The organism is Acetobacter tropicalis, assembly GCF_030644465.1.
Lineage (GTDB): Bacteria > Pseudomonadota > Alphaproteobacteria > Acetobacterales > Acetobacteraceae > Acetobacter > Acetobacter tropicalis.
Window position 1 is genome coordinate 459,497 of the sequence record NZ_JAUYUW010000001.1, and the last position, 115,343, is coordinate 574,839.

Here is a 115,343-nt window from a genome sequence, read left to right on the forward strand (position 1 = left end):
GCAGCACCATGAAATGATGAGAGGTGGAGGATTTAGGCCGTCCCGCCTGTAGCGGCGCACAAGGCTGGGGTTGAGCCTGCGCCAGCCTCCGCACCACGGAAAGACGATACGGATCTGCCAGCGCGTGCAGGATTGCCGTCAGTTCAAACGCATCAGCCGGAGGGTGCTCATACTGCTTCATATCCTCTCCTTACTGTCAGCCCCTTGCGGACTTCAATAGTTCGATTATAGTCGAACTATACACTTACCAGACTGACTCCAACAAAAGGTGCTTTTCATGGCTGGTCTTTTCGACTCCTATACCCTCAAGGACATCACCCTGCGCAACCGCATCATGGTAGCCCCCATGTGCCAGTATATGGCGCAGAACGGGGTACCGAATGATTGGCATAGCGTGCATTATGCCTCTCTGGCGCGTGGTGGTTCCGGCCTTGTGGTGGTGGAAGCCACTGCGGTTTCTCCGGAAGGGCGCATCACGCCGGGCTGCCTTGGCTTGTGGAATGATGAACAGGCTGCCGCCTTTGCTCCCATCGTGGAAAGCATCCGCAAGGCAGGCGCCGTGCCCGGAATCCAGATTGCGCACGCAGGCCGCAAGGCCAGCGCCAATGTGCCGTGGGAAGGTGATGACCATCTTCCGGAAAATGATCCCCGCAGTTGGCAGCCTATTGCCCCCTCACCCGTTGCTTTCGGGGCAAACCTGCCGCGCGAGCCCCACGAGATGACACTGGATGATATTGCCCGCGTCAAAGCTGATTTTGTCAAAGCTGCAGAACGCGCACGGGATGCCGGTTTCCAGTGGCTCATGCTGCATTTTGCCCATGGCTATCTGGCGCAAAGTTTCTTCTCCGCTCACTCCAACCAGCGGACAGACCAGTATGGTGGCTCTGCTGACAATCGAGCACGGTTCCTTATTGAAACACTAGAAGCTGTCAGAAAAGTCTGGCCGGACAATCTGCCGCTTTCCGCCCGCTTTGGCGTGATTGAATTTGATGGCCGGGATGAAGAAACATTCCGGGATTCCATCAGCCTTCTTCAGAAACTGCGTGCAGCAGGGCTGGATTTTCTGGATGTCAGTATCGGCTTTTCCACACCGGAAGCCAAAATTCCGTGGGGTCCGGCGTTCATGGGGCCATGGGCCCGGCGCGTGGGTGAGGAAACCGGCATTCCTGTTTCCACCTCCTGGTACATCAGTGAGGGCAGACAGGCCGATGCGCTAATCCGCACCGGCGGACTTGAGATGGTTTCCATCGGGCGGCCCCTGCTGGCCAACCCGCACTGGCCTTATGCCGCAGCGCGCGCCGTGCACAACAAGGAAGCCCCAGCTCTCTTACCAAAATCTTACGGCTGGTGGCTTGCCCGTTACCAGTAAGGCGGGTTGTCCTTCCGCCTGACTGAAAGAACGGTAACAGCACGTTAAAAACTGGCGGGGACTATAAATTTCTCACCAGTTTTTATGGTTTCCTCCTACTCCTTGGGCATACCAACACACTGTTCCGGCCCCGGAAATGCTCGGCTGCGCACCGCTTTTGCATAGGCCGCAGCAGCCTTGTCCACTTCTGCACCCAGATTGCCAAATCGCTTCACAAAGCGGGGGGTGAAATCAGAAAACAGGCCGAGCATATCCTCGCCAACCAGCACCTGCCCGCCACACGCAGGGGATGCCCCAATGCCAATGGTCAGGGCGGGCACGCTCTCCGTGATGGCCCGCGCCAAGGGTTCCATGGTGCTTTCAATCACCATGGCAAACGCTCCCGCGTCTGCCACAGCCTGCGCATCCTTCATGATCTGCTCGGCTTCATTCCCCCGCCCTACGGTACGAAAGCCGCCATGAGTATGCACGGCCTGCGGCTTGAGTCCGATATGACCGATAACCGGAATGCCGCGTTGGGTCAGAAAATGGATGGTTTCGGCCATCTCCACGCCGCCTTCCAGCTTGACGCATCCGGCTCCTGTGCGCGCCATAATCTCGGCGGAGGTCTGGAATGCCTGCTGCGGGCTCTGCTGATAGCTGCCAAAAGGCAGATCTATGGCCACGCAGGCGTGCTGGCTGCCCCTTACCACGGCCTGGCCGTGGGCAATCATCATGTCTGTCGTCACGCCCAAGGTTGACTCCATGCCGTACACCACCATTCCAAGCGAATCTCCCACCAGCAAGAGATCACAATGCGGGTCCAGCAGTTTGGCCATGGGGGTAGTGTAGGCGGTCAGAGCCACCACAGGGATGTCCAACGCGGCCAAAGAGCGCGGAGTATGCCGCTTGGTCGCACTATGTTTGCTCAAAAAAGTCTCTCCCGCTCAAAAAATCAGCATCGCCGCACCATCACCGACAAGCCGATACCGTGTCCAGCCGCTCAAGAGAAAGTTTTTTGGAGAAAGAGGAAAGAGAATGAAAACAGGCCATTGACAACGCCCCCCCCTGCCTTTAGTTCACTCCTCAACAAGCCGGAAGGGTGCCCGAGTGGCTAAAGGGGGCGGACTGTAAATCCGCTGGCGTACGCCTACGTTGGTTCGAATCCAACTCCTTCCACCATTTTCCTAAAATTCAATAAAATCACTCAGTTAGAAATAACTGTCGGGTCTTCACGTCTTCCGTGTCGAACTTAATCTGTCTGCTGTTCTTGCAGAGCAGAGAAGAGACGCTGGACGGGCGTTCCCCTGTAAAAGGCGTACGGGGGTGGAACTGCGGCGAATACGGACCTACACTCCACCTCCAGATAAGCGCCATTTGAAGCAGGACCGTGTTGTGATTTCTAACCAGATAAATTCGATCCAGAAAGCAAAAGGATGAGGTGGTTCAGATCACGTGCCCTTTGCCGCCTTCTGGGGCACAAATGGTCCCCATGGCAGCGCCAGCGGTCTTGGAATGGAAGCCATGAGTTTCTTTTTCGGCACTGTACGCGGGAGGGCTGTCTGGCCACTGAGAAAAAAGCCGCTGAGTGACGCACTGGCGTGAAGGGAATAGAACAGATACCCAACCAGACGCCCTTTTCCTTTCTGCCCTGCGATGTGCCCGTGATCAGACGCCTCCGCCTTTTGCCCAGAAGTGCTGCCTCTGCCGCTCTCCTCCTTCTGCTTGCCGGATGCGCGTCTCCCGTTTCCGTCCGTGAAGTCTCCCTTCAACATGCCTATACGGACCGCGCCCGCAGCGCCCTCAGCGGCAGGCAATTGAGCAATACCACTCACACCATCCTACAACGCCAGAACCTGCTGAAACTGTGGGAATCTCACCCCACGCGGACAATCGACACCCTGCGCGTCATGACGCAGCGGCATTTTTATGCCCACAAGCTGGAAGATCAATTGTTCGCGTTGGCCGAACTCAGTTACCAGCGCGCCCGTAAAACCCAGGACCGTGCACAGTTCATGGCTGCGGCTCTTTATGCCTATGCGTACCTGAACCCCACAGCACCAGAGGCAGACCGCCCCAGCGGGTATGACCCGCATCTGCGGCAAGCGTGCGATATCTACATGTTTGGCCTGACGGAAGCTCTGGGCACCCCCATTACCCTCTCGGCCCAGCAATGGAGCCTTCCGTCTGGCACGCTCGATGTGGAGGCCTCCACCACACCGTTCCAGTGGCACGGACACGAGCTGACGGATTTGCGCCCGCTGGCGCGGCTTTCCATCAGTGGGGTGCAAAACATCTATCGCCATATGGGGTTGGGGGAACCCGTTGCTGGCCTTCCCCTTCTGACGAAACAGGAAAGCCAGTCTTTCCAGATTACGGATAAGCTGCGCGTTCCCCTCAATCTACAGCTTGTAATGAACAACCCGCGCCAGCAGGTGCTGGCCGATCACCAAAAAGCGGTGTTGCACCTCACCGCTATTGATGATCCGCACTCCTCATCTTCCCTGCCAGACAATGCACCTTTACAGTATGACCAGACCGCCGCACGTGCCGTCAGCCTGAACGAGGCCATGGACTGGTCTACCGAATACAAGGGGTTTCTGGACGGAAGGCTGTTTGACCAAGGGAGCATTCCGCAGCTCATCGCCATTGAACCCCACCAGCATGGGCACCGTCCGGTTATTCTGGTGCATGGCACAGCCTCCAGCGCCGCCCGCTGGGCCGATATGATCAATGATCTGCTGGAAGACCCGGAAATTCGTCAGAATTACGAATTCTGGCTGTTTTCCTACGCCACAGGCAACCCCATTCCCTATTCCGCCCTGCAACTCCGCAAGGCGCTTGAACAGGCCGTTCACCAGTTGGGTGGCGTGCAGGCTGATCCTGCCTTGGGAGAAATGACTCTGATTGGCCACAGCCAGGGCGGCCTGCTGATCAAGCTGCTGGCCATTGATGCGGGAGACAAATTATGGAACGGCATGATCTCGCGCCCTCTGAACAGCCTTAACCTGAACACCCCCAGCAAAACCCTGTTGCAGGAAGCACTCTTTCCGGCCCCTCCTCCTGAAGTCAAAAGCGTGGTGTTTATCTCCACCCCTCAACATGGCAGTTATATTGCAGGGTTTTCACTGGCACATTTGGTAGGGCGCATGGTCACCTTCCCGCTTACAGTGACGGAAGTAACCAAAGCTGTCATGTCGAGCGATCCAAACATCCGCCGCCTGAACATGCGCCCATGGCGGGTAGGAAGTGTGTATGGCATGTCCCCCCGCAGTTCCTTCATCCGTTCGCTGGCCACCATTCCGGTCGCCAACCAGATCTCGGCGCACTCCATTATTCCGGTGCTGGGGGATGGTCCGCTTGAAAAACAGAATGATGGCGTGGTGTCTTACAAAAGTGCGCATATGGAAAATGTTGATTCAGAACTGGTGGTCCGCCGGTCTGGCCATTCCACGCAATCCAACCCCATCACCATTGCGGAAGTGCGCCGTATTCTGCTTGAGCAATTGCACACCGGCCCCCACCCGCCCCCACCCGCAGAATTCCTGACCAGAAAGGATATCATGACGCTCGGTGGTCAGTATGTGCCTACAACCCGCACCGCACCACCCGTAAATGACAACCAGCCTGCTGCACCCGTTTTTCCTGCCCCCGCTGGTATGGCTACGGGACCAAACCCGTGACGCTATCCCGCCAGACATGGAGAGGTAGGCTTGTCACTGCCTGTATGCTGGTTGGTGCCGCGTTTGGGGCTGCTGCTTTTTACTATTCCACCCTGGAGCCCGACAGCCTGCGCGTAACACTGGCGCTCCTGTTTCCTGCTCTGGTGGCTGGCACCTTTCCTGTTCCTTCACGCAGGCTCAAAACGGCAGCCCGTCTCCTCCTGTTTGGGGCGTTTTCTGTCTGGTATGTAACAGACCCACCCCGAAACAACCGGGACTGGGCCGGAGAATACGCCATTCCCGCCGATGTCTCCATGCAGGGGCGCATTGCCCACGTCCATCATGTGCGTAACTTTATTTACCGCACTCCCGAAGACTATACGCCACGCTATTATGATGCCGATTATGATCTGGACAAGCTGACCTCGCTTGACCTCATTACCTCTTACTGGGCGGGAGACAGCATTGCCCATGTGTTTCTCAGCTTCGGGTTCAATGATGGCAAGCATCTGGCCATTTCCATTGAAACCCGAAGGCAGAAGAAGTTTCCCTATTCCACCATCGCAGGTTTCTTCCATCACTACGAGCTGTTCTACGTAACAGCCGATGAACGGGATCTGATTGGAGTGCGAACAGATATCCGCAAAGAACGTGTCTATCTCTACAGAGTCTCTCTTTCTCCTCAGGCCAGAGAGCGGTTGTTTGTCAGTTATTTGACGGAGATAGACCAACTGGCGCACCAGCCTGCATGGTACAACACCCTGACGGACAACTGCACCACCGGCATTCTGGCACGCGCTCAGGCCAAGCTGCGTTACCGGCTGGACTGGCGCGTGCTGATGAGCGGCTATACAGCATCGCTCGCCTATGATCTGGGCCTCTTGCTGACAGATGGAATGGATTTTCCTACCCTACGGCAGCATAGCCGTATCTCTCGCCCGGCCAACGCCACGCCAGAAGAAACTTATTCTGAAGATATCAGGAAAAACCTGACGACAGACACACGCTGATACCTTTTCTTTTCCTCTTCATAACAAACAGTTGAGGTTTTTTTTCTGTATTTGTCTTATTTTAATGAGAATTATACGCCTATCTGTGCTTATGCTGTTTCTTTCGCCCTGTGAGGCGGGCTCAATAACAAAAAACATCAAGATATGAGTCATGACAGAAAGCAGCACGACCCTGGGTAGCTTTGCCGACACGAAAGCCTCTCCTCATGCCGAAGCCAGTGCTATGGCCGTAAAACCTATGACCACACGGGAACGCATAAAAGCCGCGGCACAGGTTGCCAGCGGCAACATGCTGGAGATGTACGACTTCATGGTGTTTGGCTATTACGCCGCCGCCATTGGCCGTACGTTTTTCCCCTCCACAGATCCCTATGCGGAACTCATGATGTCCTTCGCCACCTTTGGGGCGGGGTTTCTCATGCGGCCGCTGGGCGCTTTGCTGCTTGGCGCCTATGTGGACCGGATCGGGCGGCGCAAGGGTCTTATTCTTACGCTTACCCTCATGTCCATCGGCACGCTTACCCTCACCCTTACGCCGGGCTACGCGGCCATTGGTGTTCTGGCCCCTCTTCTAGTGCTATGCGGGCGGTTGTTACAGGGTTTTTCCGCCGGGGTGGAACTGGGGTCTACGTCCGTTTATCTGGCGGAAATTGCCCAGCCCCATAACCGCGGCTTTATTGTTGCGTTTCAGTCCGCCTCCCAGCAGGTCGCGGTTATGGCCGCCGCCGCCATTGGCGTGGCCCTGGCCACCCTTATCGCCCCGCCGGATATGGCCGCATGGGGCTGGCGTGTGCCGCTTCTGATCGGGTGCCTGATTGTACCTGTTCTGTTTTTCCTGCGCCGTAACCTGCAGGAAACGGAAGCCTTCGCCACCACGCACAAACCGCCCCATTTTTCAGAAATTGTGCAGACCATTGCACGTGAATGGCGCGTTGTGTCCACCGGGCTGTTGATGGTGCTCATGACCACCACGTCCTTTTACGTCATTACTGCCTACACGCCCTCTTTTGGCAGTGCTGTTCTGCATCTTTCCACAACAGACAGTCTTGTTGTCACGCTTTGCGTTGGCATGACCAACTTTCTGCTTCTGCCCGTGTTTGGCGCTTTATCAGACCGCATTGGCCGCAAAAAACTGCTGATTACCTCCACCATTCTGGCTATTCTGACAGCCTATCCGGCCATGAGCTGGCTGGTAGCGGCGCCTTCCTTCCTGCGCCTGCTGACCGTGGAGCTATGGCTGGCCATCATCTACAGCATCTATAATGGGGCCGCCGTTGTGTATCTGACGGAAATTGTGCCGCCGCGCATCCGTACAACCGGCTTTTCCATGGCGTATAGTCTGGCAACCTGCGTGGGTGGCTTTACGCCTACGGTGTGCACATGGCTCATTCATGCCACAGGCAACCGGGCTATTCCGGGCGCATGGTTGGCGCTGGCCGCCCTGTGCGGACTTGCCGCCAGCCTGATGGCTCGTCCCTATGAGAACAAGCCTCTTACATGACCTCCACCCGTTACGCCTTCACTCTTCTCCTGACAGATACCGCCATGCGCACTCGTATTACTACTCTCGGCCTAGGCATGCTCGGCCTCGTTACGCATCCTTCCTACGCTTCCGCCGCGTCAACTGACCCGGAGGTGCAGGAGCTAACGCGCCTCGTCAAAATGCAGTCACAGCAGATCCATGAACTCCAGTCCCGCTTGGCCAAGGTGGAGAAAAATGCCGTTCATGTCACAGCCGCCACTCATGGCATGGCGGCAACACACACCACCGCACAGACCGCACAAAAGCCCTTTATCCGCAGCCCGGCCCTCTATCCACCACCATCCGTTGCGCGCGCCACACCTGTGCTGAAATCCGGCCCGGAAGAAGCCGTTACCTTCGCGGGAGATGAACCTTCCCAGGGAAGCCCTCTCTATCTCTCCCGCCATGCCACCTATCCGCTTTCCCCGGCGGCTCCGGGGTCATTTGGCGCAATTTCCAACATGCCGTCCGGCTCCGCGCCAGTCATGGGTGTGGCGTCTCAGATTCCAACCTCCAACCGTAGCACCACCATTGGGGGCCTCGTTCTGAAATGGGGTAAGGGCCTGCCGGAAATCACTACGCCAGACAACGCATATTCCTTCCGCATGCGTGGCCGTATTCTGGCGGATTATGGTGGGGCTTTTGGCTCCCGCTTCCCGGCGCAGAATGTCTCCCGCACCACATTGCGCGCTGCGCGCCTTGGGGTGGAAGGCAATGCCCATCAACTCTCCTGGGTTCTGGAAGGCGATTACTCCAACAACGAACTTTCCGTTATGAGCGCCTTCATGACATGGAGCGACAAAATGGCGAAGCACCTTGTTGAATACACGCTGGGCAACAAGTTTAACGAACGCTCCTTTGATGGCTCAACCGGATCGGATCAGACTGTCTTTCTGGACCGCGATATTGTTGCCAATGCGCTCCTTCCCGTTAAGGGCTGGTACGGTCTTGGCGGCGCATTCAAGATTTTTGGGGATAACTGGCATGTGGCCACCCAGATCAGCGGAAATGACGTCAACACCGCCAACGTAACCAACAACGTGCGGGATGACCTCACTTACATGCTGCGCACCCACTATATTCCGTGGCGCAGCAAAAAGGCTCTTATCCATCTGGGCGCGTGGGGCTTTTATGAAGATGTCAAACCCGCTGCGTCCTTTTCACAACGTGTGCGGCTGCTGGCCCGCACGGATGATGCTTTTGGCCTCCAGTTCGGGCCAATGGTTCCCCTCGCCAACTCCATGGCCGGGGGCGTGGAGCTATTCGGCATCTGGGGGCCTGCATGGGGGGTGGTGGAATATGGCGCACGCCACATGAAACTGCGTGATACCGCACCGGGACTATCTCTCAGCCCGCGTAATCTGGGGGCCCAAGGCACGGAACAGGCCTTCAGTTTCCAGACAGGCGCGTTCTTGACAGGCGAGACACCCAACTACTTCGCCCATACCGGGCAGTGGGCAACGCCCCGCGTGCTTCATCCTGTTACAGAAGGTGGGGTTGGCGGCTGGGAAGTTGCCGCCCGATGGGACTGGATTGATGCAACCTCCATCCCCACTGGTGGGCGCGCCTGGACTGCAACCATCGGCGTAAACTGGTATCTGCTCAGCTTTGCACGCCTGATGCTGAACTATACCCACGCCGATGTCACGAACAAAACCGGCAATTATATTGGCCCCAACAGCGGCAATATTGTCGGCGTACGCTCTGCTGTAACGTTTTAGAACTGTCTTTAATCATTTTTCCGACCGACCTAGATTACTGATTAGCGTAATACCCGACCGTTTTGCCGTAGGCCCTGTTCAGATGAGCAGGGCCTGCTTTGTAAATAGGCTTATTTTCACAATAACTCTTCCCTACACGGTAAGGGTCTTATGCGCACTCAATAATCTTCTTGATCTTTCTCTTCATGAGAAAAGAGTATTGTTAAAATTTTTCCTTCCAGTGTTTCCAATACTTCATCTGCCTATGGATCATTGTTTGCTGATGATCGAAGTATTCCCTGCGGCATACTCTTTAAAGCACAAAGCTGATTTTTCATGTAAGAATATGGACTTTGAAGGCTAATCTTCAGGCAGAAAGTCCGATCATCGTAAAACATCGTATTTTCAAAAGAGAGATTGTGAGCATGAACGCAGAGATAAAAGATAAAGCAAAAAAGCCCGCACGCATACGGGCAGATTCCATAAAGGCCTTCCGGTGCCAGAATCTGATTGCGGTCCTTGAAGACCCCAGCAACATAAAAAATATTGGCACCGTCATCCGCAATGTTAATGCGCTTGGGGTGGAGAAAGTCTATATTGTTGATCCGCAGAAAGCGCTCTCCGATGACTGGCAGGAATTGCGGGAACAGAAAGCACTTTCAAAAACATCCGTCTCAGCCATCAAATGGACGTTTGTAAAACGATTTGACAGCACGGCAGACTGTTTTGATCATCTCGAAAAAATGGGATTCACGTCCCTTGTCACGTCCCCTCATGTAAAAGGGAAAAAGAGCATTTTTCTTGATGAAGGGGATTACACCATCTACCCCAAGCTTGCTGTCTGGTTTGGAAATGAAACGCGCGGGATCAGTGATCTGGCTGTGGCTCGCAGCGAAATGTGCGTGAGCATTCCCATGTTCGGCATGATTGAAAGCCTGAACCTTGGAACAAGTTCAGGAATTATGCTGTATGAAGTCACCAAGCAGAGGCGGGCTTATCAGAGCGAATATAAATGGCGTAACAAAAGAGGCACACGGGAAGAACCGCTGCCAACTGTCATCACACCTGATCATGTAGCCCCCTAAAGCGCTCTATTTTACCCCGTTATCCACCATCCGCCAGTTTGAAAAGAGAGCCGGGAACCGGCTTTCCCGACCAAAAAATCAGACCGGGGGTTTCTGTTGCGCTGCCAGATATTTCTTCTGGCCTTTGCGGCCTTTTTTCAAAAGCACAGGCAGGATTAGCCGCCATACGCGCGGCATCATCAGCATGAGTTGCGCCAGTATGCCGTCTGAACTGGGGCAGAACACTTCTGCCCGCGGGCGGCATAAAAGCTTCTGCACAATAGCGGCTATTTCATCCGGTGTTGCAGGAGCCGTTACAAAATTCAGGGGAGAGCCGCCATTATCAATTTCCCGCCGCAGCATGGGGGTATCCACCGCGCCGGGAAAGACGGACGAAACATGAATACCGCATTTTTGCACGTCCTGCGCCAGAGATAACGCAAAACCACGCAAACCGAATTTACTGGCTGTATAGATGCTGCTGCCTTCCAAAGGCACCAGGGCCGCCATGGAATTAACAAACACAATATGGCCGCCTGCTGGCAACAGCGGCAGCACGCCCATGGTCAACAGAATTGGGGCTTCCAGATTAACCATCAACTGGGCGGAAACACAGGCTGTATCCGTGGTGCCCATACGCTGTGGCGTGATAACCCCGGCGCAATGCACAATAGCCTGCAACGGCACGTTCTGGCGGGCCAGATCAGCCACGGCTGCTTCAATCTGCGCTGGCTGAGTAAGATCACAGGCAACAGGCGTTACAAAAGGCTGGCCCGTGGGTTCGCCTTTACGGCTGAATGCCAGCACATGATAGCCCTCCGCCACCAAGCGGCTGACAAGCCTGCCCCCAATACCCCCTGCCGCCCCGGTAACCAGGGCTACAGGTCGGGAGGAAAACTGAGAAGAACGAACTGAAGACATAAGAGATGCTAGGCCAATCTTTAATTTGGCCCAACATTCACTGCTTTGCGCCAACGCGCAAGGGAGACTGACGAATCAGTTACCCAGAACACGCCCTGCTACCACTTTCAGCTTGCTGATCAGTTCTGGATCGCGTGCTTCAGGTGCGGTAATAAGAGCATGTTCAAGCGCGCGGTCACACCCGGCGGAGCACAGACCGCGCGGTTTGCCGAGAGCCGGGATAACCGCCTTCACCAATGCCTTGGCCTTTGCGGAATTGCCCTGCATGATTTTCACCACGCTTTCCACCGTCACGTTATCATGCTCGGTGTGCCAGCAGTCATAGTCCGTCACCATCGCGACGGTTGCATAGCAGATCTCTGCTTCACGGGCCAAAGTGGCTTCGGGCATGTTGGTCATGCCGATAACGGAGCACCCCCATGTGCGGTACAGTTCGCTCTCGGCGCGCGTGGAAAATTGCGGGCCTTCCATCACCAGATAGGTGCCGCCGCGTGTGGCCTCAATGCCAAGCGCTTTGGTCTGGGCTTCCAGCACATCGCCAATACGCGGGCACAGCGGATCAGCCATGGAGATGTGGGCCACGCAGCCAGTGTCAAAGAAGCTCTTTTCCCGCCAGATGGTGCGATCAATAAACTGATCAACAATTACAAAATGGCCGGGCGGCAGTTCTTCCTTCAAGGACCCCACGGCGGAGAGCGAGACAATATCCGTCACGCCAGACATCTTCATGGCCGCAATATTGGCGCGGTAGTTCAGCCGAGAGGGCGGAATGGGGTGGCCACGGCCATGACGGGGCAGAAACACACACTGCACACCATCCAGTCGGCCAAACAGAAGCTGGTCAGACGGTTTGCCCCACGGGGTTTCAACCGTACGCCATTCCTTGTCATCCAGCCCATCAATATCATACAGGCCAGACCCGCCGATAAGGCCGATCACGGGTTCCACAACATTACTTTCGGACATGAGACCAGATTCTCCGTTTCAGGATCACAAGTAGAGTGGCGAGAAAACACAGATACAGCGCCACGCCAACACCCAGCCTGCGCTTGCTGTCCGCATGCGGGTTGGAAACCCACGCCAGAAAGGTGGTGACATCGCGCGCTTCCTGCTCTGCAGTGGCCTGTGTGCCATCGGCATACACCACCGCGCCATCTCGCAAAGGCGGGGGCATGGCAGTGCGGTGCCCAATGGCATAGGGGTTGGTAAAGCCGCCCTCCCCGCCCGCCACGCCTGCAGGGTGAGTCCCTCCACCCCAACTTTCGCCAGCAGCGCTCCCCTTCTCATTTTGATGGGACGGCGGGGCGCCATATCCCGTCAGCAACGCAAACACGCGGTCCGGCCCACCGGGATAAACCTGCGTGATACGAGACAGATCAGGCGGCACCGCGCCACGATTGGCAGAACGGGCCGCCTGGGCGTTGGGATAAGGCTCCGGCAACGCATCATCAGGCTGCGCCTTGCGGTGCTTCAGTCGCCCTTCCGCATCCAGACCGTAAGGCACCTGCCATGCCTCGGCCAGGGCCGCTATCTGTTCCGATGTCAGGCCCATTCCTGCCAGATCAGAAAAATGCACCTGTGTCAGCCCGTGGCAGGACGCGCAGACGCCCGCAAAAACGGCATAGCCACGCTGAACGGCGGCAAGATCAAAATGACCAAGCGGCCCTTTGAAAGACCAGTTCTGAACAGGAGCCTGTGCCGGTGCCAAAGACTGTGCCCACCCCGCCGGACCATGACCCAGCCCTACGCCCAGCAAAAGCGCCACGCCCCCCCATTTACGGGCCTGCGCAATGGAGGAGGACAATACCTGCATTCTGGTCACGCACGTTCTCCCCAGTTAGCGAGCTTTGCATAAAACGGCAGGAAACCAACAAAGTAAGCGTAATATCCCACCGTTGCCAGGCGGCCAACCAGTAGCCAAACGCCCTGTACGTGATGGCTCCCCGCAAGCCCGGCCAATACAAAAGACGCCACCAGAACACTCATTGCCAGCCACGCAAGCCACCGCATACCTGACTTCGGCCCAGTCCATCCCGGCCCGCGATCCAGCCACGGAACACAAAACAGAACCACCACGGCCCCGGCAGACACCAGCAGCCCGCCAAACTTGGAAGGCACAGCCTGCAACATTCCGTAAAAGGGCAGAAAGTACCATTCGGGTTCAATATCTGCTGGCGTATGCAACGGGTTGGCTGGTCGATAATTCGCGGGCTCCGTAATCAGGCCCGGCCAGAAGCACATCACCGTCGTAAACAACAGTGCCATCACCACAACGCCCGGCGTGTCCTTGATGGTAAAATAGGGATAGAAAGGCAGCATCCGTGCCGGGGTCTCCCCCTGTGGGCCAGACGGGCTGCTACTGCCTCTGGCATGCAGCACGGCCACATGCAGCACCACAGCCCCCACAATGCTGAACGCCAAGGTAAAATGCAGCACGAACATGCGGTGCAAGGTCGGTGTTCCGGGCGCATCCCCCCCCAGAAACACCCGCTCCAGCAGGGAGCCAATGACCGGCACGGCCCCCACGGCTTTTCCGGCAACATCTGCGCCCCAGTAGGACATCTGCCCCCACGGCAGCACGTACCCTGCAAAGGCCGTAACCATGACCATGACCAACAGGGCCGATCCGATCAGCCACAGCCCACGGCGTGGCGCGCGATAGGAACCATAATACAGGCCACGAAACACATGCAGGTATAAAGCAGCCATGAAAAAGCTGGCACCTGTCATATGCAGGCTTCGCAGCAACCAGCCGGATGGCATACGCCGTTCCAACGCCTCGACCGAGCCAAAAGCCAAGGATGCATCCGGCGTATAGGACAACGCCAGCGTAAGGCCGCTAAGGAGCATCAGCCCCAGCACGGCGACCAGCATGGCACCAATAGTCCACAGCAGGTTCAGATCCGCAGGGAGCAGAAACCCCATATAGTCTTTTACAAAGGCCACCACGCCAGCAGCCTCATGCCTCCGGCCTGTCTGGTCCTTGCAAGATGGGCTGCCCTCCATCCGCTCTCTCCTGCTGCATGGGCAGAAAGAGCACGCCCCAAGAGAACACGCCCCTCCGCAACCGCCTGATTTTTGGATAGCGCCATTGCGCTACCCTCACTCCGTAAAGGAGGGCGCAACCCTGTGGAAGCAGGGATTTGCGGCATCAGCCTTTACAGCGCCCCCGTGTTTAGCGATGAACAGGGTGATCTTGCAATGATCGCCAAGAAAGCGCACCCCTAGGGAAACCACCAGAAAACCCTGCGTGTGAGAGGATACAAGACCCGGCATGATTCCGACCAAAGCTGATTCCGTTCCAGCCCATAATGCCCTGAAGGGTGAAGCCCGCACCTGGTTTGAAACCCTGCGGGACAGGATCTGCGCTGCGTTTGAGCAGATTGAGGACGAGGCCGTGCAGAAAGGCAGCCCCGTTCTGGCCGGACATGAAAAGGCAGGCCGCTTTGAACGTAAAAGCTGGGATCGGCTGAATCAGGATGGCACACCCGGCGGTGGCGGCGTGATGGGCCTGATGTATGGGCGTGTGTTTGAAAAGGTGGGTGTGAACGTTTCCACTGTAGAAGGCACATTCAGCCCGGAGTTTGCCGCCACCATTCCCGGTGCTTCAGAAGATCCGCGCTTTTTTGCCACAGGCATCAGCCTTGTGGCCCATATGTGCAGCCCGCTAGTGCCTGCGGCCCATTTCAACACCCGCATGATCATCACGACACAGGGCTGGTTTGGCGGCGGCGGAGATATCACCCCCATGTTTCCGGCGTCCGAGGACGCCATTGATGACGCTGCCCGGTTTCATGCCGGTTTTGAGCAGGCCTGCGCCAAACATGATCCAGAATATTATCCGCGCTTCAAGGCCTGGTGTGACAAGTATTTCTACCTACCCCACCGCAATGAACCCCGTGGTCTGGGGGGCATTTTCTATGACCGGCTGGATAGTGGCAACATTACCGAGGACTTCGCGTTCACCAAAGATGTGGGCCTTGCCTTTCTGGAAACTTATCCGGAAATCATCCGTGGCCGCATGATGGAACCCTGGACGCCTGAACAGCGTGATGCCCAGCTTGTCCGCCGTGGCCGATATGTGGAATTCAACCTGCTGCATGACCGCGGCACCTTGTTTGGCCTGAAGACTGGCGGCCATACGGAAGCCATTCTGATGAGCATGCCGCCCGAGGTAAAATGGCCCTGAGGGCCAGCCCTGATTTTGCCGTGTTGCGTTTTTAAAAGCATCAGGCGTGCAGCGGGCCTTTTCCCTGACCGCACCGCGCCTGCAAACAATGGTCCAGTGTCTTAAGGCTAAGGGGGATTTTACAACGTGCCAGGTCGAAAGCAGAAAGAGCAGCCCGAACAAAACACCACCCTCTCCCGCAGGATGATGATGGCGGGGCTGCTCTCGGGCTTTTACTCTTTTGCTCGTCTGCCAACTGCCCGCGCCGCCGAACCCCCAACTCCGCTGATCGTTGCCGGAGTGGCGGATAGCCAATGTGGGCAATGGGCTTCCCTGCTTGCGCCTATTCTGGCAGATGAACTCCAGTATGCCTCTCCCTTTCCCTTAACCACCACCACGGGATGGGACGGCGTGACCGGGGCGAACCTGTTTGAAACCCAGCAGGAGCAGGCCTTACCCCCCGCAGGCGTGATTGCACCGGGCACGGCCATTCTGGCGGCGTTGGCGGGAGATAGCCGTGTTCATTATGATTATCAGCGCTGGGTTCCCACCTTTTTAAGCCACCAGCCTACTGTTGTGGTGGGCAAGGCCGCGCTGCATCGGTCTGTTGCCAGCATTCTCAAGGGGCAACCGCTACGGGTTGGGGTTTCCCGCTATACCGGGCCAGAACTTCCCACACTGCTGGCTCTTGATCTTCTGGGCCTGCGGCCTCTTCCTCTCCCCGGTTTTGGCACGGCGGAAGCCGCCTTACAGGCTTTGAGAGCAGGCACGGTCGATGTGATCCAGCTTCCCTTTGATGTCGATTTTTCAGGCCGTATGGCTGCCCTTCAGGAAGAAGGGTTTCTGCCCCTGTTTTCCAATGCGCTCCCTAATAGCCTCTTTCTGAGGCAAGGTCTGCCGCTGGATTTCACTACGGTTTTTGCACAGGAACGCCACCGCGCGCCAAACGCGCTGCTGTATCAGGCATGGGCCGCCACCGCTACCGCCACGGCTATAAAGGCCGGATTGATGCTGCCTATCCTCTCTCTACCGGCCACGGTAGCGCAATGGCGACATGCCTGCCAGAAAGCCGCCGCCACGCATGATCTGCGGGTACATGCACGGGAAGAAAATCAGATCATGCTCACGGGCACGGTCTGCGCCAGCACCTACGCAACCATGATGCCCGATCTGAGCGTTATCCTTGCCCTGCGGCGCTGGCTGGCTTTCAATATGCCGCGCTGGCGAGATACCGCCGCCCGGCCCCTAAGCCCTGCGGCGGCGCAGCAACACGCGGACTGAGCCCTTGTTCCCCGCATGGGGGTAGGACAGGCCAAGCACCCGGCCGCGAATTTCCGGGCGAGCCAGCCAGTGGGGCAGTTCACGCCGCAAAATGCCGCCCTCCTGCCCGGAGCCAAGGCCGGTGATAATTTCCACGCACCGCAGGCCCCGCACCTGCGCAACATCCATGAACTCCATCAGCCGCCGGAACGCTTCCTGCGCAACCAGCCCATGCAGGTCCAGCCGCCGCTCCACCCGCATGTCTCCCTGTGAAAACGTACGCCAACTGTAATTATCCACGCCGGGATAGCGCTTCCCAATCTCTTCCGTAGGGTGAGGCGCATGTTGCACCCGCACGGCGGGTTGGGCGGGTGGCACAAACAGGGGCACATCAACGGTGCGCCTCCGGCGCTTGCGCGCCAGAGGCCGAACAGACGCAAGCGGAGGCACTTCACTCGCCGCTTCAGCCGTAGCGGGTGTTTCCCCTTCGGCTTCCGCACTGGCACCGGCTTCATGCAGCGGCACAACATCCCGCATGACGTGATACCACAGCGTCTTTTCCTCTTCCTGTAACCGACGCCGCTTCACCACACCCTTGTCTCCCGTTATCCGCGTGCAACCCCATAAAAAAAGCCCGCCTGCAAGTCTATCACCTGCGGGCGGGCCTGTTTCAAGCAAAGAACCGGATATTACTTGGCCATATCAGCCAGAGAACGACCTTCATATTTACCGGTCAGTGTTTTCAGGAACGCCACGATATCCGAAACATCCTGATCTGTAATGTCATGATCAGGCGTCTGATAACGGGCCATCTTGCGCACAGCCTCATCAAGCGTCTTGGCGCTACCATCATGGAAGTATGGCGCGGTCTGATCAATGTTGCGCAGGGTGGGCACTACAAAACGGAAGCGGTCATCATTATTGTGGGTTACCGCGTAACGCCCCTCATCGGCGTCCGTCACCTTACCGCCACGGTCTTTGAAGTAATCCCCTTCAAGCCCCATTGCCTCATACGCACCACCACCAAGAGCAATGCCGCTATGGCAGCCGGAGCAGCCAATGCGTTTGAAAGTTTCATACCCACGTTTGGCCTGATCGTTAATGGCTGTGGCATTGCCTTTCAGATACTCGTCAAACGGGCTATCCGGCGTGACCAGCGTTTTTTCAAACTCGGCAATGGCGGTAGTGATCGTGTTCTGGTCAATGCTGGCATTTGGCCCAAAAGCAGACTGGAACAGTCCCGCATAGTCCGGATTCGCCTGCAATTTGGCAGCCACACCCGGCCAGTCGTGTGAGCCCATTTCAACCGGGTTCATAACAGGTCCAGCCGCCTGTGCGGCCAGATCCGGTGCTCGGCCATTCCAGAACTGCGCCATTTTGAAGTAGGCATCATAGACCGTCGGCACATTGATGGGACCTTTCTGGCCGCCAATGCCCGTGGCCGTTGTCAGATGATCCACACCGCCATGGTTCAGATCATGGCAGCTTGCGCAGTTCAGCGTGCCATCACCAGAGAGGGTTTTGTCAAAAAACAACTGGCGGCCCAAGGCCACCTTGGCGGCATCCACCGGCACGCTTTCTGGAACCGGTCGCACAGGTTCGCCTGCAAATTTCTCGGCAGCCCCAGTGTCCGCATAATATTTGCGGCGGGTTTCTTCCACCCAGTGCAAAATGGACTGGCGTTCAGCATCAGACAGATGCGCATGCCAGTGCATCAGCAAGTACATGCTGGGAGGCATGCGGTTCTGGGTAATAACTTCCTCAATACGGGAAAGCTGTTCTTCCGTTGGTGGTTTGCCCTGATCAAAGGCTGCCAGCACCGGCTCTATCCGGAAATGGCGCAGACCTTCATGCAGGTCTTTTTCCATCAACTGGTTGGCAACGGGCAGTTTGAAGTAAAAAGGCAGATCCCGGCCCGTAGCGTGGCAGTAGTCACACCGCGCCTCACGCAAGGCATTGAACGCGGCCAGAGCAACAGGGTCCTGCTTTGTTGGAGACGTGGCGGGCAGTTCAGGCGCTGTCACATGGTCGAAATGCGTCAAAAACGCAATTGTCCCGCCATAAGCAAGAACACCCGCCCCGACCAGAGAAGCTATCAATCTACGCAACACCAAAACTCCTGATGATTTTTCAAATAATGCTGGAAAAGCTTTTATTCGTTCTCATCAGGGTTGTGTTTGATACATATCAAACAGTCAAATGGATTATTTTTATCAGAATGATGAAAGTTTTCGATCATCCTTCTTCAGTGCAGAGTTGATCCTCTTCCAGCCGCCTGCGGGCGATGGCCACATAATCCGCATCAATCTCAATTCCCACGCCCCGGCATGCCATCCGTTGGGCTGCCAGAAGTGTGGTGCCGGTGCCCATGAACGGATCAAGCACACGGGCCTCTTTCCGGCCATGCAACAGAATGCACTGTTCTGGCAGTGCTACGGGAAACGTGCCGGGATGATCAAATTTTTCAGCCCGGTCCCGCACAGTTTCATACGGGATGAACCATGCATCCCCCCGGCATCGGCGGTCCTGTTTGTGGCCACGCCGCGCAATGTTGGATTTATCCTTGTACGGCACACCCGCCGTCAGGCGGTCCAGCATCACATCCCCGTTCAGGGTAAAGTGAAACAGGTGCTCATGCCCGCGGTGCAGATACCGTTTGCTGTTCATGGGCTTGAAATGGCCGAAGCTGTCTTCCCCCACAGAAATGGATTTGACCCACGCAATATGGTTTTGCAGCACAAACAGCGAGCGCAGCCGTACCGCCAGTTCAAACGGCAGCCACGGCTGAGCGGATGATCCTGAAATATTGAGGAAAAACGAGCCATCAGGACGCAGCACGCGCTGCAACCCCGCGGCTACCTCCATCATCCAGTCCAGATAATGGGCTTCTTCCTTGCGGTCCGGATAACTGCGGTAAGACAGGCCAATGTTATAGGGGGGAGAGGTTACCACCACATCCACTGAATCCGCCTGCATGCGCCGCAGAACGCGCAGACAATCCCCACGCACAATTTCCTGCTGCCCAACCTTGTAACGCCGTGACCGAATCGGCGCGTCAGGCTCAGGCCGTCCTGATGCCTTCACGCACTACGCGCCGACGCCAGACGCCAGCTGCTACCAGCCGTTCCCAGCAGACGCTCGAAGGTCCACAGGTCTGAAAATTCTGTCACGGCATCCATGCCGCTGATCGGCTGACCATCTGCCCCCAGAACAAGGCTAATCTGGTCAGACACAATGCGCACATCCACAGAAGCACCCACCCCAACAGCCAGTGGGGTCAGGCGAACATCTTCAATGCCCAAAGACCGAATCGTCTTGATCTCGGTCCGCTGCTTTTCCCCAGCAGCCTCACGGGAGGCAATGGCGGCTTCAAAAGAGGCATAGACAGCAGGGGTCAGTCGGTTTTTCAGCGTTGTGCGGTCTCCTTCCGCAAATGCTGTCACCACCTGCCGGAAGGCTGTCTGCACACCGGCCAGAAACTGCTGCGGCGTGAAGGACGCATCCTGCGCCCGAATATCGGCCAGCAACTGCCCTACGCGGGTTCCGGCAGCCGGAATATCATACTCCACCGCCTGTTCCTGCGGCACGGCTTTGCCATCAATCACCACACCAGCCGGATCAGGCCGGGGGGCTACAGGCATGGGTGCAGGCTGAATGCCAACCCGCCGCCCCAGAACACTGCGCAGCCGCAGAGCCAGAAAGGCCGCCACAAGGGCAAAAAGAATCAGATCGACCGGGAAGTGGCCGAAGGAAAAATCCATCTTTCACATGTCCATTTTCTACGTGGCCGCCCCTTTGGCGCGGTGCACTCAGGAACTGGGCTTTCTTTACACATAGACAAGCCCCCTGCCTGTTACAATGAGCAGCCCGTATCACGCAGCCTTAATAAACGCTGCGCCCTTGCGAAAACCCCTGTTTTCTCACTATCTGCTAGAACATGATCATTCTGCGGCATTGCGAAAGCGAATTCAACCGGCTCTACACCCTGACAGGGCGAGACCCCGGTGTGGCGGACCCCTGCCTGTCTGCTCAGGGGCGCGAGCACGCGCGCCGGCTGGTGCACGAACTTGCGGGAGAACACATTACCCGCATTCTGGTCTCCCCTTTCACTCGCGCGCTGGAAACGGCGGCTCCCATTGCCAAAGCGCTGGGCATTACGCCGGAGATCACACCGCTGGTACGCGAACGCGGCATGTATTCCTGCGATGAAGGCTCTCCCGCCTCTGCCCTCTGTTCTGCATGGCCCCGGCTTGATTTTGCGGGTCTGGACGAAATCTGGTGGTCTGACCTGCCGGAAAGTGACCGCCATCTGCAAAGCCGGGTGCAGCGTTTCCGCTCCTTCATGGCGGCACAACCGGCCAGCGGAGAAACACTTGTTGTCTCGCACTGGTGGTTTCTGTTGGGCCTGTGCGGGGACAGTCTGGAAAATGGGGACTGGCGGCACGAGCACCTTTGATCAGGCCAGCAAGGCCGCTTTAGAGCGTGCCGTCAGTTAACCCGTGACGATACTGACAAGAGAGCAGTTGAAAAGTCTGCGCCATAACCCGGCAGGGGATTTTCACGTTAAAAAATAGTTTTTAATGCCCCCTGCAGAGCGAAGACATTAAGCCCCGGAAGTCACCCGTTCCGGCATAAAAAGGCCTGTGAGATTGATCAGGCAGACTTTGAAACAGCCACTTAGTCGCCGCTCCGCGCTCTTTTCCCCTTGCGAAGAACGGCAGGAAGTGCCCTCTTTGTCTGGCCCATGGCCATTCGGACGGTTGGCGAAGGAACCCCATCATGCTACCGCCGAACATCTGAGTATGACCTGACAAGAAAGCTGTTTTTTTCCATGTCTGAATCTGACCAGTCCACCCCGCCTGCTCTCCCGCTGGCCATTAACCTGCAATACACGCGGGATCTGTCCTTTGAGGTGCCGGTAGGGGCAGAAATTTTTGCCACCCTGCGCTCTCAGCCCAACATTGCCGTGAACATTGATGTGCAGGCCAACCGCCTGCAGGATGATCAGGCCGTGTATGAAGTGACACTCGCCATCAAGGCAGAAGCCAAGGAAGCGCCGGAACAGGAAGGTGGCACGCCTGGCCGCACTGTTTTTATTGCTGAACTGGCCTACGCTGCCGTTGTGACCCTGACCAACCCGCCGCAGGAACTCATTGAGCCCATGCTGCTGGTTGAAGTGCCGCGCCTTATCTTCCCGTATGCCCGTAACATCATCAGCGATGTCACGCGGGATGGCGGCTTCCCGCCCATCGTGCTGCAGCCGATTGATTTTGTGGCTCTGTGGCAGGCCAAGCGCGCTGAATTCCCGCAGACTGCTGGCAACGCCTGATTACACAGTGGAAACGGGGAGCACACGCTTCCCCTCCACACACAAAAGGCTTTCGGGCATCTGCCTGAAAGCTTTTTTTAATGGGACCAGTGCCCCTAGCCGCGCTTCCCCAACAAATGCAGTAGCGCCGCAGCATTAGGATGATGTGCCACACGCACATCCTGCCATCCTGCGTGACGCAGAATATCTTCCGCTGCTTCAGACATCACAATCCCGGTTGTGGCTGCCGCATATTTCCGTAGGGCCACGGGTAACGCTCTCAGCCACCCGCGCGCGCTCTCGGCAGAAAAGAAGAGAATGTGGCTTATTACCTTCTTCCTCAGCGCTGACTGCACTTCTACGCAAACTTCACGCACGGACTGCGCCTTATAGGCCACGCGGCGAACGACACGGAACCCGGCGTGCCTGAGATCAGCAGCCAAAGCCATTCCCTGCCCCGCGCCTGAAAGGAGCAGCAGCAATCCGGCCTGATGAGGCAGCGCTTTACGAAGCAAGGCGGCCAAGGCTTCAGCATCACCCTGTGCACTGAACACGCATGTAAACCCGGCGGCTTGCGCGCGCTGGGCGGTGCGATCTCCTACCGCATAAACAGGGATGTCTGGCGAAACGGCCTCGCGCGCTGCGGGCACCGCCTGCCCACTGGTAAGCACCACAGCCGCGAACTGTCCGCGCAAAGGCCGTACTGTTCGCGCCTCAATATCCAGAGAGGGAGAAGCATACGCCTTCCAGCCTGCCGCCTCGACCGCATGCAGGGTCTCGGACAAGCCGGGTTCGGGCCGTGTCACAATCACACCATGGGCCACGTGAGGAGAGACATTGCCTACCTCCCCACGGTTTAAAACAGAAACATGTTTTTCGCGCGCTGCCGTCTGAAACCGCATGCCCTCCGGCTTACGATTACGAGAACTCCTACTTTTACCAGCCTTTTTCCGTGAAGAAGAGGCTGTCACAGCAGGGCCTCCTCATTCCGCAAAAATATCAGCCGGACTATCCGCCCGCAGGCTTTTACCAAGTTCATACCCCAAACGGGCAGCATCTTCCGGCGCACCGCTAATGGCCCGCTTGAGCAGGAAAGAGCCATCTTCCCGCGCCACAAGCCCGGTTAGATGCAGTTTTGGTTCTTCTCCCGCCACAACGGGAATAAGCTGCGCATACCCGCCAATGGGGGTGCGGCAGGACCCATCTAGTTCGGCCAGCAACGCGCGTTCGGCTGTGGCCACGGCGCGAGCTTCATAATCCTCAATAGCTGCCAGCAGTTCGCGCAGTTCAATATCATCTTCACGCACGGTTACGCCCACAATCCCTTGCCCCGCAGCAGGCACCATTACAGTGGGGTCCAGCACAATATCTGCACGCTCCGCCATGCCCAGACGGCGCAGCCCGGCCAGTGCCAGCAACGTGGCCTCGCACTGATGGGCGGCGAGTTTATCGATTCGCGTCTGCACGTTGCCGCGCAGCAGACCAAATTGCAGGTCTGGCCGCACATGCAGCATCTGCGCCTGCCGCCGCACGGACGCACAGCCCACCAATGCACCCTGCGGCAGAGCGGAATACGGATCATCCGGATCTGTCTGCACAAGATCAGGACCAAGGATCAGCGCATCACGTGCGTCTTCGCGCTTCAATGTGCAGGCCAGCACCAGACCGGGCGGGAGATCGGTTTCAAGGTCTTTCAGGCTATGGACGGCAAAATCAATCCGCCCATCGGAAAGGGCTTCATGAATTTCCTTGGCAAACAGGCCCTTACCGCCAATTTCAGCCAGCCGCCTGTTCTGCACCTGATCGCCCGTGGTGTTGATCTGGTGCTCCTGAAACGCACCCATATCACGCAACACCGGGCAGAAGCGCGTAAGCATGGTCAGGAACGCGCGCGTCTGAACCAGCGCAAGGGGAGACCCGCGGGTTCCAACACGGAGGGGCAGATGACGGCGGGCAGCGTGCCCTGCTGTCTTTTTCTGGCGGGCCGCCGCTTCAGCCGCAACTTTCTGCAGCGCGGACGAGGGGGCGGATACGGAGGGGTAGGCTGAGTCCATGAGTTGTGTCTATTACCGGGAACGATGAAAGGACAAGCAGCCATGATGCCCGGCAGGTCTGAAAACTTTGCGCCCCCGGTGGCTACACCGCCACGCCACGCGACATTCCGGCCACGCAACGCTTTGCCAGCCCTTTATACGGTACATCTGAAAAATACGGGAGAGACCTCGCCACAAAGGCTTCTGGCATCCCGCCGAACAGCGCGACCATACCATAATCCTCACATGTCTCTTCCCCGGCATATCCTGAAAAAACCATGAACCTTTCAAATTCAGCCTCTGAGCACAGCATGCCCGACCCTACTTCCAGCACACACGCCGCACCCATGCCAGGGCCAGTGCTCGCCATAGAATCTTCCTGCGATGAAACCGCCTGCGCGATTCTCTCCGCCAGCGGAGAGTGCCTCGCCCAACGGGTTGTGTCTCAGGACGGTCATGCAGATTTCGGGGGGGTGGTGCCAGAAATTGCCGCACGCGCCCATCTGGCTCTGCTGCCGGGACTCGTGCAGGCCACCTTGCAGGATGCGGGCCTCACACCCCAGCAGGTCGGGCTGATTGCCGCCAGCACGGGGCCGGGGCTGATTGGGGGGCTGATTGTTGGCAGCGGTTTTGCCAAGGGCATGGCGCTGGCGCTGGGCAAGCCCTTTGTGGCGGTCAACCATGTGGAAGCGCATGCCCTGACAGCCCGCCTGCCTGGCCTTGTGCCCGGTGGCGCGGCCTTCCCCTATCTGCTGCTGCTTGTTTCCGGCGGCCATTGTCAGTGCATTGCCGTGGAAGGGGTAGGCCGTTACCGCAAATTGGGCGGCACGATTGACGATGCTGCGGGCGAGGCGTTTGACAAGGTTGCCAAAATGCTCGGCCTTGGCTGGCCTGGTGGCCCGGCACTGGAAAAACTGGCACGGGAGGGAGACCCCACGGCCATTCCGCTCCCGCGTCCCCTCATGGGCCGTGAAGGCTGTGATTTCTCGTTCTCCGGCCTGAAAACAGCCATTGCGCAGAAACTGGCCCCATATGGGCAAGCTCCCCTACCCCGTCAGTTTGCGGCGGATCTGGCTGCCTCCTTCCAGCAGGCCGTTGCTGATGTGGTCGCCAACCGGATGGAACATGCCCTGCGCATGATGCCTGAAGCCAGACTGCTGGTTGCCGCTGGCGGTGTTGCCGCCAATACGGTGCTCCGTGCCCGGCTGGAAGACGTAGCCGCCCGGCATGGTTTGCAGTTTGCCGCCCCGCCCCTGCGCCTGTGCACGGATAACGCCGTGATGGTGGGTTGGGCTGCACTGGAAACCTGCCGTGAAGCCGCCGAACGCGGCCTGCCACAGCCCGACGACGCAGCCCTTCGCCCTCGCCCCCGCTGGCCGCTGGAAGACATGGCCGCCCGCTTTGCCCCGCAGGATATCCCAGCATGAATTATCGCCACGCCTACCACGCCGGAAACTTTGCCGACTGCATGAAGCATGCGCTTCTGGTGTCACTGATTGGCAGTTTTCTGCGCAAACCCACGCCCTTCATGGTGCTGGATACGCATGCGGGTATCGGCCGGTATGATCTGCGCTGCGAGGAAGCCGAAAAAACACAGGAATGGCGGACCGGCATCGGGCTTTTGACGGAAGAAGGGCCTGACAGTCCGCTCGCGCCGTGGCTGGATCTGGTCAGGAAAGCAGGCGGCCCAGAGATATATCCCGGTTCACCTTTGCTGGTCTCCATGATGCTGCGGGAGCAGGATCACCTGCTCTGCTGCGAAAAACATCCCGAAGACAAACGCAGACTCTATGGAATCTTTACCCGCACCCCGAATGTCACCGTGCATGAGCGCGATGGGTATGAGGCCTTGCGGGCTCTCCTCCCGCCGCAGACAGCCAAACGGGGCCTTGTGCTGATTGACCCGCCATTTGAGGAACCCAACGAGTTCGCTCGGCTGGAAAACGCCGTGCAGACCATTCAGGCCCGCTTCTCCAATGGGATGATCGCCATCTGGTATCCCATCAAACATCGGACACCCGTACGGGCGTTTCATATGGCGTTGCAGGATGCTGGGGTGCGAGACATTCTGGCGGCAGAACTGCTGATGCGCCCTCCGGTTGATCCGGACCGCCTGAACGGCTCCAGGCTGCTGGTTATCAAGCCGCCCTTTGGCTTTGCCGAACAGGCGAAAGCGCAGCTTGAACGGTTAAAAACCCGGCTTAACGCGCATGAATGGTCTGTTACGCAGATTGTGCCCGAATAGGACCGAAAGCCTCAGAGGCCGCCTGCTCTCCCCCGTTGAAGGCAGGCGGGAGTTTCCAAAGCAGAAGGGCCTCGGCAGAAGTCAGATACACTGTAACCAACGCAGCCTTCTGCCGTCAGGGTCTCACAGCACTTTTGAGAAGAAGACGGTGGAAATCAGGCCGTCTTCATATGCTGCCAGATTTCCACAGCAAAACCCTGCACACCGGCAGCAAGAATCTGCACACCAATGCACAGCAGGACCAGTGCGGCCAGACGGCTGACAATACGGGTGCCTGTCACGCCCAGCATGGACACCAGCTTTTCAGAGCCGGAATAGGCGGCCCACACAATCAGCACCACGCAGACAGCAGCAATGGTAATGCCCATTTCATAGGCCAGAAACGATTCGCCTGCCGGGCAGCCTGATCCCAGCGCAATAGCGACAGCAATGGTGCCCGGCCCCACGGTGAACGGCATGGCCAGCGGAAAAAATGCTGCATCTGACCAGTTGGGAGACATAACAGTCTTGCCGCCTTGCAACGCCTGTTTTTCCTTCTGGGCTTCCATACTTTCCGGGCTTTGCAACAGGTTCCACGCCCGCACAGCCACAACCAGCCCCCCAGCCACCCGCAAGGCACTGACGGTAATGCCAAAGAACACCAGAACCTTGCCGCCCAGCCAGATGGAAGCCAGCATCAGGATGAAAGAATAGAACGCCACCAGCTTGGCCAATGCCAGAATTTCACGCCGGGAGCGGCCTGCCGTGGCCTGCGCGAAAATAAGCGAGGCCCCAAGCGGATTGACGATGGAAAACAGCGCAGGAAACGCCAGCAGGAAGGATGTTGTTGCGGTGGTAGCAACCGGCATAACGCCTCCTCCTGACAGGAAAGAGGCGGTAAAATGAGCGGACATCCCTTAACCCAGATTATGCGGCACCTGAAGGAGCCGGTCGAAAAACGGTTATGACGCCGGAACAGGAGGCTCGGCATCGCCGCCCTTATAGGAGGCGATAACGCGGGAAGCGAGTGCAATATCATCTGCCGGGCAACAGAAATTCAAGCCGTTGCTGCCTTCCAGCGGCCAGACATTCAGCCCGATATCATCATAGATGCGCACAAAGGTATTACCCACCTGCCAGAAAGCTGGCTTCAGCCCTTCCTGCAAGGCCACATCCCGCAGCCGCCAGATGGCGGAAACACTATCATCTTCAGAACCAGCAGGATCACCCAGCCCCACCAGAAACGCACCACGGCGGCACAAGGGAATCACGGCCTCACCGGCTTCACCCGTCACATAGCCTTCCGGATGCATGTCCTGCACAGTGGAGAGCGCATGATCAAGCGTGTGGTAACGCTCATAGGCTTCAGCATCCCATTCCTGAATGGCAATGCGCCCCGGCAGCATAAGCCGCCCGATGACCACCAGAGCCAGCAGCACAGCAAGGGCCACCGTCCACCGTGCGGCACCGGATGCGGGGAAGACAAACACCATCTGCCACCAGCTTCCCGCCCCATGCCGTGTGGCAAGTGCAATCACACACCCGAACAGCAACAGCAAAGACAGCAGCGTGGACGCTGAAAGAGGTTCGCTCAACAGGCGCGCGTGGCGATAGTAACAGGACCGGAAGGGCGCGATGAGAAACGCGGACAACCCAAGCATGACCGGCACAAAAACCGTATTGCCCCGCAGGAAGGTCATGACGGCAGCCATCACCAGCAGAAGCAGCGTGCCGCGCCATGCCAGCGTCACCCGTTGGGAGAGACCAATACCCAGCCCGATCAGCCCTACCCCCATCAGCGAGAGCAGATAGGTGCTGATTGCCCCCACCCAGCCGAACAAAGGCCCTTCCACCACCGCGTATTTGGCAACGGGGTCCAGCAGCACAAGACAGACCAGCATGATCCCGCACAGAGAGACCGTGCCTGTTGCCACGGCAACGGAGAACCCGGCTTCACTTTCCCGCACCAGTTGGCTGGGGCGCACCCGGCGCGGTTGGTCGGGATGTGCCTGCTTCTTACGCTTCTTGGCCGCCAGCGCATCATCTCCGCGCAGGAACAGTTCATGCGCGGCAAACATGATACCCGCCAGAAAAAGCGGAACAATGTAGTAGAACAGGCGGAAAATAAGCACGACGCCCAAAATCTGCGGCGCGGGCATATAAGGCCCCAACGCCAGCAGCATCGCACCATCAAACACGCCAAGACCACCCGGCACGCTCGCCACCAGTCCCGCCGTGTAGGAGGCAATGTAGATGGCCAGAAAAGACCCGTAATCTATTCCGGCTTCAGGTGGCAGCAGCACAAAGGCAATGGCAGCCGTTGCCGCCACATCCGCTGCGGCAACCACCGTCTGCAATACCGCCATGGTAGGAGACGGAAGGGAGATGGTCCATTTGCGGAAGGTGAACTCCCTCACCCGGAAGGCCAGCCCGATATAAGCCAGCACCACCAGCCACAGCAGCACACCCACAAGCGTGAGCACCGCCCCAGGCACATGGTTGCCCGCCATGGGAATGACTGAGGGCTCCCAGATCAGCACACCGCCAATCAGCACCGCCGCCCCAAGCAGATAGGTGGCGGAACAGAAGGCGATAATCTGCGCAATAGCGAAGGAGCCTACCCCCCAGTTACGGTACAGCCTGTAGCGTACCGCCGCCCCGGAAACCGCAGAAAACCCAAGATTGTGGGAGAGCACGTAAGAGCAGAAAGCCGCAAACGCCGTGCGGCGGTAGGACAACTGTCCATACCCCACCTGCACCACGGCCAACCGATCATAAAACGAGAGTACAAAATAGGACAGAAAGGTGCACGCCACGCCCAGCCACATGCGCGACGTGGGAATAGCCTCCATGGCGCGCCGGATATCGGCAATGCGCAAATGCCGCAGTTCATGCTGCACCACGGCAATGGCGGCCACCATAAGCAGCAGCCCCACAAGATGCGGCAGGTGCTTCAGCCACCGCCGCCATCCCTGAGGTTTAGGCTTGTGTTCCGGCTCCTGTCCTTGCGGTGATGAGGATACAGTCTTCACCATGGAGACAAAAATCCGCGCTTAGGCCTGCTGCTCTCGCAGCAATGCGGCCTCAATCAGCGCCACGGTTTCATGCACGCCATAAAGGGCGACAAACCCCCCAAAGCGTGGCCCTTCCTTCTGGCCCAGCAGAACCTCATACAGGCAGCCGAACCAGCTCCGCAGCGGCTCGAATGTGTGCCGCTTGCCAATCTCGAACACCAGATTCTGCAAGGTGGCGGCATCCGCCGCTTCACCCTCATACCCACGCAGGCTGTTCGCCAGATCAACCAGTGCAGTACGTTCCTTGTCCGTTGGGGCACGGAAGGTTTTAGCCGGACGCACAAAGTCAGCGTAATAGGCAATGGCGTGCTGCACCAGACACGCCAGCATGGGGTGTGTTTCGGGCGAAACCGTTGCGTCATACCGGCGGATAAAGCCCCACAGCACTTCCGGGGTTTCCGCATTGGCCACACTGGCCAGATTCAGCAACATGCCGAAGGAGACCGGAGAGCCTGCGTTTTCGGCAATTTCACCCTTGTTAATGAACCACGCCGGATTGGCACGCAGGTCATTCCCCTTGGGGTCTGCGGCCTGAAGCGCCTTGGCCTTTTCAACATGGGTCAGATAATCGTCCGCCGTTTTGGGGATGACATCAAAATACAGCCGCTTGGCGCGTTGCGGCTGATTGAACATGAACTGCCCAAGGCTTTCCTGCGGCGCATAACGCAGCCATTCTTCCACAGAAAGCCCATTCCCCTTGGACTTGGAGATCTTCTGGCCGTTCTCGTCCAGAAAAAGCTCATAGGTCAGACCTGCAGGGGGCTCGCCCCCCAGAATACGGCAGATGCGGCCAGACAGGCGTACGCTATCAATCAGATCCTTGCCGGACATTTCATAATCCACGCCAAGCGCGTACCAGCGCATGGCCCAGTCCGCCTTCCACTGCATCTTGGCATGGCCACCGGTTACGGGCGTTTCAAACTGTTCGCCCGTGGCGGGGTCTGTCCAGCGCACCGTGCCGGCTTCCGGGTTCACGGCGTCCATTTTCACCTGCATCACCTCACCCGTGCGCGGGTGGAGGGGCAGCACGGGCGAGTACGTGGCGCGGCGGTCTGGCCCGAGAGTGGGAGCAATCACGCCCACCACTTCTTCATGCACTTCAAGAACGCGCTTCAGCGCCGCATCAAACCTGCCGCTGGTATAATACTGGGTGGATGACGCAAATTCGTAATCAAAGCCGAAGCTGTCCAGAAAACTGCACAGGCGCGCGTTGTTGTGGGCCGCAAACGACTCGTGCGTACCAAACGGATCGGGCACGCGGGAGAGCGGCTGGCCGATAAACTTTTCCAGCATCTCGCGGTTGGGCACGTTATCCGGCACCTTCCGCAACGCATCCATGTCATCAGAAAACGCCAGCAGCCGGGACGGGCGGCCGGTTAGCGCCGTATAGGCCTGCCGCACCCAGGATGTGCGCGCAACCTCACCAAACGTGCCGATATGCGGCAGGCCAGAAGGGCCATAGCCGGTTTCAAGCAGGGCGGGCCGTGCATCATCATCCGCCCCGGCTTTAGCCGTACGGGCCTCAACATGCGTGGCAAGTTTCTGCGCCTCTTCAAAGGGCCAGGCGCGCGGAAGGGTGGGTTCGGTTTTTGTACGGCTATCTGACATGGCGCGAAAGCTATGAACTGGGCAGCGGCTGGTCAATCCATAAACACACACAGCCTGCGGTGTGTTTGCGCTTTTCTGAAGCATTGACCCCGCAGAAAGCCCGTTCCATCCTGCCACACATCTTCTGCTCCCAACCATCAGACCTTGCTGAAAGGACCGATTTTCATGGGTCGTATCGCTGCCCTTATTCTGATCGGGAACGAAATCCTGTCTGGCCGCACCCGGGACGACAACATCCAGTTTCTGGCCACAAACCTGGGGGAACTGGGCATTCCCCTACGGGAAATCCGCGTCATTCCAGACGTGCGGGAAACGATTGTAAACACGGTTGTGGAGTTCCGTGCCCGATTTGACGAGGTGTTCACCACCGGCGGCATCGGCCCAACGCACGATGATATTACCTCCCCCTGTGTGGCAGAGGCATTTGGGGTGCCGTGGGAATTCCACCCGGCAACCTATGACATGCTGAAAGAACAGTTTGGTGAGGACTTCAACGCGGCCCGCCAGCGCATGGCCAAACTACCCCGCGGCGCCGTGCCCATCCCCAACCCAGTCTCCCGCGCGCCAGGGTTCAGCATTGGCAACGTGCATGTCATGGCCGGGGTGCCCCGCATCATGCGGGCGATGTTCCATGAACTTGCCCCTACCCTTAAACGTGGCAACCCCGTGTTTTCCCGCACCTGGTACACCACCTCCCTGTTTGAAGGCACGATTGCGGACGGGCTGGAAGCCATCCAGAACCGGTTTCCCGCGCTGGATCTGGGGTCCTACCCCTTCCATCGGGATGATGGACGCCGGGGTGTGGCGCTGGTTGCCAAAGGCCAGAATACGGATGATGTAAATGAGGCTGCTCGGGCCATTTACACGCTGATCAAAGAAAAAGGCGGTGACCCCATTGAAGGAGAACCACCGCCCTGATCCGGTCAGTTAGGGAAAAGCCTGATCAGCTCAGGCTTTCACGCCCCATTGCCAGAAATTTCTCACGCCGCAGTTCTTTCAGGCGTGCAGGAGCCAGAGGCACAAGCTCCTTCAGTTCATCGCCCAGAGCCTGCTTGACTGCATCAAGCGCTTCCTGCGGGGCACGCTGGGCACCACCAATCGGCTCTGGAATAATCCGGTCGATCAAACCCAGACGATAAAGATCCTGCGCCGTCAGTTTCAGGGTTTCAGCCGCCGTGCTGGCCTGTTTTGGATCACGCCACAAAATGGAGGCGCAGGCTTCAGGCGAGATCACGGAATAGATGGCGTGTTCCAGCATCATAACGCGGTCTCCCACGCCGAGAGCCACGGCCCCGCCTGATCCGCCTTCCCCAATCACGGTCGCAATCAGCGGCACAGGCGCTTCAAGACAGACTTCAATAGAACGGGCGATCGCTTCCGCCTGCCCACGTTCTTCCGCGTCAATACCGGGCCATGCGCCAGCGGTATCAATAAAGGTGAGAATCGGCAGGTTGAACCGTCCGGCCAGCTTCATCAGGCGCTGCGCCTTACGGTAGCCCTCCGGCCGCGCCATGCCAAAATTATGGGCAAGGCGTGTTTCAAGATCAGAACCACGTTCCGTCCCGATCACCACCACGGGCATACCATCAAAGCGGCCAATACCGCCGATAATGGCTTTATCATCCGCATACAGCCGATCCCCTGCCAAAGGCGTGAATTCGGTCAGCAGGGCATTGATATAGTCCTGCGTGTGCGGACGCTGCGCATGACGAGCCACCTGCACCTTCTGCCATGGCGTAAGCTTGGCATAGATGGAACGCAGATGCTTTTCCGCCTTTTCCTGAAGGCGGGCCGTCTCTTCTGCAATATTGACCCCGTTCGGGTCGGTCATTTGCCGCAGTTCGTCGATCTTGTTCTCAAGTTCGGCGACGGGCTTTTCGAAATCCAGGAACTGACGCATGGGCAAAGCGGATAGCACAGTCACGCGTAAAACCAAGCCACTTCGTGCATCATGCTTGGCACGAAGATGGTTCAGCCTGCTTTTTCGCGCGTTTTTTCGCTCTGTGTGGCAAGCGGGTGATAGGTTTCCACCACCTTTTTCAGCCGTTCGGTCTGCACATGCGTATAAATCTGGGTGGTGGCGATATCCGCATGCCCCAGCAGCATCTGCAACGCCCGCAGGTCCGCCCCATGCGCCAGCAAATGGGTTGCAAAGGAATGGCGCAGCACATGCGGAGAAAGCCGGGCAGGATCAATCCCCGCCTGACAGCCCACTTCATGCAGGATTTTATCAAAGGCCTGCCGGGTAAGGGGGCGGCGCGCATCCCGGCCCGGAAACAACCAGGGGCTTTCCAACGCCTGATCCCATGCCCGCAATGCCAGAGCAGCCTCCCGCGCGCTGGCCGAGATGGGCACCAGACGTTCCCGCCCGCCTTTCCCGCGAATCACCAGCATGGGTTTTTCGTTTTTCAGGGCATCGGCAGGAAGGGTTAGCAGTTCGGAAATCCGCAGGCCGGAGGCGTAGAGCAATTCCAGCGCCGCCCGCGCCACCAACGCCCGGCGCTGTTTGGCCGGAGAAGCCTCGGCGGGGGCTACACAAGCCTCGATCAGCGCCACGACCTCCGATTCGGAGAGGAAATGCGGCAGTGTCGATTCCGGCTGAGGCGATTCCAGATGGGCGGCAGGATTATCGGCCCGCATCCCTTCGCGCAGCAGAAACAGATAAAACTGCCTGATGCAGGAAAGCCGACGCGCCACAGTGCGCCGTGCCTGCCCTTCCGCCCCCAGGTCAGCCATCCATGCAGCCAGACTACTGGTATCGGCCTCGATGAGAGACATACCCTGCGCCACCAGAAAAGCAGAGCAGGACTCCAGATCAGCCGCGTAGGCAGAAAGCGTGTTCGGTGCGGCGGCCCGTTCTGCCGCCAGCATTTCCAGAAACAGCTCCGTCTCGCGGCTGCCAGACATAATTACAGCAGCACCCTTATTTTTGGGCAGGAGCGGCTGCCGGTGCAGCAGGAGCAGCGCCTGCTGGCACAGGTGCAGACGCGGCCGGAGCGGCCACAGGCTGCTGCACCGGGGCCACAGGCGTTACAACGGGCGCAGGCGGCGGAGCCGGAACAGGGGCCAGCGGGGCCGGGGCTGCCGCAGGCGGTGCGGCCAGAGCCACATCACGATGCACGGCCTGAGGCACAGGAGGATGGGCGGTCAGGCCAAGTGCTGCAAACCCGCCTACCAGGGCAACGCAGACCACGGCTGCAACAATGAGAACCATACGGTTCATGAGGCTTTGCTCCATAACAACAGAGATAGGTGTGTTCTCCCTGCTCTATGGTAAGCTGCGTTTCATGTCATCACGTATCTCGTATCCCCCACACGATACGGCGGACCCACCGCCGATTCCGCTTGATCTGGAAAGGGTTGGCAACCGGCACAGCACCGGGCTTATCCCTTCCGGGCGCAGCATTGTTCTTGTTGGCCTGATGGGCGCTGGCAAAACCACCGTTGGCCGCAGGCTGGCCACACGGCTGGGTCTGCCCTTTGTTGATGCCGATATTGAAATAGAACGCGCCGCCGGGTGCTCCATTGCCGATGTTTTCCGCCTGTATGGAGAAGCCGCCTTCCGTGATGGAGAACGCCGCGTCATCCGCCGCCTTCTGGAAGGGCCGCCCATGGTGCTGGCCACCGGCGGAGGGGCGTATATGGATGCAAGTACCCGCAACCTGGTGCGCGAACGTGCCATTTCCATCTGGCTGCGTTGTCCCCTACCTGTTCTTTTGCGCCGGGTGCAGGGTCGCAACCATCGCCCCCTGCTGAATGAAGCCCCCCCGCGTGATGTGCTGGCACGGCTGATGACCGTCCGGCACCCCATTTATGCGGAAGCGGACATTATTGTTGATTGCGGAGACCACAACGTGGACCACAGCACTTCCCGCGTGATTGAAGCCATGGCGCTTTCCCGCCGGCCCATACGCCTGCCTGTCAGCCTGAGCCATACGGCTTATGATGTGGTGATCGGCACGGATCTGATCAGCCGGGCGGGTGCGCTTCTGGCCCCCGTTCTGCCGCAGAAGCGTGTCATCATTATCACGGATGAAAACGTCGCTGACCTGCATCTGCCCCGACTGGAAGCCTCCATGCAGGATACAGGCATCCGGTTCCGCACTCTTATCGTGCAGCCAGGAGAGCAGTCCAAAAGCTTTGCCACCTATGAACGGCTGGTAGATGAGATTCTACAAGAAGGGGTGGAGCGTAAAACCACCATCGTTGCTCTGGGCGGCGGCGTGGTAGGGGATCTTGCCGGATTTATAGCAGCCACCACGTTGCGCGGCCTTCCCTTTGTGCAGATTCCCACAACTCTACTTTCTCAGGTTGATTCGTCCGTTGGGGGGAAAACCGGCATCAACACACGCTGGGGCAAGAATCTCCTCGGCGCGTTCCATCAACCGTTAAGTGTGCTGGCAGATGCATCGGCACTGACAACTCTGCCCAAAAGGGAACTGAGCGCGGGTTATGCCGAAATTGTGAAGTCCGGCCTGATCGGAGACCCGGCCCTGTTTGAATGGTGTGAAAAGCACGGGGAATCGGTCCTGAATTTTGATCCCGAATCCCAGACGGAAGCCGTACGACAGGCCTGCGCCTTCAAAGCCCGCGTTGTGGCGGCGGATGAGCGGGAACAACAAGGCTCGGATGGGCGCGCCCTGCTGAATCTGGGCCACACGTTCGGCCACGCTCTGGAGGCTGAACTGGGTTATGACGGCCGCCTCCTGCACGGAGAAGGAGTCTCCATCGGGCTGCGTCTGGCCTTTGCGCTCTCCGTTAAGCTGGGGGTGTGCCCTCAGGCAGACCTGGAGCGGGTAACTGCCCATCTGGAGACGCTGGGCATGCCTGCACGCATTAGAAACCTGCCATACTCGTTCAGCGCAACTGACCTGATGGTCCACATGCAGCGGGACAAGAAAATGCAGGACGGTCGTCTCTCTTTCGTTCTGGTGCGCGGAATCGGCAAGGCTTTTACATCACGGGATGTACCGGCTGAACTGGTGCGCGAGGTACTGCTTGAAGATGGCTGCGCGCCCTAGAAAACCGCCACTTAACTTTACCCACCTGTGGCAATTAAGTATCCACGCCTCAATTCCGCCTTATTCAGACGGGAGAGAGGCGCGGCATTCGCTAATACGCAATGTTCATAGCAGGACGTTTAAAGCTGATTACTTCCATGCAACCACGACATCTTGGGAAACCGAAATGAACTGTTGCAAAGAAAACACGGTTATGGCTTCTAATCACCAAGAGTATGAAGCTTCGGGTTTCTATTTTGGAACCGATCGTTTTATACGGCTTTAGGCATCTTGCTGGGTCTGACCGCTGAATGGTTGGCGGCAGAGTCGAACAGATGAAATATTGAGGACGAAAAAATGCGTCTCCGCACGGCGTTACTTGCAACGACATTGATGGCAGCGGCTCCGGCGGCCGCATCTGCCACCACGATTACAGGCCCGTATGTTGACCTGGGCGGTGGTTACAACCTGGTCCAGAATCAGCATGCTCACACTTCCGGTTTCGGTGGTGGTGACAGCTACACGAACGGCAGCTCCGCTCAGTACCGTCACAACACTGGCTTCACCGGTTTCGGTGCATTCGGCTGGGGCTTCGGCAACGGCCTGCGCGCTGAAGTTGAAGGCGTGTACAACTACTCCAACATTGATCACCGCAGCGGCGCTGCAGCGAGCCACACTCGCGGTAGCGACCAGTCCTACGGTGGCCTGATCAACCTGCTGTATGATATCGACCTGAAGCAGTTCGGTATCGATGCTCCGGTTACCCCGTTCGTTGGTATCGGTGCTGGCTACCTGTGGCAGCATTACAACCCGACACAGTCCAACTTCCGTAACGGCAACACCAGCCGTCTGGGCGGCACGAACGGTGGCTTTGCTTACCAGGGCATCGTCGGTGCGGCTTATGATGTTGGCGTTCCGGGCCTGCAGATCACCACGGAATACCGTATGATCGGCCAGCCGGGTTCCTTCACGGACGGTGCATTCACCTCCACGGCAACCTATGCCAACGGTCAGCGCGGTCGTGGCAACACGAACTTCGATCACCGCTTCAACCACCAGTTCATCCTGGGTCTGCGCTACGCGTTCGATACGGCTCCGCCGCCGCCGCCGCCGGCTCCGGTTGTTGCTGCTCCGGCTCCGCTGCCGGCTCGCTCCTACCTGGTGTTCTTCGACTGGGATAAGTCTGTCCTGACGGCTCGCGCCCGCCAGATCGTTGCTGAAGCTGCTCAAGCTTCCACGCACGTTCAGACGACCCGCATCGAAGTTAACGGTTACACCGATAACTCCGCTGCTCACCCTGGTCCGCGCGGTGAAAAGTACAACCTGGGTCTGTCCCTGCGTCGTGCTGACAGCGTGAAGGCTGAACTGATCCGTGACGGCGTGCCGGCCACCGCGATCGACGTCCACGGTTATGGTGAATCCAAGCCGCTGGTGCCGACCGGCCCGAACACCCGCGAACCTCAGAACCGTCGCGTGGAAATCATCCTCCACTAATTCGGTCTGATCTTCGTGATCAAAAGAGGAGGCACCTTCGGGTGCCTCTTTTTTTGTCTTGTTTTCCCCTTCTCCTTTCGCGTAGGCCCATGGCGTGACCCAGACCGCCCCGTCTCCCCTCCCTTTTGGCCTGACCAGAACCAAGCTCATGCGGTTGCTGAAATTCGGCACCGTAGGCGGGTTAGGGTTTCTTTGGGATTCCGGCACGGTTTACGCGCTGCGTCCAGCAATCGGGCTTAGTGCTGCAACGTTGGTCGCCTATTTTGTCGCCGCCACGTTGAACTGGCTGCTCAACCGGCTATGGACCTTCAAAGGCGCTGGCCTGCATGATCACCCGCTCCTGCAATGGCTGCGCTTTCTTACCGCCAACAGTTTTGGGTTCCTGCTTAATCGCGGCACGGTTTACACCCTGTTTTATACCGTGCCACTGTGCGTAACCTACCCGGTGCTGGCTCTGGCAGCCGGTGCGCTGGCAGGCATGTTCGCCAATTTCAATCTCAGCCAGAAAATGGTGTTCAAAGAAAAACCACCTCAGTCCGCCCTGGAACTGGCTGAACTGAGTGTGGACGTGTCAACGTCACACAAAAACCCCACATCTGAGTCTTAATATGACGATAAGGCGGGGCTGAACGCTAACCCCTTCCGGTAACGCGCCGGGTGCGCTACATCTGGCAACGGGTTAAGGAAAGCTTGGGTGCTTTCTACCTGGCCGTGAGGACTTGTCCCTGAAGCAAACTTTTTTCGGAGCATCCGGAAAAGGCTGGCTTTGGGAATTCACGCGCCCAACCAGTTTCAGGACCGTCTGCCTCACGCCATGCTGACCACAAACGAAATTCGCACCACCTTTCTGGAGTATTTCGCCGGGAAAGGGCACCAGATTGTGCCTTCCTCTTCTCTGGTGCCGCGCAATGACCCCACCCTGCTTTTCACCAATGCGGGGATGGTGCAGTTCAAGAACGTGTTTACCGGGCAGGAAACCCGCCCCTACTCACGCGCTACCACAGCGCAGAAAGTTGTGCGGGCAGGCGGCAAGCATAACGATCTGGATAACGTAGGCTATACAGCCCGGCACCACACCTTCTTTGAGATGATGGGCAATTTCTCCTTCGGTGATTATTTCAAGCCCGAAGCGATTGAACTCGCCTGGACATTGGTGACCAAGAATTTCGGCCTGCCGAAAGACAAACTGCTGGTGACCGTCTTCTCTGAAGATGAAGACGCCGCCGGACTGTGGCGCTCCATTGCGGGGCTGGATGACAGCCGCATTATCCGTATTCCCACCTCTGACAATTTCTGGCGGATGGGTGACACCGGCCCCTGCGGCCCCTGCTCCGAAATTTTCTTTGATCACGGCCCAGATGTTCCCGGTGGCCCCCCTGGCTCCCCTGATGAAGACGGGGACCGGTTTGTGGAAATCTGGAATCTGGTCTTCATGCAGTATTTTGAAGATCCGCCGGGCGTGCGCTCTCCGCTGCCCCGCCCTTCCATTGACACCGGCCTTGGTCTGGAACGCTTTGCCGCCATCATGCAGGGCAAGCGCGACAACTACGATACCGACACGTTTGTGGCTCTGACCCAGGCTTCTGCGGATCTGACCCACCAAAGCGTTGATGGCCCGTTCAAAGCCAGTCATCGCGTAGTGGCGGACCATCTGCGCTCAACAGCGTTCCTGATTGCCGATGGTGTTCTGCCCTCCAAGGATGGCCGAGGGTATGTGCTGCGCCGCATCATGCGCCGCGCCATGCGCCATCTGCACATGATGGGCACGCGCGAGCCCGTGTTCTACAAACTACTGCCCGTGCTCATCCAGCAGATGGGTCAGGCTTACCCTGAACTGGTGCAGGGTGAAGCTCTGATCCGTGAAACCATGCGTGGTGAAGAAGAACGCTTCAAAGCCATGCTTGATCGCGGCTTGGGCCTGCTTGCGGAAGAAACCGACAAACTCACGCCGGGCGCTGCCCTGCCGGGTGACGTTGCCTTTCGCCTGTATGATACGTTCGGCTTCCCGCTTGACCTGACACAGGACGCCCTGCGCGGCAGCGGTCACCCGGTGGACGTGGAAGGCTTTGATGCCGCTATGACCGTGCAGCGTGAACGCGCCCGTGCCTCCTGGGTAGGCTCTGGCGATACGGCGCTTGAAACTGTGTGGTTTGAAGCACGCGACAAGTTTGGTGCGTCTGAATTCCTTGGCTACAGCACAGAACAGGCTGATGGCGAAGTTCAGGCCGTGGTTGTGGGCAATGGCTTTGTGAAAGAAGCCCCGGTTGGTGCGGAAGTGGCCGTGCTGCTCAACCAGACCCCATTCTATGGAGAAAGTGGTGGGCAGGCCGGAGACACCGGCACCCTTACAGCGAACGGCCTGCGCATTGCCGTAACCGATACGCAGAAAAAAGCCGGTGATCTGATCGTGCATTATGGTACCGTGACCGAAGGCACACTGCGCCCCGGTCAGGCCGTAACGGCTACCGTGGATCATGACCGCCGCTCCGCCATTCGTGCGCATCACTCCGCCACGCATCTGCTGCATGAGGCTCTGCGCCGCAAGCTGGGCACGCATGTTGCCCAGAAAGGCAGTCTGAACACGCCAGACCGCCTGCGCTTTGACGTCAGCCAGCCGCGCCCCATCACGGCGGAAGAACTTGCGGAAGTGGAAGCTGAGGTGAATCGCCTGATCCGTGAGAACTCCCAGGTGGTCACCCGCTCCATGACGCCAGAAGAAGCCGTGGCTGAAGGGGCTATGGCCCTGTTTGGCGAAAAATACGGTGATGAAGTGCGCGTGGTGTCCATGGGCGGTGCCGATGGCAACAAAAGCGCATGGTCGATCGAACTCTGCGGGGGCACGCACGTAAACCGCACGGGCGATATCGGCCAGTTCCGCATTACGGCGGAAAACGGCGTTTCTGCTGGCGTGCGCCGTATTGAAGCCGTTGCAGGCAAAGCGGCTGAAACGCTTTCCCTCGCCAATGAGCAGCGCCTCAACCAGATGGCCGCCATGATGAAGGTGAGCGTAGCGGATGCACCGGAACGTCTGGCCCTGCTGCTGGAAGAACGCCGCACCATGGAACGGCAGATTTCCCAGCTTCAGCGCCAGTTGGCAGCAGGCAATGCCGCCTCCGCCGGTGTGGAAGACGTTGGCGGCGTAAGACTGGCCAGCCGCAACGTGGGGGACACCGCCCCGCGTGAACTGAAAGGGCTTGCAGAAACCATTCTGAAGCAGGGCAATGCGGATGTTGTGGTGCTGATTTCAACAGCGGGTGACAAAGGCAGTGTTGTCGCTGCCGTGGCGCCCGAAACTGTTGAAAAAGTAGACGCCGTTGCCTTGGTGCGTGCGGCCAGTGTGGCCATGGGCGGCAAAGGCGGTGGTGGCCGACGGGACATGGCGCAGGCAGGCGGCCCGAATGCCGATGCAGCCGATGCGGCTTTCATCGCCGTGCGTGAGGCACTGGCAGGCGCGGCCTGACCCAGACCACAGACAGGGAACGGCTGGCAGCCGCCCCTGTTTCTGTTCATGCCCCGGCTCACTTCATAAGGACTTCCTGATGTCTCTTCTTGGTTCTCTTAAAATGGTTATGGCCCCTCCCCACCCGGAAGCGCGGCCTTTCCTTCTGGCATCTGGTGCCGCCACACTGGCTACGCGCTATCTGGCCAAAAAACTGTCCTGCCCCAAACTGAAGCTACTGGGCACGGCCAGCGGCCTGTTCTTTGGCTTCTGCCTGTATTTCTTCCGTGACCCGGAGCGCATTACCCCTCCCCGTGCGGATGTTGCGGTCGCACCGGCTGACGGGCGCATTGTTTCTATTGAAAAAGTTGCTCCTCCGGCTGAACTGGGTATGAGCCCGGTGCCTGTGTGGCGCATTGCCACGTTCCTGTCCGTGCTGGATGTACATGTGAACAGAATACCCGCAGCAGGGACTGTGACCCGCATTGCCTATCATCCGGGCCAGTTCCTGAACGCCAGTCTGGACAAGGCGTCTGAACTGAACGAGCGCAACGCCCTCAGCCTCACGCTGCCGGATGGCCGCATGATGGCGGTGGTGCAGATTGCAGGGCTGGTGGCCCGCCGTATTGTGTGCAGTGTCACGGAAGGCATGCAACTGGAAGCCGGGGAACGGTTTGGCCTGATTCGCTTTGGCTCCCGCACGGACCTGTATCTGCCGCCAGGGGTTGAGCCTCTGGTCTCCGTTGGTCAGACCATGGTGGGCGGTGAAACCGTGATGGCGCGTCTCTGATCGCCGTGACAGTGCAGCCTCCTTCTTCCACATCCTCTTCTGACAGCAATCTGCCTGCCGGTGCCACAATTACTCCGGCAACAGGAGCGCTTCCTCCCCATGCGTCTGAGAACAGTGCAAACAGCACGTCCTCACTGGCGAATGGCACCGCCCAGACAGGCACGCCTGATGGCGCGGCTGCGGAAAATGCTCAGCCTCGTCCGCGTGGCCTGAGGCGCAAGCGGTTACGGCGGCGTGTGCGGAACAAGATCAAGGGACCATCCTTCAATCGCCTGATCCCGAATATTCTGACCATGCTTGGGTTGTGTGCGGGTTTGACCGGCATGCGCTTTGCTGTGGATGGCCGGTTTCAGGCTGCGGGAATTGCCTTGCTCATTTCGGCCTTCATTGATGGTCTGGATGGCCGCATTGCCCGTCTGCTGCGCGGCTCTACCCGTTTTGGTGCGGAATTTGACAGCCTTTCAGATTTTGTCTGCTTTGGTGTCGCTCCGTCCTTCCTGCTGTATTTCTGGGCCTTGCGGGATGGCGGACGCTACGCGTTTCTGCCGTGCCTGATGTTTACGGTCTGTATGGCGCTGCGGCTGGCCCGGTTCAACGCGACGCTGGATGAAGCCGAGGAAAAACCCAAATACGCCAGCAATTTCTTTACCGGTGTTCCCGCACCAGCCGGTGCTGGTCTCGCCCTGTTTCCAATGTTTCTGGGGCTGGAAGCGGAAAAGCTGGATATTGTCTGGCTCTACAAGTTCACCCGGCTTGCCTATCTGCCCAGCTTTACCTTGATCAGCACCGCGTTCCTGCTGGTGTCTACCTTGCCGGTCTGGTCTTTCAAGAACTTCAAGGTGCCTGCTCATTTTGTGCTGCCCGTTATGCTGGGCACTGGCGCTTATGCCGCCGTGCTGGTGGCAGACCCATGGGGGGCATTGGCTGCGGCTGGCGTGATTTATATGGCGCTGCTGCCGTTAAGCCGCCTGAGCTTCTTCAAGCTGAAAAAAGCAGCGGAAGACCTTCAGGAAGACGTGGAAGACGAACCCACTCCCTCATCCTGACCGGCTGAGGCATTCTCTTCCAACCGCTTCCCAAACAGGGAAAACAGACCTTCCAGCACATCGTGCGGTGAAGGCGGACAGCCGGGAATACGCAGATCAATCTGCACCTTCCGGTCCAGTCCGCCCATTACGGCGTAGTTTTCTGTGAACATCCCTCCATCCACAGCACAATTCCCCACGCAGATCAGCCCTTTCGGAGTCGGCATGGCCTGCCATGTGGCTTCCAGAACAGGCATCATGCTGCGTGTCACTGCACCCGTTACCAGCAAAACATCAGCCGCACGGGGAGACTGCACAAACCCGAACCCCGCGCCCTGAGCATCATAGGGGCCGGTTGCCAATGCCTGGAGTTCCATACCGCACCCACCACAGCCGCCCGTATCCACATGAAACAGAAGCAGGGGCCAGCGCGGTCCCACAGGCTTGAGGCGCGCACCTCCCTGACGAAAAGTGGCATCAAACACGGCGCGAATCAGGCCCATGGGTGTTTGTCTTTCTTCACGTCCTGCTCTCCGCCATCATCCATCTTGGGCTGCGGCATTTACGCCCAACGAGGCTTTTATGAGCGCAACATCCGCAACGTTCTGGCCGGGCAGCACGGTTTCAAATGCCATCAGTGCCGGATAGGAGGGATCGCGCAGGAAAACGTGCTCCACCCGCCCATTCAGCAAACGCACCCAGTAGAGCACCCTGCCCCATGGGCCTTCCGCCATGCCAATACCTTCTCCGTCCTGATAGGAAAGGTCTATGCGGCCTCCCGCAGTCAGACCAAGGCGCGGAGCCAGATCAGCCAGCATGCGCAGGCTTTCTCCAACCTCATCAAGCAGCACGGCAGTACGATCGTCCACGCTGCCCCCATGTCGACCTGCCGTAAAACGCCATAGGCCATCATACATTCGCATATCGCGGCGGCAGTCACTATCGCCACCAGCAGCACGGGCAACAGGCCCGTCCAGCCCCAACCGTTCCAATGCCGCACGGTCCAGTATGCCGATGCCTGCCAGACGTGCAGAAAGCCCCGGATACCCGCGCCAGAGTTCTGAGAGGGCGGAATAGTTTTCCTCGCCCAATTCTGCCAGACGCGTGCAAAGGTCCCCTACGTCAGACGCACTCCGCAGGCTTACGCCGCCCGGAACACAGTGGTCCATCAACAGGCGCGACCCGATTACGGGCGCAGCCTCCTTCAAAAGCTGTTCCCGGAACCACATGCAGCGAGACGCAACCAGAACCGCTCCGGCCTCCTGCGCCAGCGCCGCCAGCGTGTAGAGATGCTGCACGCAACGTTCCAGTTCCAGAAGCACCACGCGCAACTGGCTGACCTCATGCCCGATCTGCTCGCCACAGGCCGTTTCTATAGCCTGACAGAACGCCACCTGATGCGCTGCGGAACATCCGGCAGCCACACGCCCGCTCAGGCGGCAGGCCTCATCCACGCGGCTGTTACGCCACCGCAAGGCCATGCCCCGATGCGCATAGCCTGTCACCGTTTCAGCACCTACAATAGTCTCACCTGCCAAGGTCAGGGCAACATGCATGGGGGCGCCTGTGCGGCCAGTGGCAGGCCCGATGCCTGCTGCAAGCCCTTCCGCTGCCAAAAAGGCATCGGACGGTTGATATGCAATCATACCCTTATGGCCACCTGCCGGTCCCGGCATTGACGCAAGCGGCGTGGTGCTGGTCCAGACATCATGATCAACCAGAGGCCGCACATCCCGCGCCCACATGGCTTCTGCGCCATACAGGTCAAACACCATGCGTTCATACAGGCTGGAAACGGCTCGGGCCGGAGACAAAGCGGGATAGCGGCCATCTTCCAATGCAAGCGTAGCGGCCAGAGGCTGATTGCCATGAGGCAGAAACAGCACGTGTACGTCTGTTCCATCACACCACAGACCAACAAAAGGCAGAGCCTCCTGCTTCAGGCCATCCACCAGATCCCGCCAAGCCAGTTCTTCCAGACGAAACCGCCATGGTGTGCCGGTTTCCGCTCCAGCGCGGATATGGGCCACAGGGTCCATCAGAATGCTCCCAGCATCATGGCCAGCGGCACCAGAAACCCGGTTACCACCAGCACGGAACACGCCACGCGGCCTGCCGTATCGCGGGGCCAGATATCCTGCCCGAAGCCCCCGGCAGGTACAGCCCTCACAACCGCGCATAAAATGCCCGCCACAGTGAGCACCGTGAACACCCATGACCAGTCACTCATCACGGAAAGCAGCAGCAGACACCCCACAAACGGGGCGCCAGGTGGAAAACAGGCCAGTGCCCGCGCCGCCCAGGACCGCCCGGAGCGGCTCCCGCCTGCTAAACACCAACCGCACAGAAACAGCAGCGCCGCTACATCAGCCCGCGCGCCCACGGCAATGAGCGCCAAGGCGGAAGGAAATGTGCGGAACAGGCGCAAACCATCATCAGACCGGCCTGCACACGCTGTCAGCCAGACGGAAGCCAACCCAGCGGCAACCAGCGCTGTATCAAACGCCTCTCCCCCGTGGGGACGCAGCCGCATGGAGAGCAATAATGCCGAACCGGCAAATGGCAAAAACAGGAAGGTATCATTTTCCTCACGCCACGGCTGACCGAAAGGCGTCAAACCCGCCAGCATGACAATGCCGCAGGCCATCATCAGCCCTGCCGAGGGGGAGGCCCCCGGCAACAGCAGCCCCCCCAGCACCAGAAACATGCCAACTGACCCTGTACGCACCAGCGCCCAACCCGCACGCGCCTGCCCTGCCGGACGGCCAAAAACAAACACACCATAGGCCAGAGAGGCTTCAAGAATACCAAGCCCCACCACCGGATCAGGCGTAACACAGGCAAGCCCGGCCAATGCGGTGGACACATGCGGCAGCCCGCGCAGGAAGCGGTCCGCCATATCGCGGCTTTCCAGCACTGTCAGCAGGAGCCCAAAGGCCAGCATCACACGCCCGGCCCGTTGCACGGGATCATCATCCCACCCGGCAGCCACGGCTCCGGTTGCGGGAAAAAGAAACACGGCCAACGCCAGCACACACCCAATGGCCGCCATCCACACCGCAACCTCGCGGCTGCGCACGGTAGGGGCGCTCATGACCACAACCGCCCCCAGCAAAGGCCATGCAAACGCCAGAGCGGCAAGAAAAACGGGCACCGTCATGCAGGGTCATCCTCTGCCTTGGGGGCGGGTTTGTCCGTCTCGTTCCCTTCTTCATCAGCAGGAGCTCGCGGGGGCTCTTCGGCCAGCCGAGTTGTTCCAAAAGCAGGCACGGGGTCAGAGGGTAAGGGGGCTTCCCCCCGAAAGCGCGTTTCGGCAGGTTTGCTTTTCCTGTCCGCATCCTTGCGGCCAGAGGCCCGTACCACCGCCACACGCGGCATGACACGGTGGACATACAGGCCGCCCAGAACACTGATGACGCACCCCGCCAGCACTGCTACGCCAACGACCATCACCTGCTTTTCAATCACACCGGCCAGCATGACGCCGTTGATACATGTGAGCAGCCCGGCCCACTGCCAGATCATGGCCTGCCGGTACGTTACGGCCACCAGCCCAGCCAGAACCACACACAGACCAGCCGGAAACTGCGGCGCACCAGACCGCGCGCTGGCCAGCAGCAGCACAACCATCAGCCCTAGCGCAAAAAACGGCACCGTGGGCCCACTCCGCTCCTGCCCTCTGTCCTGCTGGTAATACGAGAGGAACCATACCGGCCCGATGGAAAAAAGCAGCACAAAAGCTGCGGCTGTTTCCTGCAGTGACGCCACGCCGTCCACCAGCATGGCGACCGCCGTCACCCCGCCCAGCACGGGCAGGAAACCCATGCCACGCGCCACCACGCACAGGGCCAGCAAAGGGGCCAGAATGGCGGCAAGTGTCACTGTGTGATTCCTTCCGCGCCAAAGGCCGGGTCCTGCACCTGGATGGCGGCTGTTTTATCCTGTGCCGTTGGTGTGGCAAGGCCCGGATACGCCGCCTGCCACGCCAGCAGGCCCAGCAGAAAGACGCAGGCCAGCCGCACCCGCGCGCGGCGGGCCGGCGGCAGAACCATCAACTGCATCCCGGCCAGCAGCAATGCAGCAATCACAAGCTTGAGCAGCCACGCACCGCCGCCCTGCAGGCAGGCCATCAGCCATGGCTCCACTCCACCATCCGTCGGCAGAGCCAGACAGCCGGCCCACGCCACATCTCCGGCCAGCGTAACCCAGCAGAGCTGCACAATATCTTCCGCCAGCAGCCACACCCCCCGGTCAGCACCAGAGAGCGGGCAGGCCTGCGCCGCCCCGACCGAAGTACCACGCCATGCCGCAGCACCAAACAATGCAACACCCATCAGCACAAAAGGCGCGCCTGCCCCCAAGGGAGAAAGCCCCCGCACATGCGCCAGAAAAGCGGAAAGATCCTGCCCACCCACCATAACCAGCACCGGCACCAGAGAGGGCAATAGCAGGGCATCGGCCATGAACGCCATGTAGCCGCCCAGCGCGGCCTGACCGCGCAAAACCACACGTGGCAACGAGAGCAACAGGGAGGCCCCCACCAGCACGCCACAGACCAGCAGCAAACCAGGAGCCGGAAAGCCTGACGGCACCAAAGCGTAAACTGGCACAAGCCCGGCCCCCAACACGGCCAGCACAAAGGCGGCACGCGCTGCCAGACCGCTCAGGTGGTCTCCAGGCTCATGAAACCCCGGACGCACAAACTGATGCCGGATTTCCTGCCAGCGGCCACTTGCCAGATACCGGGTCTGCCCGGCCAGACGCCCGGCCAGACGCTCCACCCATCCCCTAAAAAAGGGAGCGGCAAACAGCATGAGGCCCGTCTGCACAACAAGAGACAGAGCAGACAGAAACATCCAGCCCCAAGAGAGGGTAAGCGGTGAAGGTGTTGGGGTCATTTGTTGGCAAACAGTCCCCAAACAAGCCCTGCTCCCAGAAAAAGCAGGATCAGGACCATGCCCTGCGCCTCACACCATGCAACCGTTCTGAACAGCACGCTGCGTATATACCGTCCGCCTGCCGCTGTTTTCTCCACAACAGGCCAGGACGCAGGTTTCTGTTTTTCCATACCCAGAAAAACCAGCAGCATGGTCCATAGCAAAACCGGGTCTGCCTTGGGTGCTGCCATAACTGCGCCACCGTGTGCCACCACCGGCCCGGCTTCCTGCCACTCTGCCCGCACGGCTTGCGGGTGACGGAAGGGGTAAAGCCCCAGCACGCGCCCAACAGCAACAGCCGCAGCCACACAAACCAAAAGCGCCAGCACACAGAACAAGGGCGTGAAGCTGATGGACGTATCCACAAACCACACGCTCAGCAGGGTTCGCCATGAAAAATCACGCGGGGCCGTCCCCACAAACAGATGGTCCATCAGGGCCAGCCAGCCACCGGGCAAGACGCCCACCACAGCCGCCGCTGCCAGAGCAAGACCGGCAGGCAGCAAAAGCAGCCCGTATCCTTCCGGCATGGCGTCAGCCTGCATCACCTGCATTTTCTGGCGCTCAAGGGCAGCCAGCGTCACCCGCAGCAGACCCAATAACCCCAACACCATGAGCACGCTCGCCCCAACAAGCACCATAATGGTGCAAAGCGCCTGCACAGGCTGAGCGCTCACGGCGGCCAGTTCACCGGCGGTCAGCAAACACCACAGAACGGAAAAGCCACCCAGAGGCGGCAGGCCGGAAAGCATCAGCACCGCCACCCCCACCAACACACGCCCTGCAGGTAGTTCCGTAACAAGACTGCGGGGAGAAAAGAAGGGACCATCCGGTGCCGTTTCCCCCCGGCAGAGCCAGAGAAGCGCCAGCATGGCCAGAAACGGCGCCCCGGCCCCAAGCAGGGTGGCCGTGCGGAATTGTTCCATTCCTTCAAGGCTGGTGCCCAGAGCCAGTGTCAGCAACACTACAAGCGCGCCGAACCCGGCACTTGCCAGCCCACTGGCCACACGGGCCGCATACGGTGCGCGCAGGGCCTGTACGCAGCCACCCAGCGCAACCGCTCCCCCGCTCAGCAACAGCAAGGTCTGCTGCACGGGGGCCAGAATGCCCACCTCGGCCAGCAGGCGCCCAAACAGAAACAGACCAATGCCTGCGGGCAGCATGGCTTCCGGCCCCTTCTGGGAGGATACCCCCCAACCCAGCAACAGAACCATAAGGCACAGCAGCAACGGTGAAAGAGGACTATCGGCTGGAATACAGGCCGGAATAACGGCAACCGGCAGACACACACCCTGCCTCCCCCGGTCCGCCAGCATGACAAGCGCGGTACCCGCCAGCAGCCCAAACACCAGCGGAGAAAGCGCCAGAAAGGCAAGGCCTGTCAGCACGCAGGCCATATCCCGCCGCCCCTGACTTATCATTCCGCCGGTAAACGCAAGCAAAACCAACATGGGGAGAGCAGGACCATCCAGCCCGAACACCGGGCACCAGCTTACCCCGCCTTCAACCCGCAACGCAGCGCCAACAATGGCCAGCACGCCAATACCACCCCACAGCGCGGCAAGCATTTCCGCCCGCCAGTATGCGGCTTGCCGCAAGGCACGATCTGGCAGCAACGCCAGAACACCCGCGCCAACAAACAGCACAAACAGACCGCAAAGAAGAAAAGACGTGAGAATGGAACCAGCCCCAACCACAAGAAAACGCCCAACCGCAGCGAAGTGCAGCCTTTACCAGAAAAAAGGCGGAAAGCACCATCCGCCGTATGTCATGCCCCTGCCCGCTCCCTCATTACACGGGTTCTTTAAATACAGCCTTTGTGGCGGAAATACTCCGGAGGACCGCCTCCATCAGGCATCCTGCACCGGTACCACCATTTTTGAGAACCACGCCTTGCGTGAGGCCACAGGCAACGGGCGAACGGAATGCACATCTTTCACCACCTCCACCAGCCTCAGGCTGCCCAGACCGGGAGAAAGCACCTTGCCTGCAATATCGGAGGCCTGTCCCCGTTGAAGGCTGGTACAGCCCTGTGCGGCAGGGAGGAACAGGGCCTCGTCCCGCCGCTCCACATGTAGCATGGCGTGGGCCAGAACACGGCGCAGGCTCCCCCGCGTAAAAGCGGCTTCCCGTGCAAACGGTGTGGCGCGCTGGCGCAGGCGGCCGCCAAACCTGTTGGGCACAATCAGCACCATACGTCCGTCGTCCCGCAACACTCGGCCTGCGGCGCGCAGGAGTGTAACGGCCTGTTCCTCATCCTGAAGGGCATGCACAAGGAGAATGCGGTCGAATGCATCATCATCAAATGGCAGATGCCGGGCATCCACAAGGCAGGTCCGTTCCTCCGGAGGCACTCCGCGCCGCTCCTTTTGCTGGGTCATGACAGCAGAGGCATGAGCGGCGAGTACGGCAGACACACAGCCCGCGCCCTGTTCCTGCCATGCGCCCAAATAGGGCTGTGCATACCCCACCCCCAGCACTGTCTGCTGCCGTAGGTCCGGCCAGAACCATTGCAGCCGCTCCCGCAGCAGGGCAGCACACACCGCACCTTCATGGGATTGGTAAAATGTGGTGACAGCCATGGGAGTGGCCGCCGGGGGCATGACATTGTGCATGGACCCTGCCTATCATGATCCACATGCCTGATGCCACGCTGCGACAGCCCCCTGACTGTTGGAGAGGAAGAAAACCATCATGACCCTCCTGACCCGAGCCATTCCTGTTTTATCTGACAACTACGCCTGGCTACTGCGAGATAGTGCGACCGGCACCACCGCTATCGTGGACCCCGGAGAATCCGGCCCCATTGAAGCGGTGCTGGATGCAGAAGGCGGCAGACTGGATTTTATTCTGCTCACTCATCACCATGCAGACCATGTAGGCGGCACGGAAGCCCTGCGCGCCCGCTATCATGCCCGTGTGGCAGGCCCCGCCAGCGAACAGCACCGCATGCCCGCGCTGGACATCCCCCTGCATGATGATGACAGCATTGCCATAGGAAACTCTCAAGGGCAGGTTATTGCCGTGCCGGGCCATACCATGGGGCACATAGCTCTGTATTTTCCCGATCCTCCAACGCTGTTCTGTGGAGATACCCTGTTCAGCCTCGGGTGTGGTCGTCTGTTTGAAGGAACGCCGGAGCAGATGTTCCACAGCCTGCATCGGTTTGACGCGTTGCCAGACAACACGCTGGTATGCTGCGGGCATGAATATACCCAGAGCAACGCCGCCTTCGCCTTGCATGCAGACCCGGCCAACACCGCCCTGGCGGCGCGCGCCGAAGAAGTCACCCGCCTGCGGGCGGCTGGCAAACCCACCGTTCCCTCTACACTGGGCCAGGAACGTGCGACCAACCCTTTTCTCCGGTCTGCAGACGCTACCACCCTTGGCCGCCTACGCCGGGAAAAGGATTCATTCTAAATTTTCACCGCAAGCCGATGGACTGTTGCGAACAAGATAGCCCCCCCCCTCTGTCATGCCTGACTGACGGATTTTTTATCTCTCGCTGCATCGGCTTCTGCCCCGAAGCCCCTTGCGTCAGTGCCGCACAGGGAGGGATGTCTTTTCCTCTCCCTGGCCATCCATGGCCTTGCGGGCGAGCCCATACAGCATGTCCACCGAGAAGCCCCCCAGTTGCAACTGCCCTTCTCTGACAGGCAACGGCACCATAAGCGGGCCATCCGGCGTTCCCTGTTTCTGTTCCACATGCTCCGAAACACGATTGAGAAAAGCCGCCTGTTCGGGGCTGAGAAGACTGTCCCGCGTCAGGTCATTCACAAGCAGCCGCCAGTTCGTCAGGCTCAGCCAGCTTTCTCCTGCCGCACCGCCCTCCGCTGGTAAAACCAGTTTGGCGGACCAGACCGCCTTCAGCCCGCGCCATTGCGCAGCAACATGCTGCACAAGCAGATTGGGCTCAAAAGGAAGCGGACTGCCCACCTTGGACGGGCTCTGCGCCACCAGAGAAGACGGAGGTCGCCCCACGCTGCCCGCCAGCGCCTGCCAGAACAACCCGGCATTTCTGACCGGGCCGGGGACAGCCAGCGCGATATCCACATTTTCAAATCTGTCTGGCCAAGGCGTGACCAACGCCTGACGGGCGTGAAGAGAAACCGCGAGCACACTGGCCTGCGGATCTGCCTGCATATTCCACACACCATATCCGGCCACATCCCGCGCTGTAACAGGATGCTCGGCCATCTGCCCTTCTTCCCCTGCAACCCGCATGAAATCCGTTTGAAAGTCCACCCGTCCCCGTTGACGATGCGGCAAAGGAAAAAACAGTTGCAACGGTGCGCCCGTCCGCCGGGCGACGACCCGCACCGCCTCCCCTGCATGAGGTACCTGCATGCCCGGCTCCGCCTTTGCTGGTTCCTCCAGCGGGCGAACAACTCCCCAGACCTCTCCTCCTTCCAACAGCACACGGACAGAGGCCGGATGCCAGGGGGCCAGTTCCACACTGACGGCCCCGATTGTCCCCACAATGGTTCCGGAAGACGGTGCCTCACACTGTATGCGCACAGGCTCCAACCGAAGCCGGGCGGCGAAAGGCCACCCTGCCGCGTGCTGGCGCTGCGAGACCACCGAGCACCCGGTTCTGGACTGAAGCGCTTTTACCCGGTGCCTGAGGTAGGAAACACCGCTCCACCACACACATGTCTCCAGCAGCATGACTCCGGCCAGACCGGCTACTCCCCCAAGAAGAGCCCGCTTACGTGCTATGGTCATACTGCCATCCTCTCCAGTCTCTGCGCCGTCTGCCTGAACGGCAGAGTATGGACGGAAGAGTGTGCTCCGCTTGATGAGTTCCATGCGTCCGCAACCTACCCGGCAACGGGAAGCCTGCAGTCCTGCCACAGTCACTCATTTGGCACCCTACACCGGCCTGTTACTAGCCAGAATGAAGCCAGGACAACGGATCTCTAAAACCGCCCAAGTTTGGTATAGCCCAGTTGCAGGGCCAGCCGTTGCATCAGGCGGCGTGGTCTGCTGGCAGGCAGTTTTCGAATAACAATGTCACAATACATGTATTCCTGCAGGGCAAAGACCAGCATTTCCCAGCCATATTTCAGCATGAATTCATGGGCAGCCTGAATAACACCGTATGGGCCGCCACCATCAGCCATAATGTAGTCATTTAGAACAATCAGGCCGGTATGCGGTTTGAGCTTGCGGCTGCATATTTCCAACTCACGCGCTACAGCCGGATAGGTGTGATCAGCATCCAGATACACCACATCCAGACTGTTATCGGGCAGGCTTTCCAGCATGGCGGCGCTGTCTCCCGCCAGAACCTCCATCTGCCCCTTTGCAATCTGCCCAGCAAACCGTTTCTGGTAAAAATCCAGATGCGTCTTGTTGGCGAACATGTCCGTGGTGGGCTGCCCCCAGACGATGGGCAGTTCATGAATGGTGAACAGATCAAGGGCGTAGAACTTTGAGGGCTGACAAACGTCCAGAATTTTCTTTGAAAAATCGCCCGTCATCACGCCCACCTCCGCAACAACGGCATTGCGTGGCAAAAGCGGCAGAATATCATCCCGATTGGGAACAATGCGCGCATTCCGCAGAAGAAATTCCGGAAGAGGGACTGCGGGTGTCATGCCTGGCATAAAAAACTCTATCTGCGTCTGTGTTCCAAGCGTGTTCTTACCAAAAAGTCATATCCGTTCCAAATAGCAGAAAAACGTGGGGAGAACAGAACAAGGAAATTGGCTGTTTTCAGGGTCATTCCAGCGGTATTTTCATTTTATCCACAAGACGGCAGCGTTTTCAAAGCGCGTGAGACTCCTGTCTGCGCTTTGAATAGCGCGCTTCACGTCATAATTTCTTCACAATTAAAAATTGCGAAATCTTGTTATTTTACCGTGAATTTCCATAAAAATCGTTATCGTGCAGAAAGTGTTACACGCACTTATTCATGACAGTTTTGTTTAATGCTCACAGAAAAACAGAAGATCGGCCAAGAAGAGCACAAGAATTCAGCCACCACATCCACAACTTTATCCACAGGACGGACGCAGTTACCCCTCTCCTCCTCACGATTTCGAGAGGTTAGGAAAACTCTTTTTCCAAGGCCCGCCACTCTTTTTCAATCTGAGGCAGCAGCACCTTGCGGTTAGCCGGTCCTATGGGCGCGCCAATCGCGACATGCAGCACCCCGGAACGCTTAAAAAACGCGTTCCGGCCCCAGAACCGGCCGGAATTGGTGGCAACCGGCACAACAGGCAACCGGGTATGAGTCGCCATTGCCGCAATGCCAGGTTTGAGGGGCACGTGCTCACCGGGGGCCGTGCGTGTGCCTTCGGGGAAAATGATGATCTGCTTGCCTTTCTGCACCGCGGTATCAGTCTCCCGCAGCAGAATACGCAGCGCCCGCGCGCCATCTGCCCGTTCTATCGGCATCATGCCCGTCAGGATCAACATGGGGCCAAGCAGCGGAATCCGGCGCAGCTCCCCTTTCATCACATAGGAGGGCGCTGGCACCAGCAGCATCCAGATCAGCGTATCAAAAGCGGACTGATGCTGGGACGCAATCAGCAGGGGACCATTGGTTGCCAGATGTTCCCGCCCTGTAATCCGCACTTCTACGCCGCAGATGGTCTGGAACAGGCGCAGCACCAGCCGGGACCACAGTTTGGCGTAGGGTAGTGCCAGCCCGTGGGCAAACCAGCGCACCGGAAACGCCCCCACCCCCATAACCAGCGTGAGCAGAAACGCCAGGACATTGAACAGGATAGAACGAAACACCGCCATAACCGCGCCAGACCACCACATTTTCAGCTTCAGACTGCCCTGTGGAGACCAGAAAAGCGCCAATCTTGCAAGCCGCAGCACAGCTTTAACCACCAACATGTTGGTTATATCTGGCCTGAGCAGGAGCCAGCCTGTATAGAAAGCCACCATATTCTCTTGGAAGAACAGGACAGACATGAGCGACTACAAGGTAAAAGACCTCTCTCTGGCAGACTGGGGCCGTAAGGAAATCTCCATTGCAGAAGGCGAAATGCCGGGCCTGATGGCTCTGCGTGAAGAATACGGCAAAAGCCAGCCGCTGAAGGGCGCACGCATTGCTGGCTGTCTGCACATGACCATTCAGACCGCCGTGCTGATTGAAACGCTGGTGGCGCTGGGTGCAACCGTGCGCTGGTCTTCCTGCAACATTTTCTCCACGCAGGATCACGCCGCGGCTGCCATTGCTGCTGCCGATATTCCCGTCTTTGCCTGGAAAGGGCTGAACGAGGAAGAATTCTGGTGGTGCATTGAACAAACCGTGAAGGGGCCGGACGGCTGGACCCCCAACATGATTCTGGATGATGGCGGTGATCTGACCGTGCTGATGCACGACAAGTATCCCGATCTGCTGGCCAACGTGAAAGGCCTGTCTGAAGAAACCACAACAGGTGTGCATCGCCTGTGGGAAATGCAGAAAAAAGGCACGCTGAAGGTTCCGGCCATCAACGTGAATGACAGCGTTACCAAATCCAAGTTTGATAACCTGTACGGCTGCCGTGAAAGCCTTGTTGACGCCATTCGCCGTGGCACGGACGTGATGATGGCAGGCAAGGTTGCCGTGGTTGCCGGTTATGGTGACGTAGGCAAAGGCTCTGCTGCTTCCCTGCGCAACGCTGGCTGCCGCGTGCTGGTGACGGAAGCTGACCCGATCTGCGCCCTTCAGGCCGCCATGGAAGGCTATGAAGTTGTGACCATGGAAGATGCCGCCCCCCGTGGCGATATCTTTGTGACCGCAACCGGCAACGTGGACGTGATTACCGTTGACCACATGCGCGCCATGAAAAACCGCGCCATTGTGTGCAACATCGGCCACTTCGATTCTGAAATTCAGATCGAAGCCCTGCGCAACTTCAAGTGGGACAACGTGAAGCCGCAGGTGGACGAAGTTGTGTTCCCTGACGGCAAGCGCCTGATTGTTCTTTCTGAAGGGCGTCTGGTGAACCTTGGCAACGCCACGGGCCACCCCTCCTTCGTGATGTCCGCTTCCTTCACCAACCAGACGCTGGCCCAGATCGAACTCTGGACGGCTCCGGCAGGCAAATATGAAGCGAAGGTTTACACCCTGCCGAAGAAGCTGGACGAAAAAGTGGCAGCCCTGCATCTGGCAAAGGTTGGCGCGCAGCTGACCAAACTGTCCCAGACCCAGGCAGACTACATTGGCGTGCCGGTAACCGGCCCGTTCAAGCACGAAGAATATCGCTACTAAAAACGGTTCGGCGGCCTTTGCTTTCCAGCAAGGGCTGCCCTCCCCTTTTCGGTCTGGGCTGCTGCCTGCCAGACCACGCCTGCGGGCTCGCCCTGTCGAAACGGCTTGTTTCTTATAGAAACGCCTTTCCTCGCAGCCTCTTTCTTTTTCAAAAGCTCAAAGTGGCTTTGACCTCACCAGAAAACATCGTGGATCTCGCACGCCAGCGGGTTCTCTTTGATACTGGCTTTAAATAATGTCATGGTAATTTCATAGATTTCAGCATGAAAAGACGTCAGAAACACGGCGGTCTCTTTCTCTTTTTGAAATGAATTTGATTAACTAAAGTTAATTTTTGCTTTTCCTCAAGCACTCTATGCAACCTTTACCCCTGTTGTATGCTTGCATGCGTGTCTGGACAGGGTTTCAAGCGGCTGTTTCTCACAGCGCAGCCTGTCCACTATTGCAGAAGGAAACATTAGCATGAGCATTTTCGGCTCCATTCTTTCCTCCATTTTCCACCACGCCAAGGCAGCCACCCCTGACAGCACCACCGGCGCCACTGCCGCAGCCTCCGCCGCCACCCCTACTGGCGCACCGGCTGAAGCTGCTGCCAGCGCTACCCCGCCGGCTGGCGCACCTGTCAACATTGACGCCGTTCTGAGCGACATGGCTGCCAAAAATGGCCAGAACCTCAACTGGAAAGAGTCTATTGTTGATCTGCTGAAGCTCCTCGGGCTGGATAGCTCTCTGGACTCTCGCAAAAAGCTGGCTGGTGAACTGGGCTACACGGGTGACACCAATGATTCCGCCACCATGAATGTGTGGCTGATCAAGGAAGTGCGCCAGAAGCTGGTTGAAAACGGCGGCAAGGTTCCTGCTGGCCTGTAATCCAGCCCAAACCACACAGGCTCTCCCGTTGTCATGGCGGGAAGTCTGACGTGGCCCTGATATGAAAAAAGCGTGCCGGGTTCGCCCCGCACGCTTTTTTTCTGTCTGACGTTTCGGCCTTATCTGGCCAGCTTTGTCTGGCGCTTCTTTCTGAAGACTTCCCCCGTCAGACCACACCTCTCCTCCTCACCAGCCAGCCTCTCCGGCTGGCAAGCAGGCTCTACCCCACAGCGTTCTTCCGGGCAGATCAGACGCTTTCCGCCACCCAGTTTTTCTTCTTGGTGGCCTGACCAATACCGGGGTTAAAGCAGTTGCAGGGATCCAGGCTGCGATAATGCGCCACCATGTCATCTGGTGCCTTGTACAGATGCCCTACGTTATGCTCGGCAGGGTAACGGGCGCCACGCTGATCCAGCCCCGGCAGCATGCTGTGCTCAACGGCAACCGCGTTGTACCCCTTTTTCACCACGTAATCCTGATGCATCACGTGGCAAAGGAAGTGACCGTAATAAAGTTTGACGATCAGCTTATCTTCAATTTCGGCAGGCAGGGTCTCGAACCATTCACGGTCGTTCCGCCGCAGCGCCACATCCAGCGCCACAATGTCTTCCGCATCCCGATGATGCACGGCGCGATACCGCACCGCAGCCCCAGCCGCCGCAAAGCGATGCAGGAACGCACGAGTGCCTTCATCTGGCGTACATTCAAAGAACTCGCCCGTCACTTTTGCAAAATACTCGGTCAGATAAGCGCGCATCTTGGGTGTGAGGGATTCCGTCACCTTGAGCATCAGATGATGTTCAAACCGATCCCGGTAATCCAGCATCCGGTCAGGCAACTGGCTGGGGATCAGCACACTCAGCGCCTGCATGATCCGATCACTCAGGTTTTCAGGTAGAAATCCGAACTGTTTGGTGAAGATATCAAACCGGGATTTCATGGCGAACATCTTCGGCAGAAAACTGGTGCCAAATTTGCGAATGACAAAGAACGTGTCCTTGCCATACTGTTCCGCAATATTGAACGCATCCCGATGGATGTATTCACCCGCAATCGGCAGTTCATCAAATGCTGTCAGCACATGGCGGCGCAGGTCTTCCAGTTCATCCGTGCTGTTCGTGCCAATATAAAAAACGGAAGAATTCTTGTTGGCCGGAAAAGTATCCAGCCGCACAGCAAACACCACAAGTTTGCCTGCACAGCCTGCGGCTTCATACCACCGGCCCGGATCAGCATTGTAACGGGCGGGCGTATCCGCATCCACTTCCCGCACATGGGTGACGTAATTGCCATCGTGCCCACGGCCTGCATTCCAGTCGATATCCGCTTCGTTGAACGTGCCATTCTGCAACTTGGTCAGAATAGTTTCCGGGTCATTGCCCAACTGGATACCCAGATGGTTGACAAGGCGGAGCACCCCATCATCCCCAACCTGACCGAACACAGCCATTTCCGTATAGGCAGGCCCGCGTTGAACAAGCGCTCCACCGGAATTGTTGCTTACCCCACCAAGCACAGACGCACCAATACAGGACGACCCGATCACCGAGTGCGGCTCCCGCCCGATCGGCGTCAGTTTGTTTTCGAGTTCATACAATGTGGCACCCGGCAGGCAGACAACCTGCTTGCCCTCACCAATCAGATGAATCCCCGTCAATCGCAGGGTGCTGATAAGCACAATCTCGCGGTCATAATCATTACCATCCGGCGTGGAACCGCCCGTCAGCCCGGTGTTGGCGGCCTGCATGATGATAATCTTGCCGGAAGCCACGCAAGCCTGCGCCACCTTCCACAATTCAACCAGCGTTCCCGGTTGCACAACCGCCAGAACGTTTCCTGCCCCAAAACGAAAGCCATGCCGGAAACGGTATGTTTCGGCTTCACCCGTCAAGACATGATGATGGCCGACAATGGTTTTCAGGCTGGCCAGCAACGCCTGGTCACTCGGAAGCTGTGTGGTTGTCATGTTCAGGGGATCTCCACGTTCTGCTGATGCCACTTGGTTTTTGTTATAACGTTTTTTTGATACGGCACCATCTTCATCTCGGGATGCCTGCTAGGCATTCCCTCATCCCATGATGGCGGCACCGGGCATACCCCAAGCTTAATGCACCACTACTACAAAAGTTTTGACTGAACAGTGCTTAAGCCCATCATCACGACCCAAAAGCGGCTTTGTGCACCACATATCATCACCCTTTTACACCCGGACGGTGCGTTACGGCTTTTGCATCCGCAGTATTCACGTTCATCACTTCCGGCATATCGGATGTATCCACCACCACCACAGCAGCCCCTGCCAGCGGCGAGGCCACACGATCCTTGCGCAACAAGGCACGGAAACGGATATCAACCGTCGCCATACGTTCATATTCCGCGTCAATCAGGCCATGTTTATCAATGAACACGTTCAGAGATGCCGGGATACGAATACACCCTTCAGACGCCACATGCCCCAACCGGCTTTCCAGATACACAGGGTCGGTCGCGTGCATCTCCAGACGGATCTGCCCTTTTTCACGCGATGGAAGCCAGCCTTTTTCGGCCCACTGCCAGCCAAAATCCCACACCCGCATGCCTTTGATGCCGTTGCCCATAATGCCGTTGGCGTTTTTGGTACCCAGTGCGCGGTAGCCCAGAATATCCGCTGTGTTCACGAACACACCAGTTGGGGTGATGTAATAGAATTTTCGGCCTGTGGTGCCAGTAGAGACTTTGGTGCTGCCGATCACCTGCCAATCTGAGCTGTGAGGAAGCGCCAGCATCAGGCACAAGCGCTGCACGGCAGGATTGCGGTCCACAATGACCAGCACCTGCGGGCGATCAAGCGGATAAGAGGCAAGCTCCAGTTGCTTCTGGGCCAGCGCAATCCATGCTTCCTTACGCACCGTTGGCACTTTCAAAGCCACAGGCACTTCATGTCGGAAATCATGATTCAGGCGTGTCGCTTCTTCCCGTGCTTCCTCCTCGTTCAGAACAGGAAGGGGAGGAAGATCAATCGGCAAAGGCGCTTCTACCGGCGGAGGCAGTGCTGGCGAGGGAGCACCTTCCTGATCCGCCTGAGCAGGCTGGCCCTTTTCCTTATCAGGTGTTGGGCTTGCTACGGGTACGTCCTGCTGTGCAGCAGCCCACCCGGTAGCCGGAGCAAGGAGCAAACTGCCCGCCAGCAAAAACAGTGTCGGACAGTTTACGCCTTGCATGCCACGTCTCTCCTGTCATTCATGCCAGAAGATTATGGCATTCCTTCCAGAAAGAAGGAAATCGTCAAATATTCAGAGACCGACCATCGGCCCCCAGAGCAGCTTCCTTCACTGCTTCGCTCAGTGTCGGGTGCGCGTGGCAGACACGGCCGATATCTTCAGCAGAAGCACCAAATTCAATAGCCATGGTGGCTTCAGCAATCAGTTCACCAGCACACGGGCCAATAATGTGCACGCCCAGCACGCGGTCGGTCTTCTTGCAGGCCAGAACCTTCACAAAGCCGTCCGTCATGCCCAGTGCGCGGGCACGGCCATTTGCCATGAAGGGGAATTTACCGATTTTGTATTCGGTACCCTTTTCCTTCAACTGCTCTTCCGTAAAGCCGACGGAAGCTACTTCCGGCCATGTGTAGATCACGCCAGGGATGGCATCATAATTCACATGCCCGGCCTGCCCGGCCAGCAGTTCGGCCAAAGCCACGCCTTCTTCCTCAGCCTTGTGCGCCAGCATGGGGCCAGCAATCACATCGCCAATGGCGTAAATGCCCGGAACATTGGTGGCATAATGGGCATCAACAACAATACGGCCCCGTTTATCCAGTTCAATACCGGCTTCTTCCAGACCCATGTTCTTGCTGGCGGCCGTGCGGCCCACAGCAACCAGAACCACATCGGCTTCCAGCGTTTCAGCCTGACCACCGGCAGAAGGTTCAACCGTCAGCACAACACCGCTTTTGGTTTTTTCAGCCTTGGTGACCTTATGGCCCAGCTTCATTTTGAAGCCCTGCTTTACAAGCAGTTTCTGGAACTGGGTGGCCACTTCATTATCCGTGCCCGGCACCAGCCGATCAAGGAATTCCACCACTGTCACGTCAGCACCCAGACGGCTCCAGACGCTGCCCAGTTCAAGGCCGATCACACCGCCGCCAATCACCACCAGCCGCTTGGGCACGGATGACAGTTCCAGCGCGCCGGTGGAGGTGACAATCACCTTCTCATCAATTTCAATACCCGGCAGGTTGGCACTATCACTGCCCGAAGCAACGATGATGTGCTTGGCCGTAACAGGCTTGCCGTCCACCGTAATGCGGCCGGTGCCTTCAACCTTGCCGTGGCCCTTCAGCCATGTGATGCCGTTTTTCTTGAAGAGGTATTCAACCCCTTTCACGTTGGCACCAACAATATCCGCCTTGCGGGCCTGCATCTTGGCCAGATCCAGCTTCACGCTGTCAATCACCACCCCATGGGCAGCAAAATCATGGCCTGCGGCATGGAAGTTTTCAGAAGACTGCAACAGCGCCTTGGAGGGAATGCACCCTACGTTCAGGCAGGTGCCGCCCAGTGTGGCGCGTTTTTCAACACAGGCCACCTTGAAGCCAAGCTGTGCGGCGCGAATGGCGCCGACATACCCGCCGGGGCCAGCACCAATCACAATCACATCGTAATCGGTTTGCGTGGGCGCATCAGCAGCGGGTGCGGCAGCCTTGGGAGCCTGTTTGGGGGCTTCCGCCGGTTTGGCATCGCTTTTCGCGGCAGATTTGGCAGGGGCCGGTTTTGCAGAAGCCGCGTTGCCAGCAGCGCCTTTTTCCAGCGTCGCCAGAACCGCGCCAACATCCACTTCATCCCCTTCGGCTACGGCATGGCTTTCCAGCCGTCCGTCTGCCGGAGCGGGCACTTCAACGCTGACTTTATCTGTTTCAAGCTCAACAATCGGCTCATCCGCCTTGACCGCATCACCAGGCTGCTTCAGCCATTTCCCCACCGTGGCGGTTGTGACACTTTCTCCCAGGGAAGGAACCTTGATCTCAATCGGCATGAATTTCGTCTCGCTTAGCGTTCAGGGTCAGATGAAAAAAGAACAGGCCGGACATCATACCCGGCCCGTTCCGCGTAATCAGGCGTCAATCAGAAGACGACGCGGATCTTCCACATTCTGCTTGATACGCACCAGGAAGCTGACCGCTTCCTTACCATCCACAATCCGATGGTCATAAGACAGAGCAATATACATCATGGGGCGGATAACGACCTGCCCGTTTACTGCCACCGGACGTTCCTGAATGGAGTGCATGCCCAGAATACCGGACTGCGGTGCATTCAGAATGGGGGTGGACAGCAGGGAGCCGTAAATACCGCCATTGGTGATGGAGAAGGTGCCGCCTGCCAGATCATCAATCTTCAGCGTGCCTTCCCGTGCAGCCTTGCCAAAGCCTGCAATGGTTTTTTCAATCTGGGCGTAGCTCAGCTTGTCCGCATCGCGGATAACCGGAACCACCAGCCCGTTCGGGCCACCCACGGCAATGCCCAGGTTCACAAAATCACGGTAAATAACATCATCACCGTCAATTTCGGCGTTAATGGCCGGGAACTCTTTCAGGGCGGCAATCACAGCGCGGGAGAAAATGGACATATAGCCCAGCTTCACCCCATGCTTTTTCACAAAAGCATCCTGATATTCAGCGCGCATCTGCATGGCGTTGGAAAGATCAACCTCGTTGAAGGTTGTCAGGATAGCTGCCGTGTTCTGCGCATCTTTCAGGCGGCGGGCAATGGTGCGACGCAGACGTGTCATTTTCACACGTTCTTCACGCGGGTCATCATTACGCGGCGGCTTGGGGGCAGCCTTCTGCTGCGCAACCGGCGGCTGGGACAGGAAGCCCAGAACGTCACCCTTGGTAATACGGCCATTCAGACCCGTGCCAGAGCCAACCTGCTCGGCGCTCAGGCTGTTTTCCGCCATCAGCTTGCGGGCAGCAGGAAGTGCCGCAGCGGCATCAACTTCCGGAGCGGCCTTTGCAGGAGCCGGAGCGGCTGCCGGAGCAGAGGCAGCAGGAGCAGCCTTCTTTTCAGCAGGTTTTTCAGCCGGTGCGCTCTTAGCGGCTGCCTTCGGTGCACCTGCGCCGGGTTCAAGCGTGGTCAGCAGGGCGCCTACTTCCACTTCATCCCCTTCCTTGGCCACTTCCGCGCCAAGAACCCCGGCCTGTGGTGCAGACACCTCAACACTCACCTTGTCGGTTTCAAGCTCAACAATCGGTTCATCCGCCGCAACGGTATCGCCAGCTTTTTTCAGCCATTTGGCGATTGTTGCAGTTGTTACGCTCTCACCAAGTGTCGGCACCTTGATTTCGACTGACATCCTCTATCCCCATTTCCTTCAAACAGACACCAGCAGGGTCTTTTCTGTTCCCACCCTTACCGGCTTGTTCATGCCCGCCCTCACCGGGGCGGGCGGCCTTCCCAGACGGTGTGTTTCAGTCCGTTTTCTTCAAACCCAGGGCCCTTTCAACCAGATCAGCCTGCTCTGCGGCATGAATGCGCGCAAGCCCCGTTGCCGGGCTGGCTGCTGCGGCACGGCCCACATATTGCGGGCGGCCAGCCTGATGTTTTGCCGCGACCAGTGCCTTTTCAATCCGGCGGTCTGCAAAATGCCAGGCCCCACCATTTTCCGTTTCTTCCTGGCACCAGATGATCTGGGCTTTCGGGTAGCGCTTCAGCTCTTCAGCCAGCGCGCTTTCCGGGAACGGATAGAGCTGTTCAAGCCGGATAATGGCAACGTTTTTCAGTTCTTTTTCACGGCGTTCGGCCAGCAGATCATAATAGACCTTGCCCGAGCAGATCACCACGCGATCAATATCTGCATCCGGGCCCAGCGCATCAATCTCACCCAGCACCGGCTGGAAGCGCGTGCCGGGTCCGAAATCGGACAGTTCAGACACAGCCAGTTTGTGACGCAGCAGAGATTTCGGCTCCATCAGGATCAACGGCTTGCGGTAATCCAGCTTCAACTGGCGGCGCAGGGCATGGAAGTAATTGGCAGGCGTGGTGATATTGCAGACAAACATGTTGTCTTCTGCACAAAGCTGCAAATACCGTTCCAGACGGGCGGAAGAATGTTCCGGCCCCTGCCCTTCGTATCCATGCGGCAGCAGCATGACCAGACCGGACATCCGCAGCCACTTGGTTTCACCCGAGGCAATGAACTGATCGATAATCACCTGTGCACAGTTGGCAAAATCACCAAACTGGGCTTCCCACAGCACCAGCGTTTTGGGGTTGCGCAGGGAATACCCATACTCAAAGCCCAGAACACCATATTCTGAAAGGAAGGAGTTCCAGATTTCAATTTTCGCCTGATCATCCTGGATATGATTCAGCGGCGTGTATTGAGACTGGTTGGTCTGATCAATCAGGGTTGCGTGACGCTGGCTGAACGTGCCGCGCTGGCAGTCTTCCCCAGAAAGACGAACACGATGGTTTTCCAGCAGCAGCGAGCCAAAGCCCATTGCTTCACCGGTTGCCCAGTCAAACCCTTCACCCGTGTCAAACATCTTGGCCTTGGCCTTGAGCTGACGGGCGATCTTGGAGTTCAGATCAAAATCATCGGGAACCTTGGAGATAGCAGCGCCAATTTTACGCAGCTTATCAAGCGCCATGCCGGTTTCCGGATAAGCGGCTTCCACCTTGCCCGTTGTGGGCGCAATCAGACCGGACCAGCCACCTTCAAGCCAGTCCGCCTTGTTCACCTTGTAGGACTGCGCCGCTTTGTAGTCTTCATCCAGCTTGTTGAAGAAGGCATCCCACTGGGCCTGCACTTCATCCTGAGAAACCACTCCGGCAGCCACCAGCTTTTTGGAATACAGGGTATGCGGGGTTTCGTGCGCCGCAATGGCCTTGTACATCACCGGCTGGGTGAAGGCGGGTTCATCCGTTTCGTTATGCCCGTGGCGGCGATAGCAGACGATATCCAGAATGATGTCACTGGCAAAAGCCTGCCGGTAATCCTGTGCCAGGCGGGAGACGTAAATCACCGCCTCGGCATCATCACCGTTCACATGCAGCACCGGGGCTTCAATTGATTTGGCAACATCCGTGCCATAAATGCCGGAATGTCCATTTTCAGGGTTGGTAGTGAACCCAACCTGATTGTTCACCACCATATGGATGGTGCCGCCTGTGCGGTATCCCTTAAGCTGGGACATGGAGAGGGTTTCATACACCACGCCCTGCCCGGCAAAGGCAGCATCACCGTGAATGATGATCCCCATATGGCCAGACCGGTTTTCCGTATCTCCGGCATCATCCTGAATGGCGCGCACCTTGCCGCATACCACAGGATCAACCGCTTCAAGATGAGACGGATTGGGCTGCAGGGCGATATGAACGGAATGACCACCCACTTCCACATCAGTGGAAGAGCCAAGATGGTATTTCACGTCCCCAGAGCCAGCAACATCGTCCGGCTTGAAAGACCCACCGGCAAATTCATTGAAAATGGCAACGTAGGGTTTACGCACCACGTTCACCAACGTGTTCAGACGCCCACGATGCGCCATCCCGATGGTGACTGAGGAGACACCCTGCGCGGCGGCCTGATCAATAATGGCATGCAGGGACGGAATGGAGATTTCCCCACCTTCCAGCCCGAAGCGCTTGGCGCCCACGTACCGCTTCTGACAGAAGGTTTCAAACCCTTCTGCTTCCGTCAGGTTTTTCAGAATGGCTTTCTGCTCATCCACCGTCACGCTGGATTGCCAGTTATCGCCTTCAAGCCGCTTGCGCAGCCATTCGCGCTGTTCATGGTTGCGGGCATACATGAATTCCGCACCAATGCTGTGGCAATAGACACCACGCAGGGCGTCCACAACGTCACTCACCTTGGCGGAAGGACCGTCCAGCAGCGGAGAAAGCAGGGAACCGATATAAACTTCGCGGTCCAGATCTTTTTCAGCAAATCCGTATGCTGCCGGGTCCAGCTCTTCCCGTGCTGTCGGCTCTTTCAGCCCCAACGGGTCCAGCTTGGCTTCAAGGTGACCATATTCACGGAACGCACGCACCAGACGGGCAATGGCCAGACTGTCTTCAGCGGCCAGCCCACCAGCGGCAGCACCTTTGGCGCCTTTTGCCGGAGCAGCCTTTTCCTCACCCGTGATGATGGAAGGCCGTGGTGCCCATGATGCGCCAACGGCGTCCTTCAGAACGGCGGCTTCTTCATCTTCCAGAGAACCAAAAAGCGTATCAAAGGATGGATCAACGCTTTTGTGGTCTTTTGCCCACCGGGCATACAGATCTGCCAGATAAGCGATATTTGCGCCATTCAGCGCTGTGACAAGCACATCTGAAGCCGCCATGTCAGACTCCTCCCTGCTGCCGGCCAACCCTGTGCTGGCAGCCAGTTGTTGTGTCATTCCCGAACAAAACGCGGAACATTGTTTTTTTCATCCCACACCTGTGTGCAGGATGCCCTGCCTTCCCCTGTCCGGGCAGAAAGGAAGATGGTGCGCTACCTGTGGGTATCGGTTCGTTTCCCATTCCTGCCCTCACATTCGTTTTTCTTCGGCTGGAGGTCTCTCTCCGCCAGCCGCACTGTGATTTTGCTAGACCGCGCCTGCGGCAGGAACAAGAGAGCCGGCTGTCACGCTCTAGAGAGCCGATGCGCCGCCTGTGCTGCCTTGGCACCCTGCTCCAGCCAGCTTTCACTACTCATCTCAGCAAGACGTGATGCCGTACGGGCAAAGGCATCCGCCCCTTCCCCCGTTGTGAACAACTGGTCCGGGGTAGCGGCAGCCGAGGCAAAAAGCAGATTTCCGTTGTCGTACAAGGCGTCAATCAACGTTATGAAGCGGCGGGCGAGGTTGGCTTCGTCCTGTCCCATTTTGGGAATGTCATCTATGACCAGCACCGTGAACTGTTTCGCCAGGGCCAGATAGTCATTCGGGCCGCGTGGTTTTCCACACAAAGAGTTGAAATCAAAGCGCGCCACCGGGCCTGCTGCCTGATCCACCTCAAACGTGCGGCCACTGAACTCCAGCGTGACAGGTTTGGGCTGCTCGCCCTCCGCGTAGCGGGCAAAAATCTCGTCCAATCGGGCTTTTGCCTGTGCATCGGCAGGCACGATCCATGTCTCGCGGTCCTGCTGGCGACCACGCCGGTAATCCCGTGGCGAATCAAGCTCCACGGTGTCCAGCTCACGCTTGATGATGGCGATAAAGGGCTTGAACGCATCAGCACCCGGGCGGTTCTGAAACAACTCACCCGGTTCCGTGTTGGACGTGGCAACGATCACCACACCATCGGCAAACAGGGCCTCGAACAGACGCCCCAGAATCATGGCGTCCGCAATGTCATTCACCTGAAATTCGTCAAAGCACAAAAGATGAGCACGGGCGGCAAGCGCCTTGGCCAGTGGCGGGATGGGGTCCGTCATGCCCGGGTTGGCGGCTTTAAGGTCATGCAGCTTCTGGTGCACATCCTGCATGAAACGCAGAAAATGGATGCGTTCCTTCAGTTTGACCGGCGCGCAACTGTAGAACAGGTCCATCACCATGGTTTTGCCACGGCCCACCCGGCCCACAATATACAGCCCGCGTGGGCGCTGGGGCGGTGGCGGCGGCTTGATACGGCGCGCAAGCCCGGCCAGCAGCCCCTTGGGTGGGGGCGGCGGAGGCTGCATGGTGCTCAGCTCATGCCACAACTGGTCCAGCCGCTTGATAACGCGGGCCTGATCCGGATCGCTCTTCAGTTCACCCGCAGCGATACGCTGCTGATAAACCGCCAGAGGCCCCTGCCCTGACAAAGCCGAGGCCTTATTCATGCTCATATCGTTCATACCTTACGCCGATAGCTGGGGGGCGGACTGCTCCGCAAGAGCGTAAGGCTCTCCTAACCGTGTCGTGACAGACTCTGCCCGTTCTGATGCAGTCTAGCCTGTTATTTTCACAAAAGCAGGAGTGCATCATTGTGACCGACTGGAATGCCTATCGCGCCCATCTGGGTCAGAGCGTAAAAGTGCTGGCAAAGCTTTCTCCCAACACGCTGGAAGGCTTGCAGAAGCTGGAAACGGTTGCGCCAGAACACAAACACCTGGACGACAAGACGCGGGAACTGATCTCACTTGCCGTGGCTGTAACAACCCGGTGTGACGGCTGCATTTCCGTCCATACGGTTGCGGCCAAAAAAGCAGGCGCCAGCAAGGAAGAAATTGCCGAGGCGCTGGGCGTAGCCGTGGCCCTGAACGCCGGAGCGGCCCTTGTCTATTCCAGCCGCGCGCTGGATGCGTTTGACACCGTGAAAGACTAAGCCTCCGCCTGCCTTCAGAAAGCCTTCTGGTTTTCAAAAAAGCAAGCCATTCCGCCCACCCCCTTGCGCCCCTCCTTCCCTTATTCAGAAGGCGCAAGGGGCAGGTTGGGCATGCCGTGCCCTCCGGGTTTCATCACCCAAGGGCGTGCGCCCCGCACGGCGCGATCTGTCACGACGCGCACGCCATGCTTTTCCAGATACACAGCCTGCGCTCCTTCCCGCCATGCGGAGAAGCGATCCAGCCTGCGCGCATTGGGGCAGGAGTCGCGCAGGGGCGCGCTGCTGATCACCACATCCATGTCAGCGCACAGAGCGTCAGTCAGACGCGCCATGCCATCGGTTTTATCCACGACCCGCAGCAACGCCATTCGCCCGTTTTTGCTGACAAAACAGATATCCAGATCTCCATCTTCCCCACAACTGAGCACACCGTCAGGGGTCTGCCCCTTTACAGGAAACGGTTCAGGCACACGCGCAAAAGCCTGCGCCCATGCGGCCTGCACAGCCGCGGAATCCCGCGAACGACCAGCAACCAGCAGATGGCCGCCATCCCGCACCGCCATCAGCCCACCGTCCGGGCTGATCAGAACATCCGGCTGAACCAGCAATAATGGGGAGAGCATACCTAGCGCTACAGGCACCACGCCCCACAATCGCCAGCGCTGCCGCCATAAACACAGCCAGCAGAGCCCCAGCAACACGGCCCCAAGCCCCCATGTGGGCATGTGCGGCACGCTCATCCGTGCGGCAGGCAATCGGGCAACCCCATGCGCCATGGAAAGCACCAGGTCTACTCCCCACCCCATGGGGGTCAGTGCCATCGCTTCCAGATGAAGCGGCATCAGCAGCAGGGCCAGCAGCCCGAGCGGCATGATCCACACCGCCATCAGGGGCACGGCCAGCAAATTGGCGAGCACAAAAAAAGGCTGGATCTGGCCAAAATGCGCCATAACGATGGGCAACGTTGCCAGCCCGGCCAGCAGGCTGGTGAGCGCCAGCGCGATGAGATGGCATACCAGCCAGTGCGCCATACCCGTTGCCCGCGCCCGATACCCGGCAAACCATGGCCCCAGAGCCTCATAACCGGCAACAAGCGCCATAACGGCGGCGAAGGACATCTGGAACGCCACGCCCAGCAGTTCCTCCGGCATGATCGGCAGCAGAAGCGTGGCAGCCAAAGCCAGCCCCCGCATAGACACAACGCGCCTGCCCACTGCTATGCCCAGCACAGCGATTGACGCCATGATCAAACTGCGGATGACGGGCAGATGCAGCCCGGTCAGCATGGCGTATCCGGCCCCGCCCACCAACGCCAGCAAAGCGGACAGTGCCTTGCAGGGCCAACGCAGGGCAGCCCATTCCCACAGGGCGAACCCAAGCCGGAAAAGCCCCATCAGCAAGCCCATCACCAAGCCCAGATGCAGCCCCGCCACAGCCAGAAGATGCGCCAGACCAGACGCTGCAAAATCCTCCCGCACAGCGCGCGGCACACTGGCGCTTTCTCCCGTCAGCACGGTGGAGGCCACCGCTCCCACGGCTCCCGGCAGCACCGCACGAATACGGGTATCCAGCGTTTCCCGCAAAGGTTCGAGAACCGTGACAATCCAGCCTCTCTGACGAGAGGATACACTGAGACGCTCAACCGGATTCAAAGCCCGGCCATACCCGGCGCTGTTGGCAAACCATGCCTCCCGCTGAAGGTCTCTCCCGCCGGGGAATGCAGGAAACGGCGGCGGCATCAGCATGACCCGCACCCACACTTCATCACCGGGGGCCAGATCCCCCATATCGTCGGGCTTCAGTTTCACGCGCAGGGTGCGCTTCAGGGGCAGCATGTCCGCATCCAGCGGGGTCTCGAACCGGGCGTTCGCCAGCACAACCATGCGGCCAGGCACAGCGCCATCCCGCCCCGCTACTGCGGCCATACTCTGCACCGTGCCCGTTATCTCCACAGCCCGACGCGGCAGTTCCGGCATGGGCAAATGCCGATGCGTTGAAAGCCATGCCGCCAGAAACCCCACAGCAACCGCGAGGCAGCCACCCGCCACTATGCGCCCCCACACACTCTGCCAGCCGCGCCACAGCCCCAACAAAGCCGCCCCAATGCAGAGCATGGGCAAAGCGACCCCACCCCATACGGAAGGCTCCTGCCGCAACCCGAAATACCCCGCTACGCCCAGCGCCATGCCAACAGGCACCCACAGCACCAGCCGCCTCTGCTCCGCCAGCAAAAGGGCCGTCACGGCGGTAAGAAGATCACTTTTGAGGAACACGATTGTTTTGCGCAGGGAGGCCTCCTTCAAAACGGAGCATCCGGCATCAGTGCCCTGTGCGGCATGAAGCCAGCACCCGGAACAGCCATGCACCCTCCGGGCAGGCCACGTGCGCAGACTGACGCACCGGAACGCTCAAGACCATATGGCTCCCCGCGCCCGTGCGTGATAAGGAAGCGCCTCATGACGAAAATCCGCACACGTTTTGCCCCGAGTCCGACAGGCCTGCTGCATATCGGCAACGCCCGCGCGGCCCTGTTCAATTTTCTCTTTGCCCGTCATCACGGCGGCGAGTTCCTCCTGCGTATCGAGGATACCGACCGTGAGCGTTCCACCCAACAGGCAGTAGACGTTATTTTTGACGGGCTGGCCTGGATGGGCATTACGGCGGATGAAGAACCCGTTTTCCAGTCCACCCGCCAACCCCGCCATACGGAAGTGGCGCTGGAGCTACTGGAAAAAGGTCTGGCCTACAAATGCTACTGCACGCCTGAAGAGCTGAAGCAGATGCGTGAGGACGCCATGAAAAATGGCAAACCCCCACGCTATAATGGCATGTGGCGTGACCGTGATCCCTCAGAAGCTCCAGCCGGAGCCCCCTACGCCGTGCGCATCAAGGCCCCGCGTGAAGGGGAAACCGTGATTGAAGATCTGGTGCAGGGCGAAGTGCGCGTTGCCAATGCGGAACTGGATGACATGATCATCCTGCGCTCCGACGGCACCCCCACCTACCAGCATGCCGTGGTGGTGGATGATCATGACATGGACATTACGCACGTGATTCGTGGCGATGACCATCTGACCAATACCTTCCGTCAGGCCATGATCTACCGCGCCATGGGCTGGGATCTGCCCCGCTTTGCCCATCTGCCGCTTATTCATGGGCCGGATGGAGCCAAGCTGTCCAAACGGCACGGCGCGCAGTCCGTGGTGGAATTCCGCGATGAAGGCTATCTGCCGGAAGCCCTGTGCAACTACCTGCTGCGTCTGGGCTGGGGCCATGGCGATGCGGAAATCCTCTCCCGTGAGGAACAGATCAAGCTGTTTGATCTGGACGGCGTCGGTCGCTCCCCCTCCCGCATGGATTACGCCAAGCTGCTGCACATCAACGCTGTATGGCTGCGTCAGGCCGATGATGACCGCCTGACCAATGATGTGATGGACCGCCTGAAAGCTGTGGACGGCGTTGCAACGGACGAGACCACCCGCGCCCGTGTGCTGGCCCTGATGCCCGGCCTGAAGGAACGCGCACGCACGCTGGTTGAACTGGCGGACAGTGCTGCCTTCCTTGGCCGCCATGTCCCGCTGCCCTTCAACGCCAAGGCGGAAAAACTGCTGACACCGGAAGCCCGCACCATTCTGGATGGTCTGGCGCGTGAACTGGCCGCCGTGCCGGACTTCACACCGGAAGAAATTGACGCCGCCCTGCGCCACTTTGCCGAGCGTGAAGGCCATAAGCTGGGGCAGGTTGCGCAGCCGCTTCGCGCTGCCGTAACCGGGTCCAACACCTCACCGGGGATCGACGCGACCCTCTTTGCCCTTGGCAAGGATGAAACGCTGGCCCGTATCGGAGCCGTGCTCAATGGCTAGCTTTTCCGGCCGTCACACACAGCATCTGCTCGGACTGGAAGGCATGACGCCCAATCAGATCGAGCCGTTGCTTGATCTGGCCGAAAGCTATGCCCTGCTGAACCGCTCCCGCAAGGTCCCGCGCGATGTGCTGCGGGGCCGCACGCTGATCAACCTGTTTTTTGAAGACAGCACCCGCACCCGTACCTCCTTCGAGCTTGCGGGCAAGCGGCTGGGCGCGGATGTGATCAACATGTCCGTGGCGCAGTCTTCCGTAAACAAGGGCGAAACGCTGCTGGACACTGCGGCCACCCTCAATGCCATGCAGGCGGATCTGCTGGTGGTACGGCATGCGCAGTCGGGCGCACCGGCCCTGCTGGCGCAGAAGGTGGAAGCATGTGTGGTAAACGCGGGTGATGGCACGCACGAGCACCCTACACAGGCATTGCTGGATGCCCTGACCATCCGCCGTCATTGCGGCCATCTGGCAGGGCTGACGGTAGCCATCTGCGGCGATGTCGCCCATTCCCGCGTGGCGCGCTCCAATATCCATCTGCTCACCACCATGGGCAGCCGTGTGCGCGTGGTCGGCCCGCCTACTTTGGTGCCGGGGGCCATCCGCCATCTGGGGGTGGATATTTTCCACACCATGGAAGAAGGCCTGCGCGGTGTGGATGTGGTGATGATGCTACGCCTGCAACGCGAACGCATGTCTTCCGGCCTTATTCCCAGCGCGCGTGAATATTTCCGTTTCTACGGGCTGGATAACCGGCGGCTGGCGCTGGCCAAACCCAAGGCACTGGTCATGCACCCCGGCCCCATGAACCGGGGTGTGGAAATTGACAGTCAGGTCGCTGATTCAGACCAGAGCGTGATTCAGGAACAGGTTGAAATGGGCGTGGCCGTGCGTATGGCCGTGCTTGATCGGCTGACCCGCAGCAGGCACTCCGTATGAGCACCCTTCTTTTTGAAAACGTCCGCCTTCTGGACCCTTCCTCCGGGCTGGATGAACCCGGCCGCCTGCTGGTCCGCGATGGCGTTGTTGACGCCACGGACAAAGCCGGAGCCGAAGGCACGCCTGAAGACGCGCAGGTTATCAATGGTCAGGGCGCGGTTCTGTGCCCCGGCCTTGTGGACATGCGCGTTGAAATTGGTGAGCCCGGCCACGAATATCGTGAAACCATCGCCTCTGCCGCCCGTGCGGCCTCGGCTGGCGGCATCACCACCATTGCCATTCTGCCAACCTGCGAGCCCGCCATTGATAACCCCGCACTGGTGCGTCTGCTCCGCACCCGTGGGGAGGAAACCGGCGCCATTACCATTCTGCCCTACGGCGCACTGACCAAAGGCTGCAAGGGGCAGGAACTGGCGGAAATCGGCCTGCTGCATGAAGCCGGAGCCGTGGCCTTTACCGATGGCGCCCGTGCCATAGACCCCGCCAAACTGATGCGGCTGGCGCTGTCTTATGCTGGCGGGTTCGGAGCCATGGTGGTGCAGCACCCGGAAGAGCCTTCTCTGGCCGGTTCCGGCTGCGCCACGGCGGGAGAACTGGCCACCCGCCTTGGTCTGCCCGGTATCCCCCCGGTGGCGGAAGCCATCATGATTGCCCGTGATATCCGTCTGGCGGAACTGACGGGCGGACGGTTGCATTTTGGTCATGTCTCGACCGGGGAAGGCGTAAACCTGATCCGTCAGGCCAAGGCGCGCGGCCTGAATGTGACGTGTGACACCGCCCCTCCTTATTTTGACCTGAACGAAAACGCGATTGGTGACTTCCGCACCTACGCCAAGTTCTCGCCCCCTCTGCGGGCGGAAGAAGACCGCTTAGCAATCTGCGCTGCGTTGGCCGATGGCACCATTGACGCCATAGCGTCCGACCATCTGCCGCGCGATGCGGATGATAAGCGGCTACCTTTTGCGCAGGCCGCAACAGGCGGCACCGGCATGGTGACCCTGCTGGGCGTAACACTGGCCCGCGTTCATGATGGCACACTCACCCTTCCGCAGGCCATTGCCCTTCTGACCCACAAGCCTGCCGCTCTGCTTGGCACCTCGGCTGGCACCCTCGCCAAAGGGGCCGCGGCTGATCTGTGCCTGTTTGCACCGGAACAAAGCTGGCTGGTGGCAGCGGGTAAATTACCGGGCCGGGCCCAGAACACACCGTTCGATGGCCGCCCACTGGAAGGCCGTGTTCTCGGCACATGGAAAGCCGGGCGGCGCGTGTATGAGGCTACCAGCGCATGATGGAAACCCTGCCGTCCTACGCGCTGTGGCTTATGGCTGCCATGGCTTTCCTGGGGTACGTGCTGGGAAGCGTTCCCTTTGGGCTGATCCTGACCAATCTGGCCGGTGCGGGGGATCTGCGCAAAATCGGGTCTGGCAATATCGGGGCCACCAACGTGCTGCGCACAGGCCGCAAGGACCTTGCCGCCGCCACGCTGGGGTTGGATGCCGCCAAGGGACTTCTGGCGGTTCTGATCGCATGGATCATGACCCCGCCAGACTTTGCAGACCGCATTACCTCCGTCACCGCATTGGCGGTGGTTGTGGGCCATTGTTATCCCATTTTCCTTGGGTTCAAGGGCGGCAAAGGCGTCGCAACCGGGTTGGGCGCCATGCTCGCCCTTTCTCCGCTCACGGGGCTGGCGGGTTGCGCTGCGTGGCTGGGCATTGCACGGCTTACCCGCATTTCCTCTGCCGGAGCCATTGCCGCCTTTATTGTCATGCCGGTGGTAAACTGGGCGCTTTATGGGTTCAGCTTTCAGGCATCCCCCAAGCCCATGGCTACGTTGCTGATCAGCATTCTGGTGCTGGCGCGGCATCACGCCAACATTGGCCGTATTCTGAACGGCACCGAACCACGGGTTGCGCCAAAACAGAAATGACGGCGCGCGTATGACCTCTCTGGCCGCCTGCCTGCGCCTGGCCCGGACCGATTCGGTAGGGCCGCGCACATGGCGGCGGCTGGTGGAACGCTACCAAACCCCGGAAGCAGCGCTGGACGCCCTGCCCCATCTGCCCGCCCGCAACGGGCGCACTCAACTTATCCCTCCATCACCCGCGCACATTGAGGCGGAAATAGACGCCACCCTGAAAATAGGGGGCCAGTTTCTGACTCTGCTCGACGCCACTTACTCTCCCTTGCTGCGCGCCTGTCCTGATGCACCGCCTGTTATCAGTGTGTTGGGAGATGCCTCCTGCCTGAACAAACCGGGGGTGGGGCTGGTAGGCGCACGGAATGCCTCGGCCCACGGCGTCAGACTGGCGGAAAGTCTGGCCACCGAACTGGCTGAAGCTGGGCTGGTGGTTATTTCCGGATTAGCGCGCGGCATAGATCGTGCGGCCCATATGGGGGCGTTACACCGGCACGGCCTGACCATTGCCGCCATTGCGGGCGGGCTGGACTGCCCCTACCCCCGTGAAAATGCCGCCCTTCATGCTGAAATTGCAGAAAAAGGTGTGCTGGTTACAGAAGCGCCCTTAGGCACCACACCCACGGCCCGCCATTTTCCACGCCGCAACCGCCTGATTGCTGGGCTGGGGCTAGGCTGTGTTGTGGTGGAGGCTGCGTCCCATTCCGGCACCCTGATTACTGCTCGGCTGGTTGTGGATTATGGCCGCGAACTGTTTGCCGTGCCCGGCTCACCGCTTGATTCGCGCTGCCGAGGCAGCAACAATCTGCTGCGCCAGGGTGCCATTCTGACCGAAAGCGTAGCGGATATCCTGCCCAATCTGCCCGCCATTCCTGCATGCCCTGAAAAAAACCCTCCCCTCTTCCCCACGCAACCCGACCCGGTGCAGGAAGGGAGTGTAAAAAAGGGATCAACTGCACAAAAGCAGAACAAATCCGCCATTCAAAGCGCATTTTCCCTGCCTCTTCCCGCACCAGCAGAACGCTCCGGCGGGGCACCAGTCAGCCCCGAAAACGTGCGGGAAAAAGTGCTTGATCTTCTCTCCTTTACGCCCATACCGGTTGACGATCTTGTTAGGCACTGCCAGTTCTCAGCTTCCACTGTCTTGACCGTGCTCACGGAACTTGAGCTTTCCGGCTGCGTAGACTCCCTCCCCGGTGGGCGGATTGTTCTGGCAGCACCGCATGGAAAAGACGGCTGATCAAGTGCTGCTTCCGGCAGGTCGGAGAGAGTATGACTGACGTTGTGGTGGTCGAGTCGCCCGCAAAGGCGAAAACGATCAACAAATATCTTGGCGATGGCTACACCGTGCTGGCCTCCTTTGGGCATGTACGCGATTTGCCGCCCAAAGATGGTTCCGTGCGCCCGGACGAAGGCTTTGCCATGTCCTGGCAGTCTGATGAGCGTGGCACCAAGCAGGTTGCCGCCATCATCAAGGCTTTGCGGGGCGCCAAGCACCTCTATCTGGCCACTGACCCGGACCGTGAAGGCGAGGCTATTTCCTGGCACGTCCGGTCCATGCTGGAAGAAAAGAAAGCCCTGAAAGGGGTGGAGGTGCAGCGCGTCACCTTCAACGAGATCACCAAAAGCGCCATCAAATACGCTATGGCGCACCCGCGTGAGCTCGATTTCCCGTTGATCGAAGCCTATCTGGCCCGCCGCGCGCTGGATTATCTGGTGGGGTTCACGCTTTCTCCCGTACTGTGGCGCAAGCTGCCGGGCTCCCGCAGTGCGGGCCGCGTGCAGTCCGTCGCCCTGCGGCTGATCTGCGAGCGTGAGGCGGAAATTGAAGTTTTCCAGCCGCGTGAATACTGGACCGTTACCGCATCCCTCACCACGCCTTCTGGTGCACCATTTACAGCCCGGCTGACACATCTGGACGGCAAGAAGCTTGACCAGTTTGATCTGGCCAACGCCGAACTTGCCGAAGCTGCCCGCAAGGCTGTGGAAGCCGAAAACCTATCCGTCAAATCTGTTGAGCGGCGGAAGGTGCGGCGTAATCCGCAGCCGCCTTTCACTACCTCCACCTTGCAGCAGGAAGCCTCCCGCAAGCTGGGCATGGGTGCGCAGGTTACCATGCGCACAGCCCAGCAGCTTTATGAAGGCATTGATCTGGGCGGAGAAACCGTTGGTCTGATCACCTATATGCGAACCGATGGTGTGCAGATGGCTGGAGAAGCCATCGGGGCCATTCGCTCCCACATTGGCAAGCATATTGGTGAAAACTACGTTCCGGCGCAGCCGCGCCATTACACATCCAAAGCCAAAAACGCGCAGGAAGCGCATGAAGCCATTCGCCCGACGGATGTCTTCCGTACGCCGTCCTCCGTTGCCTCCCACCTGACGCAGGACCAGCGCCGCCTGTATGAACTGATCTGGAAACGCGCGGTGGCCAGCCAGATGGAATCCGCAGCCCTTGATCAGGTTGCGGTGGATATTGCAGGCCCCTCCGGCAAAACCGTGCTGCGCGCCAATGGCTCCATCATTACGTTTGATGGCTTCCTGCGCCTTTATACGGAAGGGCGGGATGACAGTGACAAACCGGCGGATGATGAATCCCGCATGCTGCCCCCCATGCAGGAGCGTGACCCGCTCAAGCGTGAGGATGTAAAGGCCGATCAGCATTTCACGCAGCCGCCGCCGCGTTTCTCGGAAGCCTCGCTGGTCAAGAAAATGGAAGAAATCGGCATTGGCCGCCCTTCCACTTACGCTTCCATTCTCACCGTGCTGCGTGACCGCAATTACGTCACGCTGGAAAACCGGCGCTTTGTGCCGGAAGCCCGCGGGCGGTTGGTCACGGCGTTTCTTGTCTCGTTCTTTGAACGCTATGTGGACACCAAGTTCACCGCCAGCCTTGAAGAACTGCTGGATGATATTTCTGGCGGCCGTGCGGAATGGAAGCAGGTTCTGGCCTCCTTCTGGCACGATTTCTCCAAGGCGGTAGATGACACCAAGGAACTGACCATCACCGATGTGCTGAACGCACTGGATCAGGATCTTGGCCCGTTCTTCTTCCCGCCGCGCCCGGACGGGTCTGACCCACGCCACTGCACGGCCTGCGGCACGGGGCGACTTGGGCTGAAGCTGGGGCGTTATGGCGCGTTCATTGGCTGCTCCAACTATCCTGAGTGCCAGTACACCCGCCGCCTTTCTGCTGACAGTGCAGAAGACGGTGACGGCAGCAGCGCGCTGAAGGACGGTATGCGCGTTCTGGGTCAACACCCCGAAACGGGCGAGGATATCACCGTGCGTCAGGGCCCATGGGGCCTGTATGTGCAGCAGGGTGAACCAGACCCGGAGGACAAGAAAGCCAAACCCAAGCGTGCCTCCCTGCCCAAAGGGCTGGATGGAGAAAAGGTCACGCTTGATCAGGCCGTGGGCTTGCTCTCGCTGCCACGTCTGGTTGGCATTCATCCTGAAACAGGAGAACCCATTCAGGCCGGACTGGGGCGCTTTGGCCCGTTTGTGAAAATGGGCGCGGTCTATGGGTCTCTGGATAAGGACGATGATGTTCTGACCATCGGCCTGAACCGGGCTGTGGATGCGCTGGCCAAAAAACTGGCCTCCATCCGTACGCTGGGCAACCACCCCAAGGATCAGGAACCCGTTATGGTGCGCAAGGGCCGGTTTGGCCCCTATGTGCAGCATGGACAGATTGTTGCGACCCTTCCCCGTGGCACGGATATGGACGCCGTTACGCTGGATGAGGCAGTGGCGTTACTGGCTGAAAAAGGCAAACCCCTGAAAGCCAAAGGGGGGGCGGCCAAGAAGAAGACCGCAGCCAAAAGCACCACCAAGGCCGCACCGAAAAAAACCGCCACCAAAAAGACAGCAAAAACCGCTGAGGGTGAGGCTGCTCCTGCCAAGGAGAAGAAAGCAGCGCCCAAAAAACCACGCGCCACCACCACACGGAAGAAAAAGGCGGAGTAGCCCATCATGCCCAAGGGCATCGGGGCCTCGGCCCTGCCCGGGCATGAGGTCATTCGCCAGTTTCTGGAAGCAGGCAGCGCTCCCGTAGGGCCTACGGACATTCTGCGGGCGCTCGGCTTGCCTGCGCGCCTGAAGGCGGCCCTCCGTGCAACGCTGCATGATATGGCGCTGGCGGGTGATCTGGCCTGCCTGCCACCGGGTCGCCTGAAAGGCGTGACTGGTCTGCCTGAAACCGTGCGGGCAACCCTGACCCGCCTCCGATCAGACGGGCAGGCTTACGCCTCTCAGCCCGATCATCCCGGCACCTCCATTCTACTGACAGCAACCCTGCCAGATGGCACATTGCTTCTCCCGGGCGATGAGGTCATTGCCCGCTTGCGGCCTCGCCTCTCCCTGCGCGGCAGACGGGAAGGGCGCCCCCTGCGCCTGATTTCCGCCGCTCCACGCTGTTTTCCCGCAACCGTGCAGGCAGCTTCCACACAGCCGGGTAAAGAAGCCCAAACGCATACCCACCCGCCTCGCACTTCAGATGGCGGAAGCCTTGCCGCCCTCCAAACGGCGCAGCAAGAATCAGCCATTGCCCCCTCCCTTGATACGTCGGGGCGGAGCCAACAAACAATCAGGCTCGTCCCATGTGATCGCCGATTCGATCTGGTGCTTCACACCGTTTCTGAACCTCTTGCGCCTGATACGGTGGTACTGGCTGAAATGCGGCCACAGCAGGCCGGAAAGCCACCGGAAGCCCATATCCGCTCCGTTCTGGGGCCTGTGGATGCGCCGGGCATGGCCGCCCGACTCGCTGTTCTTACGCACCCCATGCCCACCGCGTTCTCACCGGAAGCGGAGACAGAAGCGCATCTTCTGGCATCCCGTCCCGTTGATGCAGAGGCCGCAGCCTCCACCTTCACAGGCACAGGCACAGGCACAGGCACAGGCACAGGCACAGGCACAGGCACAGGCACCACGTCCTCTACCCCTGATATTCCGCGCAAGTTACCGGCTCACCCATCTGGTCGCCGGGATCTGCGCAGCATTCCGCTTGTCACGATTGATGAGGAAACGGCGCAGGACTTTGATGACGCCATCTGGGCGGAACGCACGGATGATGGTTTTCACATCCTCATCGCCATTGCGGATGTCGCCCATTATGTCCGTCCTGGTTCGGCACTGGATCAGGAAGCCAGAAATCGGGGCAATTCGGTCTATCTGCCCGGGCAGGTGGTGCCCATGTTGCCGCTGGCGCTTTCTGCTGGGCTGTGCTCGCTCAAACCGGGAGAAGACCGGCTGTGTGTTTATATTGATCTGCAGATCACGCCCCAAGGGCAACGGATATCAGGCACGTTAGGACGAGGTTTGATGCGCAGCGCCGCACGCCTGACCTATCAGGCCGTGCAGGCAGCCCTTGAGCCTTCTCCTCAGCCAGCCTCTTCCTCATCGTCTCCCCTGCCCGCCGGGTCAGACGCCTCTTCTTCTCTCCCGCCAGATCTGCTGCCAACCCTTATGGCCGCCGCCCAAGCCTTGCGGCAGACGCAGTCACCTCAGGCGGCGGACGTCACGCCAGAAGAGGAGTTTGTGGTCACACTGGACGCCCAAGACCTCCCCACCGCCTTTACCCCCCGGCAGCGACTGCCTGCACATGAGCTTGTGGCCAGTTTCATGATTGCAGCAAACGGCTTTGCCGCGGAGGAACTGGACCGCCGCATGGCCCCGGGGCTGTTCCGGGTGCATCCGGCACCATCCCACACTATGGGGCTGTGTCGCCAGATGGCGCGCTATGCCCCGCGCCCTGCGTGGCATGATGGGCTGAGGCTTGCCTGTTATACCCATTTCACCAGCCCCATCCGCCGATATGCGGATCTGGTGAATCACCGCGCCCTACTGGCAACACTGGAGCCGTTTAACACCACGCCGCAGACCGGTAGCGAATCAGACACCCTTTCAACTCGTGCGGCGCATGCTCTGGCCGGGCATCTGCATCTTGCAGAGCGCCGTGCTTCTTCTGCCACACAAGCGTGCTATAATCGGTTAGCAGCCCTCTTCTTGCGGCCTTTTATCGGCCAGATCCTGCATGCACGTGTAACCGGAACAACACGGACCGGCGCTACCGTGACATTGACGAAAACCGGAACTCCGTCTTTCCTTTTTTCAAGCGCCTTGCCGGATGAATTACGGATGAATGACGACTCGCCTACCCCATGCACAAGCTTACCCTCTGAAGCCGCGCTTCAGGTGGGCGCTGTGGTGCCTGTTGTCCTGATCTCAACCAATCCGGCGCAAGGCACGCTTGATCTGGCTCTTGCCCGCAATGCGCGCTGAAGCAGCCTTACGCCTTGTGCCACCCATACGCCGGGTGCTGCCCTGTGTTCTGATTGCCACATTACTGGTGTGCCAACCCGTGCCGCTTAAAGCACAGTCAGGCAACACTCCCCCCCGGCCAGACACACTCCCCTCCGCTCAGCCGGATGCACAGAAAGCCGCCCAACCTGCACAAGCGCCGACGGCACCAGCCGCTGCCAGTGCGGCACAGGCAGCCTCTTCTTCAGGCCCTTCCAACACCACGGTAACAAGTGCGGCCAACACGCAGGAAGACGCACATGCCGTCCAGCCGGAAGCCGGAGCCGGGACGGAGGCCCCGCCGAAGCAGGCGGCTTCCGCCTTGCCTGATGCTGTTCAGCCCCCTCCCGCCGCGCCCCCGCTGGATATGCCGCTTGTGCATTCCGTGATTGCGACCGCGCTGGAGTTCCTTGGCCCGCGCACACTTGAACAGCATTCCAGCCGAGACTTCGCACTATGGGGGCTTGGAAGCCTGACCGCACTGGATCCCACGCTGGCCCTCGATTCCCGAGGCGCTGATATCCGCCTGCTGTCCGGACAGACACCCCTGCTCACGCGCCCTGCCCCCGCCGCCCAAAACGATGAGGCATGGGCTCAACTTGCGGTGGATTTCATGGCCGCAGCCCGTGACCATTCAGAAGGTGTGCGCACCGCCACACGGGAAGAACTGGTGCAAGCTTTTTTTGATGAACTGTTCAACCATCTGGACCCCTACTCCCGCTATATCGGCCCGTCCTCCGCCACAACGGACCGCGAGGCCCGCGTAGGAGGAGAAGCGGATGCCGGTATCACGCTGGCCCGCAAGGGACGGGATATCGTCATTTCCGCCGTCAATGCCAACGGACCCGCATGGTCGGCTGAGGTAGATACCGGGGACAAACTTCTGGCGGTCAATAACCGGCTGACGGCGGGGCAATCAGTAGAGACCGTCACCAACTGGTTGCGTGGTGAGGAAGATTCCCGCGTCACATTGCGGTTGCTCTCGCCCGGGCGGCGCAGGGGACATACGGTTGTACTACACCGCGCCAAAGTGCCGCCAGAAACCGTGTTCGCCTTCGCCAGCGGATCTCTGGTGGTGCTGCGCGTAACGGCATTTTCCTCTGATACAGCCGAGGAAATGAGCCAGTATCTGGATCAGGCCACGCAAGACCCCGGCCTGAAGGGGCTGATTATTGATCTGCGCGGCAACCGGGGCGGCGTGCTGCAACAGGCTGTAACCGCCGCCGCCCTGCTGCTGGACCGCGGCGTGGCGGCCGTCACCGATGGGCGAGACGCGCAAGCCAACCATATCTGGGCTGTTCAGGGTGGAGACATGACGAACGGTCTCCCTATTGCCATTCTGGTGGATGGGCGAACGGCAAGTGCCGCCGAAATTCTGGCTGCCGCCTTGGCCGACCACAAGCGTGCGGTTGTAATCGGCAGCTCTACACTGGGCAAAGGGCTGGTGCAGACCGTGGCGCAGTTGCCTGATGAAGGGGAGTTGTTTGTGACATGGAGCCGCGTGATCGCGCCGCTGCATTGGCCGTTGCAGGGGCTGGGTGTCATGCCGCAGATCTGCACCAGTCTTGGTGAAGCGGACAGCACACGCCAGATGCATGACCTTGCCCATGGCCAGCTTGATAACCAGCCTGCCGTGCAGGCCTCCCGCGCGGCGCGTTTTCCGCTGCCGGTCTCGCGCATTCTGACTATCCGCAAGGCCTGCCCGGCCGCATTGGGCAGCGATCGGGACCTGACGGTGGCGCGTTCCTTACTGGAAAACAAGGCGTGGTACGCCACGGCCCTTTCCGCCATACCCGATGACCCCGCCGCCATGCCCACTACGATACGCGAATGACCAGTTCCCGCCTGCGTTCTGATTTTGTGGCACGCGCCATCCTGCGCCAGAGCGCGCAGGATGGGCGCTCCGCCATGCTGCTGCGCAAGGGAGACCCGGATGCTGGAAGTATTTTAGTCCTTTTGCAGGAACGGGATGGCTCTACTGTTGTTCTCAGCCAGACAAGAACAGCAGAAGGCGAGGCCGCGTGGCTTCGTGCATCAGGTGAAACACCGCTTACGCCAGAAGAAACGGCCCTCTATATTGAACGCCAGACACGTTTTGATCCGGATATCTGGGTGCTGGAACTTGAAGCCCCCGGATTCAGACCTCCGTTTGAAGCAACTCTGGTCTGAAATAACCTGAAGGATGTGTGACTTATGTCACACGCAGAGCGGCCTGATGACACACAAAACCCCTGTGTTTTTGAAATCTGCCGTCCCTGCCTGTTGCACACAACGCAAGTTTACAGCAAAGAAGGCAGGCATATGTGCTTTATACGCACCAATATCGTGATGCCCGGTCACTGCGGAAACAGTGCCACAGCAGGGAGAAGAACATGAAGCTGCGCCAAGGCCTCCTCGCGCAATCACTGCTTTCTGCGCCGCTTGTCGCTGGCTTCCTGCTGTTTGCCGCCCCGGCAATGGCTCAGCCCGTGCAGGGGCTGTATATTGCAGGTGAAGGCGGAGCTACCTTCAATCAGGATCAACGCGTCAGAACTTCCCCCATGTTTCCTGATGGACGGGACCGCTGGCACACCGGCGGCACCGGAATCGGGTCTATCGGCTACGGTCTTGGGAATGGGTTCCGCGTTGAAGTGGAGGGGGATTACCGCTCCATGGCGTATTCACGCTTTGTCACCAACACGCTGAGCAGCCGTGCTGATGGGCGGCGTGAGACCTATGGCGTAATGGCCAACGCCCTGTTTGACATGGATATCGGCAAGCCCTGGCTGTTCCCGTATTTTGGAGCAGGCATCGGGTATGGCTGGACCCATCTAAACACCACCGTGACCGCACCGGGTAATCAGTTTAACCAGCATATTGGCGGCACGTTCGGCAATTTTGCGTATCAGGGCATTTTTGGTCTGGCCTTCCCCACCCCATGGGTGGTTGGCCTGTCCTTTACGGCGGAATACCGGTTCTGGACCATGCTTGGTCCGCAGTCTCATGGCGCAACGGCATGGGGCACCATTGGGGGGGCCAACCAGAGCAAGCCATACAGCTTTGCCAGCGGCAACCGCGACACAAAAACCGATTTCAACCACTCGCTGATGCTGGGCCTGCGGTACGAATTTAACCCTGCACCGCCTCCCCCGCCGCCGCCTGCTGAACAGGCTGCTCCGGCTCCACAGGCGGCGCGCAGCTATCTGGTGTTTTTTGACTGGGATAAATCGGACCTGACAGACCGCGCCCGTTCCATTGTCTCTGTTGCCGCGCAGGCTTCTACCCACACCAACCTGACGCGCATTACCGTTTCAGGCTATACGGACAACTCTTCCGCTTTTCCGGGTCAGAAACGTGGGGAGGCTTACAACATGAAGCTCTCTCTGCGCCGTGCGGAAATTGTTAAAGCCGAACTGATGCGGGACGGTGTGCCCGGCGCCACCATCGATATTCATGGCTATGGGGAAAGCAATCCTCTGGTGCCAACAGGCCCCAATACCAAGGAACCGCAGAACCGCCGGGTGGAAATTATTTTCCGCTAAAACGGGCGTCTGCCTCCTCCCTTTTTTGAAAGCCGCTCTGGTGCCCTGCCAGAGCGGCTTTTTAGTCTTGCGCCCTGCATTGCTCTCCTCGTCCGTTCCTGCCATTCAGACGCCATGACAAAACAGGCTGATTTCGAGATTTTTCTTGCCACCACACCGGGTCTGGAATCCGTGCTGTGCTCTGAAGTGCGCCTGAAAGGGTTCAAGAAACCCACGGCTGTCCCCGGGGGTGTCACCATAAAAGGGGGCTGGCCAGAAGTCTGGCGCGCCAATTTGTGGGTGCGTGGCGCAAGCCGCGTGCTGGCGCGAATCGTCTCTTTTCCAGCCTTGCACCTCTCCCAACTGGAGCGCCGTACGCGGCAGGTGGCGTGGGCGGATATTCTACGGCCTGATGTTCCTTTCCGGGTAGAAGCCTCCTGCGCAGGCTCGCGCATCTATCATGCAGGAGCCGCCGCCGAGCGCATTGCCAACGCCATTGAAAAAACGTTGGGCGCACCCCAGGCACCAGATGCGGAAATTGTGCTGAAGGCCCGCATTGAACAGAATGTCTGCACCATCAGTATCGATACATCCGGCGATCTCCTGCATAAGCGCGGCCATAAAGAGGCCGTCAATCGCGCCCCTTTGCGAGAAACCATGGCGTCCCTGTTCCTGCTCCAATGTGGGTACACCGGCGCGGAACCTGTGCTGGACCCCATGTGTGGATCTGGAACCTTTGTGATTGAAGCGGCAGAAATCGCGGCACGGCTCAATCCGGGCCGCACCCGCCATTTTGCCTTTGAACATCTGGTCTCGTTCAACATTGAGGCATGGCAGCAGATGCGCGCTGTTAAAAGCAGCCGCACACCCACCGCCCATTTCTACGGTAGTGACCGTGATGCCGGAGCCATAGCCATGAGCCGCGCCAATGCGGAACGAGCTGATGTGACCGGCTGCACCACCTTTACCCAGCAAACAATAAGTACCCTCACACCTCCAGACGGCCCGACAGGATTAGTCATCACCAATCCGCCTTACGGCACCCGGCTGGGAGACAAGGCGCAACTTGCGGCTCTTTATCGGGCGTTTGGACAAACCATGCGAGAGCGCTTCTCCGGCTGGCGGGTAGGAATGGTGACCAGTGAGCCGACCTTGGCCTACGCAACTGGCCTGCCCTTCCTGCCTCCTGCCGCACCAGTGCCCCATGGAGGGTTACGCATCACTCTGTTCCAGACTGCTCCTCTTCCCTAAAAGAAAGGCGTCCTACACACTGGCTCAAGCACCATGTTGAGAAGGACTCCACAAGTCCCCCTCCACCCCAGCCAGAGCGGAAACGCAGCCAGCCGGTGTCTGGTGATGGAAAAGGATGCCGAAAAAGACAGTGCGAGAAGGGGCGATACCCAGCGCGGAAAGATCGTGGCGCACAAAAAACGCTGGCCCCGTAAAGGAACCAGCGTTTTTCAGGCAAACGGGTGCTGTTTTTACAGTCCGTTAAACAACGATGTGGAGAGATAACGCTCCGCAAAAGACGGCGTAATCACAACAATGGTCTTGTTTTTATAGGCAGGCTTCTGGGCAAGCTGGAGCGCGGCATGCAAGGCTGCACCGGAAGAAATACCCACCGGAATACCATCCAGACGCGCACACCGCCGTGCTGCGGCAATGGCTTCACGTTCGGATACCGTCAGCACGCCATCCAGAGATTTGGTATGAAGCGTAGCCGGACAGAAACCGGGGCCGATGCCCTGAATACCGTGTGGGCCAGGTTCATCACCGTTCAGAATGGCACTTTCAACTGGTTCCACCCCAAATACCTGCAAACCTTTGCGGCGCGGCTTTAGAGCTTCTGCAATGCCGGTTGCGGTGCCGCCGGTGCCAACACCAGCCACAACCACATCAACCTTGCCATTGGTATCCGCCCAGATTTCTTCTGCCGTAGTGGCAGCATGCACGGCCGGGTTAGCCTCGTTATCAAACTGGTCCGGCATCCATGCGTCCGGCGTTTCGGCAACAATCTCGTTAGCGCGGGCAATCGCACCGGCCATGCCAAGGCGTGAGGGGGTGAGTTCAACCTGTGCGTCCATCAGGCGCAACATCCGTCGGCGTTCAATGGAAGCGCCTTCTGGCATGGTGACAATCAGGCGGTAGCCACGGGCCGCAGCAACAAACGCCAGAGAAATACCCGTATTTCCAGAGGTAGGTTCCACCAGCACCGTGCGGCCGGGAACAATGCGCCCTTCCCTTTCCGCAGAAAGAATCATGGCCGCACCAATACGGTCCTTTACTGATCCGAGCGGATTGAAAAACTCGAGTTTGAGCAGCACGCGGGCTTTCAGCTTGTCTTCCTCTGTGATGTGCGGCAGCGCCACCAGCGGCGTTCCGCCAACCACATTGACGATAGACTCGTAAATCTGTCCGCGCGGTGCGGCAAAACCGTAGTTTTCAACAGAACGATCAGAAACTGTCATGAACCCGCCTTTTTATTTGTCAGCACAACTGGCATCAGTATAATACGAATGAACTACGTAGATAAATCTGACTTCCCCTGCTATATGTCAAGCTAACGAAGACATACCACTACATTTGCCTTTTTTTGAGGTGAAAGGAAACAGGCCCATGATCCTGCGCCGTGATAGAGCCATGACTGCCGTGCTTATCATGCTGGATGTTGCTTTCCATGCCGGACGTTCTGGCACAGTCAGCGCAGCCGATATTGCAGAACGATCCAATCTGGCCCGCCGGGGTATTGAACCCCTTCTTCAGGCGCTTTCCCGTTCCAGCCTGCTGGAAAGTATCCGTGGCCCCCGTGGCGGGTATCGGCTTGGCCGCCCCCGGCGTGATATCTCTCTGGTAGATATCATCAATGCCGTGACACAGGATGATCAGGGGGGAGATGATGGACCACAGGGGCCCCTGTTCACCAAAGTCATTGAGCCAAGCTGGAAGCTGTTTGACAAGGAACTGACCATCCAGATGAAAAAGACCAGTCTGGATGATCTGGTGAAAAAAGCGGAAAGCTCTGGCCTGAAGCGTCCGTTGAGCGAACCCATCACGTTCTCAATCTAAGACACTCTCCAGTGTCAGACGTGCTTTTCTACATCTGACACCACTCTTTTTCGGCCCACTGCCTCAGGCATTCTGCCTTTGAGGTCAGTTATCTCTCGTCAAGCCCCCTCCTCACGCGTGGTTTTAGAAAACGCGTTCGGGCGGAGGGGGAAACAAAAAAAGCGCGTCTGGGCTACAGGAAGCCAGACGCGCTTTTTTGTAACCGCAGAACACTGACAGAACAGACCTCGGCCTGCTCTGTCAGAAAAAATTATTTCTTGCGGGCCGTTACACGACGGCGTGTCGTGGTGGTCTTCTTGGTTTCGGTGGGGGCTGTTACCGCTGGCACAACAGGGCGGGGCAGCACAACACCAGTTGCATCAACCTGAGCCGTTACCGTCAGGCGGGTCCGTTTTTCACCCTGCCCCGGCACCAGAATAACCGTGAAGGTATCCGTGCCCGCATACCCCATGGTGGGGGTGTAGGTTACGTGGGTGTCCCGATCCAGGCTGTACAGAAACGCCTTACCGTGTTCCGGCGCAGGGGACACACCGAAGGAGGCATAAGACTTGCCTGAAGGCTGCGAGATTTTCAGCTCGCACAGTCCATCATCGGACCGGACAGTCATGGTTGTGGACATCTGGCCATCCGCACCCGTCTTGATGGGTGTTGTGCTACATACGGCCGACTTCTTCATATACCCGAACGGGTTGGGGGTTCCAACCTGAACAGGGCCGCTTGTTGTCGCACAGCCGGCAAGCATACCACCAGTTAGCGCCAGAACGGCAATTCCTCGCAAGCGCACTCGTCAGCTCCGCTTAAATAATAAAAAGGATGAACCCTGCGCGTTCCAAGGTCTATCGACAGATGCTCTCGCCCTGCCCCGATGCCCTGCACGCCATGATTCGCTTTTGCGTTTAGAACATCCCGCGCAAGGAAGAAAGAGGCATAAGAGGCCCCATCATCACACATCAGGTTCCCGCCTGCCGCCGGAACAACAAAAACATTATTTTGCCCCAAATTCGCGCTTTGTGTCCGTACGTATGACCATCTGCCGCACCACCCTGCTCTGAAGGCGGAAACGCCCTTCAGAAAAGCTGAGATGCGGTATGAAAAATTACCTGTATCTTTCTCTGCTGAATACGCTATTTCGTTTCGTCAAACCTTGAAGAGACCGTTACATACGCTGCGCGACAGGGAACACCTTAAAGTGATGAGGGAGGCCCGTTCCAGCATATATCGGAGGAACCGCATGTCTTCTTTTTCCCGTCTTCTGGCCGCCGGTGTGTTTGCTGCGGGCGTGCTGCACAGTTCTTACAGCCTTGCCGCAACCCCCTGCGGCCACTCCTCCGCGCATGAAGCTTTTGCGGTGCAGGCTCTCAAAAGCGAACTGATGGTAACCGCTCTCTCCTGCAACGCGCAGGAACGCTACAACTCCTTCGTTGCCAAGTTCCGCAGCAATCTGCTGAATGAAGAACAGAAGCTGAACACCTATTTCCGCTCCACCTACGGCCGCAGCGCCCAGCGCGAGCATGATGATTACATCACCCAACTGGCCAACGTGCAGTCAGAAAAAGGGCTTTCCGCGGGCACCATCTTCTGCCAGCAGCGCATGGCCATGTTTGATGAAGTCAACGCGCTGGACACCACGGAAGATCTGTCCAACTACACGGAAGCCAAGGACATCACGCAGCCTGCGTCCTTTGAAACCTGTGCCGCACCGGCTTCCAACAGCAGCCGCCCCTCCCGCCCGGCACGCCGTACACGTAGCACCCGCCGCGCCTGAACCGGGCTCTTTCACGACCAGACACATTTAAGGCCGCTCTCATGCGGCCTTAGTTTTTTGTGGGCTCCTGTTTTCCGCCCGGTTTTTCAAAAGCATTCCTCTTTTTCCGTCCGCCCTATTCCGCAAACCTGTTAATGCTTCTGCTTGACGAATCATCGGCAAAGCGGGACAGACCTTACCCATGAGCGACCTGTTTTCCGAGCCCCCTCCGCCCCGTAAACCTGCCGGAAAGACGGCGGCCTCTTCCGCCGCCAGAACAGAGGCAGGCAACACGCAGGCCTATGACGCCAGCGCCATTGAAGTTCTTGAAGGGCTGGAGCCCGTACGCCGCCGCCCCGGCATGTATATTGGCGGCACGGATGAAACCGCCCTGCACCATCTGGCTGCGGAAGTTCTTGATAACGCAATGGATGAAGCCGTGGCGGGCCACGCTTCCACTATTGATGTCTCTCTGGACCCAGGAGACAAGCTGACCATACGGGATAATGGTCGCGGCATTCCGGTTGATCCTCACCCCCGCTTTCCAGATCGCTCCGCACTGGAAGTTATTCTGACCACCCTGCATGCAGGCGGAAAGTTCTCCGGCAAGGCCTATGCCACATCAGGCGGCCTGCACGGAGTAGGGTCCTCCGTAGTGAACGCCCTGTCCTCCCGCATGGAAGTGGAAATCGCACGTGACCGCGCTGTGTGGCAGCAGGTGTATGAGCGCGGTATTCCCGTCACGCCGCTGGAGAAAATCGGCCCGACCCAGAACCGGCGCGGCACACAGATTTCCTTTGTGCCGGATTCCCAGATTTTTGGTTCTCACCATTTTTCACCCTCCCGGCTGTATAAGCTCTGCCGTTCCAAGGCGTTCCTGTTCCGTGGCGTAACCATCCGCTGGACCTGTGATCCTTCCCTGATCAAAAGCGGGGATGACACCCCCACCGAGGCCGTTCTGCACTTTCCCGGCGGGTTGGCAGACAGCCTGACGGATGAACTCGGCCCCAAAGCACCGCTGCTCACGCCTCTGTGGGCAGGGGATGCTGCCCTCCCCCCAGCAGCCGATGGCACGGATAATGGCCGCGTAGAATGGGCTGTCGCCTTTCTGGAAGGCGGCACAGCAACGCTGGCATCCTACTGCAATACCATTCCCACCCCACAGGGTGGTACGCATGAGAACGGATTCCGGAACGCGCTGGTAAAGGGACTCCGCGCATGGGGAGACCAGCGTTCTAATAAGAAAGCTGCCTCCATCACGGCAGAAGACGTGTTGGGCATGATTGCCGCGAAGCTCTCCGTCTTTATCCGTGACCCTCAGTTTCAGGGCCAAACCAAAGAAAAACTGACCTCTTCAGAAGCCAGCAAGCTTGTTGAAACCGCTCTGCGAGACCGTTTTGACCACTGGTTGGCACAAAACCCTCCTCAGGCGGATGCTCTGCTGGGCTTTGTGATTGAGCGGGCGGAAGAACGCCTGCGCCGGCGCGAACAGAAGGACACACCGCGCAAAAGCGCCACCCGCCGCCTGCGCCTGCCCGGCAAGCTGACGGACTGCACCCGCGAACGTGCGGATGAAACCGAAATCTTTCTGGTGGAAGGCGACTCGGCTGGCGGCTCCGCCAAGCAGGCTCGTAACCGCGAAACGCAGGCCGTTCTGCCCCTTCGTGGTAAAATTCTGAACGTGGCCAGCGCCACCACGGAAAAACTGCGGGCGAATCAGGAACTCCGCGACCTGATTGAAGCGCTTGGCTGTGGGTCAGGAGATCGGTTTGACCTTTCCAAGCTGCGCTATGGCCGTGTGATCATCATGACTGACGCAGATGTGGACGGTGCCCACATTGCCTCCCTGCTCATGACGTTCTTCTATCGGGAATTGCCGGATCTGATCCGCAATGGGCATCTCTATCTTGCCCAGCCGCCGCTCTACCGGCTGACACAGGGCGCACGTTCCGTTTACGCCATGGATGATGCAGACCGGGAACGGAAGCTCAAGACCGAGTTCAAAGCCAAAGGCAAGATTGATGTGTCCCGTTTTAAAGGTCTGGGGGAAATGCCCCCGGCTGATCTTAAAAACACCACCATGGACCCATCCCGCCGCACCCTGCTGCGCGTTGTGGCCCCTCCGGAAGATCGTCTGGCTACCCGTGAACGAGTAGAAAGCCTTATGGGCCGCAAACCGGAGCTTCGCTTCGCCTTCATTCAGGAACATGCGCAATCCGTGGGTGAATTGCTGGACGTGTAACCCGCCCCTCCACCTGAAAGCTTCTGTTTATGGCTCTTTTCTTCCTCTCCACCATATGAGCACCACGCCGAGCCCTATATCGGTCAGGGAACGGGTTACGGCGCTCAGCCAGTTGATTGGCAGCATGATCTGCCTTCAATTCGGGTCTTCTACCGCCAAATTCCTTTTCCCGGTCTTTGGTGCGGAAGGCATGGTAGGGCTGCGTACCTGCTTCGCGGCTGTTGTGCTGGTGTGTGTGTACCGAAGCTGGAACGTTGTGTCCTGGCGCGCCTTGCGGTTTGTTTTTCCCTACGGGCTGGCAACGGCTGCCATGAACCTGTGTTTCTATCTGGCACTGGAACGCATTCCGCTTGGCATGACAGTCGCCATTGAATTCACCGGCCCACTGCTTCTGGCCTTTATCGGCTCCCGCCGCCTGAGCGATGTGGCATGGCTGGCTGTCACCATCGCGGGTTTGGTGCTGTTGCTCAGGCCCTCTTCCTCCACACCGCCTGATCTGATTGGCGTGCTGTTTGCTCTGGGGGCGGCCCTGTTCTGGGCGCTTTATATTGTTTTTGGAAAACGGCTGACAGGCAAGCTTTCTGCCGGGAACGCCTCTGCTCTTGGCCTGCTGTGTGGCAGCATCGTTCTGTTTGTGCCCTGCTTTCTGCCTGCCGTGGCCATAGGCGTCATGCAGCCCTCCATGTTGGCGCTTAGCGTTATCGTCGCCATCTGCTCATCGGCTCTGCCTTACGCACTGGAAATGCAGGCCATGCATCGCCTTTCCGCCCGTGATCTAGGAGTGCTTTACAGCCTTGAGCCTGTCTGTGCCGCACTGGCCGGGATTTTACTGCTGCATGAAACGCTCTCCTTGCCTCGGCTGGGTGGCATTCTGCTCATAGCCATGGCTTCTGCCGGAACAGTCCTGACGCCGGGCAAGAGATCCTCCCTCCCCGATCTGCCTGAAGCACCGCAATAACGATCCTGCTTCTAATAGGTCATACAGCAGGAGCAGAGCCCCTCCCTTTTCCCTCCGCAGCCCTTTCTTCCAGCTTCGACTTCGACTTCGACTTCGACTTCGACTTCGACTTCGACTTCGAAAAAATGATAAAAAAGGATTTTTAAATAAAGAAAGTTTCTCCGCACACCCTCAATGCTCCCCAGACCTGCGTGGATAAAGCAGCAAGAGACTGGTTGAGCTATCAAACTGCAAAATATTCAGGATTTTTTGAGCAGAGGCAGAAAGATGGGACGGAAGCCCCACTTATGTCTTCGGACTTGGCTGTTCAGGTCCTTCTTGCATCCTTACGGATATCCAGTCCAACCACCACGGCAGACAAGCCTCTAACTCGCAAGCGGGTGCAGAAAGCACCTTTGCTTAACACCGTTACCGAGCTGCAAGTTGGGTAGCCGCATGGGCTGATGCAGCCGCCACGTTTTGCGCGCCGGTTGCCATGCTCTGCATGACCACGGGATCAAAGAGGCGGGTGAAGCTGCCTGGGTGAATACCCATCCAGAGAGTGACAATGGCCAGCGGAGCCAGCACGGCAATTTCAGCCGGGGTCAGATCCCGCAGCAGCCCAACAGTGCCTTTGACGCTGCCAAACAGCACCCGACGATACAGGCTGAGCATGTAAACAGCCCCCATGATCATGGTGCTACCAGCCAGCAGAGCGACCCAGAAAGACACATGAATAGCCCCCATCAGCACCAGAAGTTCCCCTACAAAGGAGCCAGTACCGGGCAGGCCGACATTGGCCATGGTGAACAGCATGGTCAGCAGGGCCAGAACGGGCATCTGGCGGGCAACGCCACCCAGCGCGTCAATCTGACGCGTTTCAGACCGCCACGCCACGGCAGAGACACAGAAGAACAGTGCCGCAATCACCACCCCGTGGGAGAGCATCTGAAAGATTGCGCCATCAACGCCCTCAGCCGTGAGGGTGAACAGTCCCACCGCGATCATGCCCATATGCGAGAAAGAGGAATACGCAATCACGCGTTTCATGTCTGTCTGCGCAAAGGCGATGAATGCGGCGTAGATAATAGCCACAACACCCAGCGCCAGCACGTAAGGCGCAAAGGCATGGGCGGCATCCGGGAACATCAGCACCCCAAACCGCAACAGACCATAGGCACCTGTTTTGGACAGCACGCCGGACAACATGGCAGATGCTGGAGCAGGAGCCTCGGAATATGCGTCAGGCAGCCACGCATGCAGCGGGAACAGCGGCAGTTTGACACCAAAAGCCAGCACAAAAGCCAGCAACAGCCATATCTGCAACTGCCAGGAGAACCCGGCCTGCATCAGCGCAGGGATATCCGTGGTGCCCGCGTGCAGCCACATCACAATCAGCGCGATCAGCATGAACAGTGATCCGCCAAAGGTGAACAGGAAAAACTGAAGCGAGGCCCACACCCGCTTTGGCCCGCCCCACACGCCAATCATCAGGCTGGCAGGGATCAGCGTGGCCTCATAAAACACATAGAACAGCACCAGATCCTGCGCGGAAAACACGCCAAACAGGGCGGTTTCCAGTATCAGCATGGCCACCACAAAATCCCGCGCCTGCGTCTGCACCGTGCGCCACCCGGCCGCCATGGCCAAGGGGGTCAGGAAGGCCGTGAGCAGGATGAAGGCCAGTGAAATGCCATCCACCCCCGTATGGTAGGAAATGCCATACTCTGAAAGCCAGCCTAACCGCGCTTCATACTGCAAACCGGGCTGGCCGGGATCAAAGCCAAGCCACATCACCACGCTCAGGCCCAGCACACCAAGGCTGGTCCATAACCCCAGCCAGCGGGTAATGCGGTCCTTTTCCGGGCCGCTGCCGCCAGACAGAAAAGCCAGTAACGCCCCGGCCAGAGGAAGATAGGTGATCAGGGAAAGCAGGGTGGAGTGCACGGTGTTCTTACCATCCGGGTTGCATCACATCATCCGCAACCTGCGCCTTTTTACCTGCCCAGACCAGACAAGCCCTGTTCACGTTCCGCCGAGCACCGGCTGTTTCAGCCAGTCCTCACGCAGTCTTCAACGCCTGCCGAACAGTTTTTCCAGATCTTTTTTGCTCAGTTTCAACCAGGTTGGCCGTCCATGAGAGCATGTACCCGCGCGCGGCGTGGCTTCCATCTGGCGCAGCAGGGCATCCATCTCCTCCCGAGTCAGCCGCCGCCCGGCCCGGATACTGCCGTGGCAGGCCATACGCGCAATCACGGCATCCAGTTTGCCATCCAGTGATGGCATTTCGTCTGGATTACCGCTCTCATCCGCTTCCAGTTCGTCCGCCAGATCACGCAGAAGACCGACGGCGTCACTGCTGTTCAGCATGGCTGGCAACGCCCGAACCAGCACGGCGTCTCCCCCAAAGGCTTCAATCTCGATCCCCAGTCTGGAGAGCATGGCCTGTCTGGCGACCAGCAACTCCACCTGCAGGCGGGGCAGTTCCACAACGTCAGGCACCAGCAGACGCTGGGCTGTTACCGTGCCGCCCAGAAACTGCTCGCGCAGGCGCTCATGGGTCAGCCGTTCATGCGCGGCGTGCTGGTCCACCAGAACCAGACTGCCATCTGCCGCCACGGCAATCACATATGTATCCAGCACCTGCGCCACCGCAGCCCCCAGCGGATGCTCCGCCAGAGGCTGATATGCCGTGTCATGAGGCATGGAGTCGGGCACGTGTCCCGCACCAGCACCCGCTGCTGGTGCGCTCCCGTTATCGGGGAAAGACCCCTCTGCTGAGGGAGATGCTGGGGCAAAGCCTGACGGCACAGTTCCGGCATCCCACCCCGTCTGACCATCACCTTGCTGGAAAGGCGACACCATGCGGGCGGTTGGAGCGTCCCCCAAACCGAGACGCGGTTCCGCAAATCCTGAGCCGGACCGTAAGGGCAGAATTGTGCGTCCCGGCGCAGGAGCAGGCACAACAGGCGGCGCATTTTTTTCAGGCGGGTACCAGATCCGTCCCGGCTTCAAGGCAGAGAAAGAGGGCCTTACGCCAGCATTGCCCGCGCCCCCTTCCAGCGCACGGGTCAGCGTGCCGATCACGAGGGAGCGGACGGATGCCTCATCTGCAAAACGGAGTTCTGTCTTGGCCGGATGCACGTTCACGTCCACCCGGTCAGGCGGAATGGTGAGCATCAGCGCCACCACGGGGTGGCGACCGGGTTCGATCACGCGCCGGTAAGCCACGCGCACCGCCGTCCGCAGCACAGGGTCCACCACCGGGCGGCCATTCACCAGCATGAACTGCCCCGCTGCTGTGGCGCGATGCACGGACGGCCCACACGCAAAGCCGGACAGCACCATGCCATCCCGCTCGCCGTGAATGCTCAGAAATCCATCGGCCTCGTTCGCCCCCAGCAGAGCCGCCGCACGCGCCGCCATATCCTGAGCAGGCAGATCAAACAGTACCCGGTCATCCATGGTGAAGCAGAAAGCTGTTTCCGGCACGGCCAGCGCCAAGCGACGCACCACACTCTCGGCGTGATTGCTCTCCACGCGGGGGCTTTTCAGAAACTTGCGGCGGGCCGGGGTGGCAAAAAATAGATCTTCCACCACTACGCTGGTGCCTTGCGCACCCGCACTGGGTTCTGGAGGCGTGATCTTGCCGCCTTCAACATGAATACGCCACGCGCCGGTCTCCCCCGGTGTGCGGGAGGTAATCGTCAGCCGCGCCGCCGCGCCGATAGAGGGCAGCGCCTCTCCCCGGAAGCCCAGCGTGCGGATATGCACCAGCGATTCGTCCTGAAGTTTGGAGGTGCAGTGCCGTTCCACCGCCAGAAGCAGGTCATCCGGCGTCATGCCGCACCCATCGTCCGTGACGATAATGCGGTCTATACCGCCCCGTTCCAGACTTACGTCCAGCCTGCGGGCTCCGGCATCTATGGCGTTTTCAACCAGTTCCTTCAGTGCGGCGGCGGGGCGTTCTATCACCTCACCTGCGGCAATGCGGTTGACCAGCACTTCCGGCAGGCGGCGCAACGTAGGACGCAGTGGCAGCGTGCTATCCGGTTCAGGCGAAGGGGCAGAAAAAAAAGGGTCTGACATGATCAGACCCCTTATATCAGAACAACCCTTTTTTGGGAGGATGCTGTGTGGGGGTTACCCCCTTTGTGGGCTTGTTGCCCAAGGCCGCATTGGTTTTCAGGCGGCGGTTTTCTTCATCCGCATCCACAACCGATCCTGCCTTGCCACCTTTCCAGAACATGAGCTGCTGCACAAAGCCTGACCCGGCCTGCCCAAGCTCACCTTCATTCGGCGCATCAGACGCTTCCGTGGCGGAGCTGACCAGCATGCTCTGGCCCTCGCTGGTTGAGCCGCTTTCTCCATGCAGAGCCACATCGGGGGAGAGGGTTTCCAGCGCCTGCAGGCGTTCACTTTCGTCCTGCGGGCGGTCCGCACCGCTGACGGGCTTGGCCAGTTCATCCATCGGCGGCATGGAAAGCGGCGCGCGCGTGGTGACGGTATATTCATCTGGCATACTGCGTTCGAGCCCGAACGCACGTGCGGCTTCTGAACCGGAACACCCGGTCAGCATTGCACACCCGCCGAGAAGAAGCAGCGGAGAAATCAGTGTCGAGACACGGCGCGCCATCTTCTGCCTTTTATCCTTCCTGCCCAGCCTGCCAGAGTGGCAGGTTGCTTTTGTTCATGTCGTCTGCTGCTGCCTGCCCATAAGGACATTCTGCACCAGCAGAACGCAGACCGCACACACTATAGCGGAATCAGCAACGTTGAATACATACCATGACCACCCAAAAGCGTGGGCATGAATAAAATCAACCACGGCACCATAGCGCACGCGGTCTATTACATTCCCTATGGCCCCGCCCGTGATAGCCCCCACGCAGGCGGCTGTCAGCTTGCTGGGGGTACGGGCCATCCATACCAGCAGGCAGCAGGCCACCGCCAGCGCCACCACGGAAAACACCACCCGGCCCGCATTGCCAACGCCACCAAACATGCCAAAGGTGACGGCATGGTTCCAGACCATGGTGAAGTTGAGAAACGGCAGCAGCGCAATGGATCCCTTGTTGGGCAGGTCCAGCCCATACAGAATCCAGTATTTGCTCACCTGATCAGCCGAGAGCGCCAGCATCAGCACCAGCAGCCCCAAACCAAAGGGACGAAGCATGAAGGGTTTGCTCACGCGCCCTCCTGCCCCGCAGCAGCAGACACAGCCGATGCCTTGAATGTGGTTTCCACCACATCCGCACAGCGCAGGCACAGGCCCGGGAATTCCGGCCGGGAGCCAGTTTCGGGCAGCACCTTCCAGCACCGCACGCATTTTTCACCCTCGGCAGCCCGCACAACAGGCGCGCCATGCAGCGTGCCGCCTTCCGAGCCCTCCACGTAAACCGAGTTGCTTTCCGGGTCGATCATCACCTCCACGTGGGAGACAATGGCCAGTTCGTTCCAGTTCACATTGGCAAAATGCGCGGCTTCCTCCTGAGAAAGCGTAAGTTCCACCTGCGCCTGAAGGGAAGAGCCGATCGTGCCATCACGCCGTGCCCCTTCAATCTCGGTGGTGATGATACGGCGTACGGCCCGCAGGCCAGCCCAGCGCTCATCCAGTGCCGGGTCACTCCATTCCGCAGGCATGTCCGGGAACGCCTGAAGATGCACGCTTTCCACATCACCAAACCGGGCAGTCCATGCTTCTTCCGCCGTGAACACAAGCACAGGCGCCAGCCACGTGGTGAGGCAGCGGTGCAGATGATCCAGCACCGTGCGGGCAGAACGGCGCAGGTGGCTGTCTGGCGCATCGCAATACAACGCATCCTTGCGGATATCGAAGTAAAAGGCGGAAAGATCAGTTGTGCAAAAGCCATGCAGGGCGGGATAGACGCCAACCCATTCATGCGTTTCCACCGCGCGGGCAATCAGGCCGCCCAGATCTGTCAGACGATGCAGAACCCAGCGTTCCAGTTCCGGCAGTTCTGCGTATGGCACGGCTTCTTCCGGCGTGTAGCCATCAAGCGCCCCAAGCAGCCAGCGCAGTGTATTGCGCAGGCGGCGATAGAGCTCGCCTTGCTGCTTCAGGATTTCCTTGCCAATGCGCAGATCTTCATTGGTGTCAGAATTCATGACCCACAGACGCAGGATATCCGCACCCAGACTGTCATTCACGTCCTGCGGGGCCACCACGTTGCCCAGAGACTTGGACATTTTGCGGCCCTGTTCATCCAGAACAAAGCCGTTGGTCACCAGTGCCTTGAACGGGGCGATGCCGCGCGTGCCCACACTTTCAAGCAGAGAGGACTGGAACCAGCCGCGATGCTGGTCAGACCCTTCCAGATAGAGATCGGCCGGGAAGCTCAGACCCGGCTGGCCCAGCACGAAGGAATGGGTGGACCCACTCTCGAACCACACATCGACAATATCGAACACCTGTTCATAATCATCAGGGTTACGGTCCGGGCCAAGGAAGCGGGAAGCCGGGGCGCTGTACCAGACGTCCGCCCCTTCCTCACGGAAGGCATCAACCACACGCTTCATCACCGTGGCGTCACGCAGGACTTCGCCCGTACGTTTTTCCACAAACACGGCAATCGGCACACCCCAGGCGCGCTGGCGGCTGATGCACCAGTCCGGGCGGTTCTGGATCATGGAGGTCAGCCGGTTCCGCGCCTGTGCGGGCACGAAGGTAACATCATCCAGTGCGTCCAGCGCCTTATTGCGGAGTGCGCCTTCTCCATCCATGCGGATGAACCATTGCGGCGTGGCGCGGTAGATCACCGGCGCGCGGGACCGCCAGGAATGCGGGTAGGAATGAACCAGTTCACCCCGTGCCACCAGCCCTGCCGGGGCCAGACCGTTTGCGTTGGCCTGTTCCATCACGGCTGCCAGCGTGGCGCACACAACATCAGCCGCCTTGAACACATGCACACCGGCAAAACCGGGCACCCATGGCGCGTAGGTGCCATCGTCCTGCACAACCTCGGGCACTTCCACATCATATGCGCGGCACAGGCGGAAATCGTCCTCACCGTGGGCCGGGGCCATATGAACCAGGCCGGTCCCTGCTTCCGTGGTGACAAACTCACCCGGCAGCATGGGCACATCAAAATCATACCCGGCCCCACGCAGCGGATGGGCACACACGGCCCCCTCCAGCGCGCTGCCCGGCAGCGTATAGAGCACATGATGCGCGGTAACGTGGGCTTCCTTGCAGAAGGCATCTACTAGAGCTTCGGCCACCAACACCTTGGCACCCGGTTCAAGCAGAGCGCCCTCACCCGTGTCATCCACCCGCAGCACCACGTAAGTGATCTCTGGCCCGTAAGCCAGCGCCCGGTTGCCGGGGATGGTCCATGGCGTGGTGGTCCAGATCACCACGGAGACATCGGCCAGCGCATGGGCTGGGGTCGGGTCTTTCACCACCGGGAAGGCCACCAGAATGGTGGTGGATTTATGATCGTGATATTCGATCTCGGCTTCTGCCAGAGCGGTCTTTTCAACCGGGCTCCACATAACCGGACGCAGGCCACGATACAGACCGCCATTCAGCAGGAACCGGCCAATTTCTTCCGCGATCGCTGCTTCGGAGGAAAAATCCATGGTCGCGTAGCGGTTGGCCCATTCAGCCTGAACCCCCAGCCGCTTGAATTCTTCCATCTGCACGTTCAGCCATTTGCCCGCATAGGCACGACATTCCGCACGGAATTCCAGCACAGGCACGGAATCCTTGTCCCGCTTGGCCTTGCGGTATTCTTCCTCAACCTTCCATTCAATGGGCAGGCCGTGGCAATCCCACCCCGGCACGTACCGAACGGCATAGCCGGACATCCGGTGAGCACGGTTGATCACATCCTTGATGATCTTATTCAACGCGTGCCCGATATGCAGATGTCCGTTTGCATAGGGGGGGCCATCATGCAGCGTGAAGGTCTGACGCCCTTCCGCCTGCTGTTTAATCTGCTCATCCAGCCCAATTTCCGCCCACCGGGTCAGCCAGTCTGGCTCCCGTTTGGGTAGGTTCCCCCGCATGGGAAAGGACGTGCGGGGCAGAAAGACCGTATCGCGATACAGATCGGCGGGAGAGGTCTTTTCTGGGTCGCTGCTGGATGTAGACATGGAACGGCAGGTGTCACTCTGGTTCGGGTTCAGCTCAACACGCAACAGGTGCCCGGATGGCGCACCAGTGCGAAAGACGTGTTATCAAAGCGCAAAGGAAAAGGGTCAAGAAGCAACACAACATAACGGGTTGCTCCCCTTTTCCAAAATCAGGCGAAAAACCGGCGCGCTGCAACGGATACTGCACTGCACTGCACGCCAGACGACCTGCTTACGTTTTACGAAGGAAAATCAGTTTTCTGACGCCATAATTTACCCCCACATAAACACTGTAGATAATGACGGCAGACATCACAACGTTATGCGGCGGAACCCAAAAATGCCGGGCACTCGCCATTAACGGTATGCCGACAAGGCATGAAACAAGATGAGGGAAAACGGCCGTCATGACCCTGCCAGTTCCGCGTCCAGCACGGTGCGGGCGGCCTGAGCATCCTGCGCGATCTGGGCCTTCAGTTCATCCAGTCCGTTAAAGCGTTTTTCCGCCCGCAGCATGCGATGCAACGCAACGGAAAGGGTCTGGCCGTACAGATCCCCCTCATAATCGAACAGATTGACTTCAACCCGGCTTTCCTGCCCATCATCAATGGTGGGACGGCGGCCAATATTGGCCACGCCGGGCCGCGTGTTGCCATCTGGCAGGCGCACCGTTACCGCATATACCCCACGGGCAGGCTCCAGATGCCGACCAAGCGGGATATTAGCGGTGGGGAACCCCAGCAGGCGCCCCCGCTTGTCCCCATGCTGCACTTCACCCCGAATAAACCATGGCCGCCCCAGTTCTTCCGCTGCCCGTTCAGGGTAGCCATCCTGCAACAGACGGCGGATACGGGAGGACGAATAAGGCCCGCCACTATCTGCCAGAGCAGGCACTGCCGTGAACCCTACCCCCAGTTCAGCCGTGCGCTCAGCCAGAAATGGCACACTGCCACCACGCCGATGCCCGAACGCAAAATCCGGCCCACAGGCAACATGCCGCAGCCCCAGGGACTCATACAGCACGTCTTCCACAAACCGTTCGGCGGGCATGAGAGAAAAGGCTTCATCAAACCGGATCTGAAACACATGTTTCACACCCAGCGCTGCAAGTGCGGCAAACCGCTCATCCGACAGGGTCAGGCGGAAAGGCGGGTCCTGTGGGCGAAACAGTTCTCGCGGATGCGGGTCAAACGTGACCACCGCCAGCGGCAGATCTGGCCGCGTGGTATGCAGGGTATGCACCAGATGAGCATGGCCCAGATGCACCCCGTCAAAATTGCCGAGGGCCGCAGCGCAGCCCCGCGCCTCTACGGGAATATCCAGCCAGTTCTGGTGCAGCCGCGCCCGCATGGTTACGCGCGCTCCGCACCCGGCAGGCCGAACAGCGCTGCCGCTTCTGGCAAGGTTGCCGCTGTTGGAAACTTTTCCCCCGCGACTGTGCCATCTTCAGGCCGCACAATCTGGCACACGCGCAACCCGGCTTCTGCCGCGGCCTCAAGTTCCGCCGTGACATCGGAGAGGAACAGAACGTCCTCATCCTGCCAGCCAGTTTCCCGCAGAATAGCCCTGTAGCTTTCAGCCTCTTTCTTGCCGCCTACACGCAGATCAAAAAAACGGCTGAACAGAGGTGTCACATCTCCCTGCTCGGTATGGCCGTAAATCAGCTTCTGCGCGGGTTCGGAGCCTGAGGAATACACAGCCAGTTCAATCCCGGCGCGAGACCATGCTTCCAGTGCGGGCACCACGTCTGGATATAAACGGGCCACCAGTTCCCCCCGCTTATACCCTTCCGCCCATGCCATGCCCTGCAAGGCCTTGAGGGGAGCTACCTTTGCGTCTTCATCCATCCAGCGCTCAAGCTGCTCAAGCGGCGGCACGCCGGGGGCCAGCCGTTCGGTTTCCGTCAGAGCGTCCTTGACCACAGGGTCATTCTTCCGCTCGGCAATCAGGCGCGGCAGATGCGTGCGGGCGTAGGGGAACAGCACCGTATGCACAAAGGAAACCGGGGCTGTTGTGCCTTCAATATCCAGCAGCACAACACGGGGAGCAGCAGAAACACTCATAGAGGATACGCCAGAAAACGGTGGGCCAGATCCGTGCCGGTATAATCGGCAACCCAGCCTTCCTTATGGGTAAAGATACGCAGCGTGACAAAATCGGGCTCGGGCCCGCCGTCAAACCAGTGCTTTGTGCCTTCCGGCACGGAAATCAGGTCTGTCTGGGTGCATTCCACATCATAGATGCGGTCTCCCACATGCAGGATAAAGTGACCGCCACCATGCACAAAAAACCGGACTTCATCTTCGCTATGAATATGCTCGGACAGAAACTTGCCGCGCAGCGCTTCCCGATTAGGGGTGTTTTCATCCACGCGCAGAACATCCGCTGATCCCGCGCCAGTTTCCCCCATCAGTTTATCCAGAAACGGACGGTAGGTTGCTAGCACGGCGTCCTCATCCGCATCACGCGGGGGAATGGCTGGCCCTTCCCACCGTTCAAAGCGCACGCCAAGCGGCTTGAGTTCGGCAGCAATCTCAACCGGATCATGCGTCAGGAGAACAGGCTTTTCAGGCACCGTATCCTGAAAGATGGTCAGTGTGCTCATACGCCCAGCTTCCTTCTTTCCAGAGCGCAGGCCAGCAGGAACTCCAACCCTTCCAGCCGGGCCAGCGCGGTTGGCATATCCTTGCCCCACACATACACACCATGGCCACGAATGATGTACCCCGCAGGCATGGCCCCGAACGCCGGAGCCACCACCGTGGCCAGACGGGCAATATCCTGATCGTTATCAAACAGGGGCACCGGCACTGTTGTCTCGTGCGTGGTCTGCCCTTCAAACACTTTCAGCACTTCATAGTCAGACAGGTGCAGGGCTGGGCTTTTTTCCACCATGGAAAGCACGGTAGACGCCACGGAATGCCCATGCAGAACAGCACCCGCCGTAGGATCCTGCTGGTAGATCTGGCAATGCAGCAACGTCTCGGCGCTGGGTTTATCCCCTGCGCGGTGCGGCTTGCCGTTTTCATCCACGGTAATAACGTCCGCCGCCTGCAAAAACCCTTTATGGCCACCGGAACGGGTAATGGCGATACGGCCATCCGCAAGCCTGCGGCTGATGTTACCAGCCGTGGCGGGCACCCATCCGCGGGAATCCATACGCTGCCCGGCCGTGAGAATATCCTGCACGGCCCGCGCGAAATCCGTCATGCTCTCGCTCATACCTTGATCCTGCCAGCGCCTTGGGTTCAGGGCTGCGGTGTCTTGTCCCGCGCTGCGGGAACAGGCTCAACCGGCGTGGTGGCCGAAGGCGGCGCAATATGCCCGTTGGGGCGGCTGGCGCTGTCATCCATCGGTTCATCATCCGCCATGTGCTTCTTGAAGGATTTGATCCCCTTCGCGAAGTCTCCCATCATGGAGCTGATCTTGCCGCCGCCACCAAAAACCACCAGCACAACCACAAGCACAATCAGCCAGTGCCAGATGCTCAAGCTACCCATTCAACAGTCCTCTGCTTACATGCCGACACAGCCGGGACGGCCCATCTAATCCTGCGTCTGTCTTAGACCACATGGCGGCGCTTGTCTTCTCATGCAAGCCCGAACTCCTGCATCTGGCCGCAAAACCCGCCGCGGCAATACCAAACGCCCGGCCCCGTCAGCGTCTCTCAGCTACTGCCCATCACAATAGGCTCTATAAAGCCGTAAGCAGGATAAACGGTTTTCCCCAACCCGTGAACAGGTGACCACCATACCCGCACGCGCGTCCAGTCATTGGCAGGAGAAACGTCCTCCACCGGCGCCTTATGCGTCACCCGCCCGGGCTCCCAGTTGGCGTGATCCACCAGCACAAGGCGGGAGTTTTCCACCTTCCGCACCACGGAAACATGCCCCGATGGCAGCCGGCGCGTAGAGCGGAACACCAGCACATCTCCCTGATGCGGCGCGGAAGACCGTGCATATTGGCCGCGTGCCTGGTTCCACCAACTGGCTGCGGCACCACGCAGATTAATGGCAGAGTGCTCTCTGGCGTAAGGGGCGCATTGCACGGAGCCATTCCACCCACCGCCGCAGGCCGCCAGAAAAAGCGGCAGCAGCAAAAACACGTATCGCTTCACGATTCGGACCTCAACCGCTCCATCCATCGTCCGGCTTCTTCCGGCTCCATATCCAGCACCCGTTCTGCCACATCCCGCCCGTAACCGGATCGGGCCAGCACACCAAGCGCGCGCTGCCGCTCGGCCATGGCTTTCTGCCTCTCATCCTGCTCCTCCTCTTCCTCATAAGAAGACGCACGCAGCGATGGCCTGCCAGCAAAAGGCCCCAGCCGCCGTTTGCGGGCCAGAACCAGAGCTGCTGAAAGCTCTGTTTCCTGAGGAGAAAACCCTTCCACCACATCCTGCAAGGCGACATTGCGCACATCTGCCTCCACCCCTCGGGCAGCCAGATGCGCCTGCACCGCCTTGCCTGACCGACCGGAACGCACCAGCTTTTTGGCTCGTGCTCTGGCAAAGGCTTCATCATTCACTGCGCCAAGCTGCACCATATCTGCCGCCACGGCCTGAATGACGGGCTTCAGGGCGGCAACCGCGGCGCTGACCTCATCCGCTTCCGCCCCGGCTTTCAGCGCCGCACGCTCCCACCGGGACACACGGCGCGCCAACACCTGCTCCAGCCCATGGCGGGTGGTGCCAAAACGGGCCAGATGCGCCAAAGCCGCTTCTCGCAAAGCTGCGCGATCAGGAGGAGGGGGTGGGCTGTCAGGCCCGGAAGAGGAAGAAGACGCCATGCAACAGAGTATGCCTCAAAACACACCGAAATGACTATTCATGACGTCAGCACATCTCTGCACGCAAGAAATGTGACAGTTTCATGTATGATTTTCGCACTCTGCGTTTGACTCTGGCTGCACAACGCAGTCATCATTGCGTCCGCAACGGGTCGCCCGCTCCACACAGGCAGCGGGCGTTTTCTGTTTTGCGTGATTTTGTCCCTTTTTCGAACAATGACAGCAACACAAAGATAACCTCCATGATTCCAGCCCTGACCCCTACCTACAACCGCGCCGACCTCGCCTTTGAGCGTGGCGAAGGCGCATGGCTGTACACCACGGACGGGCGACGATTCCTGGATTTTGCTGCTGGCATTGCCACATGCTCCGTTGGCCATGGCCACCCGCATCTGGTGGAAACCGTGCAGCAGCAGGCCGCCAAGGTCATGCATGTGTCCAACCTGTTCCGTATTCCGCAGGCTGAAAAGCTGGCGCAACGGCTGGTGGATAACAGCTTTGCGGATAGCGCGTTCTTCTGCAATTCCGGCGCGGAAGCCAATGAAGGCATGGTGAAATTCGCCCGCCGGGCACAGGCTCTTGCAGGCCACCCGGAACGGACGGAAATCATCTGCATGGATGGCGCGTTCCATGGCCGCACGCTGGCCATGCTCTCCGCCACAGGCAACCCGAAATATCTGGAAGGCTTCGGCACGCCGGTTCCGGGCTTCCTGCATGTGCCGTTCAATGACATCGAGGCCGTGAAGGCCGCCATCACGCCCCGTACCGCCGCCGTGATGCTGGAACCCATTCAGGGTGAAAGCGGCATCAAGGTTGCCTCGCCAGAGTATCTGCAGGCGCTGCGTGCCCTGTGTGATGAAACGGGCGTGCTGCTGGCACTTGATGAAGTGCAATGTGGTGTTGGCCGTACCGGCAAGCTGTTTGCGCATGAATGGGCAGGCATCAAGCCGGATGTGCTCTCCACCGCCAAAGGGCTGGGCGGCGGCTTTCCCATCGGCGCTGTTCTGGCAACGGAAGCGGTCGCCAAAGGCATGACAGCTGGCACCCACGGCACCACGTTTGGCGGCAACCCGCTGGCCTGCGCCGCCGCCAACGCCGTGCTGGATGTTCTGCTGGCCCCGGGCTTTCTTGAGCAGGTGCAGGCACGCGCCAAACTGCTGGACACCCAGCTGGATAAACTGATGAAGGAAGCGCCGGGCGTGTTTTCCGAACGCCGTGGCCTTGGCCTGCTGATCGGCCTGCGTTGCGTGCCGCCAGTAGGGGAAGTGCAGGCTGCCGCACAAAATGCTGGTCTGTTGTGCGTAACGGCCGGAGACAATGTTCTCCGTCTGGTGCCACCCCTTACCATTACGGAAGAAGACTGCATGGAAGCGGTATCCCGCCTGCGGCAGGCCATTTTTTCCAATAGCCATAATAACAAGACAGTTCTGGAGCCAACCCCGTGAGCGCTGCCCTTTCCACCGTCTCCCCTCCCCAGACCCAGGCCGGGCCGCGCCATTTTCTTGACCTGAAAGATCTGGACGCAGCAACCCTGCGCCAGATTCTGGATGTTGCCCGGAGCATGAAGACCATGCAGCAGGGGCGACGGTTCCCGCTGCATCCGCGCCTACCGTTGGCCGGGCGGATGCTGGGCATTATCCTCTCCAAACCCTCCACCCGTACCCGCGTTTCTTTTGAAGTAGGCATCCGCCAGCTTGGGGGAGACGCCATTATCCTCACACCGGGCGAAATGCAGTTGGGCCGGGGTGAGACCATTGCCGACACTGCCCGCGTGCTTTCCCGCTTTGTAGATGCGCTGGTGCTGCGCACAGGCAAGACAAGCTCCCTGCTTGATCTGGCAAAATGGAGCAGCGTGCCCGTTATCAACGGCCTGACGCCCCGCTCTCACCCGGTACAGATTCTGGCAGATGTTCTGACGTTTGAAGAACATCGCGGCCCCGTAAAAGGCCGCACCTTTGCCTGGACTGGTGACGGCAACAATGTGCTGGTGTCCCTGATTGAAGGGGCCGTGCGCTTTGGGTTCAAACTGCGTGCCGCTACCCCGCCAGATATGCGCCCACCGCAGGACGTGCTGGACTGGGCCACCCGTGAAGGTGGCGCGGTAGAGTGGATGGCTGACCCGCGTGAAGCCGTTAAAGGTGCTGATTGCGTGGTGACGGACACATGGATCAGCATGTCTGATTCAGAAGAAGAAGCCGCCACCCGCATGGCCAAGCTGGAAGCCTATCAGGTCAATCCTGCCCTGATGGCACTTGCGGCCCCCAATGCCCTGTTCATGCACTGCCTGCCTGCCCATATTGGTGAGGAAGTAACAAAGGACGTGTTTGAAGGCCCGCAATCCGTGGTGTTTGATGAAGCTGAAAACCGCCTGCATGCCCAGAAAGGTGTGCTGGCATGGGCCATGGGCGGCGCAGACTGGCTTTCTTTCGGGAAGGAATAAGCAATGAGCGGTACGGAGAACGCACACCCTACCAGCACGGAAGAAACACCCGCCGCCCCCGGCTGGGTGGAAGATTCGCTGGACAGAATTCTGGCAACCCTGCCTTTCCCGGCAGACAAGCTGGCTCCGTTCCGTGCTTCCTATCTGGATTGCCTGGCAGGATGCGGCCGTGCTGCTGATCTGGACAGCGCCCATGATGCCTGCCGTCAGGGGTTGCTACGCGCTCTGAAAGATGGGCTGGACATGGATGCTGAAACCAGCCGGGCGCTTGAACAGAAGCTGGAAAAGCTTGAACTGGACATTTCAAGCGCCATTTAAAGCAGAACGTGTTGACGCGGGCAGAAGAGCGCCGCCAGCCATAGGATGCTTTTTCTCAAGCATTTATGTGGATGGCCTCCGCGCACTTTCTGCCCGTTTTTCTTTTTTCAAGGCCCCCCATCATGCAAACCCCCGCTTTTCTTGACCGTGACCGTCCCGATGTGCCTGATCTGGTTGTGCCGGGCGGCATAACCCCGTTTTTCCTGCAAGGCCGCCCCGTACGTGGACGGCTGATCCGCCTTGGCGTGCTGGCGGATGTGCTGCTGACCCGTCATGACCATCCTGCCCCCGTCACCCGGCTGGCAGGCAAAGCGCTGACTGTTGTGGCGGCACTGGCCTCCGCGCTGAAGTTTCAGGGCTCTTTTTCTCTTCAGATCAAGGGCGATGGTCCTGTCACCATGCTGGTTGCGGACTGCACGGATACGGGTGCTCTGCGCTTTTACGCCCGCACGGATGAAGACGCCCTGAACGCGCTTCTGGCAGAAACACCCAACCCGACAGACCGCGATCTTCTGGGCAATGGCTATCTTGCCCTGACCGTGGATCAGGGACCGGATACGGAGCGACATCAGGGTATTGTGGACATTGCGGGAGATGATCTTGCCACCATGGCCTCCCACTACTTCGCCACCAGTGAACAGCACGCCTGCTGGATCTATCTAAGCTGCAAAATGACCGATGCAGGCTGGCGCGCAGGTGGACTGGTGCTGGAGCGTATTGCGGGTGAAGGGGGCTCTCACGTGGTGGGAGATGAGAATGCCGATGCAAGCTGGGAGACAGCGACCATTCTGGCGACCACCCTCACCAGCCGGGAACTGCTGGACGATACATTGCCTCCGGCTGATCTCCTGTATCGCCTGTTCCATGAGGAAGGTCTGCAAATAGGCCACCCGCGCGCGCTGGCCTATGGTTGCCGTTGCTCGCGCGCGCGTCTGGCCGATGTGCTTCAGGGCTTCCCGGATGATGATCTGGACCATATGGCACAGGATGACGGCCAGATTGTCATGACCTGTGAGTTCTGCAACATCGACTTCCGCTTTCCCCGGAAGGATATTTCGCCTCACGCAGGCTGAAATATCCTCCCTTTTTTCGGCTTTTGTTAAACAAAACATCCCTTAACGGCCCATGCACACAGCCCTGTTGCACGGGCCGTTTTGCTTCCAGCGTCATGACGCCTCTTTTGGTCTGTAACGTTCACCCCGGTTGCGCGTCAGATCTGCCAGAGTTTCCCCTTTGAAAAGCGCTGGCTTTTTGAAGAGCGCTCTCACCAAGACTGTGCCAGTGTGGACAGACGTGAGCAGGAGAGGATGACATGAAGCATTTGCCCCTCAACCGCGCTTTTACGCTGCTGGAACCCGGTCCGGTTCTTCTGATCACCACGCATGATGGCACCAGAAGCAACATCATGACCCTGACGTGGAGCATGGTGCTGGATTTTTCAGCCAGTTTTGCCATTACCACCGGACCATGGAACTATTCTTATACCGCACTTACAAAAACAAAGGAGTGCGTGATCTCACTTCCGACTGTGGACATGATTGATACCGTGGTGGGGATCGGCACGTGCTCAGGCGAAGATACTGACAAATTTGATAAATTCGCGCTCACCCCCCTCAAAGCAGCCCATGTTGAAGCGCCTCTTATCAAGGAATGCCTCGCCAATATCGAGTGCAGGCTGGTGGACAGAATTGACCGCCACAACATTCTTATTCTGGAAGGGCTTGAAGCCTATTTTGACACCAGCCGGAAGGAACAACGGACCCTACATGCGGTAGGGGACAGCACCTTTATCGTCGATGGCCGCAAAATTGATAGAAAAGAAATGATGCAGTCAAAATTGCCCGAAGGCCTTTGAAAGGCCCGCCCTTTTCTACATAGGGCTTCCCGACAACAGAGCATCAAAATGCAAAACAAGTTCGGGCAGCTTGGTGCGGCGGACTGTCCGGGTCAGGATGCCCGCCTTTATGTGCACAAAAACACGGAATAACTGTACGCCCGATGCACTGGCACCGGGCTTGCAGACAGAGTGTTTTGACAGGACGTTTTTATGATGGGCAACTTGGCTCTCAAAAACCGTCCTGCCCCAGCCCTGCGGGATGTCTCTGATCCCTAGGAAAGACGGCTCCTCAGGACTTCTTTACAAATTCAGATTTCAGATTCATCGCGCCAAAACCGGGAATTTTGCAGGCAATATTATGCCCGTCCGCACCATCGGTCAGCCGGATGTTCTTGACCTTGGTGCCACCCTTCACCGCCTGAGAGGACCCTTTGATTTTCAGATCCTTGATAACGGTCACGGTATCGCCATCGGTCAGAACGTTTCCGTTGGCATCTTTCACAACGCTGGTATCTTCCGCTGCATCGTTGCCCGTGGCGTCCTGGCTCCACTCGTTCCCGCATTCCGGGCAGATCCACAGGCTGCCATCCGGATAAACGTGTTCACAGCCGCAGGTCGGGCAACTCGGGTTACGCTCCACACTTACTCTCCTTGTTGATGGCCGGACCCTACTGCATGCCAGTCCGGATAGGAAGCGCAGCACACACCATAACGGGCCGTTGACCGCCGCCGCCGCCGAAGGCAGGATTTGGCCGGGCAGAGTCTCGGCTCCTGCCTGCATCCGAGTTTGATCCGGGATCTTTGACTAGAAAGGGTCCACACCATGACGCTGTTCTCTCGCCCGTTACGCCTGTCGCTCACCGCCGCCCTTGTGCTGCCAGCCCTGCTGGCTGGCTGTGCGAGCGAACAGCAACCCACGCACTTTGCCCCGCTGCGCTATGATTACCTCAGCCAGATGAACCTGAATGTCAGCACGCTTTCTGTGGTGGATAATACCGTCACCCACCCTGTTGAAGGCGATATCGGCCCCCGCGCACCCACGCCACCTGCTCAGGCCGTGCGCCAGATGGTTCAGGATCGGCTGGCCGCAGCCAGCAACAATGGCAGCACCGCTCAATTTGTTATTGATCGCGCCTCCATCCTGCATAATTCCGGTGGCACACTAAATGGACAGATTGATGTGCACCTGAACATCCTCAACCCCGGAGGTACGCAAGCCGCCCATGCTGAAGCCCATGTCAGCAGCACCGTGCATCCTGACCTTTCAAAAGGGGATGCGGATAGTCCGGCCAATCTGTACGAAATCACACAGAACATGATGCAGCGGATGAATGTGGAACTGGAATATCAGGTTCGCCATTCCCTGAGCACGTGGCTTGTGGATGCCGGGGGCACACCCGTCGGCTCTGCCATTCAGACCCAGCAGTTGGGCAAACCCGGTGAGAGCCCCCCTGCCGCACTCGCAGCACCCGCCGCTGCTGCCACAACGCAGGCTGTCACCTCTCCCACCCCGTCCACAGCGGAGCCGGCCTCGCCCACCACCGAGCCAACCAACGCACCCATCACCACCCCAAAAGTAGAGGTGCCAAATATTACAACACCCAAGGTGGACGTGCCGGGCACGGAGGCTCCTCAGAACACGACGGCACCCGCCGCATCACCCTCCAGCAGCGAACCTGACCCTGTGTTCCCTGCTGGTGAGGGCGATGACAGCACCTCATCAACCGCAAAGTCCAAAACGCTTTCGCCCAAGCCCAGTTATCTGAAGGTGCCTACTACAAAAAGCACCACATCCTCATCAGGCAACTGAAGACCCTTCCCCCCTCCCTTCACTCAGGAGGGGGTTTTTCTTTCCCTGCAAACAGGTTTTAGAAAACACTCTGTACCGTGGCCATAAAGTTTCGCGGCTCGCCATAGTAATTGTAGTAATAAATATTTCCGAGGCGCTGATAGTAACGTGTATTGGAAAGGTTGTTGACGTTGACAGTAATGTTCAGTTCAGGCCGAAGCTGATAGCCAATCTGCGCATTGGCAACAACGTAGCTCCCCTGTGTCACCGTGCGGGACGTTCCAAAAGTGCCACTTTGCGCTGTCAGGCCGCCACCAACGCTCCACACATTGCGCGTTACCTCCGGCGGAGCAAAACGATAATGGGTCCAGAGTTTGAACAGATGCTTGGGTGAGTTGGGTGTATAAGCCTGCCCGACCAGAGAGGCCGTGCTGTCTTTCAGAATAACGTTATCATTGTAGGTGTAGCTGGCATTGATATCCCACCCCGGCAGCAGGCGGCCTATCATTTCTACTTCCGCCCCCTGACTGCGCACCTTGCCTGCGGCCCGGTAACAGGTGCTGGTACCAGAACGACCGCAAATGGGATCCTGATCACCGTCTTCAATCGCCTTATTCCGCTCAACCACCCGATACCCGGCAACGGTCACATTCAGGTTGCGGTGGAAGAAATTCCCTTTCAGCCCCCCTTCAATCTGCTGCCCCAGCACAGGCTTCAAACGCCCGGACAGGCTATAGGCAGACTGGGGTGAAAACGTATCCGTAAAGCTGACATAGGCGGTAAGGTTGGGCACAAAATGCCACACCAGCCCCAGATACGGCGTTGGCACCGCGTTGTTTTTCTGGCTGATGACATAAGGCGTGTTTCTCGAAATATTTTTGTATTTGTACTCATAGAAACTTAACCGCCCGCCCAGCATCAGTTCAAGAGAAGGCAACAGATGAACACGAGCTGACCCATATACCCCTCCCTGTCTGGTGGGCTCCCGATACATGGTGGTCAGAGCAGGTTCAATAGTGCTTGAAATGGCAGGAGAGAAAATATCCAGTCCGGTCAGGGAAGTATCCGTCCGCCATGACTGCGATGCTCCGCCATCCACCATCACATCAGAATCATAATTCCCTCCAATCAACAGATCGATCTTATGACGCAACACGCGCACAGGGCCGGTAAAATAGAGGTCTGCACCATCATACTGATCATGGATAGAAGCTGTGGAGACAACAAAATTACTGCGTTTCTGTGCTGTAACCGGACTATTGAGATAGCTATAATGCTGGCTGTTATCTGTCACACGGTGGCGGCCACTCAGCCGCACGCGCCATCCACCGCCAAAGCGATGCTCCAGTTCGCCGCCCAGTTCATACATGGGGGAAGTGGTATATCCCCAGTCCGCGCCAACAAAACTGTTCCGGTTCAAATGCAGATCACTGCCATCAGTCGCGCGCGGTAGTCCCATAAAGCGCGTGGTATCGTTTTTCTGCCCCATGGCCACCAGAGACACGGTGGTATGATCTGTGACATGAACATCAATATCTGCGTACGCCGTCCAGCGGCGATCATGCGCTTTCTGATAGAAATAATCCCGATCCGTGCCCGCCAGAACAAATCGGCCTGTCACACGTTTTGAAGCCGTAAGCGGGCCTGTCACATCTGCATCCGCATGGAAATTGTTCCATGACCCACCACTGAAAGACCCCTGCGCCTTGAAATGATCCAGCGGCCGCTTGCGCACAAAGTTCACACTTCCGCCCGGAGGAGCCGATCCCTGAAACATCCCGTTAGGGCCACGCAGTACTTCAAGCCGATCATAAATAGCCACATCAAACTGCTGCGCCATTTGCAGCCCCCCGGTAGAGGGCACACCATCAAACTGAGGGGTTAGCGCGTACCCGCGGGCGGTCATGCCGGCTGTGCCATCGCCATACAGGTTGACATTCACGCCCGGCACCTGCTTGAGCGCATCATCCACGGTATTGAGGTTTTGATCACGCATCTGCTGGCGGCTCAGAACAGATACTGACTGTGGAATTTCATCCAGCCGCATCAGCATCTTGCTCATGGAAACAGCTTTCACCACGTAGCTACCCGTACCATCCGTTGTGGCGTTTCTGTTCCGCTCGCCCTGCACCACAAGACTTTCCACACTGCTGGGCATATCATTGTCAGTGGTCTGATGCTGCTGGCTTTTCTTTTTGGCGGCATCATCCGTATCGGCTGCCTGCGCCACCATAACCGGCAGTCCAGCCATCATACTCCATAGAAAAACGCCATACTGGCACGCACTTCGTGCTGTCAGCTTCCTGTTGCCCTGCTTTGCCACGCGCCCCGCCGCCTGTTGAACCGCCACCACACCCTTACTTTCCATTTCGTAAATGAGAATCAGTCGCATATCACGGTTCTGTGATAAACCACAACAGTTCGGTCCGCATTTGCAGGGTTTTTCTCCTAGCAGCCCTACCTCTTCCTGGCGCGCAAACATTGCCGTGCGCGGCGCGGAGAGCCATAAAGCGGCTATGCCCACACCGCTTCACACTCAGGATCTGTTCTCTCTGGCTGATGGTCTTCCGGTAAAGGACGCCCTGCCCGGCCTTTTTGCGGCTCTTGCTCGGGAACCGTCTGCGGGGCATCCACCCTCCGCCATTCTGGTCGCCCCGCCCGGTGCGGGTAAAACCACGACTGTCCCGCCGGTTCTGGCCAATGCGCCGTGGCGGCGAGAGGCCGATCGCATCATCATGCTGGAACCCCGCAGGCTGGCAGCCCGCGCCGCCGCCCAGCGCATTGCCGCACTGATGGGAGAAGAGGTTGGTGGTTTTGTGGGCTACCGCACCCGCCTGGATGCCGCCATTTCTGCTGCCACCCGCATTGAAGTGCTCACGGAAGGTCTGTTCCTGCGTCGTCTGCTGGGGGACCCCATGCTGGAAAACGTGGCCTGCGTGATAGTAGATGAAGTGCATGAACGCTCTTTGGAGGCAGACCTTGCTCTTGCCTTTTGTCTGGACCTGCAACGCACGTTACGGCCTGACCTGCGGCTGGTGGCCATGTCCGCCACAGCGGAAACCGAGCGCCTGGCCAGTCTGATGAACGCCCCCGTGCTCACCAGTGAGGGACGCATGTTTCCGCTCACCGTGCAGCATGCCAAACGGGACATCCCTCATATACGCGATCTGACAAACGTAACCGCCACCGCCGTGCGGCAGGCTCTGGCTGAGACTGAAGGGGATATTCTGGTCTTTCTGCCCGGCACGGGCGAAATCCGGCGCACCATGCAGCTTCTGGATGGTTGCGCCGCCACCGTTTTACCCCTGCACGGAGAACTCCCCCCGGCGGAGCAGGCCCGTGTGCTGCGCCCCGGTGCCGCAGGCGAGCGACGGGTTATTCTGGCAACGTCCATTGCCGAAACATCCCTGACTGTTCCGGGTGTACGCGTGGTGATTGATGGCGGCTTTCGGCGTGCACCCCGTTTTGATGCCGGCGCAGGTCTCTCCCGCCTTGAAACGGTGCGTATTTCCAAGGCTGCCGCCCGCCAGCGTGCGGGTCGTGCAGGGCGAGAAGCACCCGGTACCGCCATCTGTTTATGGACCTCCGCCACGGAACGCGGCCTGCCGCAACATGA

The 115,343-nt window shown here is 58.8% G+C and carries 98 protein-coding genes and 1 tRNA gene (2 of these 99 running past the window's edge); 46 read left to right on the forward strand and 53 right to left on the reverse strand.

Translation table 11 applies throughout. The annotated features are described in order from the left end of the window. Positions 1 to 181: the 5' portion of an ArsR/SmtB family transcription factor gene (locus tag QWU00_RS02055; RefSeq protein ID WP_035379272.1), read on the reverse strand. 158 nt of this gene lie to the left of the window's left edge; only the first 181 of its 339 coding nucleotides appear in the window; its start codon is at positions 179 to 181; its stop codon lies beyond the left edge, outside the window. Positions 182 to 277: 96 nt separating this feature from the next. Here QWU00_RS02055 and QWU00_RS02060 point away from each other — a divergent pair, with 96 nt between their 5' ends. Further along, positions 278 to 1,369, forward strand: coding sequence for an NADH:flavin oxidoreductase/NADH oxidase (locus QWU00_RS02060; RefSeq protein WP_035379274.1), 1,092 nt, complete (start codon positions 278 to 280; stop codon positions 1,367 to 1,369). A gap of 95 nt (positions 1,370 to 1,464) precedes the next feature. On the opposite strand, the gene panB is transcribed toward QWU00_RS02060, so the two are convergent. Next, positions 1,465 to 2,280 (reverse strand): 3-methyl-2-oxobutanoate hydroxymethyltransferase, encoded by an 816-nt coding sequence (gene panB / locus QWU00_RS02065; RefSeq protein ID WP_035379277.1) that lies wholly within the window; start codon positions 2,278 to 2,280, stop codon positions 1,465 to 1,467. A gap of 164 nt (positions 2,281 to 2,444) precedes the next feature. Between panB and QWU00_RS02070 the strand changes: the two genes are divergently transcribed. The 6 genes from QWU00_RS02070 to QWU00_RS02095 all read left to right on the forward strand — a co-directional run bounded on the left by QWU00_RS02070 (position 2,445) and on the right by QWU00_RS02095 (position 10,327). Next, a tRNA-Tyr gene (locus tag QWU00_RS02070) sits at positions 2,445 to 2,530 on the forward strand. Positions 2,531 to 3,012: 482 nt separating this feature from the next. After that, on the forward strand, positions 3,013 to 5,031 hold the full coding sequence (locus QWU00_RS02075) for an esterase/lipase family protein (RefSeq protein WP_052051287.1): 2,019 nt from the start codon (positions 3,013 to 3,015) through the stop codon (positions 5,029 to 5,031). A gap of 44 nt (positions 5,032 to 5,075) precedes the next feature. Further along, on the forward strand, positions 5,076 to 6,020 hold the full coding sequence (locus QWU00_RS02080; protein WP_052051278.1) for an Lnb N-terminal periplasmic domain-containing protein: 945 nt from the start codon (positions 5,076 to 5,078) through the stop codon (positions 6,018 to 6,020). A 151-nt stretch (positions 6,021 to 6,171) separates the two neighbouring features. Next, positions 6,172 to 7,521 carry an MFS transporter gene (gene tcuC, locus QWU00_RS02085; protein WP_269320085.1) on the forward strand — a complete coding sequence of 450 codons (1,350 nt, stop codon included), beginning with the start codon at positions 6,172 to 6,174 and terminating at the stop codon, positions 7,519 to 7,521. Then, a complete protein-coding gene (locus tag QWU00_RS02090) occupies positions 7,518 to 9,263 on the forward strand; it encodes an OprO/OprP family phosphate-selective porin (RefSeq protein WP_035379279.1) in 1,746 nt (581 codons plus the stop codon). The genes tcuC and QWU00_RS02090 overlap by 4 nt, the downstream gene beginning before the upstream one ends. 404 nt (positions 9,264 to 9,667) lie before the next feature. Continuing rightward, on the forward strand, positions 9,668 to 10,327 hold the full coding sequence (locus QWU00_RS02095; RefSeq protein ID WP_035379455.1) for a TrmH family RNA methyltransferase: 660 nt from the start codon (positions 9,668 to 9,670) through the stop codon (positions 10,325 to 10,327). Between the two features lie 78 nt (positions 10,328 to 10,405). Here the strand turns inward: QWU00_RS02095 and QWU00_RS02100 are convergent, their stop codons facing one another. From QWU00_RS02100 to QWU00_RS02115, 4 genes are all read right to left on the reverse strand, one after another. Continuing rightward, complete coding sequence (locus QWU00_RS02100) at positions 10,406 to 11,227, reverse strand: SDR family NAD(P)-dependent oxidoreductase (protein ID WP_035379281.1); 822 nt, start codon at positions 11,225 to 11,227, stop codon at positions 10,406 to 10,408. 75 nt (positions 11,228 to 11,302) lie between these two features. Next, entirely contained in the window at positions 11,303 to 12,193 is an 891-nt protein-coding gene (locus QWU00_RS02105; RefSeq protein WP_035379283.1) for an S-methyl-5'-thioadenosine phosphorylase, read from the reverse strand. Then, positions 12,180 to 13,040 carry a cytochrome c1 gene (locus QWU00_RS02110; RefSeq protein ID WP_035379285.1) on the reverse strand — a complete coding sequence of 287 codons (861 nt, stop codon included), beginning with the start codon at positions 13,038 to 13,040 and terminating at the stop codon, positions 12,180 to 12,182. The genes QWU00_RS02105 and QWU00_RS02110 overlap by 14 nt, the downstream gene beginning before the upstream one ends. 5 nt (positions 13,041 to 13,045) lie before the next feature. Beyond that, positions 13,046 to 14,233 carry a cytochrome b gene (locus tag QWU00_RS02115; protein ID WP_035379286.1) on the reverse strand — a complete coding sequence of 396 codons (1,188 nt, stop codon included), beginning with the start codon at positions 14,231 to 14,233 and terminating at the stop codon, positions 13,046 to 13,048. Between the two features lie 268 nt (positions 14,234 to 14,501). Here QWU00_RS02115 and hemF point away from each other — a divergent pair, with 268 nt between their 5' ends. Both hemF and QWU00_RS02125 read left to right on the forward strand, forming a co-directional pair. After that, the gene (gene hemF, locus QWU00_RS02120) at positions 14,502 to 15,416 is read left to right on the forward strand and encodes an oxygen-dependent coproporphyrinogen oxidase (RefSeq protein ID WP_035379288.1); all 915 of its coding nucleotides are present in this window, start codon (positions 14,502 to 14,504) and stop codon (positions 15,414 to 15,416) included. Between the two features lie 126 nt (positions 15,417 to 15,542). Further along, positions 15,543 to 16,676, forward strand: a complete 1,134-nt coding sequence (locus tag QWU00_RS02125) for a hypothetical protein (RefSeq protein ID WP_150395521.1) — start codon at positions 15,543 to 15,545, stop codon at positions 16,674 to 16,676. Here QWU00_RS02125 and QWU00_RS02130 read toward each other — a convergent pair. The 4 genes from QWU00_RS02130 to QWU00_RS02145 all read right to left on the reverse strand — a co-directional run bounded on the left by QWU00_RS02130 (position 16,641) and on the right by QWU00_RS02145 (position 20,416). Continuing rightward, entirely contained in the window at positions 16,641 to 17,333 is a 693-nt protein-coding gene (locus QWU00_RS02130; protein WP_392388296.1) for a Smr/MutS family protein, read from the reverse strand. The two genes, QWU00_RS02125 and QWU00_RS02130, sit on opposite strands and share 36 nt — an antisense overlap. 11 nt (positions 17,334 to 17,344) lie before the next feature. After that, positions 17,345 to 18,763 (reverse strand): cytochrome-c peroxidase, encoded by a 1,419-nt coding sequence (locus QWU00_RS02135; RefSeq protein WP_035379459.1) that lies wholly within the window; start codon positions 18,761 to 18,763, stop codon positions 17,345 to 17,347. Between the two features lie 127 nt (positions 18,764 to 18,890). Further along, entirely contained in the window at positions 18,891 to 19,739 is an 849-nt protein-coding gene (locus QWU00_RS02140; protein WP_006560133.1) for a DNA-methyltransferase, read from the reverse strand. After that, on the reverse strand, positions 19,736 to 20,416 hold the full coding sequence (locus tag QWU00_RS02145) for a Tim44/TimA family putative adaptor protein (protein WP_006560134.1): 681 nt from the start codon (positions 20,414 to 20,416) through the stop codon (positions 19,736 to 19,738). Before QWU00_RS02145 ends, QWU00_RS02140 begins: the two co-directional genes overlap by 4 nt. A gap of 176 nt (positions 20,417 to 20,592) precedes the next feature. Between QWU00_RS02145 and QWU00_RS02150 the strand changes: the two genes are divergently transcribed. After that, entirely contained in the window at positions 20,593 to 21,111 is a 519-nt protein-coding gene (locus QWU00_RS02150) for a histidine phosphatase family protein (RefSeq protein ID WP_006560135.1), read from the forward strand. 375 nt (positions 21,112 to 21,486) lie between these two features. Beyond that, positions 21,487 to 21,984 carry a protein-export chaperone SecB gene (secB, locus tag QWU00_RS02155; RefSeq protein WP_035379461.1) on the forward strand — a complete coding sequence of 166 codons (498 nt, stop codon included), beginning with the start codon at positions 21,487 to 21,489 and terminating at the stop codon, positions 21,982 to 21,984. 95 nt (positions 21,985 to 22,079) lie between these two features. Here secB and QWU00_RS02160 read toward each other — a convergent pair whose 3' ends face one another. From QWU00_RS02160 to QWU00_RS02170, 3 genes are all read right to left on the reverse strand, one after another. Then, positions 22,080 to 22,865 carry a uroporphyrinogen-III synthase gene (locus tag QWU00_RS02160; RefSeq protein WP_081939011.1) on the reverse strand — a complete coding sequence of 262 codons (786 nt, stop codon included), beginning with the start codon at positions 22,863 to 22,865 and terminating at the stop codon, positions 22,080 to 22,082. A gap of 81 nt (positions 22,866 to 22,946) precedes the next feature. Further along, positions 22,947 to 24,017, reverse strand: coding sequence for a hydroxymethylbilane synthase (hemC, locus tag QWU00_RS02165; RefSeq protein ID WP_035379293.1), 1,071 nt, complete (start codon positions 24,015 to 24,017; stop codon positions 22,947 to 22,949). An 82-nt stretch (positions 24,018 to 24,099) separates the two neighbouring features. Beyond that, a complete protein-coding gene (locus tag QWU00_RS02170) occupies positions 24,100 to 24,228 on the reverse strand; it encodes a hypothetical protein (RefSeq protein WP_254909362.1) in 129 nt (42 codons plus the stop codon). Positions 24,229 to 24,307: 79 nt separating this feature from the next. On the opposite strand from QWU00_RS02170, the gene tsaD reads away from it, so the two are divergent. Together tsaD and QWU00_RS02180 are read left to right on the forward strand one after the other, a co-directional pair. Next, complete coding sequence (gene tsaD, locus QWU00_RS02175; RefSeq protein WP_052051281.1) at positions 24,308 to 25,423, forward strand: tRNA (adenosine(37)-N6)-threonylcarbamoyltransferase complex transferase subunit TsaD; 1,116 nt, start codon at positions 24,308 to 24,310, stop codon at positions 25,421 to 25,423. Further along, positions 25,420 to 26,241: a 23S rRNA (adenine(2030)-N(6))-methyltransferase RlmJ gene (locus tag QWU00_RS02180; protein ID WP_035379298.1), complete on the forward strand. Its 822-nt coding sequence runs from the start codon at positions 25,420 to 25,422 to the stop codon at positions 26,239 to 26,241. Before tsaD ends, QWU00_RS02180 begins: the two co-directional genes overlap by 4 nt. Positions 26,242 to 26,396: 155 nt before the next feature. Here QWU00_RS02180 and QWU00_RS02185 read toward each other — a convergent pair whose 3' ends face one another. The 3 genes from QWU00_RS02185 to QWU00_RS02195 are packed head-to-tail and all read right to left on the reverse strand — an operon-like array spanning position 26,397 to position 30,902. Further along, positions 26,397 to 27,134, reverse strand: a complete 738-nt coding sequence (locus QWU00_RS02185) for a MarC family protein (protein WP_035379300.1) — start codon at positions 27,132 to 27,134, stop codon at positions 26,397 to 26,399. 48 nt (positions 27,135 to 27,182) lie between these two features. Next, the gene (locus QWU00_RS02190) at positions 27,183 to 29,255 is read right to left on the reverse strand and encodes a lysylphosphatidylglycerol synthase domain-containing protein (RefSeq protein WP_035379303.1); all 2,073 of its coding nucleotides are present in this window, start codon (positions 29,253 to 29,255) and stop codon (positions 27,183 to 27,185) included. Between the two features lie 18 nt (positions 29,256 to 29,273). Next, the gene (locus QWU00_RS02195; protein ID WP_035379465.1) at positions 29,274 to 30,902 is read right to left on the reverse strand and encodes a lysine--tRNA ligase; all 1,629 of its coding nucleotides are present in this window, start codon (positions 30,900 to 30,902) and stop codon (positions 29,274 to 29,276) included. Positions 30,903 to 31,067: 165 nt separating this feature from the next. Between QWU00_RS02195 and QWU00_RS02200 the strand changes: the two genes are divergently transcribed. Next, positions 31,068 to 31,820, forward strand: coding sequence for a competence/damage-inducible protein A (locus QWU00_RS02200; RefSeq protein WP_035379305.1), 753 nt, complete (start codon positions 31,068 to 31,070; stop codon positions 31,818 to 31,820). A 25-nt stretch (positions 31,821 to 31,845) separates the two neighbouring features. On the opposite strand, the gene QWU00_RS02205 is transcribed toward QWU00_RS02200, so the two are convergent. From QWU00_RS02205 to QWU00_RS02215, 3 genes are all read right to left on the reverse strand, one after another. Then, positions 31,846 to 32,802, reverse strand: coding sequence for an acetyl-CoA carboxylase carboxyltransferase subunit alpha (locus tag QWU00_RS02205; protein WP_035379307.1), 957 nt, complete (start codon positions 32,800 to 32,802; stop codon positions 31,846 to 31,848). Positions 32,803 to 32,873: 71 nt separating this feature from the next. Further along, positions 32,874 to 33,812 carry a site-specific tyrosine recombinase XerD gene (locus QWU00_RS02210; RefSeq protein WP_081939012.1) on the reverse strand — a complete coding sequence of 313 codons (939 nt, stop codon included), beginning with the start codon at positions 33,810 to 33,812 and terminating at the stop codon, positions 32,874 to 32,876. A gap of 13 nt (positions 33,813 to 33,825) precedes the next feature. Then, on the reverse strand, positions 33,826 to 34,125 hold the full coding sequence (locus QWU00_RS02215; protein WP_035379312.1) for a hypothetical protein: 300 nt from the start codon (positions 34,123 to 34,125) through the stop codon (positions 33,826 to 33,828). A 64-nt stretch (positions 34,126 to 34,189) separates the two neighbouring features. On the opposite strand from QWU00_RS02215, the gene aroB reads away from it, so the two are divergent. The 6 genes from aroB (at position 34,190) to QWU00_RS02245 (ending at position 42,671) form a co-directional block, all read left to right on the forward strand. Then, complete coding sequence (aroB, locus tag QWU00_RS02220) at positions 34,190 to 35,923, forward strand: 3-dehydroquinate synthase (RefSeq protein WP_081939020.1); 1,734 nt, start codon at positions 34,190 to 34,192, stop codon at positions 35,921 to 35,923. Positions 35,924 to 36,259: 336 nt separating this feature from the next. Further along, a complete protein-coding gene (locus tag QWU00_RS02225; protein WP_035379315.1) occupies positions 36,260 to 37,396 on the forward strand; it encodes an OmpA family protein in 1,137 nt (378 codons plus the stop codon). A 148-nt stretch (positions 37,397 to 37,544) separates the two neighbouring features. Next, a complete protein-coding gene (locus QWU00_RS02230; RefSeq protein ID WP_150395532.1) occupies positions 37,545 to 38,003 on the forward strand; it encodes a GtrA family protein in 459 nt (152 codons plus the stop codon). Between the two features lie 207 nt (positions 38,004 to 38,210). Continuing rightward, on the forward strand, positions 38,211 to 40,856 hold the full coding sequence (gene alaS / locus QWU00_RS02235) for an alanine--tRNA ligase (RefSeq protein WP_035379469.1): 2,646 nt from the start codon (positions 38,211 to 38,213) through the stop codon (positions 40,854 to 40,856). A 79-nt stretch (positions 40,857 to 40,935) separates the two neighbouring features. After that, positions 40,936 to 41,625 (forward strand): phosphatidylserine decarboxylase, encoded by a 690-nt coding sequence (locus tag QWU00_RS02240; protein ID WP_035379319.1) that lies wholly within the window; start codon positions 40,936 to 40,938, stop codon positions 41,623 to 41,625. A gap of 209 nt (positions 41,626 to 41,834) precedes the next feature. Next, positions 41,835 to 42,671 (forward strand): CDP-alcohol phosphatidyltransferase family protein, encoded by an 837-nt coding sequence (locus QWU00_RS02245; RefSeq protein ID WP_035379471.1) that lies wholly within the window; start codon positions 41,835 to 41,837, stop codon positions 42,669 to 42,671. On the opposite strand, the gene QWU00_RS02250 is transcribed toward QWU00_RS02245, so the two are convergent. From QWU00_RS02250 to QWU00_RS02280, 7 genes are all read right to left on the reverse strand, one after another. Next, positions 42,632 to 43,153: an NADH-quinone oxidoreductase subunit B family protein gene (locus QWU00_RS02250; protein WP_035379321.1), complete on the reverse strand. Its 522-nt coding sequence runs from the start codon at positions 43,151 to 43,153 to the stop codon at positions 42,632 to 42,634. The two genes, QWU00_RS02245 and QWU00_RS02250, sit on opposite strands and share 40 nt — an antisense overlap. A 36-nt stretch (positions 43,154 to 43,189) precedes the next feature. Further along, a complete protein-coding gene (locus tag QWU00_RS02255) occupies positions 43,190 to 44,752 on the reverse strand; it encodes a hydrogenase large subunit (RefSeq protein ID WP_231551643.1) in 1,563 nt (520 codons plus the stop codon). After that, a complete protein-coding gene (locus tag QWU00_RS02260) occupies positions 44,689 to 45,810 on the reverse strand; it encodes a hypothetical protein (RefSeq protein ID WP_035379323.1) in 1,122 nt (373 codons plus the stop codon). The genes QWU00_RS02255 and QWU00_RS02260 overlap by 64 nt, the downstream gene beginning before the upstream one ends. After that, positions 45,807 to 46,532: a hypothetical protein gene (locus tag QWU00_RS02265; protein ID WP_035379325.1), complete on the reverse strand. Its 726-nt coding sequence runs from the start codon at positions 46,530 to 46,532 to the stop codon at positions 45,807 to 45,809. The genes QWU00_RS02260 and QWU00_RS02265 overlap by 4 nt, the downstream gene beginning before the upstream one ends. Further along, entirely contained in the window at positions 46,529 to 47,548 is a 1,020-nt protein-coding gene (locus QWU00_RS02270) for a hypothetical protein (protein ID WP_035379327.1), read from the reverse strand. The genes QWU00_RS02265 and QWU00_RS02270 overlap by 4 nt, the downstream gene beginning before the upstream one ends. Further along, complete coding sequence (locus tag QWU00_RS02275; RefSeq protein ID WP_035379329.1) at positions 47,545 to 49,284, reverse strand: hypothetical protein; 1,740 nt, start codon at positions 49,282 to 49,284, stop codon at positions 47,545 to 47,547. Before QWU00_RS02275 ends, QWU00_RS02270 begins: the two co-directional genes overlap by 4 nt. Before the next feature lie 153 nt (positions 49,285 to 49,437). Then, entirely contained in the window at positions 49,438 to 50,202 is a 765-nt protein-coding gene (locus QWU00_RS02280; protein ID WP_052051282.1) for a methyltransferase domain-containing protein, read from the reverse strand. A gap of 79 nt (positions 50,203 to 50,281) precedes the next feature. On the opposite strand from QWU00_RS02280, the gene gloB reads away from it, so the two are divergent. Further along, positions 50,282 to 51,007 (forward strand): hydroxyacylglutathione hydrolase, encoded by a 726-nt coding sequence (gene gloB, locus QWU00_RS02285; RefSeq protein ID WP_035379331.1) that lies wholly within the window; start codon positions 50,282 to 50,284, stop codon positions 51,005 to 51,007. A 117-nt stretch (positions 51,008 to 51,124) separates the two neighbouring features. Here the strand turns inward: gloB and QWU00_RS02290 are convergent, their stop codons facing one another. From QWU00_RS02290 to QWU00_RS02300, 3 genes are all read right to left on the reverse strand, one after another. Next, the gene (locus QWU00_RS02290) at positions 51,125 to 52,312 is read right to left on the reverse strand and encodes a DUF2125 domain-containing protein (RefSeq protein ID WP_166443749.1); all 1,188 of its coding nucleotides are present in this window, start codon (positions 52,310 to 52,312) and stop codon (positions 51,125 to 51,127) included. A gap of 194 nt (positions 52,313 to 52,506) precedes the next feature. Beyond that, on the reverse strand, positions 52,507 to 53,187 hold the full coding sequence (locus QWU00_RS02295) for a class I SAM-dependent methyltransferase (protein ID WP_304651019.1): 681 nt from the start codon (positions 53,185 to 53,187) through the stop codon (positions 52,507 to 52,509). Between the two features lie 451 nt (positions 53,188 to 53,638). After that, positions 53,639 to 54,340: a lysophospholipid acyltransferase family protein gene (locus QWU00_RS02300; RefSeq protein WP_035379477.1), complete on the reverse strand. Its 702-nt coding sequence runs from the start codon at positions 54,338 to 54,340 to the stop codon at positions 53,639 to 53,641. Between the two features lie 175 nt (positions 54,341 to 54,515). On the opposite strand from QWU00_RS02300, the gene ahcY reads away from it, so the two are divergent. Continuing rightward, entirely contained in the window at positions 54,516 to 55,805 is a 1,290-nt protein-coding gene (gene ahcY, locus QWU00_RS02305; protein ID WP_035379337.1) for an adenosylhomocysteinase, read from the forward strand. A gap of 462 nt (positions 55,806 to 56,267) precedes the next feature. After that, a complete protein-coding gene (locus QWU00_RS02310; protein WP_035379339.1) occupies positions 56,268 to 56,675 on the forward strand; it encodes a DUF3597 domain-containing protein in 408 nt (135 codons plus the stop codon). Between the two features lie 247 nt (positions 56,676 to 56,922). Here the strand turns inward: QWU00_RS02310 and dld are convergent, their stop codons facing one another. From dld to zapE, 6 genes are all read right to left on the reverse strand, one after another. Further along, positions 56,923 to 58,641, reverse strand: a complete 1,719-nt coding sequence (gene dld, locus QWU00_RS02315) for a D-lactate dehydrogenase (protein WP_035379479.1) — start codon at positions 58,639 to 58,641, stop codon at positions 56,923 to 56,925. Between the two features lie 226 nt (positions 58,642 to 58,867). Then, positions 58,868 to 59,875, reverse strand: a complete 1,008-nt coding sequence (locus tag QWU00_RS02320) for a L,D-transpeptidase (protein ID WP_035379341.1) — start codon at positions 59,873 to 59,875, stop codon at positions 58,868 to 58,870. 64 nt (positions 59,876 to 59,939) lie between these two features. Then, entirely contained in the window at positions 59,940 to 61,691 is a 1,752-nt protein-coding gene (lpdA, locus tag QWU00_RS02325; RefSeq protein WP_035379344.1) for a dihydrolipoyl dehydrogenase, read from the reverse strand. A gap of 78 nt (positions 61,692 to 61,769) precedes the next feature. Beyond that, positions 61,770 to 63,011 carry a 2-oxoglutarate dehydrogenase complex dihydrolipoyllysine-residue succinyltransferase gene (gene odhB / locus QWU00_RS02330; RefSeq protein ID WP_006558578.1) on the reverse strand — a complete coding sequence of 414 codons (1,242 nt, stop codon included), beginning with the start codon at positions 63,009 to 63,011 and terminating at the stop codon, positions 61,770 to 61,772. A gap of 115 nt (positions 63,012 to 63,126) precedes the next feature. Next, positions 63,127 to 66,003, reverse strand: coding sequence for a 2-oxoglutarate dehydrogenase E1 component (locus QWU00_RS02335; RefSeq protein ID WP_035379481.1), 2,877 nt, complete (start codon positions 66,001 to 66,003; stop codon positions 63,127 to 63,129). Positions 66,004 to 66,287: 284 nt separating this feature from the next. Beyond that, a complete protein-coding gene (gene zapE / locus QWU00_RS02340; RefSeq protein ID WP_035379346.1) occupies positions 66,288 to 67,481 on the reverse strand; it encodes a cell division protein ZapE in 1,194 nt (397 codons plus the stop codon). 131 nt (positions 67,482 to 67,612) lie between these two features. Here zapE and QWU00_RS02345 point away from each other — a divergent pair, with 131 nt between their 5' ends. After that, positions 67,613 to 67,951, forward strand: coding sequence for a carboxymuconolactone decarboxylase family protein (locus QWU00_RS02345; RefSeq protein WP_035379348.1), 339 nt, complete (start codon positions 67,613 to 67,615; stop codon positions 67,949 to 67,951). 80 nt (positions 67,952 to 68,031) lie between these two features. Here the strand turns inward: QWU00_RS02345 and QWU00_RS02350 are convergent, their stop codons facing one another. After that, positions 68,032 to 70,254 carry a ComEC/Rec2 family competence protein gene (locus tag QWU00_RS02350; protein WP_081939013.1) on the reverse strand — a complete coding sequence of 741 codons (2,223 nt, stop codon included), beginning with the start codon at positions 70,252 to 70,254 and terminating at the stop codon, positions 68,032 to 68,034. Continuing rightward, positions 70,251 to 70,409, reverse strand: a complete 159-nt coding sequence (locus QWU00_RS02355; protein WP_156105407.1) for a hypothetical protein — start codon at positions 70,407 to 70,409, stop codon at positions 70,251 to 70,253. Before QWU00_RS02355 ends, QWU00_RS02350 begins: the two co-directional genes overlap by 4 nt. On the opposite strand from QWU00_RS02355, the gene gltX reads away from it, so the two are divergent. The 11 genes from gltX (at position 70,408) to QWU00_RS02410 (ending at position 85,720) form a co-directional block, all read left to right on the forward strand. After that, on the forward strand, positions 70,408 to 71,814 hold the full coding sequence (gltX, locus tag QWU00_RS02360) for a glutamate--tRNA ligase (RefSeq protein WP_035379349.1): 1,407 nt from the start codon (positions 70,408 to 70,410) through the stop codon (positions 71,812 to 71,814). The genes QWU00_RS02355 and gltX overlap by 2 nt on opposite strands. Further along, positions 71,807 to 72,748: an aspartate carbamoyltransferase catalytic subunit gene (locus QWU00_RS02365; RefSeq protein ID WP_035379351.1), complete on the forward strand. Its 942-nt coding sequence runs from the start codon at positions 71,807 to 71,809 to the stop codon at positions 72,746 to 72,748. The genes gltX and QWU00_RS02365 overlap by 8 nt, the downstream gene beginning before the upstream one ends. Continuing rightward, complete coding sequence (locus tag QWU00_RS02370; RefSeq protein WP_035379353.1) at positions 72,745 to 74,037, forward strand: dihydroorotase; 1,293 nt, start codon at positions 72,745 to 72,747, stop codon at positions 74,035 to 74,037. Before QWU00_RS02365 ends, QWU00_RS02370 begins: the two co-directional genes overlap by 4 nt. Then, the gene (gene plsY / locus QWU00_RS02375; protein WP_081939022.1) at positions 74,037 to 74,678 is read left to right on the forward strand and encodes a glycerol-3-phosphate 1-O-acyltransferase PlsY; all 642 of its coding nucleotides are present in this window, start codon (positions 74,037 to 74,039) and stop codon (positions 74,676 to 74,678) included. The genes QWU00_RS02370 and plsY overlap by 1 nt, the downstream gene beginning before the upstream one ends. A gap of 10 nt (positions 74,679 to 74,688) precedes the next feature. Next, the gene (gene dprA, locus QWU00_RS02380) at positions 74,689 to 75,906 is read left to right on the forward strand and encodes a DNA-processing protein DprA (protein ID WP_035379358.1); all 1,218 of its coding nucleotides are present in this window, start codon (positions 74,689 to 74,691) and stop codon (positions 75,904 to 75,906) included. 32 nt (positions 75,907 to 75,938) lie between these two features. Next, positions 75,939 to 78,635: a type I DNA topoisomerase gene (gene topA / locus QWU00_RS02385; RefSeq protein WP_035379360.1), complete on the forward strand. Its 2,697-nt coding sequence runs from the start codon at positions 75,939 to 75,941 to the stop codon at positions 78,633 to 78,635. 6 nt (positions 78,636 to 78,641) lie between these two features. Beyond that, complete coding sequence (locus tag QWU00_RS02390) at positions 78,642 to 80,951, forward strand: RNB domain-containing ribonuclease (protein ID WP_035379362.1); 2,310 nt, start codon at positions 78,642 to 78,644, stop codon at positions 80,949 to 80,951. Continuing rightward, complete coding sequence (locus QWU00_RS02395; RefSeq protein WP_035379363.1) at positions 80,941 to 82,803, forward strand: S41 family peptidase; 1,863 nt, start codon at positions 80,941 to 80,943, stop codon at positions 82,801 to 82,803. Before QWU00_RS02390 ends, QWU00_RS02395 begins: the two co-directional genes overlap by 11 nt. Continuing rightward, a complete protein-coding gene (locus tag QWU00_RS02400) occupies positions 82,800 to 83,138 on the forward strand; it encodes a DUF1491 family protein (RefSeq protein WP_035379364.1) in 339 nt (112 codons plus the stop codon). The genes QWU00_RS02395 and QWU00_RS02400 overlap by 4 nt, the downstream gene beginning before the upstream one ends. A gap of 203 nt (positions 83,139 to 83,341) precedes the next feature. Beyond that, positions 83,342 to 84,490 (forward strand): OmpA family protein, encoded by a 1,149-nt coding sequence (locus tag QWU00_RS02405; protein WP_035379365.1) that lies wholly within the window; start codon positions 83,342 to 83,344, stop codon positions 84,488 to 84,490. Between the two features lie 114 nt (positions 84,491 to 84,604). Continuing rightward, positions 84,605 to 85,720 carry a THUMP domain-containing class I SAM-dependent RNA methyltransferase gene (locus tag QWU00_RS02410; RefSeq protein WP_035379366.1) on the forward strand — a complete coding sequence of 372 codons (1,116 nt, stop codon included), beginning with the start codon at positions 84,605 to 84,607 and terminating at the stop codon, positions 85,718 to 85,720. A gap of 230 nt (positions 85,721 to 85,950) precedes the next feature. Here the strand turns inward: QWU00_RS02410 and cysK are convergent, their stop codons facing one another. Further along, complete coding sequence (gene cysK, locus QWU00_RS02415; RefSeq protein ID WP_035379368.1) at positions 85,951 to 86,937, reverse strand: cysteine synthase A; 987 nt, start codon at positions 86,935 to 86,937, stop codon at positions 85,951 to 85,953. 148 nt (positions 86,938 to 87,085) lie between these two features. Here cysK and QWU00_RS02420 point away from each other — a divergent pair, with 148 nt between their 5' ends. Further along, complete coding sequence (locus QWU00_RS02420) at positions 87,086 to 87,535, forward strand: RrF2 family transcriptional regulator (protein WP_035379370.1); 450 nt, start codon at positions 87,086 to 87,088, stop codon at positions 87,533 to 87,535. A 250-nt stretch (positions 87,536 to 87,785) separates the two neighbouring features. On the opposite strand, the gene QWU00_RS02425 is transcribed toward QWU00_RS02420, so the two are convergent. Further along, positions 87,786 to 88,319, reverse strand: a complete 534-nt coding sequence (locus tag QWU00_RS02425; protein WP_035379372.1) for an Ig-like domain-containing protein — start codon at positions 88,317 to 88,319, stop codon at positions 87,786 to 87,788. 447 nt (positions 88,320 to 88,766) lie between these two features. On the opposite strand from QWU00_RS02425, the gene QWU00_RS02430 reads away from it, so the two are divergent. The 3 genes from QWU00_RS02430 to QWU00_RS02440 all read left to right on the forward strand — a co-directional run bounded on the left by QWU00_RS02430 (position 88,767) and on the right by QWU00_RS02440 (position 92,479). Then, positions 88,767 to 89,300, forward strand: a complete 534-nt coding sequence (locus QWU00_RS02430; RefSeq protein WP_035379374.1) for a hypothetical protein — start codon at positions 88,767 to 88,769, stop codon at positions 89,298 to 89,300. Between the two features lie 181 nt (positions 89,301 to 89,481). Further along, positions 89,482 to 91,521, forward strand: coding sequence for a DNA topoisomerase IV subunit B (parE, locus tag QWU00_RS02435; protein WP_035379376.1), 2,040 nt, complete (start codon positions 89,482 to 89,484; stop codon positions 91,519 to 91,521). Between the two features lie 55 nt (positions 91,522 to 91,576). Further along, positions 91,577 to 92,479 (forward strand): EamA family transporter, encoded by a 903-nt coding sequence (locus QWU00_RS02440; protein WP_035379485.1) that lies wholly within the window; start codon positions 91,577 to 91,579, stop codon positions 92,477 to 92,479. A 408-nt stretch (positions 92,480 to 92,887) separates the two neighbouring features. Here QWU00_RS02440 and QWU00_RS02445 read toward each other — a convergent pair whose 3' ends face one another. From QWU00_RS02445 to QWU00_RS02500, 12 genes are all read right to left on the reverse strand, one after another. Then, complete coding sequence (locus QWU00_RS02445; RefSeq protein WP_035379378.1) at positions 92,888 to 94,405, reverse strand: complex I subunit 4 family protein; 1,518 nt, start codon at positions 94,403 to 94,405, stop codon at positions 92,888 to 92,890. 126 nt (positions 94,406 to 94,531) lie between these two features. Beyond that, complete coding sequence (gene mutL / locus QWU00_RS02450; protein ID WP_052051283.1) at positions 94,532 to 96,547, reverse strand: DNA mismatch repair endonuclease MutL; 2,016 nt, start codon at positions 96,545 to 96,547, stop codon at positions 94,532 to 94,534. A gap of 16 nt (positions 96,548 to 96,563) precedes the next feature. Continuing rightward, entirely contained in the window at positions 96,564 to 97,094 is a 531-nt protein-coding gene (locus tag QWU00_RS02455) for a DUF3035 domain-containing protein (protein ID WP_035379380.1), read from the reverse strand. A gap of 54 nt (positions 97,095 to 97,148) precedes the next feature. Beyond that, on the reverse strand, positions 97,149 to 97,634 hold the full coding sequence (gene lspA, locus QWU00_RS02460; protein WP_035379489.1) for a signal peptidase II: 486 nt from the start codon (positions 97,632 to 97,634) through the stop codon (positions 97,149 to 97,151). An 11-nt stretch (positions 97,635 to 97,645) separates the two neighbouring features. Continuing rightward, positions 97,646 to 100,576, reverse strand: coding sequence for an isoleucine--tRNA ligase (ileS, locus tag QWU00_RS02465; protein ID WP_035379382.1), 2,931 nt, complete (start codon positions 100,574 to 100,576; stop codon positions 97,646 to 97,648). Between the two features lie 384 nt (positions 100,577 to 100,960). Further along, entirely contained in the window at positions 100,961 to 101,905 is a 945-nt protein-coding gene (locus QWU00_RS02470) for a bifunctional riboflavin kinase/FAD synthetase (protein ID WP_035379384.1), read from the reverse strand. Positions 101,906 to 101,907: 2 nt separating this feature from the next. After that, positions 101,908 to 102,618, reverse strand: coding sequence for an acireductone synthase (gene mtnC, locus QWU00_RS02475; protein WP_035379386.1), 711 nt, complete (start codon positions 102,616 to 102,618; stop codon positions 101,908 to 101,910). Then, positions 102,615 to 103,160, reverse strand: a complete 546-nt coding sequence (locus tag QWU00_RS02480; protein WP_035379388.1) for a 1,2-dihydroxy-3-keto-5-methylthiopentene dioxygenase — start codon at positions 103,158 to 103,160, stop codon at positions 102,615 to 102,617. Before QWU00_RS02480 ends, mtnC begins: the two co-directional genes overlap by 4 nt. Then, positions 103,157 to 103,777 carry a methylthioribulose 1-phosphate dehydratase gene (locus QWU00_RS02485; protein WP_006558531.1) on the reverse strand — a complete coding sequence of 207 codons (621 nt, stop codon included), beginning with the start codon at positions 103,775 to 103,777 and terminating at the stop codon, positions 103,157 to 103,159. The genes QWU00_RS02480 and QWU00_RS02485 overlap by 4 nt, the downstream gene beginning before the upstream one ends. Positions 103,778 to 103,803: 26 nt before the next feature. Then, on the reverse strand, positions 103,804 to 104,055 hold the full coding sequence (locus tag QWU00_RS02490) for a twin-arginine translocase TatA/TatE family subunit (RefSeq protein WP_006558530.1): 252 nt from the start codon (positions 104,053 to 104,055) through the stop codon (positions 103,804 to 103,806). A gap of 167 nt (positions 104,056 to 104,222) precedes the next feature. After that, entirely contained in the window at positions 104,223 to 104,672 is a 450-nt protein-coding gene (locus tag QWU00_RS02495) for a CHAP domain-containing protein (protein WP_081473559.1), read from the reverse strand. Continuing rightward, positions 104,669 to 105,343: a regulatory protein RecX gene (locus QWU00_RS02500; RefSeq protein WP_035379393.1), complete on the reverse strand. Its 675-nt coding sequence runs from the start codon at positions 105,341 to 105,343 to the stop codon at positions 104,669 to 104,671. Before QWU00_RS02500 ends, QWU00_RS02495 begins: the two co-directional genes overlap by 4 nt. A gap of 242 nt (positions 105,344 to 105,585) precedes the next feature. Between QWU00_RS02500 and QWU00_RS02505 the strand changes: the two genes are divergently transcribed. The 5 genes from QWU00_RS02505 (at position 105,586) to QWU00_RS02525 (ending at position 109,956) form a co-directional block, all read left to right on the forward strand. After that, complete coding sequence (locus tag QWU00_RS02505) at positions 105,586 to 106,788, forward strand: aspartate aminotransferase family protein (protein ID WP_035379490.1); 1,203 nt, start codon at positions 105,586 to 105,588, stop codon at positions 106,786 to 106,788. Next, the gene (gene argF, locus QWU00_RS02510) at positions 106,785 to 107,783 is read left to right on the forward strand and encodes an ornithine carbamoyltransferase (RefSeq protein WP_035379395.1); all 999 of its coding nucleotides are present in this window, start codon (positions 106,785 to 106,787) and stop codon (positions 107,781 to 107,783) included. Before QWU00_RS02505 ends, argF begins: the two co-directional genes overlap by 4 nt. A 3-nt stretch (positions 107,784 to 107,786) precedes the next feature. Continuing rightward, positions 107,787 to 108,101 (forward strand): hypothetical protein, encoded by a 315-nt coding sequence (locus QWU00_RS02515; RefSeq protein WP_006558525.1) that lies wholly within the window; start codon positions 107,787 to 107,789, stop codon positions 108,099 to 108,101. 122 nt (positions 108,102 to 108,223) lie between these two features. Continuing rightward, positions 108,224 to 109,174 carry an Hsp33 family molecular chaperone HslO gene (gene hslO, locus QWU00_RS02520; protein ID WP_035379493.1) on the forward strand — a complete coding sequence of 317 codons (951 nt, stop codon included), beginning with the start codon at positions 108,224 to 108,226 and terminating at the stop codon, positions 109,172 to 109,174. A 239-nt stretch (positions 109,175 to 109,413) separates the two neighbouring features. Beyond that, complete coding sequence (locus tag QWU00_RS02525) at positions 109,414 to 109,956, forward strand: flavin reductase family protein (protein WP_035379398.1); 543 nt, start codon at positions 109,414 to 109,416, stop codon at positions 109,954 to 109,956. A gap of 271 nt (positions 109,957 to 110,227) precedes the next feature. Here the strand turns inward: QWU00_RS02525 and QWU00_RS02530 are convergent, their stop codons facing one another. Beyond that, positions 110,228 to 110,578 carry a zinc ribbon domain-containing protein YjdM gene (locus tag QWU00_RS02530; RefSeq protein ID WP_035379400.1) on the reverse strand — a complete coding sequence of 117 codons (351 nt, stop codon included), beginning with the start codon at positions 110,576 to 110,578 and terminating at the stop codon, positions 110,228 to 110,230. Positions 110,579 to 110,761: 183 nt separating this feature from the next. Here QWU00_RS02530 and QWU00_RS02535 point away from each other — a divergent pair, with 183 nt between their 5' ends. Further along, positions 110,762 to 111,748 (forward strand): superantigen-like protein SSL4, encoded by a 987-nt coding sequence (locus QWU00_RS02535; RefSeq protein WP_035379402.1) that lies wholly within the window; start codon positions 110,762 to 110,764, stop codon positions 111,746 to 111,748. 58 nt (positions 111,749 to 111,806) lie between these two features. On the opposite strand, the gene QWU00_RS02540 is transcribed toward QWU00_RS02535, so the two are convergent. Further along, positions 111,807 to 114,119 carry a TonB-dependent siderophore receptor gene (locus tag QWU00_RS02540; RefSeq protein WP_231551644.1) on the reverse strand — a complete coding sequence of 771 codons (2,313 nt, stop codon included), beginning with the start codon at positions 114,117 to 114,119 and terminating at the stop codon, positions 111,807 to 111,809. 124 nt (positions 114,120 to 114,243) lie between these two features. Between QWU00_RS02540 and hrpB the strand changes: the two genes are divergently transcribed. Beyond that, positions 114,244 to 115,343 carry the start of an ATP-dependent helicase HrpB gene (gene hrpB / locus QWU00_RS02545; protein ID WP_035379496.1) on the forward strand. Its footprint extends 1,468 nt past the window's final position, so 1,100 of the gene's 2,568 nt are visible here — the first part of the coding sequence; it begins with the start codon at positions 114,244 to 114,246; its stop codon lies off the right edge, out of view.

Excerpts from the sequence above, each read along its gene's own strand:
- QWU00_RS02420 (WP_035379370.1), top strand. The coding sequence starts at position 87,086 with ATGATCCTGCGCCGTGATAGAGCCATGACTGCCGTGCTTATCATGCTG.
- QWU00_RS02295 (WP_304651019.1), bottom strand. The coding sequence starts at position 53,187 with ATGACACCCGCAGTCCCTCTTCCGGAATTTCTTCTGCGGAATGCGCGC.
- tcuC (WP_269320085.1), top strand. The coding sequence starts at position 6,172 with ATGACAGAAAGCAGCACGACCCTGGGTAGCTTTGCCGACACGAAAGCC.
- cysK (WP_035379368.1), bottom strand. The coding sequence starts at position 86,937 with ATGACAGTTTCTGATCGTTCTGTTGAAAACTACGGTTTTGCCGCACCG.
- QWU00_RS02095 (WP_035379455.1), top strand. The coding sequence starts at position 9,668 with ATGAACGCAGAGATAAAAGATAAAGCAAAAAAGCCCGCACGCATACGG.
- plsY (WP_081939022.1), top strand. The coding sequence starts at position 74,037 with ATGGAAACCCTGCCGTCCTACGCGCTGTGGCTTATGGCTGCCATGGCT.
- QWU00_RS02105 (WP_035379283.1), bottom strand. The coding sequence starts at position 12,193 with ATGTCCGAAAGTAATGTTGTGGAACCCGTGATCGGCCTTATCGGCGGG.
- mutL (WP_052051283.1), bottom strand. The coding sequence starts at position 96,547 with ATGTCAGACCCTTTTTTTTCTGCCCCTTCGCCTGAACCGGATAGCACG.
- QWU00_RS02290 (WP_166443749.1), bottom strand. The coding sequence starts at position 52,312 with ATGACCATAGCACGTAAGCGGGCTCTTCTTGGGGGAGTAGCCGGTCTG.
- QWU00_RS02390 (WP_035379362.1), top strand. The coding sequence starts at position 78,642 with ATGCCCAAGGGCATCGGGGCCTCGGCCCTGCCCGGGCATGAGGTCATT.
- QWU00_RS02485 (WP_006558531.1), bottom strand. The coding sequence starts at position 103,777 with ATGAGCGAGAGCATGACGGATTTCGCGCGGGCCGTGCAGGATATTCTC.
- QWU00_RS02440 (WP_035379485.1), top strand. The coding sequence starts at position 91,577 with ATGAGCACCACGCCGAGCCCTATATCGGTCAGGGAACGGGTTACGGCG.
- QWU00_RS02215 (WP_035379312.1), bottom strand. The coding sequence starts at position 34,125 with ATGAACCGTATGGTTCTCATTGTTGCAGCCGTGGTCTGCGTTGCCCTG.
- zapE (WP_035379346.1), bottom strand. The coding sequence starts at position 67,481 with ATGAACGATATGAGCATGAATAAGGCCTCGGCTTTGTCAGGGCAGGGG.
- aroB (WP_081939020.1), top strand. The coding sequence starts at position 34,190 with ATGTCATCACGTATCTCGTATCCCCCACACGATACGGCGGACCCACCG.
- QWU00_RS02300 (WP_035379477.1), bottom strand. The coding sequence starts at position 54,340 with ATGGCGGTGTTTCGTTCTATCCTGTTCAATGTCCTGGCGTTTCTGCTC.
- QWU00_RS02355 (WP_156105407.1), bottom strand. The coding sequence starts at position 70,409 with ATGAGGCGCTTCCTTATCACGCACGGGCGCGGGGAGCCATATGGTCTT.
- QWU00_RS02400 (WP_035379364.1), top strand. The coding sequence starts at position 82,800 with ATGACCAGTTCCCGCCTGCGTTCTGATTTTGTGGCACGCGCCATCCTG.
- QWU00_RS02365 (WP_035379351.1), top strand. The coding sequence starts at position 71,807 with ATGGCTAGCTTTTCCGGCCGTCACACACAGCATCTGCTCGGACTGGAA.
- lpdA (WP_035379344.1), bottom strand. The coding sequence starts at position 61,691 with ATGCCGATTGAGATCAAGGTTCCTTCCCTGGGAGAAAGTGTCACAACC.
- QWU00_RS02405 (WP_035379365.1), top strand. The coding sequence starts at position 83,342 with ATGAAGCTGCGCCAAGGCCTCCTCGCGCAATCACTGCTTTCTGCGCCG.
- QWU00_RS02280 (WP_052051282.1), bottom strand. The coding sequence starts at position 50,202 with ATGCACAATGTCATGCCCCCGGCGGCCACTCCCATGGCTGTCACCACA.
- QWU00_RS02525 (WP_035379398.1), top strand. The coding sequence starts at position 109,414 with ATGAAGCATTTGCCCCTCAACCGCGCTTTTACGCTGCTGGAACCCGGT.
- QWU00_RS02115 (WP_035379286.1), bottom strand. The coding sequence starts at position 14,233 with ATGGAGGGCAGCCCATCTTGCAAGGACCAGACAGGCCGGAGGCATGAG.
- QWU00_RS02470 (WP_035379384.1), bottom strand. The coding sequence starts at position 101,905 with ATGCGGGCGCGGCTGCACCAGAACTGGCTGGATATTCCCGTAGAGGCG.
- QWU00_RS02535 (WP_035379402.1), top strand. The coding sequence starts at position 110,762 with ATGACGCTGTTCTCTCGCCCGTTACGCCTGTCGCTCACCGCCGCCCTT.
- QWU00_RS02230 (WP_150395532.1), top strand. The coding sequence starts at position 37,545 with ATGCGGTTGCTGAAATTCGGCACCGTAGGCGGGTTAGGGTTTCTTTGG.
- gltX (WP_035379349.1), top strand. The coding sequence starts at position 70,408 with ATGACGAAAATCCGCACACGTTTTGCCCCGAGTCCGACAGGCCTGCTG.
- QWU00_RS02515 (WP_006558525.1), top strand. The coding sequence starts at position 107,787 with ATGAGCGGTACGGAGAACGCACACCCTACCAGCACGGAAGAAACACCC.
- QWU00_RS02370 (WP_035379353.1), top strand. The coding sequence starts at position 72,745 with ATGAGCACCCTTCTTTTTGAAAACGTCCGCCTTCTGGACCCTTCCTCC.
- ahcY (WP_035379337.1), top strand. The coding sequence starts at position 54,516 with ATGAGCGACTACAAGGTAAAAGACCTCTCTCTGGCAGACTGGGGCCGT.
- QWU00_RS02185 (WP_035379300.1), bottom strand. The coding sequence starts at position 27,134 with ATGTCCGCTCATTTTACCGCCTCTTTCCTGTCAGGAGGAGGCGTTATG.
- QWU00_RS02150 (WP_006560135.1), top strand. The coding sequence starts at position 20,593 with ATGATCATTCTGCGGCATTGCGAAAGCGAATTCAACCGGCTCTACACC.
- QWU00_RS02270 (WP_035379327.1), bottom strand. The coding sequence starts at position 47,548 with ATGACCCCAACACCTTCACCGCTTACCCTCTCTTGGGGCTGGATGTTT.
- QWU00_RS02500 (WP_035379393.1), bottom strand. The coding sequence starts at position 105,343 with ATGGCGTCTTCTTCCTCTTCCGGGCCTGACAGCCCACCCCCTCCTCCT.
- QWU00_RS02310 (WP_035379339.1), top strand. The coding sequence starts at position 56,268 with ATGAGCATTTTCGGCTCCATTCTTTCCTCCATTTTCCACCACGCCAAG.
- QWU00_RS02200 (WP_035379305.1), top strand. The coding sequence starts at position 31,068 with ATGGGTCGTATCGCTGCCCTTATTCTGATCGGGAACGAAATCCTGTCT.
- QWU00_RS02540 (WP_231551644.1), bottom strand. The coding sequence starts at position 114,119 with ATGCGACTGATTCTCATTTACGAAATGGAAAGTAAGGGTGTGGTGGCG.
- alaS (WP_035379469.1), top strand. The coding sequence starts at position 38,211 with ATGCTGACCACAAACGAAATTCGCACCACCTTTCTGGAGTATTTCGCC.
- QWU00_RS02090 (WP_035379279.1), top strand. The coding sequence starts at position 7,518 with ATGACCTCCACCCGTTACGCCTTCACTCTTCTCCTGACAGATACCGCC.
- gloB (WP_035379331.1), top strand. The coding sequence starts at position 50,282 with ATGACCCTCCTGACCCGAGCCATTCCTGTTTTATCTGACAACTACGCC.
- QWU00_RS02395 (WP_035379363.1), top strand. The coding sequence starts at position 80,941 with ATGCGCGCTGAAGCAGCCTTACGCCTTGTGCCACCCATACGCCGGGTG.
- QWU00_RS02080 (WP_052051278.1), top strand. The coding sequence starts at position 5,076 with ATGCTGGTTGGTGCCGCGTTTGGGGCTGCTGCTTTTTACTATTCCACC.
- secB (WP_035379461.1), top strand. The coding sequence starts at position 21,487 with ATGTCTGAATCTGACCAGTCCACCCCGCCTGCTCTCCCGCTGGCCATT.
- QWU00_RS02240 (WP_035379319.1), top strand. The coding sequence starts at position 40,936 with ATGTCTCTTCTTGGTTCTCTTAAAATGGTTATGGCCCCTCCCCACCCG.
- QWU00_RS02195 (WP_035379465.1), bottom strand. The coding sequence starts at position 30,902 with ATGTCAGATAGCCGTACAAAAACCGAACCCACCCTTCCGCGCGCCTGG.
- QWU00_RS02260 (WP_035379323.1), bottom strand. The coding sequence starts at position 45,810 with ATGACGGTGCCCGTTTTTCTTGCCGCTCTGGCGTTTGCATGGCCTTTG.
- QWU00_RS02145 (WP_006560134.1), bottom strand. The coding sequence starts at position 20,416 with ATGGATTTTTCCTTCGGCCACTTCCCGGTCGATCTGATTCTTTTTGCC.
- hemF (WP_035379288.1), top strand. The coding sequence starts at position 14,502 with ATGATTCCGACCAAAGCTGATTCCGTTCCAGCCCATAATGCCCTGAAG.
- tsaD (WP_052051281.1), top strand. The coding sequence starts at position 24,308 with ATGCCCGACCCTACTTCCAGCACACACGCCGCACCCATGCCAGGGCCA.
- topA (WP_035379360.1), top strand. The coding sequence starts at position 75,939 with ATGACTGACGTTGTGGTGGTCGAGTCGCCCGCAAAGGCGAAAACGATC.
- QWU00_RS02205 (WP_035379307.1), bottom strand. The coding sequence starts at position 32,802 with ATGCGTCAGTTCCTGGATTTCGAAAAGCCCGTCGCCGAACTTGAGAAC.
- QWU00_RS02490 (WP_006558530.1), bottom strand. The coding sequence starts at position 104,055 with ATGGGTAGCTTGAGCATCTGGCACTGGCTGATTGTGCTTGTGGTTGTG.
- dprA (WP_035379358.1), top strand. The coding sequence starts at position 74,689 with ATGACCTCTCTGGCCGCCTGCCTGCGCCTGGCCCGGACCGATTCGGTA.
- hemC (WP_035379293.1), bottom strand. The coding sequence starts at position 24,017 with ATGGACTCAGCCTACCCCTCCGTATCCGCCCCCTCGTCCGCGCTGCAG.
- QWU00_RS02430 (WP_035379374.1), top strand. The coding sequence starts at position 88,767 with ATGTCTTCTTTTTCCCGTCTTCTGGCCGCCGGTGTGTTTGCTGCGGGC.
- dld (WP_035379479.1), bottom strand. The coding sequence starts at position 58,641 with ATGACAACCACACAGCTTCCGAGTGACCAGGCGTTGCTGGCCAGCCTG.
- QWU00_RS02250 (WP_035379321.1), bottom strand. The coding sequence starts at position 43,153 with ATGGGCCTGATTCGCGCCGTGTTTGATGCCACTTTTCGTCAGGGAGGT.
- QWU00_RS02225 (WP_035379315.1), top strand. The coding sequence starts at position 36,260 with ATGCGTCTCCGCACGGCGTTACTTGCAACGACATTGATGGCAGCGGCT.
- QWU00_RS02180 (WP_035379298.1), top strand. The coding sequence starts at position 25,420 with ATGAATTATCGCCACGCCTACCACGCCGGAAACTTTGCCGACTGCATG.
- QWU00_RS02410 (WP_035379366.1), top strand. The coding sequence starts at position 84,605 with ATGACAAAACAGGCTGATTTCGAGATTTTTCTTGCCACCACACCGGGT.
- parE (WP_035379376.1), top strand. The coding sequence starts at position 89,482 with ATGAGCGACCTGTTTTCCGAGCCCCCTCCGCCCCGTAAACCTGCCGGA.
- hslO (WP_035379493.1), top strand. The coding sequence starts at position 108,224 with ATGCAAACCCCCGCTTTTCTTGACCGTGACCGTCCCGATGTGCCTGAT.
- QWU00_RS02320 (WP_035379341.1), bottom strand. The coding sequence starts at position 59,875 with ATGCAAGGCGTAAACTGTCCGACACTGTTTTTGCTGGCGGGCAGTTTG.
- QWU00_RS02100 (WP_035379281.1), bottom strand. The coding sequence starts at position 11,227 with ATGTCTTCAGTTCGTTCTTCTCAGTTTTCCTCCCGACCTGTAGCCCTG.
- ileS (WP_035379382.1), bottom strand. The coding sequence starts at position 100,576 with ATGTCTACATCCAGCAGCGACCCAGAAAAGACCTCTCCCGCCGATCTG.
- QWU00_RS02110 (WP_035379285.1), bottom strand. The coding sequence starts at position 13,040 with ATGCAGGTATTGTCCTCCTCCATTGCGCAGGCCCGTAAATGGGGGGGC.
- QWU00_RS02170 (WP_254909362.1), bottom strand. The coding sequence starts at position 24,228 with ATGGTCGCGCTGTTCGGCGGGATGCCAGAAGCCTTTGTGGCGAGGTCT.
- QWU00_RS02455 (WP_035379380.1), bottom strand. The coding sequence starts at position 97,094 with ATGGCGCGCCGTGTCTCGACACTGATTTCTCCGCTGCTTCTTCTCGGC.
- QWU00_RS02060 (WP_035379274.1), top strand. The coding sequence starts at position 278 with ATGGCTGGTCTTTTCGACTCCTATACCCTCAAGGACATCACCCTGCGC.
- QWU00_RS02190 (WP_035379303.1), bottom strand. The coding sequence starts at position 29,255 with ATGGTGAAGACTGTATCCTCATCACCGCAAGGACAGGAGCCGGAACAC.
- QWU00_RS02505 (WP_035379490.1), top strand. The coding sequence starts at position 105,586 with ATGATTCCAGCCCTGACCCCTACCTACAACCGCGCCGACCTCGCCTTT.
- mtnC (WP_035379386.1), bottom strand. The coding sequence starts at position 102,618 with ATGAGTGTTTCTGCTGCTCCCCGTGTTGTGCTGCTGGATATTGAAGGC.
- odhB (WP_006558578.1), bottom strand. The coding sequence starts at position 63,011 with ATGTCAGTCGAAATCAAGGTGCCGACACTTGGTGAGAGCGTAACAACT.
- QWU00_RS02335 (WP_035379481.1), bottom strand. The coding sequence starts at position 66,003 with ATGGCGGCTTCAGATGTGCTTGTCACAGCGCTGAATGGCGCAAATATC.
- QWU00_RS02160 (WP_081939011.1), bottom strand. The coding sequence starts at position 22,865 with ATGCGGTTTCAGACGGCAGCGCGCGAAAAACATGTTTCTGTTTTAAAC.
- lspA (WP_035379489.1), bottom strand. The coding sequence starts at position 97,634 with ATGCTTCGTCCCTTTGGTTTGGGGCTGCTGGTGCTGATGCTGGCGCTC.
- QWU00_RS02480 (WP_035379388.1), bottom strand. The coding sequence starts at position 103,160 with ATGAGCACACTGACCATCTTTCAGGATACGGTGCCTGAAAAGCCTGTT.